The 111,751-nt window shown below is 60.4% G+C and carries 114 protein-coding genes (1 of these 114 cut by a window edge); 72 read left to right on the forward strand and 42 right to left on the reverse strand.

Annotation, left to right across the window (positions count from 1 at the left end):
* The first annotated feature begins 147 nt into the window (after window positions 1-147).
* The 29 genes from rpsJ (at window position 148) to NA645_RS17075 (ending at window position 15,459) form a co-directional block, all read left to right on the forward strand.
* Window positions 148-459: a 30S ribosomal protein S10 gene (rpsJ, locus tag NA645_RS16935; RefSeq protein ID WP_003186070.1), complete on the forward strand. Its 312-nt coding sequence runs from the start codon at window positions 148-150 to the stop codon at window positions 457-459.
* Between the two features lie 81 nt (window positions 460-540).
* The gene (gene rplC / locus NA645_RS16940; RefSeq protein ID WP_131651938.1) at window positions 541-1,176 is read left to right on the forward strand and encodes a 50S ribosomal protein L3; all 636 of its coding nucleotides are present in this window, start codon (window positions 541-543) and stop codon (window positions 1,174-1,176) included.
* A 12-nt stretch (window positions 1,177-1,188) separates the two neighbouring features.
* Entirely contained in the window at window positions 1,189-1,791 is a 603-nt protein-coding gene (gene rplD, locus NA645_RS16945) for a 50S ribosomal protein L4 (RefSeq protein WP_256049928.1), read from the forward strand.
* Window positions 1,788-2,087, forward strand: a complete 300-nt coding sequence (rplW, locus tag NA645_RS16950; RefSeq protein WP_014854227.1) for a 50S ribosomal protein L23 — start codon at window positions 1,788-1,790, stop codon at window positions 2,085-2,087. The genes rplD and rplW overlap by 4 nt, the downstream gene beginning before the upstream one ends.
* A 14-nt stretch (window positions 2,088-2,101) precedes the next feature.
* The gene (gene rplB, locus NA645_RS16955) at window positions 2,102-2,923 is read left to right on the forward strand and encodes a 50S ribosomal protein L2 (RefSeq protein ID WP_256049929.1); all 822 of its coding nucleotides are present in this window, start codon (window positions 2,102-2,104) and stop codon (window positions 2,921-2,923) included.
* Between the two features lie 16 nt (window positions 2,924-2,939).
* Window positions 2,940-3,215: a 30S ribosomal protein S19 gene (rpsS, locus tag NA645_RS16960; RefSeq protein ID WP_014854225.1), complete on the forward strand. Its 276-nt coding sequence runs from the start codon at window positions 2,940-2,942 to the stop codon at window positions 3,213-3,215.
* A gap of 13 nt (window positions 3,216-3,228) precedes the next feature.
* Window positions 3,229-3,561, forward strand: coding sequence for a 50S ribosomal protein L22 (gene rplV, locus NA645_RS16965; RefSeq protein ID WP_131651935.1), 333 nt, complete (start codon window positions 3,229-3,231; stop codon window positions 3,559-3,561).
* 13 nt (window positions 3,562-3,574) lie between these two features.
* Window positions 3,575-4,261, forward strand: coding sequence for a 30S ribosomal protein S3 (gene rpsC / locus NA645_RS16970; RefSeq protein WP_131651934.1), 687 nt, complete (start codon window positions 3,575-3,577; stop codon window positions 4,259-4,261).
* A 12-nt stretch (window positions 4,262-4,273) separates the two neighbouring features.
* Window positions 4,274-4,687 (forward strand): 50S ribosomal protein L16, encoded by a 414-nt coding sequence (gene rplP, locus NA645_RS16975; RefSeq protein ID WP_014854222.1) that lies wholly within the window; start codon window positions 4,274-4,276, stop codon window positions 4,685-4,687.
* Entirely contained in the window at window positions 4,687-4,878 is a 192-nt protein-coding gene (gene rpmC / locus NA645_RS16980) for a 50S ribosomal protein L29 (protein ID WP_003289209.1), read from the forward strand. Before rplP ends, rpmC begins: the two co-directional genes overlap by 1 nt.
* A 2-nt stretch (window positions 4,879-4,880) precedes the next feature.
* Window positions 4,881-5,147: a 30S ribosomal protein S17 gene (rpsQ, locus tag NA645_RS16985; RefSeq protein WP_014854221.1), complete on the forward strand. Its 267-nt coding sequence runs from the start codon at window positions 4,881-4,883 to the stop codon at window positions 5,145-5,147.
* Between the two features lie 23 nt (window positions 5,148-5,170).
* Window positions 5,171-5,539: a 50S ribosomal protein L14 gene (gene rplN, locus NA645_RS16990; protein ID WP_014854220.1), complete on the forward strand. Its 369-nt coding sequence runs from the start codon at window positions 5,171-5,173 to the stop codon at window positions 5,537-5,539.
* A gap of 11 nt (window positions 5,540-5,550) precedes the next feature.
* Window positions 5,551-5,865 carry a 50S ribosomal protein L24 gene (gene rplX / locus NA645_RS16995; protein ID WP_131651933.1) on the forward strand — a complete coding sequence of 105 codons (315 nt, stop codon included), beginning with the start codon at window positions 5,551-5,553 and terminating at the stop codon, window positions 5,863-5,865.
* 19 nt (window positions 5,866-5,884) lie between these two features.
* A complete protein-coding gene (gene rplE / locus NA645_RS17000; protein WP_131651932.1) occupies window positions 5,885-6,424 on the forward strand; it encodes a 50S ribosomal protein L5 in 540 nt (179 codons plus the stop codon).
* A 12-nt stretch (window positions 6,425-6,436) separates the two neighbouring features.
* A complete protein-coding gene (gene rpsN, locus NA645_RS17005) occupies window positions 6,437-6,742 on the forward strand; it encodes a 30S ribosomal protein S14 (protein WP_131651931.1) in 306 nt (101 codons plus the stop codon).
* 184 nt (window positions 6,743-6,926) lie between these two features.
* Entirely contained in the window at window positions 6,927-7,319 is a 393-nt protein-coding gene (gene rpsH, locus NA645_RS17010; protein WP_003281824.1) for a 30S ribosomal protein S8, read from the forward strand.
* A gap of 12 nt (window positions 7,320-7,331) precedes the next feature.
* Window positions 7,332-7,865: a 50S ribosomal protein L6 gene (rplF, locus tag NA645_RS17015; RefSeq protein WP_256049931.1), complete on the forward strand. Its 534-nt coding sequence runs from the start codon at window positions 7,332-7,334 to the stop codon at window positions 7,863-7,865.
* A gap of 10 nt (window positions 7,866-7,875) precedes the next feature.
* A complete protein-coding gene (gene rplR, locus NA645_RS17020) occupies window positions 7,876-8,226 on the forward strand; it encodes a 50S ribosomal protein L18 (protein WP_181295932.1) in 351 nt (116 codons plus the stop codon).
* Window positions 8,227-8,229: 3 nt separating this feature from the next.
* Window positions 8,230-8,730, forward strand: coding sequence for a 30S ribosomal protein S5 (gene rpsE, locus NA645_RS17025; protein ID WP_019339966.1), 501 nt, complete (start codon window positions 8,230-8,232; stop codon window positions 8,728-8,730).
* A gap of 2 nt (window positions 8,731-8,732) precedes the next feature.
* Window positions 8,733-8,912 carry a 50S ribosomal protein L30 gene (gene rpmD / locus NA645_RS17030; protein WP_003281818.1) on the forward strand — a complete coding sequence of 60 codons (180 nt, stop codon included), beginning with the start codon at window positions 8,733-8,735 and terminating at the stop codon, window positions 8,910-8,912.
* Window positions 8,913-8,915: 3 nt separating this feature from the next.
* Window positions 8,916-9,350, forward strand: coding sequence for a 50S ribosomal protein L15 (gene rplO, locus NA645_RS17035; protein ID WP_256049932.1), 435 nt, complete (start codon window positions 8,916-8,918; stop codon window positions 9,348-9,350).
* A complete protein-coding gene (gene secY, locus NA645_RS17040) occupies window positions 9,351-10,679 on the forward strand; it encodes a preprotein translocase subunit SecY (protein ID WP_256049933.1) in 1,329 nt (442 codons plus the stop codon).
* Window positions 10,680-10,708: 29 nt separating this feature from the next.
* On the forward strand, window positions 10,709-10,825 hold the full coding sequence (gene rpmJ / locus NA645_RS17045) for a 50S ribosomal protein L36 (protein WP_021209367.1): 117 nt from the start codon (window positions 10,709-10,711) through the stop codon (window positions 10,823-10,825).
* Window positions 10,826-10,956: 131 nt separating this feature from the next.
* Complete coding sequence (gene rpsM, locus NA645_RS17050; protein WP_014854208.1) at window positions 10,957-11,313, forward strand: 30S ribosomal protein S13; 357 nt, start codon at window positions 10,957-10,959, stop codon at window positions 11,311-11,313.
* Window positions 11,314-11,332: 19 nt separating this feature from the next.
* Complete coding sequence (gene rpsK / locus NA645_RS17055; protein WP_014854207.1) at window positions 11,333-11,722, forward strand: 30S ribosomal protein S11; 390 nt, start codon at window positions 11,333-11,335, stop codon at window positions 11,720-11,722.
* A gap of 17 nt (window positions 11,723-11,739) precedes the next feature.
* On the forward strand, window positions 11,740-12,360 hold the full coding sequence (rpsD, locus tag NA645_RS17060; RefSeq protein ID WP_256049934.1) for a 30S ribosomal protein S4: 621 nt from the start codon (window positions 11,740-11,742) through the stop codon (window positions 12,358-12,360).
* Window positions 12,361-12,382: 22 nt separating this feature from the next.
* Window positions 12,383-13,384 (forward strand): DNA-directed RNA polymerase subunit alpha, encoded by a 1,002-nt coding sequence (locus NA645_RS17065; RefSeq protein WP_019339960.1) that lies wholly within the window; start codon window positions 12,383-12,385, stop codon window positions 13,382-13,384.
* A 45-nt stretch (window positions 13,385-13,429) separates the two neighbouring features.
* Window positions 13,430-13,816 carry a 50S ribosomal protein L17 gene (gene rplQ / locus NA645_RS17070; protein WP_019339959.1) on the forward strand — a complete coding sequence of 129 codons (387 nt, stop codon included), beginning with the start codon at window positions 13,430-13,432 and terminating at the stop codon, window positions 13,814-13,816.
* A 182-nt stretch (window positions 13,817-13,998) separates the two neighbouring features.
* Window positions 13,999-15,459, forward strand: coding sequence for a catalase (locus NA645_RS17075; RefSeq protein ID WP_256049935.1), 1,461 nt, complete (start codon window positions 13,999-14,001; stop codon window positions 15,457-15,459).
* An 88-nt stretch (window positions 15,460-15,547) separates the two neighbouring features.
* Here NA645_RS17075 and uvrA read toward each other — a convergent pair whose 3' ends face one another.
* Window positions 15,548-18,394: an excinuclease ABC subunit UvrA gene (gene uvrA / locus NA645_RS17080; protein WP_256049936.1), complete on the reverse strand. Its 2,847-nt coding sequence runs from the start codon at window positions 18,392-18,394 to the stop codon at window positions 15,548-15,550.
* Window positions 18,395-18,526: 132 nt separating this feature from the next.
* Here uvrA and NA645_RS17085 point away from each other — a divergent pair, with 132 nt between their 5' ends.
* The 4 genes from NA645_RS17085 to NA645_RS17100 all read left to right on the forward strand — a co-directional run bounded on the left by NA645_RS17085 (window position 18,527) and on the right by NA645_RS17100 (window position 22,382).
* Window positions 18,527-19,894 carry an MFS transporter gene (locus NA645_RS17085; protein WP_256049937.1) on the forward strand — a complete coding sequence of 456 codons (1,368 nt, stop codon included), beginning with the start codon at window positions 18,527-18,529 and terminating at the stop codon, window positions 19,892-19,894.
* 182 nt (window positions 19,895-20,076) lie between these two features.
* On the forward strand, window positions 20,077-20,565 hold the full coding sequence (locus NA645_RS17090) for a single-stranded DNA-binding protein (protein WP_131651924.1): 489 nt from the start codon (window positions 20,077-20,079) through the stop codon (window positions 20,563-20,565).
* A gap of 10 nt (window positions 20,566-20,575) precedes the next feature.
* Complete coding sequence (locus NA645_RS17095; RefSeq protein ID WP_256049938.1) at window positions 20,576-21,460, forward strand: sugar nucleotide-binding protein; 885 nt, start codon at window positions 20,576-20,578, stop codon at window positions 21,458-21,460.
* The gene (locus NA645_RS17100; protein ID WP_256049939.1) at window positions 21,453-22,382 is read left to right on the forward strand and encodes an NAD-dependent epimerase/dehydratase family protein; all 930 of its coding nucleotides are present in this window, start codon (window positions 21,453-21,455) and stop codon (window positions 22,380-22,382) included. The genes NA645_RS17095 and NA645_RS17100 overlap by 8 nt, the downstream gene beginning before the upstream one ends.
* A gap of 74 nt (window positions 22,383-22,456) precedes the next feature.
* On the opposite strand, the gene NA645_RS17105 is transcribed toward NA645_RS17100, so the two are convergent.
* Complete coding sequence (locus NA645_RS17105) at window positions 22,457-23,143, reverse strand: OmpW/AlkL family protein (RefSeq protein WP_256049940.1); 687 nt, start codon at window positions 23,141-23,143, stop codon at window positions 22,457-22,459.
* Between the two features lie 195 nt (window positions 23,144-23,338).
* On the opposite strand from NA645_RS17105, the gene NA645_RS17110 reads away from it, so the two are divergent.
* The 6 genes from NA645_RS17110 to NA645_RS17135 are packed head-to-tail and all read left to right on the forward strand — an operon-like array spanning window position 23,339 to window position 28,220.
* Window positions 23,339-24,109: a DUF3450 domain-containing protein gene (locus NA645_RS17110; protein ID WP_256049941.1), complete on the forward strand. Its 771-nt coding sequence runs from the start codon at window positions 23,339-23,341 to the stop codon at window positions 24,107-24,109.
* Window positions 24,106-25,452 (forward strand): MotA/TolQ/ExbB proton channel family protein, encoded by a 1,347-nt coding sequence (locus NA645_RS17115; protein WP_256049942.1) that lies wholly within the window; start codon window positions 24,106-24,108, stop codon window positions 25,450-25,452. Before NA645_RS17110 ends, NA645_RS17115 begins: the two co-directional genes overlap by 4 nt.
* Complete coding sequence (locus NA645_RS17120; protein WP_256049943.1) at window positions 25,445-25,990, forward strand: MotA/TolQ/ExbB proton channel family protein; 546 nt, start codon at window positions 25,445-25,447, stop codon at window positions 25,988-25,990. Before NA645_RS17115 ends, NA645_RS17120 begins: the two co-directional genes overlap by 8 nt.
* Window positions 25,991-26,000: 10 nt before the next feature.
* A complete protein-coding gene (locus tag NA645_RS17125; RefSeq protein ID WP_131651917.1) occupies window positions 26,001-26,411 on the forward strand; it encodes an ExbD/TolR family protein in 411 nt (136 codons plus the stop codon).
* Complete coding sequence (locus tag NA645_RS17130) at window positions 26,411-27,127, forward strand: energy transducer TonB (RefSeq protein ID WP_256049944.1); 717 nt, start codon at window positions 26,411-26,413, stop codon at window positions 27,125-27,127. Before NA645_RS17125 ends, NA645_RS17130 begins: the two co-directional genes overlap by 1 nt.
* Before the next feature lies 1 nt (window position 27,128).
* Entirely contained in the window at window positions 27,129-28,220 is a 1,092-nt protein-coding gene (locus tag NA645_RS17135) for a tetratricopeptide repeat protein (protein ID WP_256049945.1), read from the forward strand.
* 62 nt (window positions 28,221-28,282) lie between these two features.
* Here NA645_RS17135 and NA645_RS17140 read toward each other — a convergent pair whose 3' ends face one another.
* The 4 genes from NA645_RS17140 to NA645_RS17155 all read right to left on the reverse strand — a co-directional run bounded on the left by NA645_RS17140 (window position 28,283) and on the right by NA645_RS17155 (window position 31,422).
* The gene (locus tag NA645_RS17140) at window positions 28,283-28,795 is read right to left on the reverse strand and encodes a DUF3299 domain-containing protein (RefSeq protein ID WP_256050016.1); all 513 of its coding nucleotides are present in this window, start codon (window positions 28,793-28,795) and stop codon (window positions 28,283-28,285) included.
* 8 nt (window positions 28,796-28,803) lie between these two features.
* Entirely contained in the window at window positions 28,804-30,069 is a 1,266-nt protein-coding gene (locus NA645_RS17145; protein ID WP_256049946.1) for an ABC transporter permease, read from the reverse strand.
* Window positions 30,070-30,071: 2 nt separating this feature from the next.
* Window positions 30,072-30,779 carry an ABC transporter ATP-binding protein gene (locus NA645_RS17150; protein WP_256049947.1) on the reverse strand — a complete coding sequence of 236 codons (708 nt, stop codon included), beginning with the start codon at window positions 30,777-30,779 and terminating at the stop codon, window positions 30,072-30,074.
* A gap of 73 nt (window positions 30,780-30,852) precedes the next feature.
* A complete protein-coding gene (locus tag NA645_RS17155; protein ID WP_256049949.1) occupies window positions 30,853-31,422 on the reverse strand; it encodes a DUF2796 domain-containing protein in 570 nt (189 codons plus the stop codon).
* Window positions 31,423-31,529: 107 nt separating this feature from the next.
* On the opposite strand from NA645_RS17155, the gene NA645_RS17160 reads away from it, so the two are divergent.
* A complete protein-coding gene (locus NA645_RS17160) occupies window positions 31,530-31,877 on the forward strand; it encodes a hypothetical protein (protein ID WP_256049950.1) in 348 nt (115 codons plus the stop codon).
* A 4-nt stretch (window positions 31,878-31,881) separates the two neighbouring features.
* On the opposite strand, the gene ypfJ is transcribed toward NA645_RS17160, so the two are convergent.
* Both ypfJ and NA645_RS17170 read right to left on the reverse strand, forming a co-directional pair.
* Window positions 31,882-32,742 carry a KPN_02809 family neutral zinc metallopeptidase gene (gene ypfJ, locus NA645_RS17165; protein WP_256049951.1) on the reverse strand — a complete coding sequence of 287 codons (861 nt, stop codon included), beginning with the start codon at window positions 32,740-32,742 and terminating at the stop codon, window positions 31,882-31,884.
* Window positions 32,743-32,833: 91 nt separating this feature from the next.
* Window positions 32,834-33,268, reverse strand: coding sequence for a DUF411 domain-containing protein (locus NA645_RS17170; RefSeq protein WP_256049952.1), 435 nt, complete (start codon window positions 33,266-33,268; stop codon window positions 32,834-32,836).
* A gap of 182 nt (window positions 33,269-33,450) precedes the next feature.
* Between NA645_RS17170 and NA645_RS17175 the strand changes: the two genes are divergently transcribed.
* Window positions 33,451-34,041 carry a DUF4345 domain-containing protein gene (locus tag NA645_RS17175; protein ID WP_256049953.1) on the forward strand — a complete coding sequence of 197 codons (591 nt, stop codon included), beginning with the start codon at window positions 33,451-33,453 and terminating at the stop codon, window positions 34,039-34,041.
* A 32-nt stretch (window positions 34,042-34,073) separates the two neighbouring features.
* Here the strand turns inward: NA645_RS17175 and trmA are convergent, their stop codons facing one another.
* Window positions 34,074-35,165: a tRNA (uridine(54)-C5)-methyltransferase TrmA gene (gene trmA / locus NA645_RS17180; RefSeq protein WP_256049954.1), complete on the reverse strand. Its 1,092-nt coding sequence runs from the start codon at window positions 35,163-35,165 to the stop codon at window positions 34,074-34,076.
* 224 nt (window positions 35,166-35,389) lie between these two features.
* Window positions 35,390-36,685 (reverse strand): NCS2 family permease, encoded by a 1,296-nt coding sequence (locus tag NA645_RS17185; RefSeq protein ID WP_256049955.1) that lies wholly within the window; start codon window positions 36,683-36,685, stop codon window positions 35,390-35,392.
* Window positions 36,686-37,037: 352 nt separating this feature from the next.
* On the opposite strand from NA645_RS17185, the gene NA645_RS17190 reads away from it, so the two are divergent.
* From NA645_RS17190 to NA645_RS17200, 3 genes are read left to right on the forward strand one after another with little or no spacing between them, the layout of a single operon-like run.
* A complete protein-coding gene (locus NA645_RS17190; RefSeq protein ID WP_256049956.1) occupies window positions 37,038-37,568 on the forward strand; it encodes a (2Fe-2S)-binding protein in 531 nt (176 codons plus the stop codon).
* On the forward strand, window positions 37,565-38,551 hold the full coding sequence (locus NA645_RS17195) for an FAD binding domain-containing protein (RefSeq protein WP_256049957.1): 987 nt from the start codon (window positions 37,565-37,567) through the stop codon (window positions 38,549-38,551). The genes NA645_RS17190 and NA645_RS17195 overlap by 4 nt, the downstream gene beginning before the upstream one ends.
* Entirely contained in the window at window positions 38,548-40,752 is a 2,205-nt protein-coding gene (locus NA645_RS17200) for a xanthine dehydrogenase family protein molybdopterin-binding subunit (RefSeq protein ID WP_256049958.1), read from the forward strand. The genes NA645_RS17195 and NA645_RS17200 overlap by 4 nt, the downstream gene beginning before the upstream one ends.
* A gap of 184 nt (window positions 40,753-40,936) precedes the next feature.
* Here NA645_RS17200 and NA645_RS17205 read toward each other — a convergent pair whose 3' ends face one another.
* Window positions 40,937-42,064: a methyltransferase gene (locus tag NA645_RS17205; RefSeq protein ID WP_256049959.1), complete on the reverse strand. Its 1,128-nt coding sequence runs from the start codon at window positions 42,062-42,064 to the stop codon at window positions 40,937-40,939.
* A gap of 86 nt (window positions 42,065-42,150) precedes the next feature.
* Here NA645_RS17205 and NA645_RS17210 point away from each other — a divergent pair, with 86 nt between their 5' ends.
* Window positions 42,151-42,927, forward strand: coding sequence for a ferredoxin--NADP reductase (locus NA645_RS17210; RefSeq protein ID WP_256049960.1), 777 nt, complete (start codon window positions 42,151-42,153; stop codon window positions 42,925-42,927).
* Between the two features lie 220 nt (window positions 42,928-43,147).
* Here NA645_RS17210 and gdhA read toward each other — a convergent pair whose 3' ends face one another.
* Complete coding sequence (gene gdhA / locus NA645_RS17215; protein ID WP_256049961.1) at window positions 43,148-44,485, reverse strand: NADP-specific glutamate dehydrogenase; 1,338 nt, start codon at window positions 44,483-44,485, stop codon at window positions 43,148-43,150.
* Between the two features lie 274 nt (window positions 44,486-44,759).
* Here gdhA and NA645_RS17220 point away from each other — a divergent pair, with 274 nt between their 5' ends.
* Window positions 44,760-45,275 carry a gluconokinase gene (locus tag NA645_RS17220; protein ID WP_256049962.1) on the forward strand — a complete coding sequence of 172 codons (516 nt, stop codon included), beginning with the start codon at window positions 44,760-44,762 and terminating at the stop codon, window positions 45,273-45,275.
* A gap of 95 nt (window positions 45,276-45,370) precedes the next feature.
* Here the strand turns inward: NA645_RS17220 and ettA are convergent, their stop codons facing one another.
* Window positions 45,371-47,038: an energy-dependent translational throttle protein EttA gene (gene ettA, locus NA645_RS17225; RefSeq protein WP_256049963.1), complete on the reverse strand. Its 1,668-nt coding sequence runs from the start codon at window positions 47,036-47,038 to the stop codon at window positions 45,371-45,373.
* 215 nt (window positions 47,039-47,253) lie between these two features.
* Between ettA and NA645_RS17230 the strand changes: the two genes are divergently transcribed.
* The 8 genes from NA645_RS17230 (at window position 47,254) to NA645_RS17265 (ending at window position 57,482) form a co-directional block, all read left to right on the forward strand.
* Window positions 47,254-50,253 (forward strand): bifunctional diguanylate cyclase/phosphodiesterase, encoded by a 3,000-nt coding sequence (locus tag NA645_RS17230; RefSeq protein ID WP_256049964.1) that lies wholly within the window; start codon window positions 47,254-47,256, stop codon window positions 50,251-50,253.
* Window positions 50,254-50,434: 181 nt separating this feature from the next.
* The gene (glyA, locus tag NA645_RS17235) at window positions 50,435-51,688 is read left to right on the forward strand and encodes a serine hydroxymethyltransferase (protein ID WP_256049965.1); all 1,254 of its coding nucleotides are present in this window, start codon (window positions 50,435-50,437) and stop codon (window positions 51,686-51,688) included.
* Window positions 51,689-51,795: 107 nt separating this feature from the next.
* On the forward strand, window positions 51,796-53,148 hold the full coding sequence (locus tag NA645_RS17240; RefSeq protein ID WP_256049966.1) for a cache domain-containing protein: 1,353 nt from the start codon (window positions 51,796-51,798) through the stop codon (window positions 53,146-53,148).
* 34 nt (window positions 53,149-53,182) lie between these two features.
* The gene (locus NA645_RS17245; protein WP_256049967.1) at window positions 53,183-53,821 is read left to right on the forward strand and encodes a response regulator; all 639 of its coding nucleotides are present in this window, start codon (window positions 53,183-53,185) and stop codon (window positions 53,819-53,821) included.
* A gap of 89 nt (window positions 53,822-53,910) precedes the next feature.
* Entirely contained in the window at window positions 53,911-54,372 is a 462-nt protein-coding gene (locus NA645_RS17250) for a methyltransferase family protein (protein ID WP_256049968.1), read from the forward strand.
* 63 nt (window positions 54,373-54,435) lie between these two features.
* The gene (locus tag NA645_RS17255) at window positions 54,436-54,819 is read left to right on the forward strand and encodes a PilZ domain-containing protein (RefSeq protein ID WP_256049969.1); all 384 of its coding nucleotides are present in this window, start codon (window positions 54,436-54,438) and stop codon (window positions 54,817-54,819) included.
* A gap of 573 nt (window positions 54,820-55,392) precedes the next feature.
* Complete coding sequence (locus tag NA645_RS17260) at window positions 55,393-56,697, forward strand: C4-dicarboxylate transporter DctA (RefSeq protein WP_256049970.1); 1,305 nt, start codon at window positions 55,393-55,395, stop codon at window positions 56,695-56,697.
* Window positions 56,698-56,783: 86 nt separating this feature from the next.
* A complete protein-coding gene (locus NA645_RS17265; RefSeq protein ID WP_256050017.1) occupies window positions 56,784-57,482 on the forward strand; it encodes a FadR/GntR family transcriptional regulator in 699 nt (232 codons plus the stop codon).
* Between the two features lie 108 nt (window positions 57,483-57,590).
* On the opposite strand, the gene radA is transcribed toward NA645_RS17265, so the two are convergent.
* Complete coding sequence (radA, locus tag NA645_RS17270; RefSeq protein WP_256049971.1) at window positions 57,591-58,952, reverse strand: DNA repair protein RadA; 1,362 nt, start codon at window positions 58,950-58,952, stop codon at window positions 57,591-57,593.
* A 115-nt stretch (window positions 58,953-59,067) separates the two neighbouring features.
* Here radA and NA645_RS17275 point away from each other — a divergent pair, with 115 nt between their 5' ends.
* The gene (locus NA645_RS17275; RefSeq protein WP_256049972.1) at window positions 59,068-59,502 is read left to right on the forward strand and encodes a CopD family protein; all 435 of its coding nucleotides are present in this window, start codon (window positions 59,068-59,070) and stop codon (window positions 59,500-59,502) included.
* 177 nt (window positions 59,503-59,679) lie between these two features.
* On the opposite strand, the gene NA645_RS17280 is transcribed toward NA645_RS17275, so the two are convergent.
* Window positions 59,680-59,937: a YdcH family protein gene (locus tag NA645_RS17280; RefSeq protein ID WP_256049973.1), complete on the reverse strand. Its 258-nt coding sequence runs from the start codon at window positions 59,935-59,937 to the stop codon at window positions 59,680-59,682.
* Window positions 59,938-60,155: 218 nt separating this feature from the next.
* On the opposite strand from NA645_RS17280, the gene mscL reads away from it, so the two are divergent.
* On the forward strand, window positions 60,156-60,566 hold the full coding sequence (mscL, locus tag NA645_RS17285) for a large-conductance mechanosensitive channel protein MscL (RefSeq protein WP_197445928.1): 411 nt from the start codon (window positions 60,156-60,158) through the stop codon (window positions 60,564-60,566).
* 158 nt (window positions 60,567-60,724) lie between these two features.
* Here mscL and NA645_RS17290 read toward each other — a convergent pair whose 3' ends face one another.
* Window positions 60,725-61,756 (reverse strand): cytochrome-c peroxidase, encoded by a 1,032-nt coding sequence (locus NA645_RS17290; RefSeq protein ID WP_256049974.1) that lies wholly within the window; start codon window positions 61,754-61,756, stop codon window positions 60,725-60,727.
* A 317-nt stretch (window positions 61,757-62,073) separates the two neighbouring features.
* Here NA645_RS17290 and NA645_RS17295 point away from each other — a divergent pair, with 317 nt between their 5' ends.
* From NA645_RS17295 to NA645_RS17310, 4 genes are all read left to right on the forward strand, one after another.
* Window positions 62,074-64,518 carry a Lon protease family protein gene (locus NA645_RS17295; protein WP_256049975.1) on the forward strand — a complete coding sequence of 815 codons (2,445 nt, stop codon included), beginning with the start codon at window positions 62,074-62,076 and terminating at the stop codon, window positions 64,516-64,518.
* Between the two features lie 175 nt (window positions 64,519-64,693).
* The gene (locus NA645_RS17300; RefSeq protein ID WP_131651884.1) at window positions 64,694-65,029 is read left to right on the forward strand and encodes a hypothetical protein; all 336 of its coding nucleotides are present in this window, start codon (window positions 64,694-64,696) and stop codon (window positions 65,027-65,029) included.
* A 164-nt stretch (window positions 65,030-65,193) separates the two neighbouring features.
* A complete protein-coding gene (locus NA645_RS17305) occupies window positions 65,194-65,682 on the forward strand; it encodes a TIGR00645 family protein (RefSeq protein WP_131651883.1) in 489 nt (162 codons plus the stop codon).
* Window positions 65,683-65,795: 113 nt separating this feature from the next.
* Window positions 65,796-66,413, forward strand: coding sequence for an FKBP-type peptidyl-prolyl cis-trans isomerase (locus NA645_RS17310; protein ID WP_256049976.1), 618 nt, complete (start codon window positions 65,796-65,798; stop codon window positions 66,411-66,413).
* A 14-nt stretch (window positions 66,414-66,427) separates the two neighbouring features.
* Here the strand turns inward: NA645_RS17310 and NA645_RS17315 are convergent, their stop codons facing one another.
* Together NA645_RS17315 and NA645_RS17320 are read right to left on the reverse strand one after the other, a co-directional pair.
* Entirely contained in the window at window positions 66,428-66,655 is a 228-nt protein-coding gene (locus tag NA645_RS17315; RefSeq protein WP_131651881.1) for a hypothetical protein, read from the reverse strand.
* Between the two features lie 157 nt (window positions 66,656-66,812).
* Window positions 66,813-67,781: a polyprenyl synthetase family protein gene (locus NA645_RS17320; RefSeq protein ID WP_256049977.1), complete on the reverse strand. Its 969-nt coding sequence runs from the start codon at window positions 67,779-67,781 to the stop codon at window positions 66,813-66,815.
* Between the two features lie 247 nt (window positions 67,782-68,028).
* Between NA645_RS17320 and rplU the strand changes: the two genes are divergently transcribed.
* The 5 genes from rplU (at window position 68,029) to NA645_RS17345 (ending at window position 71,709) form a co-directional block, all read left to right on the forward strand.
* Entirely contained in the window at window positions 68,029-68,340 is a 312-nt protein-coding gene (gene rplU / locus NA645_RS17325) for a 50S ribosomal protein L21 (protein WP_019339712.1), read from the forward strand.
* 35 nt (window positions 68,341-68,375) lie between these two features.
* Window positions 68,376-68,633 (forward strand): 50S ribosomal protein L27, encoded by a 258-nt coding sequence (gene rpmA / locus NA645_RS17330; RefSeq protein ID WP_025240448.1) that lies wholly within the window; start codon window positions 68,376-68,378, stop codon window positions 68,631-68,633.
* 163 nt (window positions 68,634-68,796) lie between these two features.
* On the forward strand, window positions 68,797-70,014 hold the full coding sequence (gene cgtA, locus NA645_RS17335; RefSeq protein WP_256049978.1) for an Obg family GTPase CgtA: 1,218 nt from the start codon (window positions 68,797-68,799) through the stop codon (window positions 70,012-70,014).
* A gap of 106 nt (window positions 70,015-70,120) precedes the next feature.
* On the forward strand, window positions 70,121-71,239 hold the full coding sequence (gene proB, locus NA645_RS17340; protein ID WP_256049979.1) for a glutamate 5-kinase: 1,119 nt from the start codon (window positions 70,121-70,123) through the stop codon (window positions 71,237-71,239).
* Between the two features lie 8 nt (window positions 71,240-71,247).
* On the forward strand, window positions 71,248-71,709 hold the full coding sequence (locus NA645_RS17345; protein ID WP_256049980.1) for a CreA family protein: 462 nt from the start codon (window positions 71,248-71,250) through the stop codon (window positions 71,707-71,709).
* A gap of 334 nt (window positions 71,710-72,043) precedes the next feature.
* On the opposite strand, the gene rpsT is transcribed toward NA645_RS17345, so the two are convergent.
* Entirely contained in the window at window positions 72,044-72,322 is a 279-nt protein-coding gene (gene rpsT, locus NA645_RS17350) for a 30S ribosomal protein S20 (protein WP_014854146.1), read from the reverse strand.
* Window positions 72,323-72,536: 214 nt separating this feature from the next.
* On the opposite strand from rpsT, the gene murJ reads away from it, so the two are divergent.
* From murJ to ispH, 6 genes are all read left to right on the forward strand, one after another.
* Window positions 72,537-74,084: a murein biosynthesis integral membrane protein MurJ gene (murJ, locus tag NA645_RS17355; RefSeq protein ID WP_256049981.1), complete on the forward strand. Its 1,548-nt coding sequence runs from the start codon at window positions 72,537-72,539 to the stop codon at window positions 74,082-74,084.
* A gap of 84 nt (window positions 74,085-74,168) precedes the next feature.
* Window positions 74,169-75,119: a bifunctional riboflavin kinase/FAD synthetase gene (gene ribF / locus NA645_RS17360; protein WP_256049982.1), complete on the forward strand. Its 951-nt coding sequence runs from the start codon at window positions 74,169-74,171 to the stop codon at window positions 75,117-75,119.
* Between the two features lies 1 nt (window position 75,120).
* On the forward strand, window positions 75,121-77,952 hold the full coding sequence (gene ileS, locus NA645_RS17365) for an isoleucine--tRNA ligase (protein ID WP_256049983.1): 2,832 nt from the start codon (window positions 75,121-75,123) through the stop codon (window positions 77,950-77,952).
* A 201-nt stretch (window positions 77,953-78,153) separates the two neighbouring features.
* Complete coding sequence (gene lspA / locus NA645_RS17370; RefSeq protein ID WP_256049984.1) at window positions 78,154-78,657, forward strand: signal peptidase II; 504 nt, start codon at window positions 78,154-78,156, stop codon at window positions 78,655-78,657.
* Complete coding sequence (locus NA645_RS17375) at window positions 78,650-79,087, forward strand: FKBP-type peptidyl-prolyl cis-trans isomerase (protein WP_256049985.1); 438 nt, start codon at window positions 78,650-78,652, stop codon at window positions 79,085-79,087. Before lspA ends, NA645_RS17375 begins: the two co-directional genes overlap by 8 nt.
* Window positions 79,088-79,240: 153 nt before the next feature.
* Entirely contained in the window at window positions 79,241-80,185 is a 945-nt protein-coding gene (ispH, locus tag NA645_RS17380; protein WP_256049986.1) for a 4-hydroxy-3-methylbut-2-enyl diphosphate reductase, read from the forward strand.
* A gap of 68 nt (window positions 80,186-80,253) precedes the next feature.
* Here the strand turns inward: ispH and NA645_RS17385 are convergent, their stop codons facing one another.
* The 7 genes from NA645_RS17385 to NA645_RS17415 all read right to left on the reverse strand — a co-directional run bounded on the left by NA645_RS17385 (window position 80,254) and on the right by NA645_RS17415 (window position 87,494).
* Window positions 80,254-80,706, reverse strand: coding sequence for a type IV pilin protein (locus NA645_RS17385; protein WP_272892125.1), 453 nt, complete (start codon window positions 80,704-80,706; stop codon window positions 80,254-80,256).
* Window positions 80,706-84,386 carry a pilus assembly protein gene (locus NA645_RS17390; protein WP_256049987.1) on the reverse strand — a complete coding sequence of 1,227 codons (3,681 nt, stop codon included), beginning with the start codon at window positions 84,384-84,386 and terminating at the stop codon, window positions 80,706-80,708. The genes NA645_RS17385 and NA645_RS17390 overlap by 1 nt, the downstream gene beginning before the upstream one ends.
* A 41-nt stretch (window positions 84,387-84,427) precedes the next feature.
* On the reverse strand, window positions 84,428-84,910 hold the full coding sequence (locus NA645_RS17395; protein WP_256049988.1) for a pilus assembly PilX family protein: 483 nt from the start codon (window positions 84,908-84,910) through the stop codon (window positions 84,428-84,430).
* Window positions 84,907-85,926: a PilW family protein gene (locus tag NA645_RS17400; protein WP_256049989.1), complete on the reverse strand. Its 1,020-nt coding sequence runs from the start codon at window positions 85,924-85,926 to the stop codon at window positions 84,907-84,909. Before NA645_RS17400 ends, NA645_RS17395 begins: the two co-directional genes overlap by 4 nt.
* Window positions 85,923-86,390 (reverse strand): type IV pilus modification protein PilV, encoded by a 468-nt coding sequence (pilV, locus tag NA645_RS17405; RefSeq protein WP_256049990.1) that lies wholly within the window; start codon window positions 86,388-86,390, stop codon window positions 85,923-85,925. The genes NA645_RS17400 and pilV overlap by 4 nt, the downstream gene beginning before the upstream one ends.
* 1 nt (window position 86,391) lies before the next feature.
* Entirely contained in the window at window positions 86,392-86,871 is a 480-nt protein-coding gene (locus NA645_RS17410; RefSeq protein WP_256049991.1) for a GspH/FimT family pseudopilin, read from the reverse strand.
* A gap of 101 nt (window positions 86,872-86,972) precedes the next feature.
* Window positions 86,973-87,494, reverse strand: coding sequence for a GspH/FimT family pseudopilin (locus NA645_RS17415; protein ID WP_256049992.1), 522 nt, complete (start codon window positions 87,492-87,494; stop codon window positions 86,973-86,975).
* A gap of 115 nt (window positions 87,495-87,609) precedes the next feature.
* On the opposite strand from NA645_RS17415, the gene thiO reads away from it, so the two are divergent.
* On the forward strand, window positions 87,610-88,710 hold the full coding sequence (thiO, locus tag NA645_RS17420) for a glycine oxidase ThiO (protein WP_256049993.1): 1,101 nt from the start codon (window positions 87,610-87,612) through the stop codon (window positions 88,708-88,710).
* Between the two features lie 178 nt (window positions 88,711-88,888).
* Here the strand turns inward: thiO and NA645_RS17425 are convergent, their stop codons facing one another.
* The 16 genes from NA645_RS17425 to tssF all read right to left on the reverse strand — a co-directional run.
* Window positions 88,889-89,929 carry a tetratricopeptide repeat protein gene (locus tag NA645_RS17425; RefSeq protein WP_256049994.1) on the reverse strand — a complete coding sequence of 347 codons (1,041 nt, stop codon included), beginning with the start codon at window positions 89,927-89,929 and terminating at the stop codon, window positions 88,889-88,891.
* A complete protein-coding gene (locus tag NA645_RS17430) occupies window positions 89,919-92,939 on the reverse strand; it encodes a hypothetical protein (protein ID WP_256049995.1) in 3,021 nt (1,006 codons plus the stop codon). The genes NA645_RS17425 and NA645_RS17430 overlap by 11 nt, the downstream gene beginning before the upstream one ends.
* Window positions 92,940-92,977: 38 nt before the next feature.
* The gene (locus NA645_RS17435) at window positions 92,978-93,457 is read right to left on the reverse strand and encodes a hypothetical protein (RefSeq protein ID WP_256049996.1); all 480 of its coding nucleotides are present in this window, start codon (window positions 93,455-93,457) and stop codon (window positions 92,978-92,980) included.
* An 8-nt stretch (window positions 93,458-93,465) separates the two neighbouring features.
* Window positions 93,466-95,544: a type VI secretion system tip protein TssI/VgrG gene (tssI, locus tag NA645_RS17440; protein ID WP_256049997.1), complete on the reverse strand. Its 2,079-nt coding sequence runs from the start codon at window positions 95,542-95,544 to the stop codon at window positions 93,466-93,468.
* Window positions 95,545-95,564: 20 nt separating this feature from the next.
* Window positions 95,565-96,551: a serine/threonine-protein kinase gene (locus NA645_RS17445; protein WP_256049998.1), complete on the reverse strand. Its 987-nt coding sequence runs from the start codon at window positions 96,549-96,551 to the stop codon at window positions 95,565-95,567.
* Window positions 96,548-97,285, reverse strand: a complete 738-nt coding sequence (locus NA645_RS17450) for a PP2C family protein-serine/threonine phosphatase (protein WP_256049999.1) — start codon at window positions 97,283-97,285, stop codon at window positions 96,548-96,550. Before NA645_RS17450 ends, NA645_RS17445 begins: the two co-directional genes overlap by 4 nt.
* Complete coding sequence (gene tssM / locus NA645_RS17455; protein WP_256050000.1) at window positions 97,285-100,815, reverse strand: type VI secretion system membrane subunit TssM; 3,531 nt, start codon at window positions 100,813-100,815, stop codon at window positions 97,285-97,287. Before tssM ends, NA645_RS17450 begins: the two co-directional genes overlap by 1 nt.
* Window positions 100,816-100,830: 15 nt before the next feature.
* Complete coding sequence (icmH, locus tag NA645_RS17460; protein WP_256050001.1) at window positions 100,831-101,703, reverse strand: type IVB secretion system protein IcmH/DotU; 873 nt, start codon at window positions 101,701-101,703, stop codon at window positions 100,831-100,833.
* A gap of 5 nt (window positions 101,704-101,708) precedes the next feature.
* Entirely contained in the window at window positions 101,709-103,040 is a 1,332-nt protein-coding gene (tssK, locus tag NA645_RS17465) for a type VI secretion system baseplate subunit TssK (protein ID WP_256050002.1), read from the reverse strand.
* A 3-nt stretch (window positions 103,041-103,043) separates the two neighbouring features.
* Window positions 103,044-103,523, reverse strand: a complete 480-nt coding sequence (gene tssJ, locus NA645_RS17470; RefSeq protein ID WP_256050003.1) for a type VI secretion system lipoprotein TssJ — start codon at window positions 103,521-103,523, stop codon at window positions 103,044-103,046.
* A 5-nt stretch (window positions 103,524-103,528) separates the two neighbouring features.
* On the reverse strand, window positions 103,529-104,722 hold the full coding sequence (tagH, locus tag NA645_RS17475) for a type VI secretion system-associated FHA domain protein TagH (protein WP_256050004.1): 1,194 nt from the start codon (window positions 104,720-104,722) through the stop codon (window positions 103,529-103,531).
* A 20-nt stretch (window positions 104,723-104,742) separates the two neighbouring features.
* Entirely contained in the window at window positions 104,743-104,877 is a 135-nt protein-coding gene (locus tag NA645_RS20160) for a type VI secretion protein (RefSeq protein ID WP_256050005.1), read from the reverse strand.
* A 232-nt stretch (window positions 104,878-105,109) separates the two neighbouring features.
* On the reverse strand, window positions 105,110-106,639 hold the full coding sequence (locus tag NA645_RS17485; RefSeq protein ID WP_256050006.1) for a sigma 54-interacting transcriptional regulator: 1,530 nt from the start codon (window positions 106,637-106,639) through the stop codon (window positions 105,110-105,112).
* Window positions 106,626-109,226 (reverse strand): type VI secretion system ATPase TssH, encoded by a 2,601-nt coding sequence (gene tssH, locus NA645_RS17490; RefSeq protein WP_256050007.1) that lies wholly within the window; start codon window positions 109,224-109,226, stop codon window positions 106,626-106,628. Before tssH ends, NA645_RS17485 begins: the two co-directional genes overlap by 14 nt.
* 10 nt (window positions 109,227-109,236) lie before the next feature.
* A complete protein-coding gene (gene tssG / locus NA645_RS17495) occupies window positions 109,237-110,244 on the reverse strand; it encodes a type VI secretion system baseplate subunit TssG (protein ID WP_256050008.1) in 1,008 nt (335 codons plus the stop codon).
* Window positions 110,208-111,751: the 3' portion of a type VI secretion system baseplate subunit TssF gene (gene tssF / locus NA645_RS17500; RefSeq protein WP_256050009.1), read on the reverse strand. It continues 247 nt past the right edge of the window; only the last 1,544 of its 1,791 coding nucleotides appear in the window; its start codon lies off the right edge, out of view; the stop codon is at window positions 110,208-110,210. Before tssF ends, tssG begins: the two co-directional genes overlap by 37 nt.

The raw sequence follows: 111,751 nt of genomic DNA on the forward strand, positions 1-111,751 counted from the left end.
ATTCGGTAGTAAAAAAGGGCCCCCTGGGGCCCTTTTTCTATTATTGATCATTTATTGACACCCCCTGGACGCATCCGTACAATTGCGCCTCCTTTTACCGGGCGTATTGCGTTTGGTAGGGATGGCTAATTGGAGTCTGAGGTCAAAATGCAAAACCAACAAATCCGTATTCGGTTGAAGGCTTTTGACCATCGCCTGATCGATCAATCAACCCAGGAAATCGTGGAAACCGCGAAACGTACTGGTGCTCAGGTGCGTGGTCCGATTCCACTGCCGACCCGCAAAGAGCGGTTCACTGTTCTGGTTTCTCCGCACGTCAACAAGGACGCGCGCGACCAGTACGAGATCCGTACTCATAAGCGTGTGCTGGACATTGTTCAGCCAACCGACAAAACCGTCGATGCGCTGATGAAGCTTGATCTTGCGGCTGGCGTGGAAGTGCAGATCAGCCTCGGCTAAAACCTTGAGTTTTAGTCGTGTAACGCTCTGAAATGGGCGGCCATAGCGGGTGAAAGCCCCGTACACTCAAGAGGTTACAACATGACTATTGGTGTAGTCGGTCGTAAGTGCGGCATGACCCGCATTTTCACCGAAGATGGTGTCTCTGTTCCGGTTACGGTCATTGAGATCGAGCCGAATCGTGTCACCCAGTTCAAGAATGAAGAGAGCGATGGCTATCGCGCCGTGCAGGTCACTGTCGGCGAGCGTCGCGCCTCGCGTGTCTCCAAGGCTCAGGCTGGTCACTTCGCTAAGGCGAATGTTGCTGCCGGTCGTGGAGTCTGGGAATTCCGCCTCGATGGCGAAGAGTTCCAGGCGGGCGATCAGATCAATGCCGAGATTTTTCAGGCTGGACAGATGGTGGATGTCACCGGTCAGTCCAAGGGTAAAGGCTTTGCCGGCACCATTAAGCGCTGGAACTTCCGTGGTCAGGACAATACACACGGTAACTCCGTATCCCACCGCGTTCCGGGTTCGATTGGCCAGTGCCAGACCCCGGGTCGTGTTTTCAAGGGCAAGAAGATGTCCGGGCACATGGGCGCCGAGCGCGTAACCGTGCAGTCCCTGGAAATCGTGCGTGTCGATGCCGAGCGTAACCTGCTGTTGGTTAAGGGCGCAGTGCCCGGCGCCACTGGTGGTGACGTGATCGTGCGTCCGGCTGCCAAGGCTCGCGGGTAAGGGGGAGTTCACATGCAATTGAATGTTAATGGCGCACAAGCCATAGAAGTCTCCGAGCGTACCTTTGGTGGTGAGTTCAACGAGACGCTGGTGCATCAGGCTGTCGTCGCCTACATGGCTGGCGGTCGTCAGGGCAGCAAGCAACAAAAGACTCGCTCCGATGTGGCTGGTGGTGGCAAGCGTCCGTGGCGCCAGAAGGGCACTGGACGCGCTCGTGCCGGTACCACTCGTGGTCCGATCTGGCGTGGCGGTGGCGTGACCTTCGCTGCTCGTCCGCAGAACCATGAGCAGAAGCTCAATAAGAAGATGTATCGCGCCGCGCTGCGTTCCATCCTCTCCGAGCTGGTTCGCTCCGAGCGTCTGGTCGTTGTTGAAGATTTCGCCGTCGACAGCCCAAAGACCAAGCTGCTTGCCAACAAGCTGACTGGCATGGGTCTGAATGACGTGCTGATCGTTTCCGATGCTGTCGATCAGAACCTTTATCTGGCGGCTCGCAACCTGCCGCACGTTGACGTGCGTGATGTTCAGGGTTCCGATCCCGTCAGCCTGATCGCCTATGACAAGGTGTTGATCACCGTGTCGGCCGTGAAGAAATTCGAGGAGCTGCTGGGATGAACCAGGAACGCGTATTCAAAGTCCTGCTTGGTCCGCATGTCTCCGAGAAGGCAACCATGCTGGCAGACAGCAAGAGCCAGTTCGTTTTCAAGGTTGCAACCGACGCAACCAAGCTGGAAATCAAGAAGGCCGTCGAAAGCCTGTTCAACGTGAAGGTCGCCAAAGTCAGCACCCTGAATGTTCAGGGCAAGACCAAACGCACCGCTCGTGGGCTGGGCAAGCGCAACGACTGGAAGAAGGCGTATATCGCGCTTCAGCCGGGCCAAGATATCGATTTCTCCGGCAGTGCTGAGTAAGGAAGGGGTGCATCATGGCAATCGTTAAATGCAAACCGACTTCCGCGGGCCGCCGTTTTGTGGTCAAGGTGGTCAGTCAGGAGCTGCACAAAGGCGCTCCTTATGCTCCGCTGCTCGAGAAGAAGTCGAAGTCTGGCGGCCGTAACAACAACGGTCGTATCACCACTCGTCACGTTGGCGGTGGTCACAAGCAGCATTACCGCTTGGTCGATTTTCGTCGCAACAAGGATGGCATTCCCGCCGTCGTTGAGCGCATCGAATACGATCCGAACCGTACTGCGCACATTGCGTTGCTGAAGTATGCCGACGGCGAGCGCCGCTACATCATCGCCCCCAAGGGCGTCAGTGCTGGCGATCAGTTGGTGTCTGGCATCAATGCGCCAATCAAGGCTGGTAACAGCCTGCCGCTGCGCAACATTCCGCTGGGTTCTACCATCCACGGTGTGGAGCTGAAGCCGGGCAAAGGTGCCCAGATCGCTCGTTCCGCTGGTGCGTCGGCTCAGTTGGTAGCGCGTGAGGGTGCATACGTGACGCTGCGTCTTCGCTCCGGCGAAACACGCAAGGTGCTGGCTGAGTGTCGCGCCACTCTGGGTGAGGTTTCGAACGCCGAGCATAGCCTGCGTTCGCTGGGTAAAGCCGGTGCCAAGCGCTGGCGTGGCGTTCGTCCGACCGTTCGCGGTGTGGCGATGAACCCGGTCGATCACCCGCATGGTGGTGGTGAAGGTCGTACCTCTGGTGGTCGTCATCCGGTGTCGCCGTGGGGCTTCCCGACTAAGGGCGCGAAGACTCGCTCGAACAAGCGCACCGACAACATGATCGTCCGTCGCCGCAAGTAACTAGAGGGATACGACAGTGCCACGTTCTCTGAAAAAAGGTCCTTTTATCGATCTTCACCTACTGAAGAAGGTCGAGGTGGCAGCGGAAAAGAATGATCGCAAGCCGGTGAAAACCTGGTCGCGTCGTTCGATGATCCTGCCGCAAATGGTCGGTCTGACCATCGCTGTGCATAACGGCCGCCAACACGTCCCCGTTCTCGTGAACGAAGACATGGTCGGTCATAAACTCGGCGAGTTCGCTGGTACCCGCACCTATCGCGGGCACGTAGCGGACAAGAAAGGCAAGCGCTAAGGGGTAAGGAAAGATGGAAGTAGCCGCTAAGTTGTCGGGCGCTCGCATCTCCGCCCAGAAAGCCCGCCTGGTCGCCGACCAGATCCGCGGGAAAGGGGTGGGCGAAGCGCTCAACCTGTTGGCTTTCAGCAGTAAGAAAGCCGCCGAGATCATGAAGAAAGTGCTGGAGTCGGCCGTGGCCAACGCCGAGCACAACGAAGGCGCTGACGTGGACGACCTGAAGGTTTCCACCGTTTTCGTCAACGAAGGGCGTTCGCTTAAGCGCATCATGCCGCGTGCCAAAGGCCGCGCTGATCGCATCGTCAAGCGGTCTTGCCATATCACTGTCAAGGTTGCGGACAAGTAACGGAGTCGATCAGATGGGTCAGAAAGTACATCCCACTGGCATTCGCCTGGGAATCGTCAAGGAGCACACCTCCGTCTGGTACGCAGACGGTCGTACGTACGCCGATTATCTGCTTGCAGATCTGAACGTGCGCGAGTACCTCCAAGACAAATTAAAAAGCGCGTCCGTAAGCCGTATCGATATCCATCGCCCGGCTCAGACAGCACGCATCACCATCCACACCGCTCGTCCCGGCATCGTGATCGGCAAAAAAGGTGAGGATGTAGAGAAGCTGCGTCAGGACCTGACCAAGCAAATGGGTGTGCCTGTGCACATCAACATCGAAGAAATCCGCAAGCCGGAGCTCGATGCAATGCTGGTAGCACAGAACGTTGCTCAGCAGCTGGAGCGTCGTGTGATGTTCCGTCGCGCCATGAAGCGCGCCGTACAGAATGCGATCCGCATTGGTGCCAAAGGCATCAAGATCCAGGTGAGCGGTCGTCTGGGTGGGGCTGAAATTGCCCGTACGGAATGGTATCGGGAAGGTCGTGTGCCGCTGCACACCCTGCGTGCCGATATCGACTACAACACCTACGAAGCACACACCACTTACGGTGTGATTGGCGTCAAGGTCTGGATCTTCAAGGGTGAGGTCATTGGTGGCCGCCACGAAGAGCTCAAGCCGCAAGCGCCTGCGCCTCGTAAAAAAGCTGCCAAGTAAGGAGTACGCCAAATGTTGCAACCAAAGCGTACAAAATTCCGCAAGCAGATGACTGGCCACAATCGTGGTCTGGCTCAGCGCGGTAGCAAGGTCAGCTTCGGCGAATTCGCTCTGAAGTCTGTTTCCCGTGGTCGTCTGACGGCCCGCCAGATCGAGTCCGCACGTCGTGCGCTGACTCGTCACGTCAAGCGTGGCGGCAAGATCTGGATCCGCGTATTCCCCGACAAGCCTGTCACCAAGAAGCCTCTGGAAGTCCGGATGGGTAAAGGTAAGGGTAACGTCGAGTACTGGGTAGCCCAGATTCAACCGGGCAAGGTGCTCTACGAGATCGAGGGTGTTTCCGAAGAGCTGGCGCGTGAGGCTTTCGCCCTGGCTGCTGCAAAGCTGCCGCTCGCCACCTCCTTTGTTAAGCGGACGGTGATGTGATGAAAGCGAATGAGCTTCGTGAAAAATCCGCTCAGCAGCTGAACGAGCAATTGCTCGAGCTGCTGCGCGACCAGTTCAATCTGCGTATGCAGAAGGCAACTGGCCAGTTGGGGCAGTCTCACCTGCTCTCACAAGTCAAGCGCGACATCGCTCGTGTCAAGACTGTGCTCAACCAGCAGGCAGGTAAGTGATCATGGCTGAAGTTGAAAAGACTGTCCGCACGCTGACTGGCCGCGTCGTCAGCGACAAAATGGACAAAACCATCACCGTATTGATCGAGCGTCGCGTCAAGCACCCGATCTACGGTAAATACGTGAAGCGTTCGACCAAACTGCACGCACACGACGAAACCAACCAGTGCCGTATCGGTGACAAAGTCACGATTCGCGAGACTCGTCCTCTGGCGAAGACCAAGTGCTGGATGCTGGTTGATGTCGTTGAACGTGCCGTCGAAGTCTAAGGGCTAGGGGTCGGAGAAATTATATGATTCAGACTCAATCAATGCTCGATGTGGCGGATAACAGCGGCGCGCGCCGTGTTATGTGCATCAAGGTGCTCGGCGGCTCTCACCGCCGTTACGCCGGCATCGGCGACATCATCAAGGTTACCGTCAAGGAAGCGATTCCGCGTGGCAAGGTCAAGAAAGGCCAGGTGATGACCGCTGTTGTGGTCCGCACTCGTCACGGTGTTCGCCGCCCAGACGGTTCCATCATTCGCTTCGATGGCAACGCTGCTGTTCTGCTGAACAACAAGCAGGAGCCTATCGGTACCCGTATTTTCGGGCCGGTGACGCGTGAGCTTCGTAACGAGAAGTTCATGAAAATCGTCTCGCTCGCGCCTGAAGTGCTCTAAGGAGTAGCCGCATGCAAAAGATTCGTCGCAACGACGAGATCATCGTCATCGCCGGCAAGGACAAGGGCAAGCGCGGTAAGGTGCTTCGGGTTCTCGCTGACGACCGCTTGGTTGTTGGTGGTATCAACCTCGTAAAGCGCCATACCAAGCCGAACCCGATGTCTGGCGTTCAGGGCGGTATCGTCGAGAAAGAGGCGCCTTTGCACGCCTCTAACGTCGCTATTTTCAATGGTGAAACCAACAAGGCTGATCGCGTTGGTTTCAAGATTGAAGACGGCAAGAAAATTCGTGTCTTCAAGTCGACCCAAAAGCCGGTTGAAGCTTGAGACTGCTAGGTAGATAACCATGGCACGACTAAAAGAAGTTTATCGGAAGCAAATCGCTCCCAAGCTGAAAGAAGAACTTCAGCTTGGCAACGTGATGGAAGTTCCGCGCATCACTAAGATCACCCTGAATATGGGTATCGGCGAAGCGATCGGTGATAAGAAAATCATCGATAACGCTGTTGCCGACTTGGAAAAGATCACCGGTCAGAAGGTCGTAGTGACCCATGCTCGGAAATCCATCGCGGGTTTTAAAGTTCGCGAAGGCTGGCCGATCGGCGTCAAGGTTACGCTGCGCAATGATCGCATGTACGAATTCCTGGATCGTCTACTCGCTATTTCTCTGCCTCGGGTTCGCGATTTCCGCGGCCTGAATGCCAAGTCCTTCGATGGTCGTGGCAATTACAGCATGGGTGTAAAAGAGCAGATCATTTTCCCGGAAATCGATTACGACAAGATCGATGCCCTGCGTGGTCTGGATATTACGCTGACCACTACTGCTCGGACGGACGAAGAGGGGCGCGCGCTGCTGCGTGCTTTCAACTTCCCGTTCCGTAACTGATAGGAGTAGGACATGGCTAAGCAAAGCATGAAGAACCGTGAGCTGAAGCGTCAGCAAACGGTTGCTAAGTACGCCCAGAAGCGTGCCGCGCTGAAAGCTGTCATCGCTAATCCAGAGTCGTCTCCTGAGGCGCGTTGGGAAGCCCAGGTCGCGCTGCAGAAGCAGCCGCGTGATGCCAGCGCTTCGCGTCTGCGCAATCGCTGCCGTCTGACTGGCCGTCCGCATGGTGTATATCGCAAGTTCGGTCTCGCACGTAGCATGCTGCGTCAGGCTGCTATGCGTGGCGACGTACCAGGACTGGTGAAAGCCAGCTGGTAACGATGTTCCGGTGACGCTGCCGGAATTGCTGTCATCGAATCAAGCCCCTCATGGGGCTTGATTCGTTTCTGGACTGTCTCTAGAATGTCCGGCTCGCCCGAGTCACGCCTTTCGAGGTGCGTTCATCTAGCAGGCGACACGAGCCCTTGCGGGCTTATTTTTTAGAATTAGGAGCCAAGAGCCCATGAGTATGCAGGACCCGTTAGCGGACATGCTAACTCGTATCCGTAATGCCCAGATGGCCGAAAAGTCCGTCGTAAGCATGCCGTCTTCCACTTTGAAGGTGGCTGTAGCCAACGTTCTTCAGGGTGAAGGCTATATCGCAGGATACAACGTCAGCAGCGACGCCAAACCGCAGCTGTCTATCGAGCTGAAGTACTTCGAAGGCCGTCCGGTTATCGAGGAGCTGAAGCGCGTAAGTCGTCCTGGCCTTCGCCAGTACAAATCCGTTGATCAGTTGCCGAAGGTTCGCGGCGGTCTGGGTGTTTCGATCGTATCCACCAATAAAGGTGTGATGACTGATCGGGCTGCTCGCGCTGCTGGCGTCGGCGGCGAAGTGCTCTGCACAGTGTTCTAAGGGGGGATAAGCATGTCTCGCGTTGCTAAGAACCCCGTCAAGCTGCCCGCTGGTGTTGAATTCAACATGTCTGGCCAGCAGCTTTCGGTGAAGGGTGCCAAGGGCGCTCTCGAACTGAATGTGCACTCGTCTGTGGAAGTAATCCACGAGGCCGGTGAGATCCGTTTTGCTGCGCGCAATGGCGATCAGCAGAACCGTGCCATGGCCGGTACCACCCGTGCGTTGGTTAACAATATGGTGATCGGTGTCAGCCAGGGATTCGAGCGTAAGCTTCAGCTGGTTGGTGTTGGTTACAAGGCGCAAGCCAAAGGTCAAGTGCTGTCCCTGGCTCTCGGCTTCTCGCATCCGGTGGAATATGAACTGCCGCAAGGCGTTACCGCTGAGACCCCCAGCCAGACCGATATCCTGATCAAGGGTGTCGATAAGCAACTGGTTGGTCAGGTGGCTGCTGAAATCCGTGACTTCCGTCGCCCTGAGCCTTACAAGGGCAAAGGCGTACGTTACTCGGACGAAGTGGTCCGTCGTAAAGAAGCTAAGAAGAAGTAGGGCATAGCAAATGAGCGTAAAGAAAGTTACTCGTCTGCGTCGCGCTCGCAAGGCACGCCTGAAGATGCGCGAGCTGGAAGCTGTACGCCTTTGTGTGTATCGGTCTTCCCAGCACATCTACGCCCAGGTCCTTTCGGCCGACGGCGGCAAGGTCCTGGCCAGTGCCTCGACTCTCGACAAAGAACTGCGCGGCGGTGCCACCGGCAACGTCGACGCTGCCAAGAAAGTTGGTCAGCTGGTCGCTGAGCGTGCGAAGGCCGCAGGTGTCACCCAGGTGGCGTTCGACCGTTCTGGCTTCAAGTACCACGGTCGTGTCAAGGCACTGGCTGATGCTGCTCGTGAAGGCGGGCTGGAGTTCTAAGTTATGGCATATAACGAGCAAAAGCGCGACGAAGGTTACATTGAGAAGCTGGTTCAGGTTAACCGCGTCGCCAAGACTGTAAAAGGTGGTCGTATCTTCACTTTCACCGCGTTGACTGTGGTGGGTGATGGCAAGGGCCGTGTAGGTTTCGGTCGCGGCAAGTCCCGTGAAGTGCCTGCCGCCATTCAGAAAGCGATGGAAGCGGCTCGCCGCAACATGATCCAGGTCGATCTGAACGGCACTACGCTGCAGTACGCCACCAAGGCTGCCCACGGCGCTTCCAAGGTCTACATGCAGCCTGCTTCGGAAGGTACCGGTGTCATCGCCGGTGGCGCAATGCGTGCGATCCTTGAAGTGGCTGGCGTGCAGAACGTTCTGGCTAAATGCTACGGCTCTACCAACCCGGTCAACGTGGTTCACGCTACGTTCAAGGGTCTGAAGGCCATGCAATCGCCTGAGTCGATCGCAGCGAAGCGCGGCAAGAGCGTTGAGGAGATTTCCTGATCATGGCTAATACCGTCAAGGTCACGCTGATCAAAAGCGTCAGCGGTCGTATTCCTAATCACAAGCTGTGCGTCAAAGGTCTCGGCCTGCGTCGCATTGGTCATACCGTAGAGGTTCAGGACACTCCTGAAAACCGCGGCATGATCAACAAGGCTTATTACATGCTCCGTGTGGAGGGCTAAGCCATGCAACTGAACGATCTGCGTTCTGCGCCAGGCGCCCGTCGCGAAAAGCTGCGTCCGGGCCGTGGTATCGGTAGCGGCCTCGGCAAGACCGGTGGCCGTGGTCATAAAGGTCAGACTTCCCGTTCTGGTGGCAAGATTGCCCCCGGCTTCGAGGGTGGCCAGCAGCCTCTGCATCGTCGTCTACCGAAGTTCGGCTTCGTTTCCCTGAAAGCCATGGATCGTGCCGAAGTACGCACCTCCGAACTGGCAAAGGTTCAGGGTGACGTAGTTTCCCTGCAGAGCCTCAAGGATGCCGACATCATCAATCAGAACGTTCAGCGTGTGAAAGTCATGCTGTCGGGTGAGGTTGGTCGTGCGGTAACTCTGAAGGGCATCGCCGCCACTAAAGGTGCGCGCGCGGCTATCGAAGCAGCTGGCGGCAAGTTCGAGGAATAAATGGCTAAGCAAGGTGCTCTCTCCGCTCTGAGTAATGGTGGGCTGTCCGAACTCTGGGCTCGTCTGCGTTTTCTGCTGATGGCGATCATCGTCTATCGGATCGGAGCGCATATCCCGGTGCCGGGTATCAATCCCGACAGGTTGGCCGAGCTGTTCCGTCAGAACGAAGGGACCATCCTTAGCCTGTTCAATATGTTTTCCGGTGGTGCGCTGGAGCGCATGAGTATCTTTGCGCTGGGGATCATGCCGTACATTTCGGCATCGATCATCATGCAGCTCATGACCGCGGTCAGCCCACAGCTGGAGCAGTTGAAGAAGGAAGGCGAGGCCGGTCGCCGCAAGATCAGCCAGTACACGCGTTATGGAACGCTGGTGCTGGCGATCGTTCAGGCGATAGGGATGTCTGTCGGCCTAGCCGGGCAGGGCGTCGCGTTCAGCAATGATTTCGGCTTCTACTTCGTGGCAATCACCACCTTCGTGGCTGGTGCGATGTTCATGATGTGGTTGGGCGAGCAGATCACCGAGCGGGGTGTCGGTAACGGCATTTCGATGTTGATCTTTGCAGGTATCGTTGCGGGTCTTCCGGGTGCGCTGGGGCAGTCCTTCGAGTCCGCACGGCAGGGTGATGTGAATATCATTGCACTGCTGGCGGTTGGGCTGGTAGCTGTTGCCATCATCGGTTTTGTGGTCTTCATCGAGCGTGGGCAGCGGCGTATTGCCGTGCACTATGCCAAGCGTCAGCAGGGTCGCAAGGTCTTCGCTGCGCAGACGAGCCACCTGCCATTGAAGGTCAACATGGCTGGCGTTATTCCAGCCATTTTTGCCAGCAGCATTCTGCTGTTCCCTGCTTCACTGGGGCAGTGGTTCGGTCAGTCGGAGAGCATGGGTTGGTTGGCTGATATTTCTCAGTCGATCGCTCCTGGTCAGCCGCTGAATATCTTGTTGTTCAGCGCCGGAATCATCTTCTTCTGCTTCTTCTATACGGCTTTGATGTTCAATCCGAAAGATGTTGCGGAAAATCTGAAGAAGTCCGGTGCTTTTATTCCGGGGATTCGGCCTGGCGAGCAGTCGGCGCGCTATATTGATGGCGTGTTGACTCGCTTGACCATGTTCGGCGCCCTGTACATGACGGCTGTATGCCTGCTACCCCAGTTCCTTGTGGTTGCTGCAAATGTGCCGTTCTACCTTGGCGGGACATCGTTGCTGATTGTGGTCGTGGTTGTAATGGACTTCATGTCTCAAGTGCAGTCGCACCTCATGTCTCACCAGTACGATTCCCTGATGAAAAAAGCCAACCTGAAGGGCTACGGCAGCGGAATGCTCCGCTGAAGGTAGTTCGTAAGGTTCCAGGAGTTGTCATGAAAGTTCGTGCATCGGTCAAAAAACTGTGCCGCAACTGTAAGATCGTCCGTCGCGAAGGCGTCATTCGGGTGATCTGCAGTGCAGAACCGCGTCACAAGCAGCGCCAAGGCTGATTGTGAGCTAAGGCTCGAGCCCGGTAGCTAGTGCGCTGCCGGGTTGATTATTTGTTATTACAGCGTTAGTATCTCGCGCCCTTTTCTTGGCTTCCGGGGCGTTGGGTAGCTGTCAATTGGAGTTTCACTGAATGGCCCGTATTGCAGGCGTAAACATTCCAGATAACAAGCACACTGTTATCTCGCTGACCTACATCTATGGTGTTGGTCGCACTCGCGCGCAGACTATCTGCGCAGCTACCGGCGTAAACCCGGCAGCGAAAATCAAGGATCTCTCCGACGAGCAGGTCGAACTGCTGCGCGGCGAAGTGGCAAAGTTCATCGTTGAGGGTGATCTGCGTCGCGAAGTCAACATGAAGATCAAGCGCTTGATGGACCTGGGTTGCTACCGCGGCCTGCGTCATCGTCGTGGTCTGCCGGTGCGCGGTCAGCGTACCAAGACCAACGCCCGCACCCGTAAGGGCCCGCGCAAGCCGATCCGCAAGTAATCGCGTAGGAATTTAAGTAATGGCAAAACCTGCTGCTCGTCCTCGTAAAAAAGTCAAAAAGACAGTGGTTGATGGCATCGCCCATATCCACGCGTCTTTCAATAACACCATCATCACGATCACCGATCGCCAGGGCAACGCATTGTCCTGGGCTACTTCCGGTGGCTCGGGCTTCCGTGGTTCGCGCAAAAGCACCCCGTTCGCTGCTCAGGTAGCTGCTGAGCGCGCGGGCCAGGCTGCTCTGGAGTACGGTCTGAAGAACCTTGACGTCAACGTCAAGGGTCCAGGTCCGGGTCGTGAATCCGCCGTTCGTGCTCTGAACGGATGTGGTTATAAAATCGCCAGCATCACCGACGTGACGCCGATCCCGCACAACGGGTGCCGTCCGCCGAAGAAGCGTCGCGTGTAATCAGGAGACAGTGAAGAATGGCTCGTTATATTGGTCCCAAGTGCAAACTGTCTCGTCGTGAAGGCACCGATCTCTTTCTGAAGAGTGGTGCGCGCGCGCTCGAATCGAAATGCAACATTGAAACCCCGCCAGGTGTTCACGGCCAGCGCCGTGGGCGTCTGTCTGATTACGGTACTCAGCTGCGTGAAAAGCAGAAGGTCCGTCGTATCTATGGCGTGCTCGAGCGTCAGTTCAGCGGTTACTACAAGGAAGCGGCCAGCCGCAAGGGCGCTACCGGCGAGAATTTGCTGCAACTGCTGGAGTGCCGTCTGGATAACGTGGTTTACCGCATGGGCTTCGGCTCCACTCGTGCTGAATCGCGTCAGCTGGTTTCCCACAAGGCAATCAGTGTAAATGGCAAGACCGTGAACGTTCCGTCCTACCAGGTCAAAGCTGGTGACGTGGTTGCCGTTCGCGAGAAGTGCCGTAACCAGCTGCGTATCGCCCAAGCCCTGGAACTGTGCGTACAGCGCGGTCGTGTTGAGTGGGTCGAAGTAGATGCCGACAAGAAATCCGGCGTTTTCAAGAGTGTTCCGGCTCGCAGTGATCTGTCCGCCGACATCAACGAAAACCTGATTGTCGAGCTCTACTCCAAGTAAGGGCTAGAAAATAGGTGTATCCATGCAGATTTCGGTAAATGAGTTCCTGACCCCCCGCCATATCGATGTGCAGGTGGTCAGTCCGACCCGTGCCAAGATCACGCTCGAACCTCTCGAGCGTGGTTTCGGCCATACCCTGGGCAACGCGCTGCGTCGTATTCTGTTGTCCTCCATGCCCGGCTGTGCTGTGGTCGAGGCTGAGATCGACGGTGTGCTCCACGAGTACAGCGCTATCGAGGGCGTGCAGGAAGATGTCATTGAAATCCTGCTCAATCTCAAAGGTATCGCCATCAAGCTGCACGGCCGTGATGAAGTGACCTTGAGCCTGGTGAAGAAGGGCGCGGGCGCTGTTACCGCTGCCGATATCCAGCTGGATCACGATGTCGAAATCGTCAATGGCGATCATCTGATCGCCAACCTGGCGGCTAATGGTTCGATCAACATGAAGCTCAAGGTCGCTCGCGGCCGTGGTTACGAGCCTGCTGATGCGCGTCAGAGCGACGAGGACGAAAGCCGTAGCATCGGTCGTTTGCAGCTCGACGCCACCTTCAGCCCGGTCCGTCGCGTGGCTTATGTGGTCGAAAACGCTCGTGTCGAGCAGCGTACCAACCTGGACAAGCTGGTCATCGACTTGGAAACCAATGGCACCTTGGATCCCGAAGAGGCGATCCGTCGTGCCGCGACTATTCTGCAGCAGCAGCTGGCCGCATTTGTCGACCTCAAGGGCGACAGCGAGCCGGTTGTAGTCGAGCAGGAAGACGAGATCGATCCGATCCTTCTGCGTCCGGTTGATGATCTGGAACTGACCGTTCGTTCGGCCAACTGCCTCAAAGCAGAAAACATCTACTACATCGGTGATCTGATTCAGCGCACCGAAGTCGAGCTGTTGAAAACGCCGAACTTGGGCAAGAAGTCTCTGACCGAAATCAAAGACGTTCTGGCCTCTCGTGGTCTGTCCCTGGGCATGCGTCTCGACAATTGGCCGCCGGCAAGTCTCAAGAAGGACGATAAGGCTACGGCCTGATCGCCCATAGTCACCGAACTGATCGTTTGGTAAGGAATTTCAATCATGCGTCATCGTAAAAGTGGCCGTCATCTCAGCCGCACAAGCGCACACCGCAAGGCCATGTTCCAGAACATGGCGGTGTCGCTGTTCGAGCACGAACTGATCAAAACAACCCTGCCTAAGGCCAAGGAACTGCGTCGCGTCGCCGAGCCGCTGATCACCCTGGCCAAGGAGGACAGCGTCGCCAACCGTCGCCTGGCTTTCGACCGTACTCGCTCGAAGGCTATCGTTGGCAAACTGTTCAATGACCTGGGTCCGCGTTATGCCACCCGCCAGGGTGGTTACCTGCGTATTCTCAAGTGCGGTTTCCGCGCTGGGGACAATGCGCCCATGGCCTACGTCGAGCTGGTGGACCGTCCGGTTACCGGTGAAGTCGAAGCAGCTGAATAAGCTGGCCTAAAAAAGAAAACCGAGCCTGAAGGCTCGGTTTTTTTTCGCCTGAAGATTTTGGCTATCGCTTGCGTTGATCTTGATCATTAGAGCCTATCGGTTTGGATTCATATGATGGCGCTCAACCAGCCGGTGATGTAACCGACACTGGATAGTTCTCGAATTGCCAAGGAGCAGTAGCCATGACTGATCAGCCCAAACTCACTACCGTCGCCGGTGCCCCGGTAGCCGAAAACCAGAATTCCATGACCGCCGGCCCGCGCGGCCCGATGTTGCTGCAGGACGTGTGGTTTCTGGAGAAGCTCGCACATTTCGATCGTGAGGTGATTCCTGAGCGGCGTATGCATGCCAAAGGCTCCGGCGCCTTTGGTGAGTTCGTTGTCACTCACGACATTACGCGCTACACCAAGGCGGCGATCTTTTCCGAAGTTGGCAGGAAGACCCCAATGTTCGCCCGGTTTTCTACCGTTGCCGGCGAGCGCGGTGCTGCCGATGCCGAACGTGACATCCGTGGCTATGCCCTGAAGTTCTATACCGAGCAAGGCAACTGGGACATGGTCGGCAACAACACGCCAGTGTTCTTTTTCCGCGATCCACTGAAATTCCCCGATCTGAACCACGCGGTCAAGCGCGACCCGCGCACCAACATGCGTAGCGCCAACAACAACTGGGACTTCTGGACCGGCCTGCCAGAGGCGTTGCACCAAATTACCTATGTGATGGGCGACCGTGGGATACCGGCCTCCTACCGACACATGCACGGTTTCGGCTCGCATACTTACAGCTTCATCAGCCCCGATAACCAGCGCTACTGGGTCAAGTTCCATTTCAAGACCCAGCAGGGCATCAAGAACCTCACCGACGCTGAAGCAGCGGCCATCGTTGCCGGTGATCGTGAAAGCTCTCAGCGTGACCTGTTCGAGGCGATCGAGCGTGGCGATTTCCCGCGCTGGACGATGTATGTGCAAGTGATGCCGGAAGTCGAGGCGGCAAGCTATCGCTTCCATCCGTTCGACCTGACCAAAGTCTGGTCGAAGAAGGATTACCCGCTGATCGAAGTGGGTTACTACGAGCTCAACCGTAATGCCGACAACTATTTCCAGGATGTCGAGCAGGCGGCATTCACGCCCGCGAACGTGGTGCCGGGCATCAGCTTCTCACCGGACCGCATGCTGCAAGGGCGCCTGTTCTCCTACGGCGATGCGCAGCGTTATCGCCTGGGTGTCAATCATCACCAGATTCCGGTAAACGCGCCGCGTTGCCCGGTGCATAGCTTCCATCGCGATGGTGCGATGCGGGTCGATGGCAACCATGGCGGCCGCTTGCATTACCAGCCGAACACTTACGGCGAATGGCGTGAGCAGCCGGACTTCAGCGAGCCGCCGTTGGCGCTCGAAGGCGCCGCCGCCCGTTACGACTACCGGGTGGACGATGCGGACTACTTCACTCAGCCGGGCGATCTGTTCCGGTTGATGAAGGCGGACGAGCAGCAGCGTCTATTCGAGAACACGGCGCGGGCGATGGGCGATGCGGCGCGGCATATCAAGCTGCGGCATATCAAGCACTGCTATTTGGCTGATCCAGCCTACGGTACCGGTATCGCCAAGGCGTTGGACCTTCCGGTCGAGGAGGCGCTGGCCTAAGCCTTCTGTGACGAAATAGCCCGCAGCATGCTGCGGGCTATTTCGTATTGGCCGGGTTACGGTAGGGCCCGGGGCAAACCGGTAGTGGTCATTCGTTCCGGGCTTGGTCACGCTCCAGCAACGGCTTGAGAAAGTGACCGGTATGCGACTGCGGCATCTCGGCAACGTCTTCAGGAGAGCCTGTCGCGATGATCTGGCCGCCCTTCGAGCCGCCCTCGGGGCCGAGGTCTACAAGCCAGTCCGCCGTCTTGATCACATCCAGATTGTGCTCGATGACCACCACCGTATTGCCGTGATCGCGAAGGCGGTGCAACACGTCCAGCAACTGCTGGATATCGGCGAAGTGCAACCCCGTGGTGGGCTCGTCGAGGATGTACAGCGTCTTGCCGGTATCCCGTTTGGACAGCTCGCGTGATAGCTTGACCCGCTGTGCCTCGCCTCCCGATAGCGTGGTCGCGCTTTGCCCGAGCTTGATGTAGGAAAGCCCCACATCTATTAGCGTCTGCAGCTTGCGCGCGACGGCTGGCACCGGATCGAAGAATTCCCGCGCCTCTTCGATGGTCATGCCCAGCACTTCAGTAATGCTCTTGCCTTTGTACTTCACTTCCAACGTTTCGCGGTTGTAGCGCTTGCCCTTGCACACATCACAGGGCACGTAGATATCTGGCAGGAAGTGCATCTCTACCTTGATGACGCCGTCGCCCTGACAGGCTTCGCAGCGTCCGCCCTTGACGTTGAAGGAGAAGCGTCCAGGACCGTAGCCACGCGACCGGGCTTCTGGCACGCCGGCAAACAGTTCGCGGATCGGCGTGAACAGTCCGGTATAGGTCGCCGGGTTCGAGCGCGGTGTGCGTCCAATCGGGCTCTGGTCGATGTCCACGACCTTGTCCAGATGCTGCAGGCCATCGAACGAATCGTGAGGCGCCACCTCTAGCGTCGTCGCGCCGTTCAGGGCCGTGGCGGTTATTGGGAAGAGCGTGTTGTTGATCAGCGTCGACTTGCCCGAGCCAGATACTCCAGTGATGCAGGTGAGCAGCCCAACAGGGATTTCCAGATCGACGTTGCGTAGATTGTTGCCGCGTGCGCCCTTGAGCCTGAGCAGCTTGCTCGTATCGCGAGGGGTGCGTTGCGCGGGATAGAGAATATTTACCCGGCCGGAAAGATAGCCGCCAGTCAGCGAGGCGGGGTCGTTCATCACCTCGTCCGGTGTGCCTTGCGCCACGATCTGCCCGCCATGCACGCCGGCACCGGGACCTATATCGACGACGTAATCGGCGAGGCGTATGGCGTCTTCGTCGTGTTCGACAACGATCACCGTATTGCCGATGTCGCGCAGGTGACGCAGGGTGCCGAGCAGGCGTTCGTTGTCGCGCTGATGCAGGCCAATAGAAGGCTCGTCGAGGATGTACATGACTCCGACCAGTCCCGCGCCGATCTGGCTGGCTAGGCGAATGCGCTGAGCTTCGCCGCCGGACAGCGTGTCGGCGCTGCGGTCCAATGTCAGGTAGTCGAGCCCGACGTTGACCAGGAACTGCAGCCGTTCGCGGATTTCCTTGAGAATCTTGTCGGCGATCTCGCCGCGGCGCCCGGTGAGCGAGAGGCTGCCGAAATAGTCGGTGGCATCGCCGATCGGCAGACCGGTCACCGCCGGCAGGGTTTTATCGCCGACCCATACATGGCGTGCTTCACGGCGCAGTCGCGTGCCGCGACATTCGGGGCAAGGCTGAGTGCTGAGATATTTGCCCAGCTCTTCGCGTACCGAATTGGATTCGGTTTCACGGTAGCGCCGCTCGAGGTTGGGGATGATTCCCTCGAACGGGTGCGAACGTTTGACGATATCGCCGCGATCGTTCAGATAGCGGAAATCCACGTTCTCCTTTCCGCTGCCGCGCAAGACCACTTTCTGCTGCTCTGCTGGCAGAGAGTCGAATGGCTCGTCGAGGCTGAAACCATAATGCGATGCGAGCGAACCGAGCATCTGGAAGTAATAGACGTTGCGCCGATCCCAGCCGCGAATGGCGCCCTCGGCGAGGGTCAGCTCGCCATTGACCAGGCGTTTGGCGTCGAAGAACTGTTTGACGCCCAGGCCATCGCAGGTCGGGCAGGCGCCGGCCGGGTTGTTGAACGAGAACAGCTTGGGTTCGAGCTCGCTGATCGAATGTCCGCAAATCGGGCAGGCGAAGCGGGCGGAGAAAATCATCTCCTCGCTGTCACCGTCGTCGTCCATCGAGGCGACCAGCGCGATGCCGTCGGCAAGCTTGAGCGCCGTCTCGAAGGATTCGGCGAGACGCTGCTGCAGGTCGTTGCGCACCTTGAAGCGATCCACCACGACATCGATGGAATGCTTTTTCTGTTTGTCCAGTTTCGGCAGCTCGTCGAGTTCGTAGAGCCGCCCGTTGACCCGCGCCCGCACGAAACCCTGCGCGCGCAGTTCGTCGAATACCGCCAGATGCTCACCCTTGCGCTCGCGAATGACGGGGGCGAGCAGCATCAGCTTACTGCCTTCCGATAGTGCCAACACCTGATCGACCATCTGGCTGACCGTCTGGGCTTCCAGTGGTGCATCGTGATCCGGACAGCGCGGCGTACCGACGCGTGCATAAAGCAAGCGCAGGTAATCGTAGATCTCGGTAATGGTGCCGACGGTCGACCGGGGATTGTGCGAAGTCGACTTCTGCTCGATGGAGATGGCCGGGGAGAGGCCTTCGATGGTGTCGACGTCGGGCTTTTCCATCATCGACAGGAACTGCCGAGCGTAGGCCGAGAGCGATTCGACGTAGCGGCGCTGGCCTTCGGCATAAAGCGTATCGAAGGCCAGCGAGGACTTGCCGGAACCCGACAGGCCCGTGATCACGATCAGCTTGTCACGTGGCAGTGTCAGGTCGATGTTTTTCAGGTTATGGGTACGAGCCCCACGAATCAGAATCTTGTCCAAAGCAGCCTCGCGTCGCGGGCGAAAACCCGAAATTATACGGCCAGGTGCGACACAGCGGCAAAGTAGCGAGCCTGTGCCGAACCGCGGGATGACTGTTAGAATCGCCGCCGGTTCATTCAGGCGAGACCCCACATGCAGGATCCCTACAGCGAGCGCATGAGCGCCAGCGAAACTCGCGCAGCATCTGGGCTGGCCCTGGTTTTCGCGTTTCGCATGCTCGGCATGTTCATGGTGCTGCCAGTCCTGGCGACCTATGGCATGGAGCTGCAGGGAGCCACACCGGCACTGATTGGTCTCGCTATAGGTGCCTATGGTTTGACCCAGGCGGTGCTACAAATTCCGTTCGGCATGCTTTCTGATCGAGTTGGCCGTCTGCCGGTGATCTACTTTGGCTTGCTGATCTTTGCCGCGGGTGCGGTACTCGCCGCGACGGCTGATTCCGTTTGGGGCGTCATCGCCGGCCGCGTGCTGCAGGGCGCCGGTGCCATTTCAGCAGCGGTGATGGCGCTGCTTTCGGATCTCACCCGCGAGCAGCATCGCACCAAGGCGATGGCGATGATCGGTATGAGCATTGGTGTTTCATTCGCGGTGGCGATGATTCTCGGGCCGCTGCTGACGCGTGCGTTCGGTCTGTCCGGCTTGTTCTGGACGACGGCGGGGATGGCGCTGCTGGGTGTGCTGGTCGTTGCCACGCTGCCGCGCGCCCATCGTCATCTGCGCCATCGTGAGTCGGGTGTAGCCAGGCAGGCGCTCGGCGAGACGCTGCGTCATCCGAGCCTCCTGCGCCTGGATTTCAGCATATTCGTATTGCATGCGATTCTCATGGCCAGTTTCGTCGCATTGCCGCTGGCCTTGGTGGACGAAGCGGCGCTGCCCAGGGATGAGCACTGGTGGGTCTATCTCACCGCCCTGGTGGTCGGATTCTTCGGCATGGTGCCCTTCATCATTTATGGCGAAAAAAAGCGACAGATGAAGCGCGTCGTCTTGGGCGCCGTGGGGGTTCTGCTATTCGCCGAGCTGTTCTTCTGGTGGCTCGGTAACGGACTCTGGGCATTGGTCGTCGGCATGATCGTGTTCTTCATCGCATTCAATCTGCTGGAAGCATCTTTGCCTTCGCTGATCAGCAAGGTGGCGCCGGCCGGTGGCAAGGGTACGGCGATGGGTGTTTACTCCACGAGCCAGTTTCTCGGTGCCGGTATTGGCGGCGTCCTGGGTGGATGGTTTTACCAGCAGGGCGGCCTTGCGCTGGTTTTCGCCGGCTGCGCCGTGCTTTGCGGGTTGTGGCTGATAGTGGTTTGGGGCATGCGCGAGCCGCCTTATGTCACCGGCTTGCGGCTGCCATTGTCGACCGATGCGCTACGTAACCCCGCGCTCGCCGAGCATATGTTGGCGGTGCCTGGAGTGTCGGATGCCGTGGTGATTGCCGATGAGTCGGCCGCCTACGTCAAGGTCGACATGCAGGTGCTGGATCGGGAAGCGCTCGACCGCCTGGTCGCCTGAACGACCTTTCGCTGATGCTGGCCGGGCGCGCTTCTCGCTGCCGACTATGCCTCCGCTTGAGGCCATCCCGGTTGGCCGGCAAGGGGTGGTGAGGTAAGATTCACGGCCATTGGCTTTCGCCCCGTCACGGAGCGCTCTCCAGTGAGCCAACCCAAATTCATGTTCAAACAAAGGAGTTACCCATGGCCAGAGGGGTGAATAAAGTCATCTTGATCGGCAATGTCGGCGGCGACCCGGAAACCCGCTACATGCCCAATGGCAATGCGGTGACCAATATTACGCTGGCCACCACCGACAGCTGGAAGGACAAGCAGACCGGCCAGCAGCAAGAGCGCACCGAGTGGCACCGTGTCGTGTTGTTCGGCAAGGTCGCTGAAATCGCTGGCGAGTACCTGCGCAAGGGCTCGCAGTGCTACATCGAAGGCCGCCTGCAAACCCGCGAATGGGAAAAGGACGGCGTCAAGCGCTACACCACCGAGATCGTGGTTGATATGGGCGGCACCATGCAGCTGCTCGGCGGCCGTGGTGGCAGTTCCGACGATGCGCCGCGTCAATCCCAGCCGCGTCCGCAACGCGAGCCGCAACAGCAGTCGCGCCCGCAGTCTCAGCCGCAGCCAGCTCAGCAGCCGGCACCGGACTACGACAGCTTCGACGACGATATTCCGTTCTAGAGTTCTCTCCATGCGAATGCGCCTGATGCTGTTGGGCGGCGGCAATGCCCTGGGTCAGGCGCTCATCCGCCTCGGCGCCGAGGAAGATATAAGCTTCCTCGCACCGCGCCCGCCCGACCAGGGTTGGGACGCGCCCAGCCTGACCAAATTGCTCGACGACAATCGTCCGGATGTCGTGATCAACCTCGCCTATTATTTCGACTGGTTTCAGATCGGCCATGTCGATGAAGCCGTGCTTGCCCATCAGGAGCGAGCGGTAGAGCGGTTGGCAGAGCTGTGTCAGCATCACGAGTTCGTACTGATGCAGCCGTCCAGTTACCGCGTGTTTGATGGGGCTCGTACCACCGCTTACAGCGAGAAGGACGAAGTGGCGCCGCTGGATGCGCGCAGCCGTGCGCTCTGGCGTATTGAGCAGAGCGTTCGCGCGCTCTGCCCGCGACACGTTCTGCTGCGGTTCGGTTGGTTGCTGGACGATAGTTCGGACGGTTTACTGGGGCGGTTTCTGCAGCGTCTCGAACAGGACGAGGAGCTGTGTCTTGCTGATGACCGCCGTGGCAATCCGACCCCTGTCGACGATGCGGCGCGTGTCATCCTCGCCGTGCTGAAGCAACTAGACTGTCGGGCGCCGCTGTGGGGCACCTATCATTATGGCGGGCACGAGGCGTCGACGCCGTTGGTGGTCGGCCAGGCGCTGCTTGCCGAGGCGGCCCACCATCGTCAGTTGAAAATCGATAGCCTGACCGCGGTCGCGCACGCAAGCTGTCCAGACGCTCAGGACGAGCCGCAGCATGGTGTGCTGGCCTGCAAGAAAATATTCAATACTTTCGGAATCAAGCCGCGCGCCTGGCGTACCGGATTACCGAGCCTGCTGGAGCGATACTATCGTCATGGTTGAGTCACCGATTCTGGTTACCGGGGGCGCCGGCTTCATCGGCTCGAACCTCGTCGATGCATTGGTTGCTCGCGGCTATGCGGTACGGGTGTTGGACAACCTGTCCACGGGCAAACGCAGCAACCTATCGGACGCTGCAGGCTTGGACTTTATCGAAGGCGACGTCGCCGACGCGCAGGTCATGCGGAGGGCTGTTCGTGGCGTCCGAGCCGTGGTGCATCTGGCTGCCGTGGCGTCGGTGCAAGCATCGGTCGATGACCCTGTGGGCACGCACCAGAGCAATCTGGTCGGCACCTTGAACCTGTGCGAGGCAATGCGCGAGGAAGGTATTCGCCGCGTCGTCTTCGCTTCGAGCGCTGCCGTCTACGGCAACAATGGCGAAGGGCAAGCCATCGATGAAGAGACGCCGAAGGCACCGCTGACGCCCTATGCGGCGGACAAGCTCGCCAGCGAGCACTACCTGGATTTCTACCGACGCCAGCATGGGCTGGAGCCGGTCGTCTTCCGGTTCTTCAACATCTTCGGTCCTCGCCAGGATCCTTCATCGCCGTACTCCGGGGTGATCAGCATTTTTACCGAGCGTGCGCAGAAAGGCCTGCCGATCGCGGTGTTCGGCGACGGCGAACAGACCCGCGATTTCCTTTACGTCGGCGATCTGGTCGAGGTGTTGGTGCAGGCGCTGGAGAGCACGGAACTGGAGGCGGGTGCGATCAATGTCGGACTCAATCGCGCCACTTCGCTGAACGAGTTGCTGGCAGCTATTGGCGATGTACTGGGCGGTCTGCCGCCGGTCAGTTACCAGGCGGCGCGAAATGGCGATATCCGCCACTCGCGAGCCGACAATGCACGCCTGCTGCAGCGCTTTCGGTTGCCGGAGCCAGCCACCGATATGCGGATGGGGCTGGCGAAATTGCTGGATCGCTAACAAAGGATCACGAAATGACAAAGGCGCCCTAGGGCGCCTTTGCTTTGTTCAACGATCCGGTGGTTCCGGTTTCGTCAGAACTTATAGCCGAGGCCGACCATGTAGACCATCGGGTCGACATCTACGTCGACCTTCACCTTGGCTCCGCCATAGCTCGTTGTGCCAGTCGTGTCGATATCAATATAGCGAACCTGAGCGTTGATCATCACGCTCTCGGTCAGCATGTAGTCCATGCCCATCTGGGCCGCCAGGCCCCATGAATCTTTCATGTCCAGCCCGTTGAAGCCTTTGCCTTCAGCCTCGCTGGTGAGTTTGTCGTCAAAGAACCATGTGTAGTTGATCCCTGCGCCGACATAAGGCTGGAACGCGGACTTATTGTCGAGCGGGTAGTAAATGACGCTGAGGGTTGGTGGCAAATGCTTGAGTTCGCCCAGCTTTCCGTTCAAACCTGCAAACGCGCCAGGCATTCCTGAAACACCAACGTCGTGGGTGAAGGGGCTTGCAGCGAGCAGCTCAATACCGATTCTATCGGTCACCATATAAGCGAAGTTCAAGCCCAGTTGGGTGTCGCTATCGAGGGTGGCCTTTGTTCCCGCGACGCTAGTCGAAAGCGCACCTACATAGATATCGCCACTGTCTTCACGCGGATCAACGGTGATCGCGCCGGCGCGCAGGATCACATCGCCTGCCTGATGGGCCTGGGCGAAGGGGGCGGCGAGTGCGACGGCCAGCACTGAAGCGGTAAACAGGGTCTTGCGCATAATGAGCTCCATCGAGACGTGATCTGTTGCGTTGGAGCCATGGTAGGGCGCGATGCGCTGCCAAATTTGATCCAGCTCAACGAAACGCTCCGCTTTGTCTGGGCTGCGACGTATTGCCCTGGGTTGCCTTCCTTTGTGCACCTAGATGATAATGTTTCTCTTTCGAGTTTGACCTTCGTCTGCAAGGATCCATTAATGCAAGCCCTTATCCCCCGCCTCTTGGCGGTCGCCGTGTTGCCATGCTGCGTTCAGCTTCACGCAGCTCCGCTGGATGCTGCACTGGACGAAAGTCAGCGTCTGGCAGCGGAGGCCAAGGCATCTCAAGCACGCATCGAGCAGCTCGACGATGCCACCCGGCAGATGCTCAACGACTATCGCAACGCTGTGCAGCAGGCGGAGGCGCTGGAAGCCTATAACAAGCAGCTGACCGAACTCACCGCGGGGCAACGTAAGGAACTCGAAGGATTTCAGCGTCAGCTGGACAGCATCGAGCGCACCCAGGAGGCCGTTGCGCCACAGATGGGGCGGATGATCGATGTGCTCGAGGAATTCATCGCGGCGGATCTGCCGTTCCTTCCCGACGAGCGCGCCGACCGCTTGGCCAGCTTGCAGGACATGCAGGCGCGCGCGGATATCAGTCTGGCCGAGAAATACCGTCGAATCCTCGAGGCTTATCAGATCGAAAGCGATTACGGCAGAACGCTGGAAGCCTGGCGCGGTGAGCTGCCGGTCGAGGGCGGCAGCCGTAGCGTCGAATTTCTGCGTCTGGGACGGACGATGCTCTATTACCAGACGCTCGATGCGCATGAGAGCGGCTGGTGGAATCCCCAGGCCGGTGCGTGGGAGACGCTTGATGCAAGCGCACGCCGGCCAATCACCAAGGCAATAGCTATTGCGCGCCAGCAGCAAGCGCCCAGCTGGCTCGAGCTGCCGGTGAAGACCCTGGCCAAGGAGGCGGCGCAATGAAACGTTTATTGACTCTTTTGCTGATCGGCTTGTTACCGGCGCTTGCTCAGGCAGCCGAACCGCTGACCCCGGATCAGCTGCTGCAACGCATTCGCAGCGAGCGCGCCGCGGAAGTCGAAGCCATGCAGGCGCGTGAGCAGGCGTTTGTCCAGAATCGCAGTGAGCAAGCGCAACTGCTGGCGCGTGCAAACGCCGCGCTTGAGAAGCAGAAGGCCGAAGCTGAGCGTCTGAAAGCCGAGTTCGATCGTCAGGAGGCCGAACTGGCCGAGCAGGAAACACTACTGGCACAGCGGGTTGGCCATCTCGGCGAGCTGTTCGGCGTGGTTCGCCAGAGCGCAGGTGATGTCGCTGGCCAGTGGCAGGACAGCCTGCTCAATGCCCAGTATCCGGATCGACTGGCGCGGCTGAAGGCGCTGGCCGAAAGTCGTGCGCTTCCGTCCGCAGAAGATCTGGATGGCTTCTGGATGACCTTGCTCGAGGACCTCGCCGCCAGTGGGCGAGTCGAGCGTGTTGAGCTACCGGTCGTGGGCGCCGACGGTCAGCGCAGCGTTGAATCGGTGCTGCGGATCGGTGCTTTCTCCGTCTTCACCGATGATGCCTTCCTGCGTTACGACAGTGATGCCGGCGAGCTCCTGGCTCCGGCACGGCAACCTGCCGGGTTGGGCTTGGTCGATGATTACCTGAGCAACAGCGACGCGCTGGCTACCCTCCCGATCGATCCAACCCGCGGCTCGTTGCTTGCACAGCTGCAGCGCCAGCCGCAGCTATGGGATCGGGTACAGCAGGGCGGTCTAGTCGGCTGGGTCATTTTGGTGCTCGGCGCCATCGGCCTGCTGTTGGCGATCTGGCGCATGTTCTACCTGACTGGTGTCGGGCGCGCTGTGGGTCGGCAGATGAATGAGCTGAACAAGCCGCGTGATGACAATCCGCTGGGCCGCATCATTGGCGTCCTCGGACCTAAGCCGCAACTGTCCGATCTGGAAACCCTCGAACTGAAACTCGACGAAGCGATTCTTCAGGAAACGCCGCCGCTGGAGCGTGGGCAGCCGCTGCTCAAATTGTTGGCCGCCGTCGCGCCGCTGCTCGGGTTGCTGGGTACCGTGACCGGCATGATCGTGACCTTCCAAGCCATCACCCAAAGCGGTGGCGGTGATTCGCGGCTGATGGCCGACGGCATCTCCCAGGCGCTGGTGACTACGGTGCTGGGGCTGGTCGTGGCGATTCCGCTGTTGTTTCTGCATAGCTTGCTGGCCAGCCGCAGCAAGGCGCTGATTCAATTGCTGGAACAACAAAGCGCCGGCCTGATCGCGCTGCATCTGTCGGGAACACCGCGTCGTGACTGATCTGCACGGTAGCTGGCTGCGTCTGGTCGACAGCGGACACGCGCTGCTCGACTTCATGGCTGCGGGTGGCGTGGTGATGTGGGCGCTGGCCGCCTTGTGCGTGCTCTACTGGACGCTGGTGTTCGAGCGCCTGTGGTTCATGCGCCGGGTCTTTCCGCGCTGGGCCGAGACACGTCGCCAGGCTTGGGCGCGGCTGGGCGATGAGCCCGGCAGCTGGCAGCGCGCGGTACGCAGTACTTGGCTGGCTCAGGCCCAGCAGCAGCTGTCTGGCCCTTTGCGGATGAGTAAGACACTGGTGGCGATGTGTCCGCTGCTCGGCCTGCTTGGCACCGTCAGCGGCATGATCGCGGTATTCGATGTGCTGGCGCTCAACGGCACCGGCAACCCTCGTGGCATGGCTGCGGGCGTCTGGCAGGCGACCCTGCCGACAATGGCTGGCATGGTGCTGGCCATCACTGGACTGTTCAGCCTGGCGCGCCTCGAGCGAATCGCGCGACTGGCTCTCGACCGGCTGGCCGACCAGCTGCGTCACGATTGAGGATTACTGGATGCGTATGCGTCGTCACCACCAGCAGGAAGAAGACACCGGCATCGACCTGACGCCGATGCTCGACGTGGTCTTCATCATGCTGATTTTCTTCATCGTCACCAGCTCCTTCATCAAGGAGTCCGGTGTCGAGGTTCAACGCCCGCAGGCCGATACCGCCAGCGCGCAGGACAAGGGCAACATCCTGATTGCGGTAACGGCTGAAGGTCAGGTCTGGATAGATAAGCAGGCGGTGGATGTACGCAGCGTGCGTGCGCATGTCGAGCGCATGCGTGTCGATCAGCCTGAGGGCGCCGTGGTGGTGCAGGCCGATCAGGATGCGCGCACCGGGCTCGTGGTTCAGGTCATGGATCAGGCGCGTCTGGCCGGGGTCCGGGACGTGGCGCTCGCTGCCAGTTCGGGAGTGCAATGATGGTCCGCGGGCTGGGCCGGGTCGGGTTGTCCTTCGTCGCCGCTTGTGTGGTGGCGCTGCTGTTGTTCGCCTTGATGTTGAGTATGGTTACCCCGCCGCGCAGTGAGGTGGCAGACGATCCTGTGGCGATCGCCAACTTCGTGCGCATGGACAGCCGCAACGAAAGCGCCTCGACTCGTTCGCGACAGCAGGCTCCAGAGCCGCCGCAACCGAAGACACCACAACCGCCAACCCCGCCCACGCCGAGCACGGCCAGCCCAAGTGCCAACCTGCCGAAACTCGACCTGCAATTGCCGAACATCGACAGCGGACTGTCCGTCGCCAGCGCGCCAGCGCCGAGCCTGAGCGGCCTGACCGCGGCGGCACCGGCCGCAACGCCGGCTCCTGCGCCCACTGCGGCCGCGGTCGCGGATACGGCGGCGCAGTCCGGCGGCCCAGAGCAGGAAGTCATGCCGCTGAACGATGTCCGCCCCGAATATCCGTACCGCGCGCGCCAGCGTGGCATCGAAGGGCATATCAAACTCGCCTTCACCATCACGGCTGCGGGCAAAGTCGAGAACATCCGTGTTCTGGAGGCCTCGCCACGCAATGTGTTCGATCGTGAAGCGCGCCGTGCCGCCGCGCGCTGGCGTTTCGCGCCGCGTACCGAAAACGGCGCGGCGGTATCGCGTGAAGCGGTAAAAACTCTGCACTTCCGCCTGCAAGGAGAACGCTGACATGCCTCGTTTGCTGCTGTTGATCTCATTGTTGTTCGCGGTCTCGACGCAGGCCGCCCAGACCATCGACCCGCTGGTGTTCAAGGCGCTTGAGCGCGCGCAGACCGCGCAGGAAAAAGGCGATTACAGCGCCGCGCGAAACGCGCTTACGCAAGCCGAGGCCAAAGTCGGCAGTGTCGAAGAGGCGCTGTTGTGGCGCAGCCGGGCTTATCTGGCCTGGGCCGAAGGCAACAACCGCCAGGCGCTGGAGTTGCTCGACAAGGCGATCACGAGCGGCAAACTGGACGAGGCGATGCTGCCCAACGAGCGGCTCAATCTGGCGAAACTCAATCTAATCGAGCGACGTTATGCCAAGGTGATCAGCCTGCTGGGTTCGCCGGCCCAGGCAAGCGAGGAAGTACTGCAAATGCTGGTGCAGGCCTATCAGGGTCTTGGCCAGCACAGTAAGGCGTTGCCGCTGGCCGAGCGCTATGTGCAGGCCAACCCCAACGCGGCGGATACCTGGCTGCAATTCCTGGTTGCTGGCAATGCCGAACTGAAGCGTTACGAGACAGCCGAGCGTTGGCAGCGCAAGTTGTTGTCGCGCCATCCGGACGAGGCCAATATCTGGCGTCAACTGGCCGGGCTGCAGCAGATGGCGGGTGATGAGGACAAGGCGCTTGCCACGCTGCGTGCCGCGCATGCCAAGGGTCTGCGTTTCAGTGAATCGGAGCTGGATAATTTGGTGCTGCTTGCCAGCGCTGCGGATCAGCCCTGGCAGGGTGCCAAGCTGCTTGAAGGCATGCTTGAGTCGCGTTTGTTGGCGAGCAATGCCAGCCGTCAGGAGCGCTTGGGCATGCTCTGGTGGCAGGCGCGCGAGCGCGCGGCCGCTGTGACGATCTATCGTCAGCTGGCCGCGCAGACGGCGAGCGCCAAGTTCTGGATGAATGTGGCTCAGCTGGAGCTTGAGCAGGCCCGCTGGCAGGCCGGGCTCGATGCGCTGAAGCAGGCCGAGCGTGCTGGGGCAGAGCGGCGCCAGGTACGTGCCTGGCGTGAATGGGCCGAAGGTGAGCTGAGTTTCGAGCGCGAGCGTCAGATCGCACGCGTCAACTGAGGCATAAGCGGGTTATCTAGTAGGGTGCGCCGCGTCCCCAGGAAGCGGATAGCGCTGCTTACTTATTCCAGTTCGTAGAAATAGATCTTCTCTGCCGACATCCGATACCCGGCTTCGGCCAATTCGCTGCTGGCGTGCTCGACGCTAAGCGGACCTTCGATCCAGAAGGGCTGATAGAGCTGATCGACCTTCACACCCAACTCGCTGGTGGCATGCACGATCTGGTTCGAAGGTGGCGGTGGGACGTGGATGCACGCACCGAAATAGGGCACCAGTAGGAACTCGGTAACGCGACCGTCTTCACTCATGTCCAAGGGCACGATATAGCCCGGCAGCTTGGCCTGAATGCCATCGAGCGCATCGACTACCGGTGCCGCAGGTGACTGTTGCGCAGCGGCTGGACCGGTTTCGGCAGCCAGCGCATCGGCCAGTTGCGACATGTCGTGCATCGCGACGGGAGGCGGGGGTGGGGGTGCGTCGGCGGGAATTAGGTCCGACCACTGCAACTCGCGCACCTCGGCGATTGCGAGATTGGCCGCAAGGGTGAGCAGGACAGCAAGCAGCAGATTTGGCACGGGCATCCTCATAATCGTATCGACAGGCCATCGGCCAGCGACTGCCGGTAAGCACGCCAGGCCGGCACGCTGCCCATCAGCAACCCGGCCAGCAGTATCGCGGCAAGCAGCGACCATTCATAGGTGCTGGGCCAGGCCAGCGGCATGTAAAGACCGTATTCGGCTTGCAGTGGCGTTTGCGCCACGGCGATGGCCACATAGAGCAACAGCAGCCCGAACAGCACACCAGCCAGCGCCAGGCTGAAGGCCTCGGCGGCCAGCAGGCCGCCGATATGCCAGGGCCGAGCGCCCACCGAACGAAGGATTGCCATCTCCCGGCGCCGCTCGTTGAGGCTGGTCAGGATCGCCGTCAGCATTCCGATGAGCCCGGTCAGCACGACGAACAGCGAAACCACGAACAGTGCCTTTTCCGCCGTGCCCATCAGGCTCCAGAGCTCTTGCAGGGCCACGCCGGGCAGGATGGCCAACAGCGGCTCGCCGCGATACTGGTTGATCTCGCGCTGCAGGGTAAAAGTCGCGATCTTGCTGTTCAGGCCGAGCAGAAACGCGGTGATCTGTTGGGGTTGCAGCGTGAGCTGGCGCGCCTGGTCGGCATCGATGCGGGCAGCGCCCCGCGCCGGCATGCCGTTCTGCCAGTCGACGTGCAGCGCTTCCATACCGGCCAGGTTGATGTGCAAGGTGCGATCAACCGGTGTCCCAGTGCGTTGCAGGATGCCCACCACACGGAACGGTTTGTCGTCGTGCTTGATCAGGCTGACCGTCGCGACTCCGTGTGCCAGCACCAGCTGTTCGTCCAGCGTGTAGTCCAATGCACGCGCGACCTCGGCGCCAAGGACCACTTCGAAGGGATCGTCGGCAAAGGCCCGGCCTTCGGCAAGTTGCAGGGGGTGCTTGCGGCCGTAGCGGTAATGTTCGAAATAGTCGGCGCTGGTGCCCATCACGCGATAGCCACGGTGGGAGTCACCCAGCGAGATGGGAACCGCCCAGTCCACCTGGGGATGCTCGGCGAAATGCTCGAAGCTGCCCCAGCGAATGTTGTTGGTCGCGTTGCCGATACGAAACACCGAATACAGCAATAGATTCACCGAGCCGGAGCGGGCGCCGACGATCAGATCGGTGCCGCTGATGGTGCTGGCAAAACTGGCGCGGGCTTCGGTGCGCACGCGCTCGACAGCCAGCAACAGGCACACCGACAGGGCGATGGCGAACACCGTGAGCAGGGCGGTAAAGCGGCGATTGATCAGGCTCGCCAGGGCCAGGCGCAACAGGTACACGATCAGGTCTCCGCGGCGCGGCTGGCGCGGTTGAGGTCGCTCAGCGACAGGCTGCGGTCGAACAGCGGCGCCAGGCTTTGGTCATGGCTGACGAACAACAGGCTCGAACCGGCTTCGCGGCATTCGGCGAACAACAATTGGAGAAAGGCCTCGCGGCTGTCTGCATCCAGTGCCGAGGTGGGTTCGTCGGCGATTACTAGCTCGGGTTGGCCGATCAACGCACGCGCAGCAGCAACACGTTGCTGCTGTCCGATGGATAGTGCTTCGGCGCGTCGTTCGAACAACGCTTCGGATAATCCAAGATGCACTAACAGGCTCGCAGTCGCCTGCGCAACGCTACCGTGACGCTGACGGGCACGCTCGGCACGCAGTGTCGAAAAGCGGCAAGGCAGACTCACATTTTCAGCGACCGAAAGAAATGGCAGCAGATTGAACTGCTGAAAGATATAGCCGGTGTGATCGACTCGATAGCGATCCCGTGCACCGGAAGACAGCGTGGCGAGATCCGAACCGAGCAGGCGAACCGTTCCGCGCTGGGCTTTCTGCACGCCGCCTATCAGGCCGAGCAGTGTAGTTTTGCCGCTGCCGGACGGTCCTTTGAGAAACAAACTCTGGTTTCGCCCCAGTTCGAATTTGGGAATGTCGAGCAGCTCCGCTTGGTCTGGCCAGGCGAAACCGAGTTCGTTGAGTTCGAGCAGTGGAGCGGTCATTGAGTGTCTGGGTCGTTACGGGCGATTCGGGAGTTTACTGGCTCATGATCGGGTTGCGGCAGGCCGCGCCGGGTCAGAAGTCCAGCTGTGGATGTTCAGTAGTCAGCTGCGCGCCGCGCTGGCCGTTCGGACCGATCAGTTGTGTCTGGATCTGCTCGGTAGCCGGAAAGGCTTCAAACAGCCTCTGCAGATTTATTCCCTGCAGCGCCTCGGGATTCGAGCAGTCATAGCGGTAGCGAGCGTGAATGTCGCTGTGCTGGCTGTCATGGTCGTGATGTTCATGCGCGTGCTCAGCCGTTTCGGCGTTTGAGTGGAACAGCGGGCTTTCCAGCTCGACCGTTTTCAACGCGCAGCTGGCGGACGCAGGTAAACCAAACAGTGCGGCTGGCTGTTCCAGCTGCTTGCGCGCGTCAGCAACCTTGCGATCGTCCGCTGCGCTGCCCGGCGCATGCTCGAAACCGACCAAGTTCATTGCCGGGCTGCGCAGTTCGATGTCCAGCTCAGCGCGTTCCAATGCGACATCCAGCTCCGCCGCGCCGTGTACATGGGCGTCCAGGTTGCCGTGTTGATGATCAGGTGCCGGATGTGCCTGGGCGAGGGTGGATAAAAGGATGAGGGGTAGTGCGAGTGAAAGGCGATGCATGGCAAGCTCCCGGCTTTGAAGTGGTTACGTTATAACAAATGCGTGCCAAGACTGGCCAGCCCGTCGAAAGTCATGTGACCATGCCGTGGCTTTTCGGGAGATGAAAGATGATTCGAATTCGTGGGCATATCGGTGAGTTGCCGGTGGATCTGAGTGTGGAACTGGATGAACAGGATTGGGCGCAGCTGGCGCGGCAGCTGCCGGCGAGCGCCAATGTGCAGAGTATGCAGGCAGCGACCGAAGACGGCATCGATCCGCACTGGCTCGGCGCTCAGCAATTGTTACGCGATGTGGGGCGGATGGAGGGGCCGCAGCTGTTGGCCGAGCTGGAAGCCCTGAGCGGCAGCGCGCAGGCGGCGAAGCGCCTGCTGGTGCGCCTTCGCCACAATGCTCAAGTCAAGGTGCAAAGCAGCGCCGACGCACCGATCTACAGTTGGGTGGGCGAGGGGGATTGATTGCTCAGAGACGACTTGCCTGAAAGGTGTCGCAGCGGCCCGGCTCGCCACTGTCGAAGCCGGTACGGAACCACTTCACCCGCTGCGCCGAGGTGCCATGGGTGAAGGCATCCGGCACGACGCGTCCCTGGCTCTGTTTCTGCAGGTTGTCGTCGCCGATGGCATTGGCCGCGTTCAGCGCTTCCTCCAGATCGCCTTCTTCGAGCCAATCATGGCGCTGCTGCGCATGGTACGCCCAGACACCCGCGAAGCAATCGGCCTGCAGCTCCTGGCGAACCAGCAAACCGTTGTCGCCTTCCATGCGGGCACCACGCTGGCGTGCGGCCTGCATCTGCTGTGAAACGCCTAGCAGCGTCTGCACGTGATGCCCCACTTCGTGAGCGATGACGTAAGCCTGGGCGAAATCCCCTGCCGCGGAGAAGCGTGAGGCCATCTCGTCGAAGAATTGCAGATCAAGGTAAACCTGACGGTCGCCCGGGCAGTAGAAGGGTCCGACCGCAGAACTGGCGAAGCCACATGCCGAATTGACACCGCCACGGAAGAGCACCAGCGTCGGGTCGCGGTACTGCTCGCCGGATTGCTGAAACAGGGCGCGCCAGGTGTCTTCGGTATCACCGAGGATCGCCTGGACGAAGGCCACTTGCGGATCGTCGCCGCGCGCCGGTGTGTCGCTCTGCTGAGTGGGAGCCTGACCTGCCTGGTTCGCCAGCTGGCCAAGAATCTGCAGCGGATCCTGGCCAGACAGCAATCCGATCACGACCACCACCGCCACTCCCGCCAGACTCAGACGGCCGCCACCGATGCCGCCGCGTCGGCCGCGGGCATCCACCACGTTGTCACTGCGCCGTGCTTTCTTCCAACGCATACATGAGTCCTTCTACCAGACAGTGCTGGTGGATAGACCCCTCGTGCGGGTCGCTAATTCAGCCGGCAGCTTGCGCTTCGTCTGTTTTCGCTCAGCGCACCGGGTAGTGGGTGAGCACCGATTCGTCGCCGCTTTTGCTCAAGCCGATCACCTTGTAGGCATCCTTGCGGTCGCCCATTTCCATACCTGGAGAACCCATGGGCATGCCGGGCACGGCCGCGCCGATCAGATCCGGCTGAGCGCGAAGCTTGAGAATATCGCTGGCGGGCACGTGGCCTTCGACGAATTTGCCGTCGATCACGCCGGTGTGGCAGGAGCCCAATCGGTGCGGAACCCCAAGCTTGGCTTTGACCGATGCCATGTCGGTTTCGACGTGATCGGTCACTTCGAAGCCGTTTTCCTCCAGATGCTTGATCCAGGACTTACAGCAGCCGCAGTTGGCGTCGCGGTGCACATCGATGGCAATGGGCTCGGCTGCCTGAGCGAGGCTGGCGAAGAGAGCGGTAGCGAACAGGAGACGGCGCATGGGGAGTTCCTCCGGGCGGGATTCGCGGCAGCATACCGCCAAGACGTAGCCGTGCCCAAGTATCGGCCTGTGTGCAAATGTCGCAGTTTCGAGCGCATTGGTTTAGTTGTGGGGCGAACCAAAGCGGGGCGTTTCGGTCCGATGACCACTGTGGTGCGCAGTCGCGATCAGGAGAGCTTTCGATGCGTTTTGCCCGTTTCGTTCTGATTGTTCAGGCCGTGGTCATGATTGGTTTGAGCCTGGCTTATTGGCTGCGGCCTTATGAAATGGCCAATCTGAACGGGATGCTGCTGATGGAGACCGCCTCGGTCAGCCATATGCGCGTCTATTACGGTGGGTTGCAGTTGGGACTGGCGCTGTTTCTGCTCTGGGCCATGCGCGCGCCGGAGCGTGTCCGGGCGGCGCTGACGATGCTGGTGATCACCATGCTGGCGCTGGTTGCAGGGCGGCTTGGATCGTTGTGGCTGGACGGCGGTGAGTTGATCGGTTTCGACCTGGCCTCGTTGATCTATCGGGTAGGTGCCGCGTTGCTCGCTGCAGTCGCGTTGCTGCTGATGCGCGAACGCTCGGTGGGTGTGCCTGTTGCCGAACCAGAATTGGACCCCCGGCCCAAACGGCCCCCGATCGATGACGGGCCGCCCAAGCCGTTTCGCCTGGGTGACGGACCAGCGGCGCCAGCCGACCCTGAGCCTGCGTCAGGCCTTGAGCCGTTTCGGCGGGGTGATCCAGACGGCCCATCGCTGGAAACGACGCCGGATTCGCCCGTCAGATAACCAGTCCGCAGCGTTGCTGCTGGGTTCAGGCGTCAGCCGCGGCGCACCAGCAGCACGCCCGATTCCATATGGTGGGTATAGGGGAACTGGTCGAACAGCGCGCAGCGTTCGATGCGATGAGTGTCGTGCAGCTGGGCGATGTTCTGCGCCAGCGTCTCTGGGTTGCAGGAGATGTAAAGGATGCGCTCGAAGCGACGAGTCAGCTCACAGGTATCCGGGTCCATGCCGGCGCGCGGCGGGTCGACGAAGACGCTGCCGAAATTGTAACTCTTCAAATCGATGTCGGCCAGCCGGCGGAACGGGCGTACCTCGTTCAGCGCCTGGGTCAGCTCTTCGGCGGAGAGGCGCACCAGGCTGACGTTGTCGATGCCGTTATCGTCGAGGTTGTGCAGGGCGGCATTGACCGAAGACTTGCTGATCTCGGTGGCCAGTACCTTGCGCACGCGGGTGGCCAGCGGCAGGGTGAAGTTGCCGTTGCCGCAGTAGAGCTCCAGCAGGTCCTCGTCGCGCTCGCCCAGGGCATCAAAGGCCCAGTTCAGCATCTTCTGGCAGACCTCGCCGTTGGGCTGGGTGAAGGCGCCTTCCGGTTGGCGATAGCGGAAGGTGCGACTGGCCACCACCAGTTTCTCCTCCACGTAATCGCGACCGATGACGATGCGCTTGCCCTTCGAGCGGCCAACGATGCTCGCGCCCAATTCCTCGCTCAACTGCCCGGCTGCGGCCTGCCAGGCCTCGTCCAGCGGCCGATGATAGGCGAGGGTGATCAACGCGTCGCCGCTGAGCGTGGTCAGGAACTCTACCTGGAACAGCTTGAAACTCAGCGTCTCGCTGGCCATCCAGGCGGCTTTCAGTTGCGGCATCAATTCGTTGATGCGGCGGCTGGCGATGGGAAAGTCGTCGATCAGGATCGGCGTGCGGTTGTCGCCCGGCTCGAACATCGCGTAGTGGCGCTGGCCGTCTTCACGCCACAGGCGAAACTCGGTGCGCAGCCGGTAATGCTCGCGCGGTGAGTCGAAGACCTCCGGCGCTGGCGCTTCGAAGGGCGAGAGTAGCTCGACCAGCCGGGCGGTCTTCTCGGCGAGTTGGGCGTCGTAGGTGGCAGAGTCGAAGCGAAGATGAGTCATGGTGGCGGCCGTTGCGTGGTGGCCGCGGCGTGTCCGCGCGGCGATCAATGACGAAGGCTGGGCTCGCGCCCACCGATGGGGGCGCCGATTGTACGGTCGTAGGGCGGTGTTGTCAGGCGCTGCACGGGCTCCGGTTACGAGTGGAAGGTGGGCTGAAGCCCACCCTACTGCCTCCGGAAGACGCTCGTAGCTCGTAGAACGACCTACGCATATGCGGCTGGTACTCAGCCGTTGAAAAAGCCGAGCTTGATCACGAACAGAATCGACAGGATCCACATTGCCGGGCTCAGTTCGCGCCAGCGGCCGGCCAGCAGTTTGACGGCGGTCCAGGCGATGAAGCCGAAGGCGATGCCGTTGGCAATGGAGAAGGTCAGCGGCATGGCCAGGGCAGCAACCACGACCGGCGCGGCGACGGTCATGTCGTCCCAGTCGATGCCGGCCAGGCTGCTCATCATTAGCACCGCGACGAACAACAGCGCGGGCGCCGTGGCATAGGCAGGCACGGCGCCCGCCAGCGGCGCGAAGAACAGGCTAAGCAGGAACAGCAGAGCCACCACGCAGGCGGTCAGGCCTGTGCGTCCACCGGTACTGATGCCGGCCGCCGACTCAATGTAGCTGGTGGTGGTGGAGGTACCCAGCGCGGCACCGGCCATGGTTGCGGTGCTGTCGGCCAGCAGCGCGCGGCCAAGGCGCGGCATCTTGCCGTCCTTGTCCAGCAGGTTGGCCTTCTGCGCCACGCCTATCAGGGTGCCGGAGGTGTCGAACAGATCGACGAAGAGGAAGGCGAAGATCACGCTGATCAGCCCGATGTCCAGCGCGCCGGCGATATCCAATTGCATGAAGGTCGGCGCCAGCGATGGCGGCATCGAGACCACCGCATCCAGCTCCGACAGTCCGAGCAGGATCGACAGTCCAGTGACCAGCAGAATGCCGATCATCACCGCGCCGGTGACCTTGCGATAGGCCAGCGCGGCGATGACGAAGAAGCCCAGGCAGGCCAGCAGCGGGCCGCCGGCGCTGAGGTCGCCCAGGCCCACTAGGGTGGCTGGGTTGTCGACGACGATGCCTGCATTCTTCAGCGCGATGATTGCCAAGAACAGGCCGATACCTGCCGCGATGCCAGCGCGCAGGGGCAGGGGAATGCTGTGGATGATCCACTCGCGGATCTTGAAGATCGACAGCAGAAAGAAGATCACACCGGAGAGGAACACCGCACCCAGCGCCGTCTGCCAGGTGTAGCCCATGGTCAGCACCACGGTGTAGGTGAAGAATGCATTCAGCCCCATGCCCGGCGCCAGTGCGATCGGGTAGTTGGCCAACAGCCCCATGATCGCCGAACCGATCGCACCCGCCAGGCAAGTCGCGACGAACACCGCGCCATGGTCCATGCCGGCTTCGGCAAGGATGCTCGGGTTGACGAAGAGGATGTAGGCCATTGTTAGAAAGGTGGTGATACCGGCCAAAAACTCGGTGCGCAGCGTAGTGTTGTGCGCTTTGAGTTGGAACAGCTTCTCCAGCATGGTGAATCCCCTTGTGTGCCGGTCGTGGCCTGGCGGTTGGGTGATGTCTGCCTCTCGGGGCAGTCTCGCTACAGCAAAGCCTATAAGCGGGTTACTCGCCAAGGCGGCGCATCTTACACCGGCCCCGCAGCGGGTTGAATTTCCCATTGCATGACCCGCGGGTTCCCAGCTGGCGCATCGATGCCGTTCACCCTTGCGGGCATTCGCTCACGGGTCACTCCGTCATTGCTGAACGTTCTTCCCGCCCGGGCAGTCGTACCTCCTAGGCGCACGGACAGCGCACCAGATGCCTGAAGTCTCGGCGAACCTGCACAGAACAGGTCGCGGATGACTCCCAAACCGTGAGGCTGCCATGAGCGAAACATCTACCGCAGGTGGGATTGCCGCCTGCTCGATCACCCTCGAATTGAATGGCGCCCGCCGCCAGGTCGATGTGTATCCCTGGACCACGCTGCTCGACCTACTGCGCGAGCAACTGTCGTTGACCGGCACCAAAAAGGGCTGCGACCACGGTCAGTGCGGCGCCTGTACGGTGCTGCTCAATGGCAAGCGGATCAATTCCTGCCTGACGCTGGCGATCATGCACGACGGTGCGGAACTGACCACCATCGAGGGGCTGGCCCGGGACGAAGAACTGCACCCGATGCAGGCTGCCTTCGTCAGCCATGACGCCTTTCAGTGCGGCTACTGCACGCCTGGGCAGATCTGCTCGGCTGTCGGCCTGGTTGCCGAGGGCCATGCACAGACACGTGACGAGCTACGCGAGCAGATGAGCGGCAACCTGTGCCGCTGCGGCGCCTACCCGAACATCCTCGCGGCCATCGAAGACGCGATGCCGCAGACTCGCGATCGCCTGACCGCCGTGCGGGAGGTGAAGCCATGAATCCCTTCAGCTATGCGCGCCCCACCGCAATCGACGAAGCCATCAGTCTGTTTCGCCCGGACAGCCGCTATATCGCCGGCGGCACCAATCTGCTCGATCTGATGAAGGAAAACGTCACCCGTCCGGCGCAGCTGATCGACATCACCCGGCTGCCGATGAGCGATATCGAGGAGACTGCCAACGGCGGTCTGCGTATCGGTGCGCTGGTGAGCAATTCGGAGCTGGCCTGGCATCCGCTGGTGCAACGACGCTATCCGCTGCTGTCCCAGGCGATTCTCGCTGGCGCCTCGCCGCAGCTGCGCAACATGGCCACCACCGGCGGCAACCTGTTGCAGCGCACCCGTTGCTACTACTTCTACGACAGCACCACGCCGTGCAACAAACGTGAGCCCGGCAGCGGCTGTTCGGCGCGTGGCGGCCTCAACCGCATCCACGCGATTCTTGGTCACAGCGAGGCCTGCATCGCAGTGCATCCCTCCGACATGTGCGTGGCGCTGGCAGCGCTGGATGCCGTGGTGCATGTCCAGGGCCCGCAGGGCGAACGGCGTATCGCCTTCGCCGATTTTCACCGCTTGCCCGATGAGACGCCGGAGCGCGACAACACCTTGGTCGACGGCGAACTGATCACTGCGGTCGAACTGCCGGCGCAGGGCTTTTCCGCGCATTGCAGCTACCTCAAGCTGCGCGACCGCGCCTCCTATGCGTTCGCCCTAGTCTCGGTCGCAGCCGCGCTGGAAATGGATGGCGGCACCGTTCGTGACGCCCGTCTTGCCATGGGGGGCGTGGCGCACAAGCCTTGGCGCAAGCAGGAAGCCGAAGCGCTGCTGGTCGGCAAGGCGCCGGACGCATCCACCTTCACCGCCGCGGCCGATGCCTTGCTCGAAGGCGCCAGCGGCTTCGAACACAACGCGTTCAAGATCGAACTGGGCCGGCGCGCCATCGTTCGCGCCCTGACCGACGCCGCCAAAGGAGCCGCCCGATGAAACCCGCCACTTCCCCATTCGGCCAGCCCATCGATCGCGTCGACGGACCGCTCAAAGTTACCGGCCAGGCACGCTATGCCAGCGAGTTCCATGTGCCGGGGCTGCTCTATGGCAGCTTGGTCAACAGCAGCATCGCGCGCGGCCGGATCGTCAATATCGATGCCAGCGCGGCCGAGGCGGTGCCTGGCGTGGTGCTGGTGCTGACCCACCAGAACCGCCCGCCAATCGCCAGTTATGACGAACCCTACGAGGACGACGATGCGGCTGAAGGCTCGCCGTTCCGTCCGCTGTTCAACGACCGCATTCTCTACAGCGGCCAGCCGATCGCGCTGGTGGTGGCGGAAAACCTCGAACTGGCCCGTTACGCCGGCAGCCTGGTACAGGTGGAATACGAACGCGAGCCGCACCGGACCGATCTGCTAAGTGAGCTGGACAGCGCGCACAAGGCACCGGCCGAATTGCCGTCGCCACGTGGCGACGTGGACGCAGCCCTGCGTGGCGCGCCGCTCAGGCTCGATCTGGAATACAGCACGCCGGTGGAACATCACAACCCGATGGAGCCGCACGCATCCACCGTTCACTACCTGCCCGAAGGCAAGCTGGAAATCTACGACAAGACCCAAGGCGTGCAGAACTGCATGCGCTATGTGGAAGGCGTGTTCGGCATGGAGGGCAAGATTCGTATTCTCTCGCCCTTTGTCGGCGGCGCTTTCGGTTCCGGTCTACGCCCGCAGTATCAGCTGCCACTGGCGGTAATGGCAGCGCTCAAGCTCAAGCGCTCGGTGCGCGTCACGCTCAAGCGTCAGCAGATGTTCACCTTTGGTTATCGCCCTCGAACCGTGCAGCGTATTGCCATTGGCGCAGCAGCCGACGGCCAGTTGCAAGCGCTGACGCATCAGGCGATCGGCCAGACGTCTTCGTTCGAAGACTTCACCGAACATGAAGTCGAATGGTCAGGGATGCTTTATCAATGTCCCAACGTGAAGCTGGATTACCAGCTGGTGCCGCTGGACGTCTACACGCCGCTGGATATGCGTGCGCCAGGCGCGGCCATCGGCGTATATGCTCTGGAATGCGCCATGGACGAGCTGGCCTATGCGGCCAAGGTCGACCCGCTGACGCTGCGCCTGATCAACTATGCCGAGCGCAACGGTAACGAAGACAAGCCCTATTCCAGCAAGGAATTGCGCCAGTGCTACGAGCAGGGCGCCGAGCGCTTCGGCTGGTCACGCCGCTCGATGGAGCCGCGCAGCATGCGTGACGGCAATCAGCTGATCGGTTGGGGGCTGGCCACTGGAGTCTGGGAGGCGATGCAGATGCCGGCCAGCGCCAAGGCCTGCATCGAACCGGATGGCCGGCTGGTGGTCAGCAGCGCCACAGCGGATATCGGCACCGGCACCTACACGGTGATGACGCAGATCGCGGCGGCCGCCATGGGGCTGCCAATGGAGCGCGTGGAGTTCCGCTTGGGCGATTCGAACCTTTCCCAGGCTCCGCTGGAAGGCGGATCGGCGACCGTTTCATCGGTGGGTAGCGCTGTGCAGCAAGCCTGTGAAGCGCTGCGCCAGAAGATACTGGATACGGCTCAGCAATCCCCGGTGTCGCCGTTCACCGGTGCAAAGCTCGACGACGTGGAATTCGTCGACGGTCAGATGCGGCTGAAGGCAGCGCCGGCGCATAGCGTCGAGATCGGGCAGGTCGTCGCCGTCACGGGCGTGCTCGAGGCCGAGGTGAGCGTCAAGCCCGGCGAGAAGCGCAACGAATATGCCACCGCCACGCATTCGGCCGTGTTCGTCGAAGTACGGGTGGACGAGACCTTGGGCACCGTCAAGGTGAGTCGCGTGGTCAGCGCTGTAGCAGCGGGGCGCGTCGTCAACCCTAAAACCGCCGGTAACCAGATCGCGGGCGGTGTGGTCTGGGGCGTCAGTCAGGCGCTGCATGAGGAAACCATGATCGACCACGCGCTAGGCCGCTACATGAACCACAACCTGGCTGAATATCACGTGCCGGTGAATGCCGATATCGGCGACATCGACGTGATCTTCGTCGAGGAGAAGGACGAGATCGTCAACGCGCTCGGCTCCAAGGGCGTCGGCGAGATCGGTAACGTCGGCGTCGCGGCGGCGGTGGCTAATGCCATCTATCACGCCACGGGCAAGCGAGTGCGGGACCTGCCGATCACGATGGATAAGTTGCTCTAGGGCGGCTGGAAGCTGTAAGCGTCTCTGGTGGGCTGAAGCCCACCCTACATTGGCGGGCGCGGAACGCTACAGCCCGTAGGGTGGGCTTTAGCCCACCACCATAGAGTGATTCTGGCGCCATCTTGGTGCTGAAGCGGAGCGCCGCCCGGTCCACCCCGCATGCTCAGGCGAACCGGTGCCTCGCTCACGCCTTGATCGCCCGTAGGATGACGAACTTGGGCGTGGCCGCGACTTGCTCGACCTTGCCAAACAGTCGCTTGAGCTTCAGGTGATAGCCCAGGTGGCGGTTGCCGACGATCCATAGCTCGCCGCCCTTGCTCAGCGCGGATTTGGCCTGGGTGAACATGCGCCAGGCGAGGAAGTCGCCGACCACCTGTTGCTGGTGGAACGGTGGGTTGCATAGCACCAGATCCAGTGAGTCCGCCGGCTGTTCGGCCAGACCGTCACCGGCGCGAATGTCCGCGGGGCGGTTGCCGTGGATCGCCTTCCAGTTTTCCTGGGCCGATTGCACGGCCATGTAGCTTTCATCCACCAGTGTCAGTTGCGCCTGCGGGTTATGCAGCGCATAGACGATGCCGAGCACGCCGTTGCCGCAGCCGAGGTCCGCCACGCGCAGATCGCCGAGCGCCTTGGGCAGGTGCGGCAGAAACGCGCGGGTGCCGATGTCCAGGTCTTCGCGGCAGAACAGGTTGGCGTGGTTGATCAATTCGATGGCTGGCTGAGCGAGGCGGTAGCGCGTGGGGTAGGGCGATACGGGTGCTGGTTTTTCAACGGGGGTCGCGGTTAGCAAACGGGCCTTCTTCATCGCCAGCGAGGCCTGCACCGGGCCGATGTATTTTTCCAGCAGATCGCCCGCCGCGCGCGGCAAGTGCTTGATCATCGCGGCGGCGATCACCTGAGCGTCGGGTGCCAACCGACCGTGCAGGCGAATCAGCTGTTCCTCCAGCAGCGCCAGGGTCTTGGGGATGCGGATCAGAACGATATCGAACGGGCCGCTGGCGGTCTGGCTGGCGGGCGCGAAGGTGACGCTGTCGCTCGGCAGGCCATTGCGTGCCAGGTTCTTCTGCAATGCCAGGTGCGCCAGATGGGAGTCGCCACTACTGATCACCTGCGCATGAAGCGCCAGCGAGGCGGACAGGGCGCCGAAGCTGTCGTTGAGTATCAGCACCCGGCTGCTGGCCGGCAGACCCTGCTCATGCGCTTGCTTGAGCAGATACTCGTCGGCGGCATCGAACGCCTGCAGTGGCTCGTTCGGTTGTTCGGGCTGGCGGATCAGGTCGAGGCGCGCGTAGGTGGATTCGAGAATAGGCATAAGAACTGGCGGTGTTTGTCGGCGTCGGAAAGGTGTATCAAGGGGTTTACCCTCGAATCCGCAGATGTCCGCGAAGGGAGCGAAGTATGACCGTCAGCGAAGAGAAGTTCACCCGCCAGCGCCTGCTCGAGGTGCAGACGCTGACGCCCAGCCTGTTTACCCTGCGCACCACGCGCGACCCGGGCTTCCGTTTCACCGCCGGCCAGTTCGCCCGGCTGGGCGTGCGCAAGCCCAGTGGCAGCATCGTCTGGCGCGCCTATTCGATGGTGTCGGCACCGCACGACGAGTTTCTCGACTTTTTCTCAATCGTGGTGCCGGACGGCGAGTTCACCAGCGAGTTGAGTCGGCTCAAACCCGGCGATGAGTTGTTGATCGACAAGCAGGCGTTCGGCTTTCTGACCCTGGACCGCTTCCCCGACGGGCGCGATCTCTGGCTGCTGGCCACCGGCACCGGGTTGGCGCCGTTTCTGTCGATTCTGCAGGACTTCGAGGTTTGGCAGCGTTTCGGGCGCATCGTGCTGGTCTACAGCGCGCGCACCGAATCGGAACTGGCCTATCAGCAGCTGATCCGCGAACTGCCGGAGCGCGAATACCTGGAAGGACTGGGCGGCAAGCTGACCTACCTGCCGGTCGTCACTCGCGAGCAGGTGCGCGGCGCGCTGAGCGGGCGTATCACCGCGCTGATCGAAAATGGCGAACTGGAACGCGCCGCCGATTTGAAGCTGGAGCCCGAGCACTCGCGCATCATGCTCTGCGGCAACCCGCAGATGATCGAAGACACCCGCGCTATCCTCAAGACACGCGACCTCAACCTGGCGCTGACCCGCAGGCCGGGGCAAGTGGCGGTGGAGAATTATTGGTAAGGGGCTAGCTGGAAGAAAAAGCGACGTAGGTAACGCGGGATGGTCGCCAATAAGTAGGGTGGGCTTCAGCCCACCGATGTTTTTCAAGTCCGGCCCTTGCTGCGGTGGGCTAAAGCCCACCCTACGGGCTTCGCCTCAACCTCTTAAACGAAAAGCCCCCGCCGGATAGTCCGGTGGGGGCTTTTGCTTTCAGCTTCAGGCGTCCCGCTTCAAGCTGCCGTTAAACGACACCTTGAGCCAGCATGGCGTCCGCAACTTTGACGAAGCCGGCGATGTTGGCGCCTTTGACGTAGTTGATGCGGCCGTTCTCTTCGCCGTAGGCGACGCAGGCGTGATGGATGGACTGCATGATGCTGTGCAGCTTGGTGTCCACCTCGCCAGCGGTCCAGTGCAGGCGCATGGCGTTCTGGCTCATTTCCAGGCCGCTACAGGCCACGCCGCCGGCGTTGGAGGCTTTGCCTGGCGCGTAGAGAATGCCGGCCTCGATGAACAGGTCCACCGCTTCCAGGGTGGACGGCATGTTGGCGCCTTCGGCCACGCAGATGCAGCCGTTCTTGAGCAGGGTGCGCGCGTCTTCGCCGTCCAGTTCGTTCTGGGTGGCGCAGGGCAGGGCGATGTCGCACGGCAGGCTCCAGGGACGTTGGTCAGCCAGGTAGGTCACGCCGAAGTGGGCGCCCATTTCTTCCAGGCGACCGCGACGGACGTTCTTCAGGTCCATCAGGTAGGCCCACTGCTCTTCGGTCATGCCGTCGGCGAAGTGCAGGGTGCCGCCCGAGTCGGACAGGGAAATGACTTTGCCGCCCATCTCCATGACCTTTTGCGCAGCGTATTGCGCCACGTTGCCGGAGCCGGAGATCGACACGCGCTTGCCTTCGAAACCGCTGCGCGTGCTCTTGAGCATCTCCTCGGCGAAATAGACGCAACCGTAGCCGGTGGCTTCCGGGCGAATCAGGCTGCCGCCGTAGGCCAGGCCCTTGCCGGTGAGAACTGAGGTGAACTGGTTGGACAGGCGCTTGTACTGGCCGAACATGAAGCCGATTTCACGGCCGCCGACACCGATGTCACCGGCCGGCACGTCCAGATCTGCGCCGATGTGGCGGTACAGCTCGCTCATGAACGACTGGCAGAAGCGCATGACTTCGTTGTCGCTCTTACCCTTGGGGTTGAAATCCGAGCCCCCCTTGCCGCCGCCCATGGGCAGCGAGGTCAGGGAATTCTTGAAGACCTGCTCGAACGCGAGAAATTTAAGAACGCCAACGTTGACCGAAGGGTGGAAGCGCAAGCCGCCTTTGTATGGGCCGATGGCGCTGTTCATCTGAATGCGGAAACCGCGGTTGACCCGTACCTGACCCTGATCGTCGACCCAGGGCACCCGGAACATGATTGCCCGCTCGGGCTCGACCATCCGCTCCAGAATGCCGGCCTGCATGTAGCGCGGGTTGGCTTCGAGGAAGGGCCAGAGGCTGCGTACGACCTCTTCTACGGCCTGGTGAAACTCTGGTTGATGGGGGTCGCGCTGCTTAACACGGGCAAGAAAGGCGTCAACGGATTCGATCATTTAAAGAGCCCTCGTCGGACCGCTAGCAGCAGTCATTAAAATTTTTTTGGGCGGCGACTCTAACAAACAACTTTTGCACCGTGAAGGTGCCACATGGTCCGAAGTGTCGCATCCTGGTGCATGAATGATCCGGTTCGGCTGTGAACTGCGCGTCGCGAAGCAAGGAACTTCGGTGCGCCCGTATGACCGAAAAAAGGAGGCGTGCGCGCCCTGGCACGGCGTCGGAGGTTTGCTGCAGGCCTCGAATTCTTAACTGCCGGAAGAAAACCAAGGGGTGCAAGTGATAGTCGTGATCATGGGTGTATCTGGAAGCGGCAAAACGACTATTGGCGAGCAGTTGGCCGCTCGTCTGGGGTGTGGTTTCTCGGATGCCGATGAGTATCACGGACCTGCCAACAAGGCAAAAATGGCCGCCGGAATTCCTCTCACCGATGAGGACCGCCAGCCGTGGCTGCAGGCGATGCATGAAGCCATCGCTGAGCGGGCGAGTCAGGGCAAGGATCATGTGTTTGCCTGTTCAGCGCTCAAACGTCGGTATCGCGACATACTGCGTGGTGAAGTCGCCGATGTGAGGCTGGTTTTTCTCGAGGGACCGCGGGACGTGCTGGAGGAGCGCATCGCCAATCGTCGCGGACATTTTTTCGCCTCTGCGCTGCTGGATGATCAGCTCGCCAATCTCGAGCCGCCAGAGAAGAGCGAGGCGCTGATCATGGATGTCCGCCAGACACCGGAAGAGGTCGTCGAGCAGATCGTCAAGGCACTCGCTGCGGCAGGATGCGATCAGGCCTAGCGCCATGGCTCGCTTGGTCGCATCGAGGCTCGGCGCTTCCGGCCACAGGAAAGCCGATAGAAGAACGGAGCCTTTCGGCTCCGTTTTCGGTCGTGTTACTGGGCCAACTTCTTGTATTTGACGCGATGCGGCTGAGCGGCGGCGTCGCCCAAGCGCTTCTTGCGGTCGGCCTCGTACTCGGTGTAGTTCCCCTCGAAGAAGACGATGTCGCCGTTGTCCTCGTAGGAGAGGATATGCGTGGCGACCCGGTCCAGGAACCAGCGGTCGTGGGAAATCACGATCGCCGCGCCGGGGAAGTCCAGCAGCGCTTCTTCCAGTGAACGCAACGTTTCCACGTCGAGGTCGTTGGACGGTTCGTCGAGCAGCAGCACGTTGGCGCCTTCCTTGAGCGTCAACGCCAGATGCAGGCGACCGCGCTCACCGCCGGACAGGTCCTTGACGAACTTCTGCTGGTCACCGCCCTTGAAGTTGAAGCGCCCCACGTAGGTGCGCGACGGGACTTCGTAGTTGCCGATGCGGATCATGTCGGAGCCATCGGACACCGCTTCCCACACCGTCTTGCTGCCGTCCAGATCCTCGCGGCTCTGGTCGACGCAGGCGACCTGTACGGTATCGCCGATCTCGATGCTGCCCGAGTCCGGCTGCTCCTTGCCCATGAGCATGCGGAACAGCGTCGATTTGCCCGCGCCGTTGCCGCCGATCACACCGACGATGGCGCCCTTGGGCATGCTGAACGAAAGGTCTTCGATCAGTACGCGATCGCCGTATCCCTTGGTCACGTTCTTGAAGTCGATGACCTTATCGCCCAGGCGCGGTCCGGCCGGGATGTAGATTTCGTTGGTTTCGCTGCGCTTCTGGAATTCCTGCGACTGCAGTTCCTCGAAGCGCTGCAGGCGTGCCTTGGACTTGGCCTGGCGGGCCTTAGCGCCTTTGCGCACCCACTCCAGCTCTTCCTTCATGGCCTTTTCATGGGCCGACTGCTGTTTGGATTCCTGAGCCAGACGGTTGGATTTCGCTTCCAGCCAGCCGGAATAGTTGCCCTCGTAGGGAATGCCCGCGCCGCGGTCGAGTTCGAGAATCCAGCCGGCGACGTTGTCGAGGAAGTAACGGTCGTGGGTGATCGCCACCACGGTGCCGGGGAAGTCGTGGAGGAAGTGTTCCAGCCAGGCCACCGAGTCGGCGTCCAGGTGGTTGGTCGGTTCGTCCAGCAGCAGCATGTCGGGCGCCGAGAGCAGCAGACGGCACAGGGCCACGCGGCGCTTTTCGCCACCGGACAGGTGCCCGACCTTGGCGTCCCAGCGCGGCAGACGCAGGGCGTCGGCGGCCACTTCCAGCTGGCGCTCCAAGTTATGGCCGTCGCTGGCCTGCAGGATAGCTTCGAGCTTGGCCTGTTCGGCGGCCAGCTTGTCGAAGTCGGCATCGGGTTCGGCGTAGGCAGCGTAGACCTCATCGAGGCGCGCCTGCGCGTCCTTGATGCTGCTGACTGCTTCTTCAACCACGTCGCGAACCGTTTTGCTCGGGTCGAGCTCGGGTTCCTGGGGCAGATAACCCACGTTCAGGTCGGGCATCGCCCGCGCCTCTCCGTCGAACTCCTTGTCGACGCCGGCCATGATTCTCAACAGCGTGGATTTACCCGCGCCGTTGAGGCCGAGCACGCCGATCTTGGCGCCAGGGAAAAAGGACAGGGAAATGTTCTTGAGAATCTCGCGTTTCGGCGGAACGACCTTGCTCAGCCGATGCATGGTATAGACGTATTGAGCCATGGAAACGAATGCCCGTGACAAAGAATAGAGGAAGGAAGACCCCGTCGCAGGGACGGGTCAGAACAGTTCGGCAAAGCTACCGGAATGCTCATGACAGGGCAAACCACCGGCCATGCCTCAGCGTGATGGCATTTTGCCGCTTAACGGGGCATCATTGCGTTCTTTTCGCGTTAGCTGTATGGCTTTTCTCGCCTTATCACATAGGTCCGATCCGCTTGGCCGATACTGATCCCCTTCAGCCGCGCTCGTCCCGTTCCGAGTGGTTCACCAGGCTCGGCCAACTGGCGGGCCGGGTGTTTAGCCGCTGTCTGTCGCCCCGGCGTTCTGTTTCCCGTTGGCAAGCGTTGCGTTATTCGGACTCCATACTGGACGCCATCGAAGAACGTATCCTCATCAGCGACCTCACCGGTCGGCTGCTGTATCTCAACAGCCAGGCCGGGTCGATGTTCGGCCTGAACAATCGAGACGTGGGACGTTATCGATTGCAGGAGCTGCTGCCGACGCTCTGCCGCAATGCATTCGAGGCCGGCGATCCGCGCTCCGATCTCGATTTGGAGCCCGTGCGACGGCTGCAGGATGGGGAAACACACCTATATTCCATGACCCGCCGAGCACTGTGCCTGGACGGCAATGCGCAGCCTTCCGGTTTCGTCTGGGTCATGCGCGACATCACGCGTGAACAGCAGGCGCAGACAGCGCTGGCGGAGCGGGAGCGCTTCTGGTCCGAGGTGCTGCGTGCGGTGCCCGACACGCTTTATGTGCAGGATCTGGTGGCGGGCAAGCTGTTGTTCAGCAATAACAACCTGGCCTCGCGCCTGGGTTACAGCGAAGAGGAGCGCGGCGAAGATGCCAATTTCTTCTGGCAGCGCATCAGTCACCCCGACGACCAGGAATACATCGCGCGGCTGCTCGCCCTGCGCGGCTCGATTACCGACGGTCAGAGCCAGGAATCTCTGCTGCGTTGGCGCCACCGTAACGGCAAGTGGCACTGGTTTAGCGTTTCCGAACAGGTGCTGGCGCGCGATGCGCAGGGGCGGGTGCAGCGGCTGATCGGCGTAGCCCGGGATGTCACCGCCAATATCGAGCACAGCCATTCCCTGCGTGTTAGTGAGCGTCGGTACCGCATGCTGGCCGACAGCCTGCGCGATCTGATCTTCACCACTGACAGCGCGGTACGCATCAATTACATCAGTCCGTCGGTGCAAACCATGCTGGGCTACAGCCCCGAATGGGTGGCCCGTCATGGTCTGGATCGGGTGGTGACCAAGCCGCGTCAGGCCGCTGGGTTCTACGATTTGATGCGCCGAGTGCGCAAGGCTTCGGCTAATCCGGCAGCGATCGCCGAACTCGGGGAGAGCCTGCAAGGCGAAACGTTGTACTTCGATTGTGTTGCCGCCGACGGTCGAACGCTCGCGCTCGAGTTGCGAGTCATGTTGCTCTGGAACGAAAACAATCGTTTCGACGGCGCATTGTGCATCGCCCGTGACATAAGCGAGCAGCGCCAGGCGGAGAAGGCGCTGCGCCGCGCCGCGACGGTATTCGACCATTCCACCGCCGCTATCGTGGTTACCGATCCGGCTGGCCAGATCGTCCAGGTCAACGCGGCGTTCCAGCGCATCACTGGCTATCGCACCGACGAAATACTGGGCAAGCTGCCGACGGCACTCAGCGCGGATCGACAGCAAGCCAACCAGATGACCTTCGTTCGCGACAAGATTCTTCAAGCCGGAACCTGGGAAGGCGAGTTCTGGCTCAAGCGCAAGACGGGCGAAACCTATCCGTGCTGGGTCGGCATTACCGCCGTGCGCGACGCTGAAAACGACTTGGTCAGCTACGTCTGCTTCTTTAGCGACATGAGCGAGCGCAAGGCCAGCGAGAAGCGCATCCATCGCCTGGCCTATTACGATGGCCTGACTCAATTACCCAACAGGACGTTATTCCAGGATCGCCTGCACAGCAGCCTGCAACTGGCCGCGCGGCGGGGTGGCTGGGTGGCGCTGATGTTTCTCGATCTGGATCGGTTCAAGCCGATCAACGACTCGCTGGGCCACGCTGCGGGCGATCGGATGCTCAAGGATGTCGCCGCGCGTCTGGCTTCATGCGTCGATGAAGACGATACGGTGGCGCGCATGGGCGGCGACGAGTTCACCTTTCTTCTGCGCCCCAGCGGCGACCGCGATGAAGCCCTGAGCCGTGCGATCCAGGTTGCCGAACGCATTCTGGCCAGCCTGACCGAGCCATTCGTGCTGTCGGGTCGGGAGTTCTTCGTCACCGCCAGCATCGGCATCGCCCTCAGCCCGCAGGATGGCAACGACCTCAGCCAGTTGATGAAGAACGCCGATACGGCGATGTACTACGCCAAGGAGCGCGGCAAGAACAATTTCCAGTTCTACCAGGCCGAAATGAATGCCCGCGCGCTGGAGCGTCTCGAACTGGAAAGCGATCTGCGCCACGCGCTCGAGCAGCGGCAGTTCGTGCTGCATTACCAGCCGCAATTCCTCGTCGATGGCCACACCCTGACCGGCGTCGAGGCGCTGTTGCGCTGGCAGCACCCACTGCGTGGCCTGGTATCGCCAGACGATTTCATCCCGGCGCTGGAAGAGCTTGGGCTGGTAGTCGAAGTCGGCGACTGGGTGCTCCGCGAAGCCTGCCGGCAGATCGTCGAGTGGCAGGCGCAGGGGCTTGTCGTGCCGAAAGTCTCGGTGAACCTTTCCGCCAGGCAGTTCGCCGACGGCCGGCTCGGTCAGCGCATCGCTGCGATTCTGGCGTCCAGCGACATCCTGCCGGGCCGACTGGAGCTGGAGCTGACCGAAAGCATTCTGATGCAGGATGTCAATGGAGCGATGCGCACCCTGGATTCGCTCAAGCGTCTCGGACTCTCCCTTGCGATCGACGATTTCGGTACCGGCTATTCATCGCTGAATTATTTGAAGGCGTTCCCCATCGACGTGCTGAAGATCGACCGCAGCTTCGTCGACGGCGTGCCGGCGGGCGAGCAGGATACGCAGATCGCCCACGCGATCATCGCCATGGCACACAGCCTAAGGTTGTCTGTAATAGCCGAAGGCGTGGAAACACAAGCTCAGCTGGACTTCCTGCGCGAGCATGACTGCGACGAGGTGCAGGGTTTTTTCCTCGGCCGACCGATGCCGGCCAACGGGCTGTCGACCTATTTGGGTGAGGAGCGGACGATCGACACAACTGTCGCAGGCTAAGCGTGGTGCGCGGAACGCCGATCGTATTTTTTCGCAACGACCAGCTTTCCAGCCTCCAGCGCTTTTTTCCGTCTCAGCATTCATGTTGCCCATGACCACAGTTCATACCCGCGATCTGGTGGATGGGGTAGAATCCGCGCCTCTCTTTTATCCAACGCCAGCTGATTCTCAGGGGACCGCCATGTTCAGCCGTGATTTGACCCTCGCCAAATACGACGCCGATCTTTTCGCTGCCATGGAGCAGGAAGCCCAGCGCCAGGAAGACCACATCGAGCTGATCGCCTCGGAGAACTACACCAGCCCGGCAGTGATGGAAGCCCAGGGTTCGGTGCTGACTAACAAATACGCCGAAGGCTATCCGGGCAAGCGCTACTACGGTGGTTGCGAGTACGTCGACGTGGTCGAGCAACTGGCCATCGACCGCGCCAAGGAGCTGTTCGGCGCCGACTATGCCAACGTCCAGCCCCACGCTGGCTCCCAGGCCAACGCTGCGGTCTACCTGGCGCTGCTCAGCGCTGGTGACACCATCCTCGGCATGAGCCTGGCCCACGGCGGCCACCTGACCCACGGCGCTAGCGTTTCGTCCTCCGGCAAGCTGTACAACGCCGTGCAGTACGGCATCAACGACCAGGGCCTGATCGATTACGACGAAGTCGAGCGCCTGGCCGTCGAGCACAAGCCGAAGATGATCGTTGCCGGCTTCTCCGCCTATTCCCAAGTACTGGATTTCGCCCGCTTCCGCGAAATCGCCGACAAGGTTGGCGCCTACCTGTTCGTCGATATGGCCCACGTGGCCGGTCTGGTCGCCGCGGGCGTCTACCCGAACCCGGTTCCCTTCGCCGACGTGGTCACCACCACTACCCACAAGACCCTGCGCGGCCCACGCGGCGGCCTGATTCTCGCCAAGGCCAACGCCGAGATCGAGAAGAAGCTCAACTCCGCCGTATTCCCCGGTGCCCAAGGCGGCCCGCTGGAGCACGTGATCGCGGCCAAGGCGGTGTGCTTCAAGGAAGCGCTGCAGCCCGAGTTCAAGGCTTACCAGCAGCAGGTCGTGAAGAACGCTCAGGTCATGGCCGAAGTGTTCATCCAGCGCGGCTTCGATGTGGTCTCCGGCGGCACCCAGAACCACCTCTTCCTGCTCAGCCTGATCAAGCAGGACATCACCGGTAAGGACGCCGATGCGGCCCTGGGCAATGCTCACATCACCGTGAACAAGAACAGCGTGCCGAACGATCCGCGCTCGCCTTTCGTCACCTCCGGCCTGCGTATCGGTACTCCGGCGGTCACCACTCGTGGCTTCAAGGAAGCCGAGTGCCGCGATCTCGCCGGCTGGATCTGCGACATCCTCGACAACATGGGTGACGAGTCGGTGATCGAGGCGGTGCGCGGCAAGGTTGAAGCGATCTGCGCCAAGTTCCCGGTCTACGGTAAGTAATATTCAGCGCAGCATGGAGAAGCCCGGTTATTTGCCGGGCTTTTTCGTTTTTACCAGATGACGATCTTGCAGCGTTCAGCAAGATTCGTGTTATCCGGAGACGCTCAATGCAGCTCAGGCACAAGATCGCCGCACTCAGCATCCTGCCACTGCTGCTGGCCGTGGCGGTGGTCTGCGCGCTGGTGCTGTTCCAGAACCAGCGCCTCGGTGAGCAACAGGCGCAACTGATCGAAAGCAGTATCCTGGCGAGCAAGCAGGCCGAGTTGAAGAACTATGTCGAAATGGCCCTCAGCACCATCGCGCCGCTCTACGACGCTGGCCTCGACGATGAAGAAACCCAACGGAAGGTGCTCGCCGCGTTAGGACGCTTCAGTTTCGGCAGCGACGGTTACTTCTTCGTCTACGACCGCAACGGGCGCAACCTGATGCATCCGCGGCAGAGCGAGCTGGTCGGCAAGGACCTGTGGAATATGACCGACCCCAACGGTCTGCCGGTGATCCAGGCCTTGATGCACAGCGCTCAGACCGGCAAAGGCTTCCAGCGCTACGTCTGGCAGAAGCCCTCGACCGGCCAGTTCGCGGCGAAACTGGCCTATGTGGTGATGCTCGAACGCTGGGGCTGGATGCTAGGAACCGGCATCTACCTCGAGGATGTGGATCAGGCGATTCTGCAAGTGCGTGAAGAGGTCGCCAGCGGCATCCACACCACCATGCTTGCGATTGCTGCCGTGGCGTTGGTGGCCGTATTGCTGGTATTTGCCAGCGGGCTGACGCTGAACGTCAGTGAGCGACGGTTGGCCGATCGCAAGCTGCAGCTGCTGACTCAGCGCATCGTCAGCCTGCAGGAAGAAGAGCGCTCGCGCGTCTCCCGAGAGTTGCACGACGGCATCAGTCAGCTGCTGGTGTCGATCAAGTTCCAGTTCGAGCTGGCCAGCCATGAACTGGCCAGCGGCAACCCGAAGGCGCAGACGACGCTTGATATGGGTATCGAGCGACTGGCTGGCGCGATAGGCGAGGTGCGGCGAATCTCTCACGACCTGCATCCCTCACTGCTCGACACGCTGGGATTATCGGCGGCGATTGGCCAGCTCGTGGCCGAGTTCGAGCAGCGCAGTGGGCTGAAGATGCGATACAGCAACGCGCTTGGCGACGGAGAACCGGACGATTCGGTGGCCGTCGCGCTGTTCCGGGTCTTGCAGGAGGCGCTGACCAATATCGACCGGCACGCCGCGGCGCAGTCTGTTCATATCAGCCTGGACGGGGACGAAGCCTCTGTGCGCTTGCGCGTTCGAGACGACGGCATCGGCTTCGACCCGCGTCGGCTCGATAGCATCAAGGGCAGCGGTATCGGCTTGCGCAACATCCGTGAACGGGTGGAGCACTTCGGTGGACGTTTCAGTCTGCTATCTGCCGCCGGCGGTACCGAGCTGGACGTGACCTTGCCGGCACGGGCCGGCTGACAAACATCGATCCAAATAATAAGAGGCTCGCTCAATGAACCCGAAAGCTCGCATTAAGGTGGTACTGATCGACGACCATGCCTTGGTTCGGGACGGCATCCGCGCGTTGCTGATGGCCGTGCCCGAACTGGATGTAGTAGGGGAGGCCGGCTGCGGTGCCGAGGCGATCGACCTGCTCGAACGTGTGACAGCAGACGTGGTGCTGATGGACATCGGGCTAAAGGACGTCAACGGTCTCGAACTGACGCAATCGCTCCGCGAGCGCTTTCCAAGGATTCGCGTGCTGATTCTGAGCATGTACGACAACCAGGAATACGTAACCACCTCGGTTAAAGTCGGCGCCCACGGTTACGTGCTGAAGGATGCGCCATCGCGCGAAATCATCGTCGCGATCGAAGCGATTGCTGCCGGTAACACCTACTACAGCGAAGGGATTGCCGAGAAACTGGCCAGCCGCGGCGGCGAAGAGCGCGAACTGACGCCACGCGAGCGCGAGGTGTTGCTCATGCTCGCCCAGGGGCATAACAACAAGACCATGGCGCGTACGCTGCAAATCAGCGTGCGGACGGTGGAAACCCATCGGCTGAGCATCCGCCGCAAGCTCGATATCGATCGGCCGGCGGATCTGATGAAGCATGCGATGGTGCATGGCTGGTTGCCGGGACAGCACTAACGGCGGCTGTCACGCTCAAACGCAGGCGGTGTGGTCTATTGGCCGTGGCGCTGCCACATCGAATGCAACCAACAGTCTCCGGAATCTGCATGACTGACAAATCACTCGGAATGAGAGCTCCGCCTCCCTTGGTCTACCTGATCTTCATCGGCGGTGCCTGGGGATTGGCGAGCGGGGTGCCGCTCGACCTGCCGGTACATGAGCTGGCGTCCTGCGCCGGCTGGGCTTCGATTGTACTGGGCGTCCTGCTGATGGTCTGGGCGGCATGGGAGATGTTTCGTCATCGCACCACCATCAATCCCTATGGCAAACCGAGCAGCCTGTTGCAGAGCGGGCCGTTCAGCTTTACGCGCAACCCGATCTACCTGGCCGATACGATGATCTATTGTGGCATTGCGCTGCTGCTCGCCAGTCTCTGGCCCTGGCTGCTGCTACCCTTGCTGTTTCTCTGCATGCAGCGCACCGTGATCGTTCACGAGGAACATTTGCTGACGTGTCTGTTTGGCGACGAATACCGCGCTTACCGGCGGCGAGTACGCCGTTGGCTCTGAGCCCGCTTTGGTTGGGGCGGGCTCGTCTTGTCAGTTCACAGAAGTTTACCGGGAGCCGAAATCATGACCGAAAACACCCACGACCGTCGGCGCTTCCAGCGTATCGACTTCGACGCCGTAACGGAGCTCGTCCAGGGCCAGAACCGCTGGCCGGTCGAGCTGCACGATCTGTCATTGAAAGGATTGCTGGTCCATCGCCCGTCGAGCTGGGATGCCGACCCCACGCAACCGTTCCACGCGCGGATTCGTCTATCCGACGATGCGGAAGTGCGCATGGAGGTCGAGATGGCGCATGCCGAAGGCGAACTGATCGGCCTGGTCTGTCGCCATATTGATGTCGAATCGATCAGCCATCTGCGGCGTCTGGTCGAACTCAATCTGGGCGATGAAGCGTTGCTCGACCGCGAGTTGGCTGCGCTCGGCGAGCGTGACGACGCGAGCCGATAAAGCAAAAAGCCAGAAAACGCTGGAAGGCTGAACGAAAGACGCCTGGGGTTCGACAGACATGTGGGGGCGTGACCTTAGTGTTCTCCAGCGTTCAGCACTTTTTGAACAGCGCGTCCAGCGCCTACCCGAACCGCGCACCTTGCAGCCCCGTCAGCGCATGCTTTGACGCGTCGCCCTTGGGCGCGATGGCGCGCTTGGAATTGTGCTGACGGTCTCCGTCCAGGCACTCAGGGGCGGGCGATTCTCGCCGGACTAGCCTGCTCGCCAAACAGTAATAAATCCGTAAGGAACGCCCGGACTCAGCCGACGAGCCGGGGTCGGTTGCTGCAACGTGCGCTGAAGCGCCTGGCGATCGCGATTTCTCATCGCAGCCGTCAAGCGAGCCATGGGGAGTGGGTGGGCTCGGTTATCTGGTAAGACCGGTCAGCTCAATTTTCAGATTATCCCTTGACTTTACGCTTTAGGTCGCTAGAGACTGGCCTCGCATTGGACATACCGGTAAGACCACAATAATCAAGTTCTGGCACCGTACGCAGATCGCGGAAGCTGGAACGCCGACTAGAGATCCTTCCCATGCTCAAATGGTGCTCGCGTTCGATATTCCTTCAAGTTGTTCTGGGGTTGATGCTTGGCATCGCCTGCGGACTCAGCTTTCCTGAATTTTCCACTCAGCTCAAACCTTTGGGCGATGGCTTTATCAAGCTGATCAAGATGCTGATCGGCCTGATCGTCTTCTGCGTTGTCGTCAGTGGTATTTCCGGTGCCGGTGACTTGAAAAAGGTGGGCCGCATAGGTCTCAAGTCGGTCATCTATTTCGAGGTGCTGACCACCATCGCGCTGGTGATCGGGCTGGTGCTGGCATTCAGTACCGGTGTCGGCAGTGGCGCCAATATTCATCTGGATGAACTGGCCGCTGCCGATATCGCCGGGTTCGCCGAGCGTGGCCAGCAGATGCAGGGAACGACCGACTTCCTGTTGGCGCTGATTCCTTCGTCCGTCGTCGGTGCCTTTGCCGAGAACAATATTCTTCAGGTGCTGCTCTTCTCGGTGCTGTTCGGTAGCGCATTGAATCTTGTGGGCGAGCCGGCTGCCGGCATTTCGAGGCTGATCAATGAGCTGAGCCACGTGATCTTTCGCATCATGGGCATGATCGTGCGCCTGGCGCCGATCGGCGTGTTCGGTGCCATTGCCTTCACCACTAGTAAATACGGCCTGGAGTCGCTGCAGCATCTGGGCGGCCTGGTTGTGCTGTTCTATGTCACCTGCATCGCCTTTGTCATGCTCGTCCTGGGCTTCGTGATGCGCTTGTCCGGGCTGAGAATCGTGCCGCTGTTCAAGTATCTGCGTGAAGAACTGACCATCGTCCTCGGAACGGCGTCGTCGGATGCGGTGTTGCCGCAGATCATGCGCAAGCTTGAGCATCTGGGTATCGGCAGCTCGACTGTCGGACTGGTCATCCCGACTGGTTATTCATTCAATCTGGACGGCTTTTCCATCTACCTGACACTGGCCATCGTGTTCATCGCTAACGCAACCGGAACGCCGCTGGCGACCTCCGATCTGTTGACGATACTGCTAGTTTCTCTAATTACCTCTAAAGGCGCCCACGGCATTCCCGGTTCGGCTCTGGTCATCCTCGCCGCAACCCTGACGGCCGTGCCGGCAATCCCGGTGGTGGGGCTGGTGCTGGTGCTGGCAGTGGATTGGTTCATGGGCATCGGCCGTGCATTGACCAACCTGATCGGCAACTGTGTCGCTACGGTGGCTATCGCTCGCTGGGAAAAGGATATCGACCTCGATCGGGCGAACAAGGTACTGGCTGGTGATGAGGGTTACGGCTTCCAGGCTCTCAAGGCTAGCTCACCGCTCCAGCATTGAGGGGACGGCAGCTCAGGGCTTGAGTCTGTCAGCGTTGGGCTGACAGACTCGGTTGGCCGATACTTGGAATTTTCATGGAGCGAACGGTGATTACCTCGCGGACAGTTGTCGATTCAATTGTAGAGAAGCTTCGTTCCGCGCTGGCCCAGGGGCAATGGCGGTCAGGTGAAATGCTGCCCGGGCAGCGTGAACTCGCCGAGCAGTGGGGCATCAGCCGTCCGAGCCTGCGCGAGGCGATCATCGTCCTGGAAACCCAGGGGCTGTTGCGCACCATGCCCGGCAAAGGGGTCGTCGTGCTCGATGCGCCAAGCGTACCGGCGGCCCAGGGGAACGTCGCCGTCGCCAGCCTGGAACACGTTCTGCAGCTTCGCTACTCCCTCGAACCCTTCATCGTCGGACTCGTGGCGCAGGCCATCAGCAGCAAGGAGGTTGGCCAGTTGCGGCTTATCCTGATGGACATGCGCGAGGCCCTCGACGCCAGCGACAGTGAGGCGGGCGCCAACGCGTACATCGCTTTTCACGAAGAGCTGTTTACCCTGACATCCAACCCGATTTTTCAGAATGTGGTGCAACAGACCAGCATTGCGCTCAAGCAGAGTGCGGACATGCTGCGCAATTCTCCCGAGCATCTGGCCGAGCGGCTGGAGGAAAACGAGGCAGTAGTGCGCGCCATACGCAACAAGAACAGCGCCGTGGCCAGCGCCGCGATGCGCCGGCACATTCTCATGGAGGGAGCAAGGATGGGCGTTCAGCTGAACATCCCCGACGAACAGCCGGTGCTGTAGTCCAAAGCCGACTTAGGCACGACCGGCCTCTTGGCGTGCATGCTCGGCGTCAGCTCATGGGGCGCAGCCGAGCAACAGCCGGTGCTGACCGGTACCTGAGTCGTTTCGCTACTCAAACAGCGCATCCAGCGCCTGCTCCAGACGCGTCACGGCGATGATCTGCAGTCCGGCTGGCGCTTCTTTCGGCGCGTTGCCCTTGGGCACGATGGCGCGCTTGAAGCCATGTTTGGCCGCTTCCTTCAGTCGTTCCTGGCCGCTGGGCACCGGCCGGATCTCACCGGACAGGCCCACCTCGCCGAATACCAGCAGATCGGTATCCAGCGGTCGATTGCGCAGGCTGGAAATCACCGCGGCCATCAGCGCCAGATCCGACGCTGTTTCCAGCACTTTCACGCCACCCACCACGTTAATGAACACGTCCTGATCATAGGTGGGAATGCCGCCGTGGCGATGCAGCACCGCCAGCAGCATGGCCAGGCGGTTCTGGTCCAGGCCGAGGGTGACGCGTCGCGGATTGGCCATATGACTGGTGTCGACCAACGCCTGCACCTCCACCAGCATCGGCCGGGTGCCTTCCCAAGTGGCCATGACCACGCTGCCGGGCACCGCTTCCTGGGCGCGGGTGAGGAAGATCGCTGAGGGGTTGGTGACTTCCTTGAGGCCCTTGTCGGTCATGCCGAACACGCCGAGTTCGTTGACCGCGCCGAAGCGATTCTTTACCGCGCGCAGCAGCCGCAGACGGCCGTCGGACTCGCCCTCGAAATACAGCACGGTGTCGACCATGTGCTCCAGCACGCGCGGCCCGGCCAAGGCGCCTTCCTTGGTTACGTGGCCGACGAGGAAGATCGCCGTGCCGCTCTGCTTGGCAAAACGCACGAGCAACGCCGCGCTTTCGCGCACCTGGGCGACGCCGCCTGGGGCCGATTGCAGCTGCTCGGTGAAGATGGTCTGGATCGAGTCGATGACCATCACCTTGGGCTTTTCCAGCCGTGCGGTGGCGATGATGGATTCGATGCAGGTCTCGGTCATCACCTTCAATTTGTCCTGCGGCAGGTCCAGCCGCCGTGCGCGCATGGCGACCTGCTGTTGTGATTCTTCGCCAGTGACGTACAGCGCCGGGAAACGCTGGGCGATGGCGCACAGCGTCTGCAGCAGAATGGTGGATTTGCCAATGCCGGGGTCGCCGCCGATCAGCACCACCGAACCATCCACCAGGCCGCCGCCGAGCACACGGTCCAGTTCACCGGATGCGGTGGAAAAGCGCGGCACTTCCTCGACGCTGACCTCGGCCAGGGTTTTGATATTGGCCTGTTCACCCGCCCAGCCGGCACGCCCGGACGGCGGTGCGGCGCCGTCGATGATCGTTTCGACAAGGGTGTTCCAGGCGCCGCAATCACCGCACTGGCCGGCCCACTTGGGAAAGGTCGAGCCGCACTCGGTGCAGCCGTACATGCGCTTGGCCTTGGCCACGGGGAACTCCGCGTCGGGAAAATGGAGTCGCATGATAACGGCTGGCTTGATCGGCATCAGCCACAAAGGGCGCAAGACGCGCCAGACTGCATGAAACCGTCCCGGAGTGAGACCTATGCGCCATCTGCTGTTTCTTCACCTGCTCGGTGCCAGCGTCTGGGTCGGCGGCCATCTAGTGCTGCTGTTCAGCGTCTTGCCCAGTGCGTTGCGTGGTCGCGATGTGCAACCGGTGCGCCATTTCGAGCAGCTTTACGAACGGGTCGGCATTCCTGCCCTGTTGCTGCAGATCATCACGGGAGTTTGGCTGGCCGGGCGCTGGTTGCCGCATTCGCAGTGGTTCGGCGACTCACCCATCGCTCAGCTAGTCCAGGCCAAGCTGATCTTACTGGCGCTCACCGCGGCGCTGGGCGTGCATGCGCGGCTGGCGCTGATTCCGAAGCTGGACGCGCAGCGCCTGCCGCAGTTGGGCGTGCATATTGTGCTGATTACTCTGACGGCGGTGGCGTTCGTCTGGGTCGGGTCGGGATTCCGGTTTGGTGGGTTGTTCTAGCAGGCCGTCAAAACCCACCGCCAACGGCCACCCAGCAGGCATGTGCGAGCACGCGGCTGGTCGTACGCTAGGGGCCGAACTTGTTCGGCCTTTGTGAATCGGTGGCCGAATGAATTCGGCCCTACGGTTAGCAGGCGGTTGAGCCCGTCGTGGCGGCGGGCTTGGTTCTTGGACGGCTTAGCCGCAGCAGCCGCCACAGCAACTGCCGGAGGCACGCTTGAGGTCGCGGGCGATATCGCCCTTCAAAGTCTCACGCTCCTGCTTGAGCGCCTCGAGCGACGCGTCGTCCAGGTTTGCGGCGCTGCTGATGCGCTTGTCCAGCGCTTCGTATTCCTCAGTCTTACGGGCGAAGACTGGGTTTTCCATGCGCAGTTTTTGCAGCTGCTCGCGCTTTTCTGGGAAGTCCTTGATCAATGCGTGATGTTCGACGTGCATGGAGCTGCTCCGGGAATGTACTGGGGAGCCGCTACCTTAGCGTTGCGGCCTATTTACCCGGTTGACGGCGATCAAGCGATCAATAACCTCGCGCTCCAGCCGTCGGAGTGTGGCCGCTCTGGTATGCGATCCGAAGGGTGCCTATGCTCTACAACGGTTGTTACGCCGTATTACGACGGCATTCCGATGCAAGCCAATTACCGTAAGGATTTTTCGATATGAGTCTGATCAGCGAATTCAAGGCGTTTGCCGTCAGGGGCAATGTGATCGACATGGCCGTGGGCATTATTGTCGGTGCAGCCTTTACCAAGATCGTTTCGTCCTTCGTGGCGGACGTGGTCACTCCGCCGCTGGGATTGTTGATCGGCGGTGTGGACTTCTCGGACTTGGCCATCGTGCTCAAGCAGGCTGTGGGTGATACGCCGGCAGTCACCCTGAGCTACGGACGCTTCGTCCAAACGGTATTCGACTTCGCCATTGTGGCGTTCGCCATCTTCCTGGCGGTCAAGGCCATCAACCACCTCAAACGCAAGGAAGCCGAAGCGCCATCGGCCCCGCCAGCGCCTTCCAAGGAAGAGGTGCTGTTGACCGAAATTCGCGATGCGTTGCGCGCGCAGAACCGGTCCTGAGTCGCCTCCCAAGCGCCCGAACAGCCGCCGCCCCCTGCTCGGGCCAGGTCGGTGGCGGGGAGGAACCGTTCAAGGCGGCGAGCTGAGCGGTTCGCTCACTGGGGTGGTAAAGGGATACTGAAAGGAGCTCCCGGCCCGGGCGCCGGGAAGCGAGTGGCTTATTCCGGCTTCGGCGTGGTCGCCGTGCTAGCCGGTAGTAGCGGATAGGCCACCTGCGGTAGCTCACCGGTCAGGCTGTGCAGGAAGGCGGTGATGGCCTTGACTTCGTCATCCTTGAGCTGACGGCCCAGCTGACTGTCGCCCATGATGGCTACGGCCTGCTCAAGGTCCCAGACCTCGCCGCTGTGGAAGTACGGCGGAGTCAGCGCGATGTTGCGCAGCGGCGCGGCGCGGAACACGTACTCGTCGGCGGCGGTGTTGGTAACGGCGAAGCGGCCCTTGTCATCTTCCGGCAGGATCTCGGCCCCCGGCTTCTTGATCACGCCGAAGGGGAAGTAGCTCTGGCCACCGACGTTGACGCCGTTGTGGCAGGCGATACAGCCGGCGTCCATGAACAGCGCCAGGCCTTCTTTCTGCTGCGCATCCAACGCGTTGTCGTCGCCCTTGAGGAAGCGGTCGAACGGCGAGTTGGGCGTGGTCAGGCTGATTTCGAAGGCCTCCAACGCGTAGGCCATGTTGTCGAAGCTGACCGGGTCCTTGTCGTTGGGAAACGCCTTCGTGAACTCGGCAACGTATTCGGGGATGCTCTGGAGCGTCGTTTCCACTCGCTCCGGCGTACTGTTCATCTCGACGCTAGCCTGGACAGGGCCCTTGGCCTGCTCCTGCAGATCCTTGGCGCGGCCATCCCAGAACTGCGCGGCGTTGAATACGGCGTTGAGCACGGTCGGTGAGTTGCGCGGACCCTTCTGCCAGCCATGGCCGATGGAGGTGGTGACGTTGTCGCTGCCGCCGATGCTGAGGTTGTGGCACGTGTTGCAGCTGATCACATGGCTGCTGGACAGGCGTGGATCGAACCACAGCTTGTGTCCAAGGATTGCCTGGTCTTCATTGATGGTCTGTCCACGGACTTCGGTGACCTTGTCCGGGATCGGTTGGAAGATGGCGTTGGCGCGGTCGCGCAGTTCATCGGCATTGGCGGTGCCGGCGATCAGCAGCAGGCCACCGAGCAACAGGGGAAGTGGGGCGCTCATCAGGGGGCTCCTTATAGGATGTTGGCAGGTTCTAGGAGGCCTTTTTCCGTCAAGCGAAGGGTTGATTCAGGTCAAGCGGAAGCGAAACTTTAGATGCGTGCTATCTATTAGCTTGCTACTAAATATTTCGATAAGACTTGGATGCCGGCGCGTCATGATCCAGTCGAGAGATACCTGTCCGATCTGTCAGCCACTAGCCCGCACGCTTGTTGTCCGCCGCCTCGGGGCGTATGTCCGCCAGCTTGCAGCAGGGCAATGGCAGCGCCAGAATGGCGGCATCAATCGTGGCCATAAGACCACTCCAGCAAGGATTCCCGATGCCCCAAACTGACGCTGCCGGCCTGCGCCTGGCGCCCGATGCGCTGACCCGCCCCTTCGAACCCAGCCAGTTCGACTTCAAGACCACTGATGAACTGGAACCTTTTCTAGGGGTTCTCGGCCAGGAGCGAGCCGTCGAGGCCCTGCAATTCGGCGTGGCGATGCCGCGTCCCGGTTACAACGTCTTCGTGATGGGCGAGCCGGGTACGGGGCGTTTCTCCTTCGTGCGGCGTTACCTCAAGGCTGAAGGCAAGCGTCTGGATACGCCGTCGGATTGGGTGTACGTGAATAATTTTGACGAGCCCCGTGAGCCGCGCGTAGTGGAACTGCCCCAGGGCGGCGCGGGGGAATTCATCGCCGACATCGGTCAACTGATCGACAATCTCATGGCGACCTTCCCGGCGGTGTTCGAACATCCGAGCTTCCAGCAGAAGAAGAGCGCCATCGACCGCGCCTTCAATCAGCGCTACGACAAAGCGCTCGATGTGATCGAGAAGCTCGCGCTGGAGAAGGAAATCGCGCTTTACCGCGACAGCAGCAATATAGCCTTCACGCCGATGAAAGACGGCAAGTCGATGGACGAAGCCGAGTTCGCGCAACTGCCGGAGGCGGATCGCGAGCGCTACCACGAAGATATTTCCGCGCTGGAAGTGCAGCTGAACGAGGGGCTCGCCAGCCTGCCGCAGTGGAAGCGCGAGTCGAGCAACCAGTTGCGTCAGCTCAACGATGAAACCATCAGCCAGGCATTGCAGCCGCTGCTGGCGCCGCTGTCGGAAAAATACGGTGAAAACGCGAGCATCGAAGCATATTTGCAGGCCGTGCAGGTCAACCTGCTGAAGACCGTGGTGGAGCAACTGGTCGACGAGAATCGCCCGGACGCCCAGACCCGCCAGCTGCTGGAAGAACAGTACAGCCCAAGCCTGGTGGTCGGGCACCCGCTGGACGGCGGTGCACCGGTGGTGTTCGAACCGCACCCCACCTACGACAACCTGTTCGGCCGCATCGAGTACAGCACCGATCAGGGCGCGCTTTACACCAGTTATCGGCAGCTGCGTCCGGGTGCGTTGCACCGCGCCAACGGCGGCTTCCTGATGCTCGAAGCGGAGAAAATGCTCAGCGAGCCCTTCGTCTGGGAAGCGCTCAAGCGTGCGTTGCAGTCGCGCAAGCTGAAAATGGAATCGCCGCTGGCCGAGCTGGGGCGTCTGGCCACCGTCACCCTGACGCCGGAAGTCATCCCGCTCAACGTCAAGGTGGTGATCATCGGCTCTCGGCAGCTGTACTACACCCTGCAAGACCTGGATCCGGATTTCCAGGAGATGTTCCGTGTGCTGGTTGATTTCGATGAGGAGATTCCGCTGGCCGAGGACAGTCTCGAACAGTTTGCCCAATTGATGAAGACGCGCACCTCGGAAGAGGGCATGGCGCCGCTGACCGCAGCGGCAGTGGCGCGTCTGGCGACCTACAGCGCGCGCCTGGCCGAGCATCAGGGGCGCTTGTCGGCGCGTATTGGCGACCTGTTCCAACTGGTCAGTGAAGCGGATTTCATTCGCCAGTTGGCCAAGGACGAGGTGACCGATGTCGGCCACATCGAGCGAGCGCTGAAAGCCAAGGCGACCCGGACCGGTCGTGTCTCGGCACGAATTCTCGAGGACATTCTCGCTGGGGTTATCCTCATCGACAGCGAAGGCGCGGCTATCGGCAAGTGCAACGGACTCACCGTTCTGGAAGTCGGCGACTCAGCGTTCGGCATGCCGGCGCGCATCTCCGCCACCGTCTATCCGGGTGGCTCGGGGATCGTCGATATCGAGCGCGAGGTCAACCTCGGCCAGCCGATTCACTCCAAGGGCGTGATGATCCTGACCGGCTTTCTCGGCAGCCGCTACGCGCAGGAATTCCCGCTTGAGATCTCCGCCAGCATCGCGCTGGAGCAGTCCTACGGTTACGTCGACGGCGACAGTGCCTCGCTCGGCGAATGCTGTGCGTTGATCTCAGCCATTTCACGTACGCCGTTGAAGCAGTGCTTCGCCATCACCGGCTCGATCAACCAGTTCGGTGAAGTGCAGGCGGTTGGTGGGGTGAACGAGAAGATCGAAGGCTTCTTCCGTCTCTGCGAAGCGCGCGGCCTGACCGGCGAGCAAGGCGCGATCATACCTTTCGCCAATGTGACCACATTGATGCTCGATGAGCGTGTGCTGGAAGCCGTACGTCAGGGGCGCTTCCACGTATATGCGGTCCGCCATGTGGATGAGGCGCTTTCGCTGCTGGTGGGCGAGCCGGTAGGTGCGGCGGACAAGGACGGAAACTTCCCCCGAGGCAGCGTTAACGGCCGGGTGGTGGAGCGCTTGCGCGATATCGCCGAGATCGAACTCGAGGACGACAGCAAAAGCGATGCGGCGTCTCCGGAGGAGGTGCTGGCACAAGCGAAGGGGGGCGAGCAGAACTGACCGGTTCTGCATTGAGCAAAAACCGGACGGAACGATACGGCCGGCGGCGGGTCTGCAGTGGACGAGAATTCCCACTCTCTGTCCACATGGTTATCCACAACTTCTGGGGATAAACAGGTTGGCCCGCCCATTCGTCCTGGATGACGGTGCGCAACCGAGCGCGAGGATCGCCGTCATGTCGCAAACACTCTGTCTGAATCGTCAATGCCTGGGTCTGGTTACCCGTATCGAATGCATCATTCGTCCACTAAACGGCGGACAAGGCTTGTGGACCTTGCTTTGTGCGGCCGGTATCGACGCCGGCCAACCCACCGCGATCAAGGCGCAGGGCCCATTCCACGGGCCTCGCGAGGCCGAGACGGTGCTACAGGCGATCGCCAGCAATCTTCACGGGCAGGGTTATTGTGAATCCGACTCGCCGTCGATCTGGCAGCTGCACATGCACGCCGAGTTGCGCAAGATCAACGCCAATCAGGCGCGCTATCTGAGCGGTTGGGAATCCAGAACCTGATTCCTGGCGACGCTCGTGCTGGGCTAGCAGAGCTGACTTTGCGAATCGAGCCGGCGCTCAAGATTCTTATCCACACGAAAATCTGCTGTCATAAAGGCATTCTTGAAGGCGCTGTGGCGCTGCGTATACTCGCTGCCGATATCAGCTCCTCATAGTGAGAACAGATGGAACGCTTCGTCGAGAACACCATGTATGCGGCCCGCTGGCTGCTTGCGCCTATTTACTTCGGCCTGGCATTCGCCCTGCTGGCCTTGGCGATCAAGTTCTTTCAGGAAATTTGGCACATCCTCCCGGCCGTGCTCTCGCTGAGCGAAGGCGATCTGATCCTCAAACTGCTTTCGCTGATCGACATGGCGCTGGTCGGTGGCCTGCTGGTCATGGTGATGCTCTCTGGTTACGAGAATTTCGTATCGCAACTGAACGTCGATGAGGGCAAGGAAAAGCTAGATTGGCTGGGGAAGATCGATTCCGGCTCGTTGAAAATGAAGGTCGCGGCATCGATCGTGGCGATCTCATCCATTCATCTATTGCGCATGTTCATGGACGCTCAGCAGCTCGAGAGCGAGCAATTGATGTGGTACGTGATCATTCATTTGACGTTCGTCTTCTCCGCCTTCGCCATGGGTTATCTGGACAAGATCACCAAGCACTGAGCGAAAATCTTCCAGCTGCAAGTCGCACGTTTAGGCCACGAGGTGAGTGAACGGGCAGGCCGGGCCGCAAGCTGTGCTAGGCTAGCCGCCCTTTTTTCCAGCGGAGCTCAGGCATGACCGACCTCAACCTAACCACCGACGAAACGCGCGTGAGCTATGGCATCGGCCGCCAGCTGGGCGATCAGCTGCGCGAGAATCCGCCGCCCGGCATCAGCTTGGATGCGGTCATCGCTGGGATCCGCGACGCCTTTGGCGGTGTGGCCAGCCAGGTCAGCCCGGAAGACCTGAACGCCAGCTTCGCCGTGATCCGCGAGCGCATGCAGGCCGAAGCCCAGAAGAAGGCCGAAGCCGCTGCCGGCGAGGGTAAGGCGTTCCTCGCCGAAAATGCCAAGCGCGAAGGCGTCATCACCCTGGCCTCGGGGCTGCAGTACGAAGTTCTGACAGCCGGCGAAGGCGCTAAGCCGAGCCGTGAGGATCAGGTCCGTACGCATTACCACGGCACCCTGATCGACGGCACTGTATTCGACAGCTCCTACCAGCGCGGCCAGCCTGCCGAGTTTCCTGTGGGCGGCGTGATCGCCGGCTGGACCGAAGCGCTGCAACTGATGGGCGTCGGCAGCAAGTGGCGTCTCTATGTGCCGAGTGAACTTGCCTACGGCGCCCAGGGTGTCGGCAGCATTCCGCCACACAGCGTGCTGGTTTTTGATGTCGAGTTGCTGGCCGTTCTGTAACGGCAACCAGTTCGCTACGGGCGCAACGCCCGGGCGTAGGAGAACAGGAACAGGTTGCGTACCTGTTCCTTGAGCACGCAGGGTTCACTGGTGCTCAGCTCCTGCAGATCCAGGTCGCCCTGGTCACGAAGCTCGTTCAGGGCGTCTCCCTCCAACGAAATGCACACCGCACCGGTATCGCGATCGAGTATGCGCAGGTAGGGTTGTGGGCGGTCCAGCCATGCATCAATCAGATAAGTCATGTTCGGCTCCAGTTGATTTCCTTAATGAGAATAATTGCTATTTGCAAAGATGCAAGCGCAATATGCTCTCCGGGATCAATGGCGGATTGGACTGTTGAAGAAGGGCGAGGCGGGCGGATAAGAACTGAAGGGTGCCAATTGCACCCTGTTTGCTGGATCAGTGCGTGCGAGCGACGGCGAAGCGGCTGAGTTCTACCAGTGCATCGCGATACGCGTTGGCCGGAAGCAGTTCAAGACAGTCGATTGCTCGATCGGCATAGTCGCGTGCCAGGCGTGCGGTGTATTCCAGCGCGCCGCAGGCCTGTACGGCGCTGCGGATGCTTTCGAGGTCTTCGATACCGCCTTTCTGGATGGCCTTGCGCACCAGTGCGGCCTGCTCATCGGTGCCTTCGCGCATGGTGTAGATCAGCGGCAGGGTCGGCTTGCCTTCAGCCAGGTCGTCACCGACGTTCTTGCCCAGGGTTTCGGCATCTCCCTGGTAATCGAGCAGGTCATCGACTAGCTGGAAGGCAATGCCAAGATAGTCGCCAAAGGTGCGCAGCGCTTCGCGTTGTTCCTCATTGGCCTCGGCCAGAGTGGCGGCGCTGTGGGTGGAGGCTTCGAACAGCATGGCCGTCTTGCCGCGAATGACCTCCATATAGATTTCTTCGGTGGTGCTGGCGTCGCGGACTTTGGACAGCTGCAGCACCTCGCCTTCGGCAATCACGCGCGTGGCCTGGGAAATGATGCGCATGACTGGCATCGAGCCCAAGTCGACCATCATTTCGAACGAACGTGCATAAAGGAAGTCGCCGACCAGTACGCTTGGGGCGTTGCCCCATAGTGCATTGGCGGTGGAGCGGCCGCGGCGCATGCCGGACATGTCGACCACGTCGTCATGCAGCAGGGTCGAGGTGTGCAGGAATTCGATGATGGCGGCCAGTAGGCGCAGCTGATCACCCTTGAGGCCGAGCGCGTTGCCGCTGAGCAGGACCAGCAGCGGACGCAGGCGCTTACCGCCGGCGGAAGTGATGTAGTCCCCGATCTTTTCAACCAGCGGTACGCGAGACGTCAGCTGGTTACGGATGATGCCGTCGACTGCGGCAAAATCGTCAGCCACTACTTGGTAAAAGGACTGGGGGTGCATCGGGGACGAGTACTCCTCGGAGGTTGCGCGGCATGCTATGGGGCGGGTCTGGTACTGTCAAGGCGAGGCCAGGCGGCTATTGCGCCGGGTCTGGCGGATGCGTACAATCGCGGACCCTGAACATTCCCCCTGGGCATTTCCCTGCCTTACGCAATTGCAAGAGCGTCCCTCCGGACCTTGAGCAGCCATGCCAGCCACCAACTATTTCACTTAAGCGCTGGGTGAGCAGGATCAACGGAGATACAAGATGTACGCAGTTATCGTTACTGGCGGCAAGCAATATAAGGTCGCCGAAGGCGAATACCTCAAAATTGAAAAACTCGAAGTTGCCACTGGCGAAGCAGTCACTTTTGACCGCGTTCTGCTGGTTGGTAACGGCGATGATGTCAAAATCGGCGCTCCGGTGGTCGATGGTGCCAAGGTCACTGCTGAAGTGATTGCTCAGGGCCGTCACGACAAGGTCACCATCATCAAATTCCGCCGTCGTAAGCACCACATGAAGCGTCAGGGCCACCGTCAGTGGTTCACTGAGGTCAAAATCACCGGTATTCAGGGCTAATCGGGCCTGAATCCCCTTATAGGAGTATTGAACTCATGGCACACAAAAAAGCTGGCGGTTCTACCCGCAACGGTCGCGACTCAGAAGCCAAACGACTTGGCGTGAAGATGTACGGCGGCCAGGTCATCAAGGCCGGTAACATCATCGTGCGTCAGCGCGGCACCCAGTTCCACGCCGGTTACGGCGTTGGCATGGGCAAGGATCACACCCTGTTCGCGAAAGTCGAAGGCGTGATCAAGTTCGAAGTGAAGGGCGCTTTTGGCCGTCGCTACGTGAGCGTCGTCGCAGCCTAACTGCGGCGTTGCTGGAAAAGCCCTGTCATGCGACGGGGCTTTTTTGTTTCTGTATCCTCTATAGGGCTCTTGCAAAACACTGCTTTGCTCTAGTTTTCGCTGGGTTCTGCAAGACCCTTATATTCCTGTTTTCTAGCCCGTCCTTGCGGCGGGAGGCGTTCCCATGAAATTCGTCGATGAAGTATCGATTTTTGTAAAGGCCGGTGACGGTGGTAATGGCATGATGAGCTTCCGTCGCGAGAAGTTCATCGAGAAAGGCGGCCCCAACGGCGGCGATGGTGGTGACGGCGGCTCTATTTATCTGATGGCCGACGAAAACCTCAACACGCTGGTCGACTACCGCTACACCCGTCGCTTCAATGCGCCGAATGGCCAGAAAGGTGGCAGCACCGAATGTACTGGTGCCAAGGGTGAGGATTTGATTCTGCCGGTGCCGGTCGGCACGACCGTGATTGATGCGGCAACGCAGGAAGTCATTGGCGACCTGACCAAGGCTGGTCAGCGCCTGCTGGTCGCGCAGGGTGGCTGGCATGGTCTGGGTAACACGCGCTTCAAATCCAGCACCAACCGGGCGCCTCGGCAGACCACGCCGGGCAAGCCGGGCGACGCGCGCGATTTGAAGCTTGAGTTGAAAGTACTTGCTGATGTCGGTCTGCTGGGTCTGCCCAATGCCGGCAAGAGCACGTTCATCCGCTCCGTGTCGGCTGCCAAGCCGAAGGTCGCGGACTACCCATTCACCACGCTGGTACCGAACCTTGGTGTAGTCAGCGTGGGGCGCTACAAAAGCTTCGTGATTGCCGACATTCCGGGCCTTATCGAAGGTGCATCGGAAGGTGCGGGGCTGGGGATTCGCTTCCTCAAGCACCTAGCGCGCACTCGTTTGCTGCTGCACTTGGTCGACATGGCGCCGCTCGATGAAAGTGATCCTGCCGATGCGGCCGAAGTCATTCTCAACGAGCTTGAGAAATTCAGCCCCGCGCTGGCTCAGCGTGATCGCTGGCTGGTGCTGAACAAAGCTGATCAGCTACTCGACGAGGAGCGCGAGGAGCGCATGCGTCAGGTGGTGGATCGTCTCGAGTGGACTGGGCCGGTTTTTGTGATTTCCGCGTTGGAGCGGGAAGGCACCGAGGAATTGAGCCAGGCGATCATGCGTTATCTGGATGAGCGAGCGCTGCGTATTAGCGAAGAGCCGGCCTATGCCGAGGCGCTTGCCGAGCTGGATCAGCAGATCGAAGACGAGGCGCGTGCCCGTCTGCAGGCGCTCGACGATCAGCGGGCGTTGCGCCGCGCTGGCGTCAAGCCGGCAGATGAGGTGGATGACGACGACTTCGATGATGACGACGATGACGAGGACGGCGCGGAAATCTTCTACGTGCGTTAAGACTTGTTGAATGGTTTGCGGATCTTTGTGCGGGTGCTCGGTGGGCTGGCTCGTCCGTTGCCCGCCGGCATGGTTTTGGCCGGATATTGGATAGAAGGCGGGATCGATGCGGGACAAGGTGAGCGGCGCGCGGCGCTGGGTAGTTAAGATCGGCAGCGCCTTGCTGACCGCTGATGGTCGCGGTCTCGATCAGGCGGCTATGGCTGTCTGGGTCGATCAGATGGTGGCGCTGCGGCAGGCCGGGGTCGAACTGGTGCTGGTTTCTTCTGGCGCGGTCGCTGCCGGCATGAGTCGCCTTGGTTGGGCGGCTCGACCCAAGGCTGTTCACGAGCTGCAGGCTGCGGCTGCGGTGGGGCAGATGGGGCTGATTCGCGCTTGGGAGGCCAGTTTCGGTCGTTGCGAGCAGCAAACTGCCCAGGTGTTGGTGACCCATGACGATCTGTCTGACCGCAAGCGCTATCTCAACGCGCGAAGCACGCTGCGTACGCTGATAGATCTAGGTGTGGTGCCGGTCATCAATGAGAACGATACGGTCGTCACCGACGAGATCCGTTTTGGCGACAACGATACCCTTGGCGCGTTGGTGGCTAATCTGGTCGAGGCCGACTTGCTAGTTATCCTCACCGATCGCGACGGTATGTTCGATGCCGACCCGCGTACTAATCCTGACGCCAACCTTATCAGTGAGGCGCGCGCCGACGATCCCTCACTGGACGCGGTGGCGGGCGCGACGGGCGGCGCGCTGGGTCGTGGGGGTATGCAGACCAAGCTGCGCGCGGCGCGCTTGGCGGCGCGTTCCGGGGCGCATACAGTGATTGTCGGAGGGCGCATCGAGAGCGTGTTGACGAGGCTGAAGGCCGGAGAACAGTTGGGTACCCTGCTGGCGCCGGAGTGCGGTCGTCATGCCGCACGCAAGCAATGGCTTGCGGGGCATTTGCAGACGCGAGGGTCGTTAACGCTGGATGCTGGCGCGGTGCAGGCGCTCAAGCAGGGGAATCGCAGCTTGCTGCCTGTCGGCGTCAAGGCGGCGCAAGGCGGGTTTCGGCGGGGTGAGATGGTGGTCTGCGTGGGGCCGGAAGGGCAGGAGGTTGCTCGCGGTCTGGTCAACTACAACGCTGCTGAGGCTCAGCGGATCCTGGGGCATTCTTCCGACGAGATCGAGAAGCTATTGGGTTATGTCGACGAGCCCGAGCTTATTCATCGCGACAACATGATTCTGGTATGAGGCGCTCGATGCGATTGGCAAAGGCTTTGATGGTGCTGCTGGCTTGTCCTGCAGTAGGCATGGCGCGCGAAGTGGGTGAAGTCGACACGGTATTCAAGTGGCTCGGACCGAATCACAAGATCGTGGTGGAGGCGTTCGATGACCCTAAGGTCGAGGGCGTTACCTGCTATCTGTCGAGAGCGAAGACCGGTGGCATCAAGGGTGGGCTCGGCCTTGCCGAAGATCGCGCCGAGGCGTCGATTGCCTGTCGCCAGGTTGGGCCGATTCGCATGAGTGATGAGCTTGAAGATGGCGAGGTTGTGTTCAGGGAGCGGACTTCGCTGGTGTTCAAGACCATGCAGGTGGTGCGCTTCTTTGATGAGGCGCGTAACACGTTGGTCTATCTGGTTTACAGCGACCGGGTGATCGAAGGCAGCCCGCAGAATGCCGTAACGGCCATTCCGATACTCCCTTGGGTGCGCAATCCATAGCTGCGTAGACTCAAGCTTCGCGCCGAGGGCGGCCCTTCACAACAATCTAAAGATCGCGCCGCGTCTTTTGTAGGCGGCGCGCCGCGCGACGAATGCAGGCGACAGCCTGCATCAAAGCCCAAAAGCTTCGCGCCGGGCCGACCCTCCCGCAGAAAACAAAAGCCATACCGCGTGGCCTTGCAAGTGCGGCCCATGGCAAATGAAGGCCAGAGGCGCTGCCTGCAGTGCAAGGCGCTATACGAGCCTTCGCTGTGTGGCTTGCTCAAAAAACAGGCACAAAAAAACAGGCACAAAAAAACCGGCGCTAGGCCGGTTTTTTTCAAGAACCTGCAGTTTAGGCTGCAGCAGCTTCGCCGAGGGCCTTGATGTGGCCGTTCAGGCGGCTCTTGTGACGAGCGGCTTTGTTCTTGTGGATGATGCCCTTGTCGGCCATGCGGTCGATTACAGGCACGGCTGCGGTGTAAGCAGTACGAGCTTTTTCCAGATCTTTTGCATCAATGGCCTTGACCACATTCTTGATGTAGGTGCGGACCATGGAGCGCAGGCTGGCGTTGTGGCTGCGACGCTTCTCAGCCTGAATTGCGCGTTTTTTGGCGGAAGGGCTGTTGGCCACCGTCGAACTCCTCGAAAACGTGGGATTACAAAGCAAATAAGGCCGCGAATCATGCCGATGCGGCGCGGGCTTGTCAAGCATGACTGAAGATTGATGACGCTGGCCGGACAGAAGGGCTACCGCTAAACTCGCGGCCTCTTTATCTGTCGTAATTGCCCATCGATTCCGGCGGCCATGCCGGCCGGAACCTCTGCCGCAACCTCTGGGAAAACAAATGTCCGATACATCCGGCAAAAGCGGATTACTGCGTTCTAGCGCGGTAGTCAGCGTGATGACGCTGCTGTCCAGGGTGCTGGGCATGGTACGCGATATGGTCGTGGCCAGCTACTTCGGGTCCGGTGCTGCGGCGGATGCATTTTTCATCGCCTTCAAGATTCCCAACTTTCTGCGGCGCCTGTTTGCCGAAGGCGCTTTCGCCCAAGCGTTCGTGCCGGTGCTATCGGAATATCGAACCAAGCGGACGCTATTAGAAGTCAAGCTGCTGGTTGATCGTACGGCCGGCATGCTTGGCTTGATCCTGACTGGCATCACCGCCATCGGGGTGTTGGCCTCGCCTTATGTAGTGATGCTCTTCGCGCCCGGATTTCATGATGAGCCGGCAAAAATGCAGTTGGCCGGCGAGTTGCTGCGCATCACCTTTCCCTACTTGCTGTTGATTTCTCTGACGGCCTTCACGTCCGGCGTGCTCAACAGCTATGGACGCTTCGCTGTGCCGGGTTTTACGCCGGTGCTGCTCAACGTCTGCATGATCGCTTCGGCAGTGTTTCTTACGCCTTATTTCGATCAACCCATCATGGCGCTGGCCTGGGGCGTATTCATTGCTGGATTTGCTCAACTGGCTTTCCAGCTTCCTTATGTCGCTAAGTTGGGACTGTTGCCGCGGCCTCGGGTGAAGTTCGGTGACGAGGGCGTGCGACGGATCATGCTACTGATGGTTCCGGCGCTGTTCGGCGTGTCGGTCAGTCAGATCAATTTACTGCTCGACACGGTGCTTGCCTCGTTCCTGCAAACCGGCAGCGTGTCATGGCTTTATTACGCGGACCGGCTTTCGGAACTGCCGCTCGGCGCATTCGGTATTGCCATCGGTACGGTCATTCTTCCGAGCCTGTCGCGTCAGCACGCCGGCGCGGATCCCAAGGCCTTTTCCGACACGCTCAACTGGGCCCTGCGAATGGTGTTGTTGGTGGGAATCCCGGCGGCGCTCGCGCTGGGTATTCTGGCCGAACCATTGATAGCCAGCCTGTTCTTCTATGGCGCGATGAGCGAGGAGGCTGTGGTGCAGTCGGCCCGTGCGCTCGAGGCTTATTCGCTTGGGGTGCTGGCATTCATGCTGATCAAGGTGCTCGCGCCCGGCTTCTTCGCTCGCCAGGATTTGAAGACGCCGGTGCGGGTCGCGATCATCTGCATGGTCGCCAATATGGTGATGAACCTGATCCTGATCTGGCCGCTCAAGCATGTCGGGTTGGCGCTGGCGACTTCGCTGTCATCAATGCTCAACGCCGGACTGCTGTTTTGGGGCTTGTACAAGATCGGCGTGTTTCGAGTTGCGCCGGGCTGGAGCGTATTTCTCCTGCGACTGGCGGGCGGTTGTGCCGCCATGGTGGCGACGATCTGGTGGCTCAACGCGCCGTCGGTCGAATGGTTCGCCTGGGCGTGGCAGCAGCGCGCGTTGCAGCTGGGGCTGCTGGTGGTGGCTGGGATCGGGGCGTTCGTTGCAGGGCTGCTAGTGCTCGGTTTGCGACCGCGTCATCTTCGTCACTGACTGGCCGGCCATGCTCACGGCAAACCTGTCCGCGACTGGCGCCTCATGCGTATAATCGACGACTTTTCAAGCAAGAAGTGCGGTATGCAGCTGGTTCGAGGTCTTCATAACCTGCGCCCCCGGCATCGGGGTTGCGTCGCCACTATCGGCAATTTCGACGGCGTTCACCGGGGGCATCAGGCCATTCTGGCCCGCCTGCGCGAGCGTGCCGCCGAGTTTGGCTTGCCCAGCTGTGTGGTGATTTTCGAACCCCAGCCGCGTGAATACTTCGCCCCGGACAAGGCGCCCGCACGGCTGACGCGGCTGCGCGAAAAGCTGCGGTTGCTGGATGAGCAGGGCGTCGATCTAGTGCTGTGCCTGGCCTTCAATCGTCGTTTGCGCGAGATGAGCGCCGCTGAGTTCGTCCACGCGACGCTGGTCGAAGGGCTTGGCGTTCAGCATCTCGAAGTCGGTGATGATTTTCGCTTCGGCTGTGATCGTGCCGGCGATTTCAATTTTCTCTTGAAAGCGGGCGCTGTCGAGGGCTTCAGCGTCGAGGCTGCTACCACCATCGAGGTGGACGGTGAGCGCGTCAGTAGCACGCGGCTGCGCCAAGTGCTTGCCGATGGCGATCTGGCGTCGGCGCAGAAGCTACTCGGTCGACCGTTCAGCATAGCCGGACGGGTCATGCATGGTCAGGCGCTGGGACGTCAGCTTGGCGCGCCGACTGCCAATATTCAGCTCAAGCGCAAGAGCACGCCGCTTAGCGGCGTGTTTGTGGTGAGCACAGAAGTCGACGGCATGCAGCAGCCGGCGGTGGCTAACATTGGCATGCGTCCATCGGTCGAAAGTGACGGTAAGCCCCATCTCGAAGTGCATTTGCTCAATTACCAGGGCGATCTCTATGGTCGCCTGCTGCGCGTGACCTTTCACCGCAAGCTGCGTGACGAGCAGCGCTTTGCCTCGCTGGAGGCGCTCAAGACGGCGATCGAAGCCGATATCGCCGCGGCTCGCGAATACTGGCGAGCTTCACCCTTTACCACGAGTCAGGACTGAAATGACCGATTACAAAGCGACCCTCAATCTGCCGTCCACGGCATTTCCGATGAAGGCCGGACTGCCACAGCGCGAGCCGGAGACCCTGCAGCGCTGGGACAGTATTGACCTTTACGGGAAGCTGCGGCAGATCGGAGAGGGCCGCCCGAAGTTCGTCCTGCATGACGGCCCGCCGTACGCCAACGGCAGCATTCACATCGGCCATGCAGTGAACAAGGTCATCAAGGATTTCATTGTCCGCTCCAAGACCCTGGCGGGATTCGACGCGCCTTATGTACCGGGCTGGGATTGCCATGGCCTGCCAATCGAACACAAGGTCGAAATCACCTACGGCAAGAACCAACCTGCGGACCTGACCCGCGAGCGCTGCCGTGCTTATGCTGCCGAGCAGATCGAGGGACAGAAGGCCGACTTCATTCGCCTCGGCGTACTCGGTGAATGGGACAACCCGTACCGCACCATGGATTTCGCCAATGAGGCAGGTGAAATCCGCGCGCTGGCGAAGATGGTCTCAGGTGGTTTCGTCTTCAAGGGCCTGAAGCCGGTGAACTGGTGTTTCGACTGCGGCTCGGCATTGGCCGAGGCAGAAGTTGAGTACCAAGATAAGAAGTCCGATGCTATCGATGTGGCTTTTCAGGTCGAGGACGCGGACAAGCTGGCAGCAGCTTTCGGCGTGGCGGCGTTGGCCAAACCGGCCAGTATCGTCATCTGGACCACCACGCCCTGGACCATTCCGGCCAACCAGGCACTCAACGTCCATCCCGACTTCGTCTATGCCCTGGTCGATACCGGTGAGCGTCTGCTGGTGCTGGCCGAGGAACTGGTTGAATCCAGCCTGCAGCGTTATGGCCTGAGCGGTGAGATTGTCGCCCGTTGCGAAGGCAAGGCACTGGAACTCATCCGCTTCCGCCATCCGTTCTACGAGCGCTTCGCACCGGTCTATCTGGCTGACTATGTGGAAACCGGCGCCGGTACCGGCATCGTTCATTCCGCGCCCGCGTATGGCGAAGACGACTTCCGCTCCTGCAAGCATTACGGCATGGAGAACGACGACATCCTCAGCCCGGTGCAGAGCCATGGCGTCTACGTCTCCGACCTGCCGTTCTTCGGCGGCCAGTTCATCTGGAAGGCCAACCCGGCCATCGTCGAGAAATTGCGCGAAGTCGGCGCGCTGCTCAAACATGAATCCATCCAGCACAGCTACATGCATTGCTGGCGCCACAAGACACCGCTGATTTACCGCGCCACCGCGCAATGGTTCGTCGGTATGGACAAGGTTGCTCACGACGGCAGTTCCTTGCGTCGCCGGGCGCTGGATGCCATCGAGCAGACCGAATTCGTCCCCGCCTGGGGCCAAGCGCGACTGCACGGCATGATCGCTGGGCGTCCGGATTGGTGCATTTCCCGTCAACGTACCTGGGGCGTGCCGATCCCGTTCTTCCTGCATAAGGAAAGCGGCGAATTGCATCCGCGTACCGTCGAGTTAATGGAAGCTGTAGCGCAACGCGTGGAGCAGGGCGGAATCGAAGCTTGGTCGAAGCTGGACGCTTCCGAACTGCTTGGCGAGGAGGCGGCGCATTACGAAAAGATCAGCGACACCCTGGACGTTTGGTTCGATTCCGGCACTACGCATTGGCACGTGATGCGTGGCTCGCATCCGATGGGGCACGAAAATGGCCCCCGTGCGGACCTGTATCTGGAAGGCTCCGATCAGCACCGTGGCTGGTTCCACTCGTCGCTGCTGACCGGTTCGGCAATCGACGGTCATGCGCCATATAAAGGGCTGCTGACCCATGGTTTCGTGGTCGACGAGAACGGCCGCAAGATGTCGAAGTCGCTGGGCAATGTGGTTGCGCCGCAGGAAGTCACCGACAGCCTGGGCGCCGATATCCTGCGTCTCTGGGTGGCGTCCACCGATTATTCCGGTGAGATGGCGGTTTCTAAGGTCATTCTGCAGCGCAGCGCGGACTCCTATCGCCGCATTCGCAACACTGCACGCTTCCTGCTCTCCAACCTCGACGGTTTCGACCCGGCGCAGCATCAGGTTCCGGCTGATCAGCTAATCGCGCTCGACCGCTGGGCCATCGATCGCGCTTTGTTGTTGCAGCGGGAAATCGAAGAAGCCTACGGCACCTACAAGTTCTGGAACGTCTACCAGAAAGTGCACAACTTCTGCGTACAGGAGCTAGGCGGTTTCTACCTCGACATCATCAAGGACCGTCAGTACACCACTGGTGTTGACAGCCTGCCGCGGCGCTCCTGCCAGACCGCGCTGTACCACATCGCCGAGGCACTGGTGCGCTGGATCGCGCCGATCCTATCGTTCACCGCCGATGAGATCTGGCAGTACCTGCCGGGCGAGCGTAACGAATCGGTCATGCTCAATACCTGGTACGAGGGGCTGGCCGAGCTGCCAGACAATGTCGAACTGGGTCGTGAGTTCTGGGACAAGGTCATGGCAGTCAAGGCTGCGGTGAACAAGGAACTGGAAACCCAGCGCGCGGCCAAGACCATCGGCGGCAACCTACAGGCCGAAGTAGTGCTCTACGCCGAAGACGCCCTGGTGGCGGATCTGGCCAAGCTGGGCAACGAGTTGCGCTTCGTGCTGATCACCTCGGCGGTGAAGATAGCGCCTCTAGCCAACGCACCTGCCGAAGCCGTCCAGAGCGAGCTGTCAGGTCTCAAGCTGCAGGTCAGCAAAACTGACTATGCCAAGTGCGGCCGCTGCTGGCACCACCTGCCCGACGTCGGTGGTCACGCGGCGCATCCAGAGATCTGCGGCCGCTGTGTTGAAAATATCGAAGGCGCTGGCGAGGTGCGTCACTATGCGTGACAGCGCACGTGATCGTAGGGTGGGTTCCCACCGTGGACTTTTGCGGTCTTTCGCGAGCGTCGGCTTCGTAGGGTGGGCTTCAGCCCACCGTTGGCAGAACGGACGCAATCTCGGTGGGCTGAAGCGGAGCGCCGCCCGGCCCACCCTACGATTTGACCCGACGGCGGGCGCAACCCGCCATGCTCTTTCGAGGGTAGAAGCATGACGTCGCGTTTCGGCAAGCTGTCATGGCTATGGCTTAGTGTGTTGGTCATCGCCCTCGATCAGGCGACCAAGCATTATTTCGAAGCCAACTTCAGTCTGTACCAGAAGGTCGATGTGATCCCCGACTACTTCGCCTGGACGCTGGCCTATAACACTGGTGCGGCATTCAGCTTTCTGGCCGATCATTCCGGCTGGCAGCGATGGTTGTTCGCGGCGATTGCCATTGGCGTCAGCGTCGTGCTGGTGGTCTGGATGAAGCGTTTGAAGCCCGGCGAAACCTGGCTAGCGGTTGCCCTGGCCCTGGTGTTGGGCGGCGCGCTCGGTAATCTCTATGACCGCGTCGTACTGGGCCATGTCGTCGACTTCATCCTGGTGCATTGGCAGAACCGCTGGTATTTCCCGGCATTCAATATTGCCGACAGCGCCATCACCATCGGCGCAGTGATGCTGGCGCTGGACATGTTCCGTAGTAGTAAAACGGGAGAAGCGGTAAATGACTGAACAACGCATCGCGCAGGATATGCAGGTCACCCTGCATTTCGCGCTGAGTCTGGAAAACGGCGAGCAGGTCGATACAACTTTTGACAAGCAGCCGGCGACCTTCAAGGTCGGTGATGGAAATTTGTTGCCGGGGTTCGAACAGCAGTTGTTCGGGCTCAAAGCCGGTGATAAACGCACCTTCCAGATCGCACCAGAGCAAGGCTTCGGTCAGCACAATCAACAGAATGTCCAGACCATGCCGCGCAGCCAGTTCGAAGGTATGGAGCTGTCCGAAGGCCTGCTAGTAATTTTCAACGATGCCGCCAAAACAGAGTTGCCAGGTATCGTCAAAGCCTTCGATGAGCGTCAGGTGACCGTGGATTTCAACCATCCACTGGCTGGCAAGGCGTTGACGTTCGAGGTGGAGATATTCGAGGTCAAGGCGGTCTGAGTGGATTTCCGAAGTAGGCTGCTGTAGAGGCAGTTTGCTGGCGAACCGACGTTAGCCCGTCAACACCACAGGTTTTGCTGATATCCGCTTCGCTTCATACCGCTGCCATGCGTTACACCTAATACTCACCTGCTTCGCGTGCCGAGAATTCATATGAAAATCAAACTCGCCAATCCGCGTGGTTTCTGTGCCGGTGTTGACCGTGCCATCGAGATCGTCAACCGTGCACTGGAAGTATTTGGGCCGCCGATTTATGTGCGCCATGAAGTGGTGCACAACAAGTTCGTGGTGGAAGATCTGCGCGAGCGCGGCGCGATTTTCGTCGATGAGCTCGATCAGGTGCCGGATGGCTTCATCGTCATCTTCAGTGCCCACGGTGTTTCCCAGGCGGTGAAAATGGAGGCGGACAGACGTGGTCTGAAGGTTTTCGACGCGACCTGTCCGCTGGTGACCAAGGTTCATCTGGAAGTGACCAAATACAGTCGCGAAGGGCGAGAATGCATCCTCATCGGTCACGAGGGCCATCCGGAAGTGGAAGGCACCATGGGACAGTACGACACCGCGAACGGCGGCTCGATCTACCTGGTTGAGGACGAGGAAGACGTCGCCCAGCTACAGGTGCGCAACCCCGAGTCGCTGGCGTTCGTGACCCAGACCACGCTGTCCATGGACGACACCAGCCGCGTGATCGACGCCCTGCGCACACGCTTTCCCAGCATCGGCGGCCCGCGCAAGGACGACATCTGCTACGCCACCCAGAACCGCCAGGACGCTGTAAAGCAACTGGCCGGTGAGTGCGATGTGGTCCTGGTCGTCGGCAGCCCCAACAGCTCCAACTCCAACCGCCTGCGCGAACTGGCCGAGCGCATGGACACCCCCGCCTACCTGATCGACGGTGCCGAAGACCTCAAGCGCGAATGGTTCGCCGAAAACGCCCGCATCGGCATCACCGCCGGCGCCTCGGCACCTGAAGTGCTGGTGCGTGGAGTGATCGACCAGTTACGTGAGTGGGGCGCAACAGGGATGGATGAGCTAGAAGGGCGGCCGGAGAACGTGACGTTTTCTATGCCGAAGGAGTTGCGGGTAAAGCAGGTATGAGCCGGTCTCGCAGGTTTTGGAAATGAAAAAGCCGACCCGCATGGATCGGCTTTTTCGTTGGTCCTGGCTTAGCGCCGCCAGCATTCGGCGAGCGTTGCCCCCGCTTTTTGGCCTTTAGCGCCCGTATTGGCCAGAGTCAGCGTGCCGCAGCTATCGTTTGCCATTGAGCCTGTAGGTGTAGCCTCAAGCACGTAGCTGTTTGCTGTAGGGCTGTTCTCGGCGAATGCCAAGTCATAAGACTTGTTGCCGCCGTCTTTGGGCGCTACATCGAAGGGGAGGTCGGGCGCATTGCCATCTGACTTAAGGTAACGACCGTTACTGGTGTAGTGGCGCTCCATAAACTGCGAAAGCTCCATCAGTGCAGTCTGGGCATCGGCGCGCTTGGCTTTGCGTACATGCTCCTGATAGGACGGGTAGGCAATCGCCGCCAGGATGCCGATGATAGCCACGACAATCATGACTTCAATAAGGGTGAAGCCGGCACTCGATTTCTGAGCAGGCGCCATCATTTGCTTTCCCATCAGTTACTCCTCACTTCACGCCAGGAGTGGCGGCCAAAACGCTGCGACCCTGCAACTGGAATGCATTGGGGGGTAGTGCCGCTGGAGCCGGCGAAGCACAGCCACTTGAGTAGTGGGGTTACACCTTTGACCACGCCATCATCGGTGTCGGAAATTCCTGACCATGGAATATTCTCATCATCACCAATGGTGGTTGTGTCGTCATCGTCCGGTGTTCCATCGGCATTGGTATCGAAATAGACATAGTTCAGACGCGATCCGCTGGAAAGATTCATTGCCATGATGAAGCTTGTGCCACCGAAGGCGCATGGGTCGGCAGAGGGTGTCATGGTGCTAAAAATCACTCGATCAGTACGCAGGGTGGCTTTGGCAACAACGCGCTCGCCTTTGGCGCCGGTATTCCCCGTCCCTTCCAGCCAGCCAAGGTCAAGGTACCAGCCAGACTCAGTGGACAAGGCATTGTCGGTGATTGCCCGTGCGTTGACTCCACTTGCTAATGTCTCCTCCTTGATAACTGCTTGTTTTAGCAGGGAGTCACGGCCATCGATAGCCACGCCTCTATCGATGATGCCGTAGAAGGTATCGACGGATGGAGATTGCGGTATTTCATTATCACCGTTGCGATAAAAGCTACCGGTCCCGAAGAAGACCATGTGTTCCCCCTTGTCATTGAAGGCTGACGATAGCGGAGCAGTGATGGCTTGGAGATTGTTGCTGCGATCCTTGGCTATGAACAGAGGGTTATCGCCCAGACTGTTGGGAATGTCCCAGTTGGACGGACTGCCGCCGTCCAGGTCAATGCGCCATACATTGCCCAGCGTATCGGCCACGTAGACGCGGTCTGCCACCATGTCGAAGTTGGTATCCGAGGCCAGCGGAGAGCCCAGGTTGCCGGTGCTCGGCAGTTCGATCTCGCGAATGATGCTGCCGTTTGCGGCATCCAGAATCCAGACTTTGCCGTCTTGCGGCGCATTGTCGTGGTAGCCGCTGCTGACGATGACGCCAAACTTCTCATTGGGCAGGGCGACCAGTGCTGGTTGGCCCATGGTGTAGCCCATCTCGGGGTGGCTAAACTCCCACATGACGTTGTCGTTGTTCATGCTGCCGGGGTTGGTTACGTCGAGGGCAAAAACGCTTTTGCCGCCTGCGCCAGTGGTGCCGACCACCATAGTCTTCCAGCCATTGATATACACATCCGATACACGCGGTGTGCCATCTACGTAATAGCGGTGCGAGTAGGCCGGGTCGGTCAAGTTGATCAGGTTGCCGAATACGCTGTTGGGCACATAGGCGAAGAGCTCTCTGCCACCATTGGTTTCAGCTGTCTCTCCGACGCGCGCATCGAAACCGTGCAGCATGCCGTCATTGGCACCGACGATAACCATGGGGGTGCGGCTTTGATAAGCGCTGCTGGCACGGAAGGTTGTATAGGCGTTGCCTACGGCACCGTTAGTTCCCCAGCTCAGGCGCGAATAGCCGAAATCCTGATTGTGAATATACTGCGGGTCAGAGTTGACGATATCGCCCAAGCGGCTACCGCGTTGGCGAAAATCCTTGGTGCGGTCTTCTGTTGTGATTTCGTTGGTACGGTCGCCACGAAGGTAAGCCAGACGCTTCTGTGCGTTTGCGGAGTCTGCTTCGGCAGCTAGCTGCAGCAGTGCTTGCTGATCGCTATTAAGGCTGTTCCAAGTGAAATCCGCGCCTTGCGTAGCAATTGTTTCGCCAGAACGGCCCGAAGTAGTGGCGGGTGTGATGGTAAATATATTGCGGGAATCGATAGAGCTCAGACTGTCGAGCTTTTGTGCGGCGCTCCAGGCAGTATCCTCTCCAACCACACCATTGTCAGTGACTCGCCGAGCGAGTAGATCGCCGCTCCAGAAGCGGCTATCCAGACGCGACTGAAAGAGTGCGGTATCAGTTTCTAACCGAGTAGAGTTAGTGGCCAGAGATGCCGTAGTGCTCTGTACTTCATTGGATATCTGTGCGAAGGCCTTCCTCAAACCCTCGACCATGTTGTTGGCGTCACTGGCGACGAAGAAGTTATCGGGTCGTGGGTCTTTTGTATCCAGCACGTCTGTGGTTGTGTGCCACCACTCTTCATTAAGTGCGTCGGTGCGGTTAAGGGCTATACCAAAGTCACTGGGCACTTTGAAACCACCATACTTAGCTGCAAGCCAGTATTGGTTGCTGCCTTTCCCCAGCAAAGTACGCCCTTCGCGCACATCAACCCAGTAAGTAGAGATGGTTTGTTTTCCGGCTAGATCACCTCGAATGTCTGTGGTGTTGGCGTAGTAGGCCAGGCCGGCAATATGGGCCGAGTTCCCACGGCCGGTAAACTCGCTGGTTGCACTTTTGTTTATACCTTCAAGGTCGAATACCTTTTGGGTGTAACTGCTGACGGCCAGTGTGTCACCAGTGTATGGGACGTTGCGGTCTTCGTGAGTGTTTACGTCGCCGATGCCCAAAATCACGTTTTTCTGACAGGCATATTGCATTGGATCTTCCCAGTCGGTGATGACTGGGAAGTGATCCTTTTCAGTATTGTTTGAGGTGTTGGAGTAAGAGTCTATATCGCCTTGAGCCTTGAAGTAGCGCAGGGCTGTGTAGTAAAGCTCACTGACCGGGTCGTTAGACTTGTGCTGATTTGTTAGTTCGCCAAACTTATTGATGTAGTTGATGACACCGCTGTTTCCGGTTGTGTCGTTGTGGGGGTTTTTAATAAGAACTCCCGTTGCTTCATCCCATTCCTTGGCTGAGTTGGGAGTCGCTCCTGCCGTGCCGGGCTCAGTCATGGTCGGACCTACGTACTTCTGCGGAGCGCGAAGTACGCCGCCGTTGCGATTATTGCCATCAATGTTTAGATAGCTGAACGCGCTATAGCGGATCGTATCGGCATAGCGCTGGATGAGCCCCTCAGGCTTCCAAGCATTTCCATATTGAACGCAGTTGCTCTCAAGTAAATCAGCGTTTTTGCAGACTTCTACTCGTACGGAATAAAAAGTAGTTTCGTTGTCATTGATAATGCGAAGAGTTTTGTTCTTTTGGTAGTTCTGAATTGCTGAGCTCTTGCGGCTATCTGAGCTTATTACAGAGCTGGCTAATGTTCCTTTGGTATAAGGGGCGATGCTTTTTATCAATGTGTTTCCGGTAACGGACCTGTTGTCAAAATAATTGCTTCGGTTAGCTCGGGTGGCCTTTTCAATGATCGTTTTGCTGATGGTGTCGACTACTCTGTAGCCGCCGGTTAGCGCCAGGCGGAAGGGGTCAATAGTCTGGGTGGTGGCCCAGTTTAAATAATTCCCGCTCCATTCCTTGCTACCCGTGCAGTCCTTAGCCTTTCTGGTTGGGGTGAAGTATCCGCCGCCATCGTTGCCATTGATTTTGCCGAAAACGATATGGTCAACTTCTTCTTTTATATATTCGTAGCATTTTTCACTGTCAAAATTTCCAACATAGTTTTTCGTATGTGCGTAATTGGTGTCGATGTTTGCAATACTAATTACGGTTGGGAATTCAACCGAGGGTACAAGCGCCAAGTTTCCAGGTACGTTGCCGCCACCCAGAAGCAGGGGAGTTTGTGCTATTGAGGCGTAACTCGGCGTTGCAGCGGTGACAATACAAAGCGATAGCATAAAGCCGGAGCTGGCTTTAAGTGTGGAAAGGGTTAAATGGCGAGACATTATGTTGGCACTCCCAAAAAAGGATGATCATGCAATAAGGCTTACTGCTCAACTAGAAAGGTGGAGCGGAGTTGGACTTTAGAGCTGGGCTTGTCATCGCTATTTGTGTTGATTCCGAAGCCATCGGACTCGACGCGTACCAGTGCACCTTCATCCTCGATGGGCGCGCCCGCCTCGGTGCTGGTTCTGATATTTGCCAGTAAAATGATTCTGTATTCAGGGTCTTTTTTTGTGTTTGGAAAGTTCGTATAGCTGACAGGGGTGGTGTCAGCGGAGCTATCTTTCAAGCTGCTGAGTGTGCCTGCTATAAAGTGTGCAGCAACTTGTTCTTCGCCTTTGCGGAGAGCGGCTTCTGATGCTTGTAGTGCGAGGTTGCTGTCGCGCATATTGCCAGCCATGTTTTCTTGCAGCGACGTGCCACGCATGCTGCTTAGGCCAATAATAGTAAGTAATAACAGCATGATCAGTGCGACGATAAGAACTGCGCCGCGCTCTGCTTGCGGTATGGAAAAGTTAGAGGTCATGGCAGGCGATTCCTGATGCCTATAGTGGAGGTGAACACTTGGGCGAGTCGACGTTCTGCTATAGCGACATCCTCGCCATCAAAATGGATGGTTTGCTGTTCCTGAGTGACATTTGTGTCCGAGCTAACCACTAATAGTTCGATGCGAACTGATGCGACACTTTCCCACTCGGTGGTGGTGATTTCGTCAGCGCTCTTGTATTCGGTGACTTGTCTGCTTGGGCCACTGGTGATGCCATACGTGATCTGCATGTCCTGTACGCCCTCAACAAGTTCTTCGTCTGCGTATTGCGCGTTGGAGGCGTTGGCTTTAAGGCGATTGCGTACCAGAGAAGGGAGACGGTCAGCATGTTCACGAATGTAGTAAAAGCTGTTCTGGAGAGTAAGAACCTCCATTTCGCTGGTGTATTTGTGGCTCCAATCTTGACTCTTGTTGCCTGGGGTTACGTTCGAACCGCTTTTTTGAAGATTTTTTGACTCGGCGTTGTTAGCGCTTTGGAATAGATCGCAGCCTAGAGCATCGGATACCAAGATGATGTTGCCGGCCGTTATACCGGTTGCTTTGTCAATGCCTAGCTGAGGGGTGTGAGTTTGATTTCCAGAGCCGCCATGGAAGTTTTCTTCGCCACCGGCGAACTTTATGAATATTGAATCGGTTTTCGCAAGGCGCCCCTTGCCGTCTAGGTGGGCATGTTGCTCATCACTAGAGCCTTTTCCTTCCCAGCCTTCAATAGGATTTTTGAGTGTAAATAGCTCGTCAGTAGTATTTAAATGGTTGCGGGGTTCACCCAAACACTGTCCTTTGTAGCCTGTGTTGCGGATATCGGAAATCAGAAATTCCATTGCAAAGCGACCGTTTTCCTGCACGCGGGATAAGGCGCTATTGGTGCTATAGGTCTGTTTGCTACTCAGAAATATTTGTATGACGCCCAGCATGAGCAGCAAGCTCAAAGCCATGGCGACCATCAACTCGACAAGCGAAAGCCCGCGTTGCCGTTGGAATGACATGAACATCATATTTCGGTCCGATAAGCGAAGGTTTCGTCGTGGGTGTTGTTATCGTCACTAGCTTTGATTTGGCCGCGAGTATCGTTCCAGCGAATGGATATAGTGACCAAAGTGCCATTCTTCTCCACTTTTCCGGTGCCGTCGGGCAGGCTCAGGGCCAGTTGGTTTAACCATTCGGCGACATCCTTTTGTGCAGATGTACCGCTAACGCTGTTTTCCGTTGAGGAGGTAGGAAAGTCGATCAGATAGGCATCTGTTAGCGCCTCGGTGCGGTTGGCCCGCATACGGTCGGCCAGGTCGCCGGCAAGCAATGTCGCCTGTGATCGGTAATAGGCGCTGTGATTGCTCTGGATGCTGGTAGCCTGGAGGCCGGCCAGACCTAAAAGGCCGATGGCAAGGACCACCATTGCAACCAGTACCTCGATAAGGGTTGCCCCGGTTTCTTTGCGGAAGGGATGGTTAGGTATTGGCATCTTATGGACATCCTGTCTTGGCGGCGGTCGCGTTTCCGGACCGCGAAATCTCAATCGTATATTTGGCTCCGCTAGTGCAGCTTGATGTGGTCGTGGTGAAATTGGTGACTGCATTTGCCATGCCGTTGCTGCGAAACACCGCTCCGGTAATCGGCCCGGTCAATGCCATTCCTGTAACGGAGTCCCAAACCTTTACCACGTCGTCGCTGGTTACATCTTTTACGATCCAGCCCACCGTCCAGTCGGCTCCATTGGCACAGTCTTCCCGATCGTCCGATCGGCAGACGATCACCTCGGTGCGGCGCTTTACGGCTTCGGACCTGGCGAGCTGTAAGGCACCAAGGATTTCATGGTGCAGCGCTGTGGTGCGATTGCTCTGGAGGACGGATGTAAAGGACGGAGCCGCAATGACGATGACTATTGCCAGTACGGCGATAGTGACCATCAGCTCAATCAGGGTGAAACCACGATTAATTTGCATGTGCGCTCTTCTGGCGTTTTGACGAGTGAATCATCCCAGCTTCGCTCGAGGGGCTCGAATGCCAAGGGACGCCCGGTCGCATTGTGAGGACATGCGGTTCGCTAGTTACAGGCGTTATGATTTTCCGGTGATTCGGTTCTCAGACGCCCTGTGATGTTCATCACAAGCTGTTGTATGGCTTCGTTGCCGCTGCAGAGGGTGTAGGTGCCGTTCAGACTATCCGTCATGCCGTTAGCCTTGAATGTCATGAATGTCCTGCTACGGAAGTTGTTCCAGTTCCAGCGGTAGCGGTCTGGTAGTGTCACGACACGATGAAGGTGCTCCCCAGCGTCGAATTGGCCGTTTTGATTCGGGTCGCTGAATATGAGAATGCTCTGCTCCCAATTGGCCGACGCGTTGCAGTCATTAATGCCTGCGCAAAGACTGACGAGTTCGCGGCGAGTAATTGCCAATCCGCGAGCATGATTGAGCGCGGCGAGTAAATCGTGGGTGGCGGCTGTTTGCTGATTACGCTCGATCAGGGAGGCGAAGCTGGGAACGGCGATGCCCAGCAGGACACTGAGGATCGCAATGGTGGTAAGTAGCTCGATGAGCGTAAATGCCCTTTGAGAACAGGGGTTCATGGTGCGCTTCCTTTTGCACGTATGATTCGGCCTTCCTGGCCGGGGCCCTGTTTTAACTTCGTGTGGCTCAAAGTCAAGGCATGGGCGTGATTTTGCTGATCCTTTGGAGATAAGTGTGGGCGACGTATCAATAGTTGTGGGCGGCGGAGTTATAGGCCTCCTTTCGACCTTCCTGCTGGCGAATGCAGGGCAGAACGTGATTTTGCTCGAATCGAGCGCGACAGGCACCGAAGCCTCCTGGGCCGGTGGCGGTATCGTTTCTCCGCTTTATCCATGGCGTTACAGCCCGGGGGTTACGGCTCTGGCCCATTGGTCGCAGGATTTTTATCCGCAGCTTGGCAAGAATTTATACGAGCAGACCGGAATTGATCCTGAAGTGTACGAGACCGGACTCTACTGGCTGGATCTTGAGGACGAAGACGAAGACAAGGCGCTGGGCTGGGCCGAGCGCCAGGGGCGTCCGCTGCATCGAGTACCGATGGAGCAGGTTCGTACCTCCGTCCCATCGTTGGGAACGGGCTTCTCACGCGCGGTGTTCATGCCGAATGTCGCCAATGTGCGCAACCCGCGTCTTTTGGACGCTCTGCGGGTGGCGCTCTCCAGGCTGCCGAAAGTCCAGGTGATCGAGCATTGCCCGGTTACCGGTTTCGTTCGTGACGGCGAGCGGGTGGTTGGCGTCGAGACGGCGCGGGGCGAGATGCATGGGGATCGGGTCGTCGTTGCGGCAGGGGCATGGAGTGGTGATTTGCTCGCCACGCTGGGGCTGGAATTACCGGTCAAGCCGATGAAAGGACAGATGATCCTGTTCAAGTGCGCCGACGATTTTCTGCCGAGTATTGTCTTGGCCAAGCGGCGCTATGCTATCCCTCGTCGTGATGGACATATCCTGGTTGGCAGTACTCTTGAGGACGTCGGTTTTGACAAGACGCCCACCGGCGATGCCCTCGAAAGTCTTAGAGCGACGGCAATCGACCTACTTCCCGCCTTGGCTGATGCCGAAGTAATCAAACACTGGGCAGGGTTGCGTCCCGCCTCGCCTGAAGGCATTCCCTACATCGGGCCGGTGCCGGGACACGACGGGCTTTGGCTCAATTGCGGACACTTCCGTAACGGTTTGGTACTGGCGCCCGCTTCGTGCCAGTTGCTAACGGATCTGATGCTTGAGCGCACTCCTGCTATCGATCCAGAGCCGTATGCGCCTGCCGGTCGGTTCTGATTTTGTAAATGGGGACGGAACACAATGCGGTTGTCCTTCTTGCCTGACTGGTGGATAAGCGGAGCGTTATCCACCCTATTTACTAGAAGATGGTCGGTTGGTGGAACAGCGGATGTTTAAGACGGCGGGGGAGCTAGACAGCATCAGCAAGAGAGAAGCGCTGACTTCATACCCCGCATCACTTTCTCGAAATGACTCGATGCGGAATTTTGGATTGCTTTTGGGTGGCGGCCATTCTCTGGTAATACTGGTTATAGGCTTTCTGGGCCTGAGCTCGCTTGCCCAGTGCCCAATACGCGTCCGCTAGGTTCAGGTAGGCAACGGCTCTGTCCGGGTGTTTCAGGGTAATGTGTTTCAGGAGTTCGGCGGCCTCCGGAAAATAGCCCGCCTGCTCGAACAGAAAGCCGAGATCGTTTGACCAGCCGACCTGTTGCGGGAAGTAGTATTTTTCGACGATGTAGTTCTCAGGATCGCATGCGCCATCCTCATCCCCTGCCATGAAGTAGCTGACGAGGGTCTTCAGTTTTTCGTCGTTACCCGCTTTGTAGTTCTTCAGAGCGGCGTCGAAATTGCTGGACGCCATCTCCGGCATTAGCTTTTCCGCCGCCAGCCCCGAGGTCTGGTGCGCAAAGCGCAAGTCCTTCAGGGCGCCGAAGGCGCGGGCACCGTCGAAATCGGCGATCGACGTGAAGGCGAGGGCGCTGCTGTCGATTGCATGGGTGCTCAGCAGGGACTGGTCACACTCGGTGTTGTTTTCATTCAACAGGATCTGCGTCAGGTCGAACGACTTCGCGGCGCCGTCATATCTGAACTTCAGGTTGAAATTATAAGCACCATTTCCCTCTTCTCGAGTGATGAGCACCAGGTAATCCCCCGCCTGGGCCGCGGGCGAAAGCAGGGTATGGCGCTCACCCTGCAGATCGGTCACCGCCAGCTTTCCCTGCCGTTCAGAGATCAGGTTGGCGATATAGCCATCGTAGCTCTGAGGGAAATAGGCGTTCTCGATGCGCGGCAGCACCTTGTCCGTATCGAGCACTGTAGCGCCCGTGCGGTTGGTGATCTGCAGGCGCTGAGCACCTCCGTCGTCACCGTCTGCGATGCGCAGCTCCTGAAGCGAGGACAAGCCTTCATGCCGTATCGTTTCCGCCGTCGCTACAGCACCGGCCAGCACCAGGGCCGAGGTCAGCAAAAAGCGCAAAGCGGTGAATTTACTGTGCATTTTTCAGAATCCCGTAGATGAATTCGAAGTTCTCTCTGCGCTTTGCGTAGCTCTTCGTGTGCAGGTTCACGACCTTAGTGATCTCATCCGTATGGGTTGTGCTGTTGCCCGACTTCCCGCCCAGGCTTTGCCACTCCCAGAAGCCCAAGGCGGTCAGAAGGCCGTATTTGGTTTCCAGCACCTGATTCGGGTTGGCGACGATATTAATGTTCTCGTTCGGAATTTTAGCTTTCAGCAGGCGCTCGACCGCCTTGTAGTTCTCTTTCCAGGTGAGCTGGATGAAGCCCTTGCCCTTGTAGGACAGCCCTTCCGCGCAGCCTCCAGGGGTCAGATGGAAGTTCTGTCCGGGCACGCTACAGCAGTAGATGCGCTTGGCGATTTCGTCTTCCTGCGGCAGCTGCGAGTAGGCGTAATTCTTGATGATCCTGTAGCCGCTCTTCGCGCTGGCGGGCAGGGCCTTATATTGCTGCATGGATATGCGTTTGTACCCCAGCTCATCCGCCTCCTGTGGGTATTGGCTGAAGTACCTACCAAACAGGTTGCGAAGCGCTGTCGTCGAGTACCACAGGTCTTCTTCCTTGCCCACGAGAGCGTCGCCCACTTCGGCTTTCACTTGGGCAAAGAACTGAGACATCCGCTCTGGCGTGTTGACTTCGAACTGCCCGGCATATTTGTTGAACAGCGTCCGGACTTCTTCTCGTACGGCCTCTTGCGAGGACGGGAAGATCTTCTTCATGTTTTCGGCGCTGATCAGCTCGGAAGCCGGGGCGGGCGAAAGGTTCTGCATCATCACCAGGTTGATCGGCTGGAAGTGCCAGGCCTTGCCCGATGCATCCAGCTTTAGGCTGCCGGCGACATCGCCCCACCAGTTCAGGGCCTTGATGCGGTTCTTCTCTTCGACCCAATCCTGATTGGGATCATCGGGACTGTGGCCCATCAGCTCGTCGAGCTCGTCCCAGCGCGACGCATCCCAGAACCACTCGCTTTCATGCCGCGTGACGAGCTGGGAGATGGATTGAGCGTGCCAGGGCTTTTCTAGCGCCGCCTGGATCTCTTCCGAAGTCATCTTACCGTCGCGGTTGGTATCGATGATGTCGTAGAGACGGCTACGCACAGGGCCGTTGTCGGACTGGTCGATCGCGCCCTGGTAGCTGGCCTTCTCATCGTCGGACAAGCGGCGAGCGGCGTTGAGGTAGTAGGCCAGCCCCGCGCTGGGGGTATCGGTATCCTCAAGAAAATCGAAGCCTTCCCATTCCCACGGGCTGTGACGGGTGGTGATGAGCTCCTGCTCTGCCAGCCAGCCGTTGATGGGTTGGCCATCCTTGTCGGCCAGCAGGCCATCGAGGCGCCACCAGTTGGTCTCGGGCGAGCAGCCGGTTGCCGTGTTGCTGGTGGGGATATTGATCTTGGCCTCGGCGGGTAACGCATCCAGCAGGCTCTGCGGCAGGATCAGGTCAACGCCTATCTCGGCTCCGTCGTCGGTCAGTTTCGGCGGATTTCCGGCCTTGATGTCATCACGATGGGGGATCAGTTTGCTGGCGCCGGCGTGGACCTTGAGCAGGGTCTTTTCCTCCTCCGGCAGGTGCTGCGCCCAGGTACGGCTTTCGCTGATGGACGTCGGCACGTCTTCACAGCTGAAGACCTCCAGGTGCAGTAGGTCCTGGGGCGAGCCGTCGCTCTGGTTCTGGTACTTCCCTACATGCCCGATCAGGTCGCCCGCCTTGATCGGCAGGGGCGGATCCAGCAGCACCACGGTGCCCATGGTCTTGGGTTGCGATTGAGCCGTCAGGAAGGACGAGGAAACATAGCCGGGAAGGCTCCCGTCGTCCCCGGGTGTCAACGCCGATTCATTGTTGCCACTGATTACCTGCTCGAGCTTGAGGAACGCCCCTTCACCCGAGGCGCGGATATGGGCGCCTTTGCTCAGCTTGCCCACAATCGAGGCATCGCTTTGAGCATCGGCGCGTACGTTGAGTTCGCTGCTGCGGGTGTTGACGGTATAGACGCCGGATCCCCAGAACGCCGGACGCTCCAGTTTTTCGTCCTGGCGGTAGTCTTTCCAGCACTTGAGGTGCATGTACAGGCTGTAAATCGTCAGCGCGGGCGGCTTGGGTTTCGACTCGTCAGCGGTGGCAGGTGCCTTGGCCTGGAGCCTATGCCTGACCAGGACGAAACCGGTAGAAAACGGTGCCCGTATCTGAAACGGTGGTCTGCCTGCATAGGTGCTGACGGGGTATTCCTCATCAATCCGGTAAGCGACCACTTCGCCGTGGGTCATGCAGTTGATACGGCTCTGGTCGAAGGCTTCGGAGGTGCCCTTGTCCAGGTGAATGCCGCCATGCCACAGGCCGTTTCCGCCGATGGGGTAGAACCCGGCCTTGGCCTTGCTCAGGGCGGTCAGGTGCTGAAGTGAGTGACCCGCAGACGGCGTGTACGGATAGCACCAGTCACCCTTGGCAGCGCTTTTACCGTTCTCGGCAACGTCTGGCTTTGCATCGTCCGGGTTCAGGGTGCCGTTCACCATGTCCGCGATGTATCGTCTGAAATCGCCTTCCTCAAGTTCGGCGTGAACGTGGATGGCGTAGCTCTGTGCACCCGCCCGGTCCGTGCCGGCCTGCAGGCCGATGTGCTGGCCGTAGGTGATGGCGTCCCCGTCGTTGACCTTGAAGGTGGGGTGGAGGTGCAGGATCTGCCCGATCAGTTGGCCGTTGGTGGGGGCGTCATAAATCTTCAGCGTTCCGTAGGCGCGGCTGGTCTTGGCATAGCCTGCCAGCGGACTGGGGACCGGGATGGAGCGGTTGCTGCCGTCCACCAGCAGCACAAAATCCTTCTTGATGAGCGTGCGACCGCCGACATGGCGCACCTCCTCGAGCTCGCCACTGATGGTTTCGTAGTCCCTGTTGGGTTCACGGCCGGCTGAGGGGTGGTGCTTGGCCAGGTCCTCGTAGCGGTTTACGTCTTCGATGCGGCTGCCAACACTTTCAACGATTTTGAAGCGACGCCCTGTCATGACTTGTCCTGTGAAAAGGTTGTAATCGTACTCAACGCTCAGAGGCCGCAGGCCGCTCCGAAGGTCTTGTAGGTGTCCGTCTTGCCGGCTGATTCGAAGGTGAGGTCGACGTGGCGGTCATCCGATTCGTTGTACTCCGAATGATTGAACTGGCTGACCGTGGTGAGCGTGGCGCTCATTCCCTCGTAGGCGTAGGCCGTACGGGTCGCGTCGATGTCGGTCTGTTGCAGTTCATGGACGGTGCCGGCGATCTTGACGAAGAGCACGTCATCGAGTTCAACGGCGATCGGCTGGGCGTCATCCAGGGCCTGGTACTGCTCATCGGCCGGCACCAGTGCGCAGCGGTAATTCTCGATGCCGCCGCCCTCCTGATATTGGGTGACGGCTTCCTGGTAGGTGATGGACTCCAGTTCGGCGGCCGCGCAGCCAGTCAGATACCCACAGGACAGGATGAATAAGAGTGCCTGGGCGACGAGGTGACGGCCCATGGTTGCTTGCTTCTTTGTCATGACGTTCATGGTTCGACTCAGCCTGAAAAATTCATGGTTCTTTTGACTTTCTTTTTGGGTTTGATCAGGCCAGATGGCGCCTGCTCCAGCTGATTTCCCGCCTTGTCCTTGTCCGCTGTGCCCGGCAGCACCGGCAGCTTGACACCGATTCCCGAACCCTTGCCCGGCGCTCCGCCTGCGTTGATCTTGGTCATGGGGCCGCTGACTGTGATGCCGCCTGGATCGAGCTTGATGAAGCTGCCGCCGGCAGTGAGGGTCAGTTCGATGCCGGCTTCGATGACCATCTTCTGGCCAGCCTTAAGGTGAATTTCGCGGCCGGCCTTGGTCAGTTGGGCGGTGCCGAGTTCGATGTGCTGGGTTTGGCCCACGCTCAAGTGATCGTCCGGGCTGACTTCCACCTTGCGGTCGTCGACGACGGTCAAGTGTTCTTCGGCTTTGAACTCGCTGTAGCTATTGGCCTCGACGGTGTCATGGCGTTCGTGCCCGACGCGGATCTTCTGATCGTGCTCGATGTTCTGGTCCCAGTTGCGCTGAGCATGCATGTAGATCTGCTCGGCGCCCTTGTGGTCCTCGATGCGCAGCTCGTTGTAACCGCCGCCGCCCGGTGAAGTCAGGGTCTTGAATACTGTGCGGGTCTTGTTCGCCGGCAGGTCATAGGGCGTCTGGTGTTCTGCGTGGTAGAGGCAACCACTGACGAGAGGCTGATCGGGGTCGCCTTCGAGAAAGGTAATCAACACTTCCATGCCGACGCGCGGGATGGCGATGCCGCCGTAACGATCACCCGCCCAGCTGCTGGAAACGCGCAGCCAGCAGCTGGTCTTGTCGTCGGCGGTACCGATGCGATCCCAGTGAAACTGGACCTTTACGCGACCGTGTTCGTCGCAGTGGATTTCCTCGCCGGTGGGGCCCGTGACGACGGCGGTCTGACTTCCGAGAACCCTAGGTTTGGGGTGATGCAATGCCGGGCGATAAGGGATGTTCCAGGGAGTGGCGGTGAAGTGGTTGCGGTAGCCCTGGGTGAATGTGTTGTCTGCTCGATCCAGCCCCTCACCCCAACCCTCTCCCCGGAGGGTGGAACTAGTGATCGACTCTTCCAGCACCTGTGGCTGCTTGCCTTCGTGGATCACCTCGGTGACCAGCCAGAGATCGTTCCATTCCTGGCGCGGGTGGTCGGAGATTTCCAGCAGATGACCGCTGACCAGCTTGTGCTGGTCGCTGTTGCCTTCGGCCAAGCGGTAATCGGCGCGATGGCGCTCCAAGGCGCGCAGGGACAGGTGTTTGCCGCGTGTGCGGTCGGTGAAACGGCCGGGGTAGTCGTAGTCCTCCAGGTTCGGCTGCGCCGTTGTCGGCTGTCCGGATGGGCCGTTATGAGCGGCTTCCATCAACAGGCGCGGTTGTTCGAAATCATAGTCGCGCCGGCTGACGCCGTTGGTGCGGGTTTGCAGACGTACGGAGAAGCCTTTGATCACCGGTTCGTCGGCGACCAGGCCGCTGTTCTGAAGATAGGCCGTGGGTTGGCCGAGTCTGGGAAAGCTGGTCTGGTCATCGCCGAACACCAGGACGTGGCCGTCTGAGGTATGTTCGAAGTGGTAGTGAATGCCTTCTTCCTCGCACAGGCGCTGGATGAAGTGCAGGTCGGTTTCGTCGTACTGCGTGCAATAGTCGCGCTCGGGATAGACCGTCGGACCGAGTTGAAAGCGATAGGCGTTGGCCTGGATGCTGTGACCTTCGAGCACCTGGGCGACGATCTGCGGCACAGTCAGATGCTGGAAGATGCGCTGATCGGTGCGGTGGGCCAGATAGGCGAGTTGCGGGACGATGGCCAGCCGGTAGCGGGTCAGGCGCTTGCCGGACTCGCCCTGGGCGACGCGGTGGATCAGCCCATGGATGCCGTTGCCCGATGGCGAGAGGGCGAGAAAAGCCGGCTGGTGAAGCAGGCTGTGCAAGTCGAGATCGGGGCGCTCGCTGACCAGCTCCAGGTCGAAGCGATAGGGTTGGCTGATGGCCTCGCGACCGGTGAACGCGAGCACTTTCAGATCGTGCTCGATGCCTTCGATGGTGATACTGAAATGGGTGTCATTAGCCGCGTTGAACATCGCGCTTCCTTGTCCTTGTGTCATCCATGGGTGCGCCCGAACCAGCGCTGCATCCGGCTGGGTGCGGGGCGGCGGAAGATATCCAGTAGCTGGGTCACGCTACTCGTTCGCTCGTCTACATCGAAAGCGAGTGTCCTAAGCAACGAGTGCCAAACATGAGTAGGCAGCTTCGGCGGGCAGCGCAGCTCTTTTTCCAGCGCCATCGCTTTGGCCTGCTTGGCGCTCAAGCGGCGGAACGGGTGTTTGCCGCTCGCTAATTCGAACAATAGGCAACCGAGCGCGTAGATATCGCTGGCTTCAGATGGCTCGTCGCCGTCCAGCAGTTCAGGAGCTGCATAGCGCGTCGTCCACGCCTTGAAACGGTTGCGCGAGAGGCGCGGTAGATTTTTGAGTACGCCCTCGAGTGGCTGGCCGAGCCCGTAATCGAACAGGCGTAATCCGTCCTCTGCGAGTATCACATTGCTCGGTTTGAGGTCTCCGTGAATGACGCCGCGGCTATGTGAATACGCGAGCGCTTCGAGCAGCGGCAGGGCGATCTCGCGCAACTCATTCCAGGCGAGCCCTTCGGGGTGCTCGCCGAGCAGCTGGTCGAGCGTCGGGCCCTTGAGCAATTCGAGGGTGATGAAGGCACGCTGGCTGGCGGTGTCCACGTCGAAGCCGAACAGGCGCACGACGTGGCGATGACTCAGCCGGGCAGTTAGTGCGAATTCGGTATAAAGCAGCGCATGGGCGTCGGGGTATTCGGCGAAATCGTCGCTCAGGGTCTTCAGCGCGACGTAGGGTTCCGGATCGCCGAATTGCTCGCGCAATAGATCCCGCGCCCGGTAGACCGCGCCCATGCCACCGACCCCGAGCAATCGTTCGATCCGGTAACGCCCGCCAAGCACCTGAGGCAGCTCCCCGGTTGTAACGGTTGCAGGCGTTGGTGCCTGCCCCGGCGCAGCAGTAGCGGCGAAAGCGAAATAAGTCAGATCCGAGGCCGGTTCGGCGCAAAAAGGTTGGTTCATCGACGCACCACCACGGCGCTGAGATTGTCCCGCGCCGGACCGTCCATGGCCTGGTCGAACAGGCGCTGTAGCGCAAGTCCAGGCGACGGCGAGTTCAGCGCCGCGCTCAGGGCATCCGGCGACAAACTCTGGTAGAGCCCGTCGCTGCACAGAAGCAGAGTGTCGCCGGGGTGGACGTCGAACTCGAGGATATCCAGCTCCAATTGCTCGCTGGCGCCAACGGCACGGGTGAGCGCGTGCGCTGCGGGGTGGCGTGCGGCCTCCTGCGGGCTGAGGTTCTGCTCGTCGATGAGTTGCCGCAGCAGCGAATGGTCGCGCGAAAGCTGATACAGACGGCTGCTGCGCAAGAGGTAGCAGCGGCTGTCCCCGGCCCAGACGCAAGCGGCGCGTTCGCCTTCCATCAGCAGGGCGACCACGGTACTGCCGATGACTGGGTCGGGACGTTCGGCGGTGACGGTCAGCTCCTGTCCGAGGCGGCGATTGAGTTCGTGCAGACAGCGGCGCAGGCTGAGCAAACGCTCGGCCAGACTGCCTTCGGGCAGCTCGGCCAGCTGCTCGACGATCAGGCGGCTGGCCAAGGCGCCGTTTTGGTGGCCACCCATTCCGTCCGCGACGACCCAGAGTCCTTGCTCGGGGAGGTCGAGAAAAGCGTCTTCGTTGCGTGCGCGGACCTTGCCCTTATCGGTCCGCGCCGCGCTTCGCCAGCTGTAGACCTGACTCGGCGTCCCGGTCATCACAGGGTCGCCGGCAGCTTGAAGTCACGCAGCAGGGCGATGTCGAACGGGTTCGGCGAGCGCTGGCTATGCAACAGGTAGTTGGCGTGGCGCCCGCCGAGGTTGGCCTTGAGCATCAATACATCACGCCCGCTGTGGTAGTCGACCTGCATCAGATCCAGCAGGCGGAACAGCGACCAGGGGCCTGTGTTTTTCTCGATACCGACGCGGCGTCCACCGAGCTCCTCGACCACCAGGCTGGTGCGGCCATCGTCTGCGGTAGCCGGCCAGCTGAAAGCGGTCTGCACGATCGGCCCATGGCGGTATTCCATCTGCTGATTGCCAAAGCGGAAGTCGGCGCGACCCAGGCTCGAGTCCAGCGAATAAGGCTCTAGCTTGAAGCGGATCTGTGGCTCGTTCGGGCTCTCCGCGAAAAAGCTGCGGCGGATGGTCTGTGCATGCCCCATCTGCGCCAAGAATTCGCGCGACAGCGGCAGGCCACGACCATCAACGCGGCGCAGCTGGTACTGGCCGGCGCTGCCGCTGACGAAAGGTTTGAGGTAGCGATCGAAAAAGCCGTCGGCAACGCCTTGTGCCTTGAAGAATTCACGAAAATCAGCGATCGCGACGTCGCTTTCACTGTGAGCGCTGAACGGATAGCGCTGACGCAGCGACGTTTTGTAGAACGCATACAGTTCGCCCTGGTAGCGCCGATTGAGGTAGTGATAGGCGTCGTTCAAGACTAACGTCCAGCTGTCCTCGGCGAGCAGACCGAGCCAGTTGCCGATGGGGTGCGGCAGACGGGCCGCGCTGGTGCGCAACTGGTTGATCACGTCGCGCTGTCCGCCCATACGCGCCTTGGCCAGCTCGAACGCGGCCTGATCCGGCGCGCTGGCGTGGGCCAGGCTCCCCAGTTGCAGCTGCAACGCGTCGAGCGCCTGCAGCGTCGGGATCAGCTCGGCGCTGGCGCCCGCCTGTTCGTCGAGCAGGCGATGCAGCGGTTCGAATCGACGCTCTAGCATCTTGCGCGCGGTGTCCGGCAGATTCTTGGCCAGTGCGGCCTGGGTTTGTTCTGCGGCGGCCGAGGCCAGTTTGGCAGCCTTGCTCAGTTCGCCATCGGCATCCTTGAGCGCATCTGCAGCATCACCTGCGGCGTCCGCTGCGCCGGCAAAGCGGGTGTTGTCGCGCACTTCGACCAGCAATTGCAGCAGCGGCGAGTTGGCGGCGCTCAGCCCGCTTAGTAGTACGGCACCCTGGCCGGCGCCAGCAATCGGCTCCAGCGACAGCTGTGCTACGGCTTCGCCCCAGTAGTTGGCGTAGTCGCGAAAGTAGAGCTGTTCCATTTCCACCATCAGGCGCCCAAGGTCCTTCAGGCTCAGACTGTCGCCCTCGCCGAGCACCCAGTTGTCGTGAAGGATCTCGCGCACCAGATCGCTGCCTTGAGCGACGTAGAACTTCTGGTAACCGTTCTGGGTGTAGAGGCCGGGGATGGCGTAATCGCCGCCGTTGAACAGCGCGCCTTGGGGGCCGAGGCGCTGGCTGAAGCGGTAGTCGGGCAGGCTGCGGGCCTGATCGCGCAACATGCGATAAACCACGTTGGCCAACGATTCGCTGCGTAGCACCTGCCGCGCCTCGGCGACAAGCTGATCGTTGAGCGCGTAAGGCGCGAAGCCTTCTTCGAGAAGGCGCTCGAAATGTGTGTTCAGACCGTTTTGCGCCACGGCATTGCCGGCATAGCGCAGCGACCAGTCGGCTGCCAGCCACTCCTTGAGAAAGCCTTCGTCGCGTCGCTGCGCCAGGTTGAGCATGAGGTAGGCGCGTAGGCTGCCGAGCAGACGCTCGCGATCGGTGAGGTTGGCACGTATCTGAGCTTCGAGCTGGCGGCCGACGCGCGGCAGCAGCAGGTTTTCCAGCTCGCGGCGATAGGCCTGACGCAACGTCGGATCGACGTCCTCGCCCTGGTAGAGCCCGCCGCGCTGCAGGTAGGACATTTCGGCCTTGTCCGGGAATACCTGGGTGGCGGCATAGCTGGCGTCCAATGCCTTGAGCGTGCGTAGCGCGTCGTCCTGAGCGGTGATTCCCTGGTGCTCGTCTCCCAGCCGATCGGCCAGGCTGCGCAGCTGTTCGAGCCGCTCATGATTGCCGGAGAAACCATTGGCCCAGAGCGCGCCGAACAGCGCCAGGCAGGCGAAGCTCGCGGTATACAGGGCGCGCTGGCCCCAGTCGATACGGCGCACTTCCTTCTGGTCCAGTCCGGCCAGGTCGGCCTCGGGGAAAATCACTCGGCTGAGCAGGTGATTGATGAAGCGCGCTCGGCCACTGCGCAAAGTCGGCAGTGCGTTGCTGGACAGCCCGAGATTACGGCCGATGCCGCTGGTCAGCGGATCGAGCCCGCCTTGCAGTTGCGGCGCGCTGGTCAGGTAGAAGCCGCGCAGCTGGCTGGCGCGCTGGTAGCGGTTGCCGGAAAACGCCAGCTCGATGAACAGGCAAAGGCGCTCGCCGATCTGACCGAGCTGATGAGGAAAGTCGAGAATGCGGCCGCGACGTTGGGTATCGCGCTCCTGGTGCATACGTAGAATCACCTGGCTGTTGAGCCGGCGCAGCAGCTCCTCGAACTCGCCTCGGATCACGTTGACGTCGGTGCCGTCCTGCTCTTTGCGGAAGCTGGCGCCAAGCACCTGATCGCTTTCTTCGCGCGACAGCTGGTCGAAGAATTCGTCGAAGCCGAGCACCTTGTCCGCCTTGCTCAGGACCAGATAGACCGGTACATCGGCGCCCAGGCGCTGGTGGATCTCGTGCAGGCGCTGGCGGCTTTGACGCGCCAGGGTTTCGAGCTCCAGTTCGCTCGACTGCAACAGTTGTTCGACTGGAATGTTGACCAGCACACCATTGAGCGGACGCGCACGGCGGCGGCGTAGCAGGCCGAGCAGCGTGTCCCAGGCCTTGCCGTCGACGGCGGCATCGGGCTGGGTCAGGTAACGGCCGGCGGTGTCGATCAACACCGCGTGGTCGACGAAATGCCAATCGGCGTAGCGAGTGCCCGAGACATCCTTGGTCAGGCGCTGGTTTTCGCTGCGGTTGAGCGGAAAGTCCAAGCCGGAGAAATCGAGCAGCGAGGTCTTGCCGCTGCCTTGCGGACCAAGCAATAGATACCACGGCAGATCGTTGCGCCATTTCTCGCTGCGCCCGCGGTACAGGCTTGAGCGCTTGAGAGTGCGCAGGGCGTCCCGATAGCGTTGGCGCAGGATGCTCTGCTCTTCGCCGACCAGACCTTCGCGGCGCAGGCGTTCCTGCAGTTCGTCATCACTGGCCTCGGCCTGCTGACGGCGGGTGCTGCGCCAGCTGGCGAAGACCATGAACAGGCCCCAGGCCAGGCATAGACCGGCAATGGTCAGCAGGCGGCTGGTCGAGGATTCCCAGAATTTGTAATCGTCCACCGCCAGCAGCGGTCCGACGAACCACACCAGCAGGGCCAGTACCAGCAGGACGCATAGGCTCCATACCCAGGTCTTGCGGAAAAACGCGGCAAGCTTGCCGAAAAAAACCTTCATGGCATTACGTCCTTGTTACGACTGAGGCTCGATCTGAACGGTTGGATCGACGGGTTGGTACGGCTGCAGTACGGTGTCGCGTTGCTCGCCAAGTACCCAGGCAAAGCCTGCGTACAGCATGCCCAGGCAGACCAGCGTGAAGAGAGCGACCAGCCACCAAGGCACGATGCGCACCAGGCGCCGACGCGTGTCGCGCAGGCCTTGCCAGTGCGGTGAAACCTCACGCGGCACGTCGCCACGCAGCTGGCGGATTTGCCGGTACAGGCTGTCGCGTACCGCTTCGAGTTCAAGCATGCCGCGCGGCAGTACGCGGTACTTGCCCTCGAAGCCCAGCGACAGGCAGAGGTACATCAATTCCAGCATCGGTAGATGCTTGACCGGGTTGCGCGAGAGGCGCTCGAGCAGCTGGAAGAACTTTTCGCCGCCGAAGGTCTCGTTGTGAAAGCTCGACAGCAGGCTCATCTGCGACCATTCGCTCTCGTTGCCCCACGGCGTGGTGACCACCGCTTCATCGATGGCGGTGCACAGGACATAACGCGCAGCCATCACCTGGCTGCTTTCGGCGCCGTCGTGCAGAGCGCGGTGTTCGAACAGTTTGAGTTCGCTCGATAGGCGCTGATTCAGCGCATGCATGTCCTCGCCTTCGAAGCTGTGCTTGAGCCGCACGACTTCGGAGAGCAGCGAGGAGGCCGCTGCTACTAGCGGGTTGAGGCTGATGTTGAAGGTTTCCGCCGGGCGCAGGCGAGCGGCGTAGATCATCCGCTCCTCGAGCTGCTCGAATTTGGGCGGCGCGCTGAAGTCGGTCAGCGGGCTTTGTGCCGGGGCGTCGCCGTGGCGATTGAGGATGACCGTCTTGTCGTCCTGTCCGTAGTCCATTTCTCTGATCATGTCGGTCAGTTCCTGATCGCCCAGAATTTCAGCTCAAGCCCGGTGAATTCGCCGGACACGTGGAAGGCGAAGCCGCCGGAGCGCTCCAGTTGCGCCAGCTCCTCGGAGCTGAGCTCCAAGGCGAAGTAGGTCTTGCCGGAGTGGAACGGAATCTGCCGCGGTGCCACCGGCAGCGGTTTGACCTTGATCCCCGGCAGATGCAGGTTGACCAACTGGCGGATGCGCTCCACCGGGCCGACCTTCAGGTGTGCCGGCAGGCGTGTGCGCAATTCTTCGGAGTCGCACTGGGCGCTGGCGGCCAGCACGAACGAGGCACTGCCGAGCAGTTTGTGGTCGTGTAGCGGCGAGACCTGGATGCCGTACTGGCGTTGCTGTAGCAGCAGTTCGATGGCGTGTTGCTCGAGCACCATCGACAACACCTGGCGGATCGCATCCATCAGCTTGCGGAACGACAGCCCCTGGTCGTTGTGCAGATAGCGGCCGTCGAGGCGCGGGCGCTTGGTCTCGCTGGAGAAGGTGGCCAGTTCGCCGAGCAATCCCAGTAGCTCACGATAGATCTGTTCGGGATGCACCCGGTCGATGCCTAGGTAATGACGCAGCACCGGCTCGTAGCGGTTGATCAGCTGCAGCATCATGAAGTCGCCAACCTCGGCACCGCCAACCTTGCCGGTAGCGCGGATGCGTTCGGCGAGGATGTCGCCGCGATGGCCGAGCATGCTGATCACTTCCTTCAGACAGGACAGCAGATAGCTCGATGCCTGGAAGTCGATGAAGGTCGGAATGTATTCGGGGTCGAGGCTGATGACGCCATCAGGGGTGGTGTCGAGGATGTCGCAGAGCTTGAGCTTCACATAGGCCTGATCACTCTGCTGCTCGCCGAGCAGCAGGCGAAAGTCCGGACGGGCGGTGCTGACCTGGCTGCTGCTGGCGTCACCGGCGTTAGAATCGGCGACCTCCTCGTCGACGGCGGTGTAGCGCGCCAGCACGTCTTTCTGTTCCGCTCGACGGCTCTCGATATGGTTGCCGGTGACCAGCGGCAGCGCCAGATAGACCGGGGTATTGCTAGTGTTGGGCGACACGTCCACGGCCAATGGCTCACGCTCGGCGCCGATCTCGAACAGGCTGCCATCAGGAAGGAGGCCGCTGGCCTGGCTGAGTACTAGCTTGCCCATGTTGAGAAACTGACGGTCAATCTCCAGCCCGAAGAACCCCCAGGCGTAGTGGCCGAGTTTCTGCGTACGTAACTTGAGCTGCGCGTCGTAATGACGGTCGTTTTGCTGGAAGTGCTGCGGGCGCAGCAGCATGCCCTCCTGCCAGACCACTCTGTTCAGGCTCATTAATCAGTTCCCCTTCGCGAGTGGGTCGACGGTCTGGATGCCCTGCTCGTCGAGGGTCAGCTCGATGCGGTTCTGCGCCTTGTGCTGCAGCGGGATGACGAAACGCCAACTGGCTTCCGGCAGGTCGCGGTAGGCGGCCAGTACACCGACATAGCGGCTGTGTTCTTGCACGAATAACTTGAGATCGCGCTGCTCGCCGGGGCGTAGTTCCAACTCTTCCTGAATCACCAGGTCCGGTGACAGGGCTTCCTTTGGGCGCTGGTAGAGCGAGAAGAAGTCAGCGTTCTCGAAGGCCACCGGATGCGTGAGTTCGATCAGGCGTATCACGATGGGCGATGGGCGGCCGTTGAGGTCGGGATTGAGCCGGTCGCTGCCCTGCAACGACAGGTCCAGCTTGGTCAGATGGGAATTGGGCGAGAGCGCCGAGCAGCCAGCGAGCGCGGCCAGCGCAGCAAGCACCGCAGCGGAAAAAAAGCGAGACATGGACATCATCCTTGAAGGTCGGTGTTGAGCGTCGCGATCAGGCGCACCTGCTCCTCGTAAGCCTGGGCAAAGTCGCGTGTAAATTGCCGTTCGCTCCAGTCGTCGTCGCGCTGCATGGCTTGATGCAGTCGCCGATAGGCGCGCCAGCGGCCGCCGGAGGTGGTAATTAGTGGTTTATTGTCACGCTCGAAACGCAGTGCCAATTGCTCCGGTGAGAGTTGCTCGAACATGCCCTTGATGGCGGCCCGGCTGGCGGCCAACATCGCCACCTGATGCGCCTGCAGATCCCGATAGGCACGCCCTACGGCTTGCTCTGCCGGCAGCTGGCCGGCTTTGCCGCCGCGCAGCAGAAGGCTCAGCGCTTCGCCACTGTCGATGCTGTGCTTGAGCGGGTTATTGCCGGCGCTCTGCATGGTGGTCAGCGACAGACGCAACTCGTTTTTCAACTCGCCACGGGTGCGCAGCGCCTGCTGTAGTCCGCCGACGCTCTGCTTGAGCAGGCTCGCCGCCTTTAGCGCCAGCGCTTGGCGTGCCTGCTCGTCGAGATCGTGCAGGCTGACGCCTAGCGCCTCGCCGAATCGCGTCCAGAAGTCCGGCGGCAGACGTTCGAGTTCGGGCGCGGCCTTGGGTTGGGCGGCTGGGGCTGGCATCACCAGTTCGGGAATCTGCAGATTTTCTTCGTCGATCTGTGCGTAGTCACGTTGTTGCGCCTGGGCTCGAGACGGGGCGAGCACGGCGGTAAGGTCGTCCACCTCGGCGTATACGCGCTCCTGCTGGTCCATTGCGGTCAGCGGGTCGAGGTCGAGAAAGGCATCGTCGGGAATGATGCTGCCGGCTGGCTGCGGGCGCCCGATGTCACCTGCGAAAGAGGCTGGATCCTGGATCAACCGAGCGCGGATCTCGAAGTCACCCAGGCAGTAAACGCTGCCGTGCTCGATTCGCTGCGCCCGGCCCTTTTCCAGGCTGGCGCCGGTGTCCTTGAGCTGAATGCCGTTGCTGCTGGTGTCGGTGAGGAAGAACGCGCCGTCCCGGTAGCTCACCTCGGCGTGGCGGCTGGATAACACGCGCTTGCGGTCCGGGATTACCCAGTCGCAATCCTCGGCACGGCCAATGATGCCGCCGGCCTGCTTGAAGGTTTTGCTGCTAATGAGGCCCGGTACGAATTGCTGCGCACTGACCATATCGAAAACCAGTTCCATGGCTTTTTTCTCCTGGCAGATCAGTTGCCGCGAGACGATGCCTGCGGATCACCCAGCGGGCGATACTCATCGTCGTTGAACTTGTAGTTGCCGGAGCAACCGGTAAGGGCGAGGGATGCAGCGAAAAAAACGAGGGCGCAATAGCGGACTAGCACGCGATTTCCTCCTTGAAAGCGTGTGGGCGGACGGCCCCGCTAACGCAAATGGCGAGGCGGGACGGAGGCCGTGCATTAAAGTTCACCCGCCTGCTCGCGTGGGTGAACAAGGTCACGAAAAAGGGCGGGGTTGGCTTGGAAACGAGAGCTATGACTAATAAGCGCTGCATCATCCACGCCGGACGTTTGTTCAGGTTGGTATCAGCGATCTGAAGGGCCTGGTTTCTTTAGCTCAGAGATCGCTGACGCTGACGCCCAGCCGGTCCATGCGATAGAGCAGCGTCCGGCGCGGCAGGCCCAGTTCGCGGGCTGCCTGACTCTGATTGCCGCCATTCTTGCGTAGGGAATCGATCAACAGGCTGCGCTCGACTCGCTCCAGCCGCTCGCGCAGGTTGAGGGTGCTGTCGAGCGCGTTTTCCACAGTGCGCAGGTTGAAATGCTCCGGCAGCAATTCCCCGCCATCACAGAGCAGTACTGCGCGTTCGACAAGCCCCTTGAGTTCGCGCACATTGCCCGGAAAACCATAGCCGGCGAGCTGCTCCAATGCGGAGTCCGACCAACGCACCGCATCGCGCTGCAGGAAGCTGCAGGCCTTTTCTGCAAAATGCCGGGCCAGGCGCAGGATGTCCTGGTCGCGCTCGCGCAGGGGCGGCAGTTCGACGGGGAACAGCGAGAGTCGGTAATAAAGGTCCTCACGGAAGCGGCCCTGCTCGACGCGCTTGAGCAGATCCTGATGCGTTGCGGCGACGATGCGCACGTCGACCTTGTGGATGCGCGTGCTGCCCAGCGGTCGGACTTCGCCCTCCTGCAGGACCCGCAACAGCTTGGCCTGCAGGGTCAGCGGCATGTCGCCGATTTCATCGAGGAACAGCGTGCCGCCGTCGGCTGCGTCGAACAGACCTTCGTGGTCGCGCTCGGCGCCGGTGAAGGCGCCCTTGCGATAGCCGAACAGCTCGCTTTCGAGCAGATGCTCGGGCAGCGCCGCGCAGTTTTGCACGACGAATGCCTGGCTGCGGCGTGCACCGCAATCATGGATGGCACGAGCAACCAACTCTTTGCCGGTACCGGTCTCGCCAGTGAGAAGCACACTGACCGGATTGTGCAGGACCTTTCCGATCAGCCTATAAACGGCGCGCATGCGCGGACTGTCGCCGATCAGTCCGTAATCGCTGGCGCACGGTCGTGCTGTTGGGATTTGCGCGAGGGAGGGCTGTGTCGCACCGTGCAAACGATGCAGCAGCTGCACTTGGCCAAGCGCGAAGCGGCCCAGGTTGGCGAGGCTTTGCGCCGCGTCACTGAGATCGCGGTCCACGGTATTCGCTGCCACCAGCAACCCGGCGGCATGGCCCTGTGCATCTTGCAAAGGTAGGCACAGCAGGCTGCGCCACGGCCGCGCTGACTCGGGTAGAAATCCGGTCTGGTGCAGGCTGGTGTCGAGCGTAGCGAGGCTCAGTGGACGATTCTGATTGAGGCAATATTGCAGCAGCTGTTCGCCGTCATAGTCGCTTGGCAGGCTCGCGGCCTCGTGCCGCTGCTGTTTGCCTTCGAACCATTCGGCCGACAGCATCAGGCGGGTATGGGTTGCATCGAGCAGATACAGTTGGGCGAGCGGGCAGTCGGTCAACTGCGCCGCGATCTCAACCAGCCCATCCAGCCAATCGTTGGAATCGGACGTGCAGGACAGCTGGGCGAAGCGGCCCAGGAGCGCATCGGCGTCCAGCGAGGATGGCGATTCGGCGAATACCGCCTTAAGCGAACTCACAGACGACCGTCCCATCAGCGTCGAGCGTGGCGTGCACTTGAGTAAGCGCTTCGCCGCCGGCCATCGCATCGAGCAGGCGATCAACGACCTGCGGCTGCAGGTATTGGTCGATCAGATGATCGATCAGGCGCGCGCCGCTGTCGCTGTGGGTGCAGCGCTCGGCCAGGTCGTTCACCAGTGCTTCGCAGTGGCTGAAGCGCAGTTGGCGCCGGGCCAGGCGCTCGCCGAAGCGCGACAGCTTGAGCGCCACCAGTTCTCTGAGTATCTCGCCCTGCACCGGGTAGTAGGGTACGACGCGCATGCGGGCGAGCAGCGCCGGTTTGAAGTGCTGGGTCAGGGCAGGGCGGATGGCCAGTTCCAGCTCTTCGGCCGCCGGCTGCTGGCCGCCCTGGCAGAGGTTGGCGATACGGTCGCTGGCCAGGTTGCTGGTCATCAGAATCAAGGTGTTGCGGAAGTTGATTTCACGGCCCTCGCCATCATTGGCTACGCCCTTGTCGAAGATCTGATAGAAGATGTTCATCACGTCCGGGTCGGCTTTCTCGACCTCGTCGAGCAGCACCACCGAGTAGGGTTTCTGCCGCACCGCCTCGGTCAGCATGCCGCCTTCGCCATAACCCACGTAGCCGGGTGGCGCACCGATCAACCGGGATACGCTGTGCTTTTCCTGGAATTCCGACATGTTGATGGTGGTCAGGAAACGCTCGCCGCCGTACAGCAGGTCGGCCAGCGCCAGGGCGGTTTCGGTTTTGCCGACCCCGCTCGGGCCGACCAGCAGGAACACGCCAACCGGCGCATCCGGCTTGTTTAGACCGGCGGCGGTGGCGCGCATCGAGCGGTCCAGCGCTTCGATGGCTTGCTCCTGGCCCCGTACGCGTCGGCGCAGGTCGTCGGCGAAGCTGAGTACCTTGCTGTTGTGCTCGCGCGCCAGTTGAGAAAGCGGCACGCCGGTCCAGTGGCTGATCACCTCGGCCACCAGGCGCGGGCAGACTTCGTAGCTCACCAGCCGTTCGGCGACCTGGGCGCCGGCGAGTTTGGTCTGGATAACACGCAGCTCGGCTTCGAGCTGTTCGAGGTCGGGTCGCGCTTCTTCGTCGGTCTCGATTTCGGGGTTCAGTCGAGCGGCAGCGCATTGCTTGCGCAACTCCAGCAGGCGCTCGGCGAGGTTGCGTTGAGCTGACCAGCGGGTCTCCAGCTCTTCGAGTTCGGCGCGGGCACTGGCCAGGCGGGTTTCCAGACAGTTCAGCCCATCGGTTTCGATCTGCAGACCGGCGTCCAGATCGCGGCGCAGTGCCAGCCCCTGACGCTCACCTTCGGCGATTTCGCCACGCAGACGTTCCAGCGCTTCCGGCGCGGCCGCCAGGCTGATACGTACCCGGGCGCAGGCGGTGTCGAGCACGTCCACCGCCTTGTCCGGCAGCTGGCGCCCGGCGAGGTAACGGGCCGATAGCTCGGCGGCGGCGACCACGGCGTCGTCGCGCAGGTAGATGCCGTGGCTCTTTTCGTAGACCGGCGCGAGGCCGCGAAGGATGGTCACGGCTTCGTCGACGGTGGGTTCGTGCAACTGGACGGGTTGGAAGCGGCGGGCGAGGGCGGGGTCTTTCTCGAAGTATTTCTTGTATTCGCTCCAGGTGGTGGCGGCGATGGTGCGCAATTCCCCTCGCGCCAGGGCCGGCTTGAGCAGGTTGGCTGCATCGCCACTGCCGGCCTGACCACCGGCGCCGATCAGGGTATGGGCTTCGTCGATGAACAAGATGATCGGCTTGGGCGAGGCCTTGACCTCGTCGATCACTCCCTGCAGGCGGCGTTCGAACTCGCCCTTGACACTCGCGCCGGCTTGTAATAGGCCGAGGTCCAGGCACAGCAGCTCGACGCTCTTGAGCGCGTCCGGCACCTCTCCGTGGGCGATGCGCAGCGCCAGGCCTTCGACGATGGCAGTCTTGCCGACACCGGCTTCGCCAACCACGATCGGGTTGCTCTTGCGGCGACGGGCGAGGATGTCGATCATCTGGCGGATCGCCGCGTCGCGACACAGTACCGGGTCTAGCTTGCCGTCGCGTGCCTGTTGGGTGAAGTTGTGGGTGAAGCGCGACAGGTTGGATTCGCCCGCTGGCGCTGCCTTGCCTGGAGCAGCCTGCGGCTGCTGCGCCAGCGCGAACTCGCGTAGACGCTCGGCATTCAGGCGCGCCAGCAATGGCTGGTAATGGCTGCCGGCGTAGCGCATCGGGTTGCGCAGCAGCGCTAGGATCAGCGCGGCCTGGTCGATCTGGCTCTGGCCCAGTTCGAGATTGCCAACCAACAGGGCGTCTTGCAGCCACTGCACCAGTTCCGCGGAAAACACCGGGTTGCGCGATTCACTGTGCTCACCGCGCGGCTGCAGTGACTGGGCCAGCGTGCCCGGTTCGATGCCGGCGTCTTGCAGAGCACGCGCGAGCAAGCCTTCGGGGCGTTCCAGCAGGCCCAGCAGCACATCTTCGACCAAGATCTTGCTGCCGCCCCGCGTTACACAGCGTTCGGCTGCGACTTCCAGGTCGCGCTTGGTCTCGGAATCGAGGGCCTGGACCAATTGTTGGAGATCTACATTAATCATTTCATCTTCCTTAATGAGTCTGGCCGCCCAGGGTGACCATGCCGTCGGCGCGTTCGCTGCCGAGCCAGCTGGTCCAGCCGAGGCGGCAGGGATTTTCGGCACCGATGCGCAGGTCGCGGATTTCGTCCCGGCGCAATTCCAGGCGGATGTCGTAGTCGAGCGGGTCACGCAGCGTGAAACGGACCAGCGCGCAGAGCGGCTGGTAACCGCTGCCCACGGGCAGAAATTCGTGGAAACGGTCCCAGCTCAGCTGACGGATATGGATACGGAACTTGCCGCCGCGATCACGTACTCGCTCGCCCAGCACCAGGCTTTCGCCGAGCTGGCTGTTGGCTAGGCCGAGGCGGTTCTGCTGCTCGGCAATGATCTCGACCTGGCGCTCTAGACACTGCTCGATGCGTAGGTCGGCGTGTTTGAAGTAATAGCGCAGCACGGATTCGATCAGGGCGGCCGAATGTGCGCGCAGGCTGAGCAGGCCGAGATAGGGCAGCAGGCGCTTCCAGTTCAGCTCCGAGGCGGCGCGGATCTGCTCGCCGCCCAGCCCGATCAGCGCGAACAATTGCTCGGACAGCGGATCGCGCGCGCCGCTGGAAAAGCGCGCGTGGTAGCGATATTTCTGCCAGATCGGCAGCATCAAGCGCTGCAGGCGATTGTTGAACAGGTCAAGGAATTCACGCGTCGGGTTGCCCTCGGGGCTGTCACCCAATGCCTGATCGGCATAAAAAGCGGGTAGCGGCGAGCCGGCCCCGAACAGGCTGATCAGATTGATCCGCAGGCGTGCTCGCAACTCGCCGCGCTCTTCGAAGAACTCCACGCGATCAACGTCGCTGCCGGGAAAGCCTAGGCTCGGGTTGGCCTGGAACTCCAGGTGTTCGTAGAGCGACTCTTCGTCCAGATCGGGGTGTGCAGTCTTCAGGCGGTCCATCACTAACAGCACACCCTGGAACAGGCTGTACTCGCGAATGCCCCGGCTGATCCGGTTTACAGCAGGGGCTGTTGCCCCATACGCGGCGTCCATTGGTACACCTCTCCCTGTGTGCTCCTGACGCGCAGCTCATGGTACGAGTTGAGGCTGGCGTACAGCGCGAAGAATTCATTGAGTATCGAGGCGAAGAGGAACAGATCGCCCTCGCCGAGATAACCTTCGAGGTCCATTTCGAGTTCGGTGCGCACACCGCGTACCGGCAGCCCGCGGTGCAGTCGATCGACGTGTTGATGCCCGATCTGCTTGAGCCCACCGAGCAGGCGCTCACTGACCTTTTTCGCGTGCTGGTCGTAATGGCGCGGCAGGTCGTAGGTCTCAAGAATGACCTTCAACGCCTCGACGTTGGCCAGCGACAGGTAGTTGAGCGACATGTTGCTGATCAGTTTCCAGAGAAAGTCCCGGTGCAACGGCGGCGCGTAGCTCGGTGTCACGGCGCTGATATTGCGGAACGTGAGGAATTCGGGCGTGTCTTCGCTGGGTATGCAGATGTCACCCAGGCTCAGCTGGTGCGGCAGGTTCTGGTTGGTGCAGGTCAGTTCGATGGACAGCGTCTCATGCTGGTCGAGGTTGCGCAGACCGAAACTGAGGTAGGTATCCAGGCCATCGCCGAGCATCGAGGGTTGCTGGCGGACGCTGTAGTGTGGACGCGCCAGTGGTACGTCGAAACTGGGGTCGTGTTCGAACGACTCGAACGGGACGTACTCTTCGTAGCCCATGCCGCCGGGTTTCCAGCCGGTGACGCGATCGACCGAGAAAACACCACACTGGCTGCTGTCGAGCTCCGAAGGCAGCAGCAGATATTGGTCCTGTTTGCCATCGAGACGGATAGGGACGGCGTCGTGTTCGAACAGATTGACCACCGGCGTGCAGTACAGGCGGACATTGTCCAGCGTCGGGCGAATGCGCTGAACGCCGGCCTTGTGGATGTCGAAGCGCAACTCGAAGCCCCGGGCCTGCTTGAGTAGTTCTTGCGGTAGGCGCTGTAGAGCGTCGAGGCCAGGCAGATCGACAAACAGGAATTTTTCCTGGAACGCGAAATATTCTTGCAGGTAGCGATAGCCGCGAAAGGTATTGAGCGGGTAGGGAATCAGCGCCTGGTCTTCGGCAAAACCCACTGGCTGCAGCTTCGCTGGATCGAGCCGCAAGCCCTGCAGTGGGACACCGAAATCGTCGGTGAACGGCTTGCCCTGAGCGTCCAGCGCGACCAGTTGCACGCCGTTGAGGTGACGCAGCAGGCTCAAGTAGAGCATCTGGCTAATGTACCGTTCGCCGGCCAGATGCAGGCGCAGTTGCTTGAGATTCAATTCGCCGAGCTGGCTGCCGGCCGTCATCTGCAAGCGCAGGCTGAGCAGCGCGCCGTCGCCTTTGACCGAGTAATCCAGCCCTTCGAGTGCCAGTGGCAATACTTCTGTGGCGTAGGCGGTTCGGAACCGGCAGGTCACGCCCTGGATCGGCTTGGACTCGACCGGCGTGTTGCGCGGCACCATCAGCGCTGGGCCGGGCTGTTTGAGCGGATCGAACTGGAGCATGCTGAACGCCG

It is taken from the genome of Stutzerimonas stutzeri, assembly GCF_024448955.1.
Classification (GTDB): domain Bacteria; phylum Pseudomonadota; class Gammaproteobacteria; order Pseudomonadales; family Pseudomonadaceae; genus Stutzerimonas; species Stutzerimonas stutzeri_AQ.

Bases quoted from the DNA above. Each gene is read 5' to 3' on its own strand.
- rpsJ (WP_003186070.1), top strand. From the start codon at position 148: ATGCAAAACCAACAAATCCGTATTCGGTTGAAGGCTTTTGACCATCGC.
- rplC (WP_131651938.1), top strand. From the start codon at position 541: ATGACTATTGGTGTAGTCGGTCGTAAGTGCGGCATGACCCGCATTTTC.
- rplD (WP_256049928.1), top strand. From the start codon at position 1,189: ATGCAATTGAATGTTAATGGCGCACAAGCCATAGAAGTCTCCGAGCGT.
- rplW (WP_014854227.1), top strand. From the start codon at position 1,788: ATGAACCAGGAACGCGTATTCAAAGTCCTGCTTGGTCCGCATGTCTCC.
- rplB (WP_256049929.1), top strand. From the start codon at position 2,102: ATGGCAATCGTTAAATGCAAACCGACTTCCGCGGGCCGCCGTTTTGTG.
- rplV (WP_131651935.1), top strand. From the start codon at position 3,229: ATGGAAGTAGCCGCTAAGTTGTCGGGCGCTCGCATCTCCGCCCAGAAA.
- rpsC (WP_131651934.1), top strand. From the start codon at position 3,575: ATGGGTCAGAAAGTACATCCCACTGGCATTCGCCTGGGAATCGTCAAG.
- rplP (WP_014854222.1), top strand. From the start codon at position 4,274: ATGTTGCAACCAAAGCGTACAAAATTCCGCAAGCAGATGACTGGCCAC.
- rpmC (WP_003289209.1), top strand. From the start codon at position 4,687: ATGAAAGCGAATGAGCTTCGTGAAAAATCCGCTCAGCAGCTGAACGAG.
- rpsQ (WP_014854221.1), top strand. From the start codon at position 4,881: ATGGCTGAAGTTGAAAAGACTGTCCGCACGCTGACTGGCCGCGTCGTC.
- rplN (WP_014854220.1), top strand. From the start codon at position 5,171: ATGATTCAGACTCAATCAATGCTCGATGTGGCGGATAACAGCGGCGCG.
- rplX (WP_131651933.1), top strand. From the start codon at position 5,551: ATGCAAAAGATTCGTCGCAACGACGAGATCATCGTCATCGCCGGCAAG.
- rplE (WP_131651932.1), top strand. From the start codon at position 5,885: ATGGCACGACTAAAAGAAGTTTATCGGAAGCAAATCGCTCCCAAGCTG.
- rpsN (WP_131651931.1), top strand. From the start codon at position 6,437: ATGGCTAAGCAAAGCATGAAGAACCGTGAGCTGAAGCGTCAGCAAACG.
- rpsH (WP_003281824.1), top strand. From the start codon at position 6,927: ATGAGTATGCAGGACCCGTTAGCGGACATGCTAACTCGTATCCGTAAT.
- rplF (WP_256049931.1), top strand. From the start codon at position 7,332: ATGTCTCGCGTTGCTAAGAACCCCGTCAAGCTGCCCGCTGGTGTTGAA.
- rplR (WP_181295932.1), top strand. From the start codon at position 7,876: ATGAGCGTAAAGAAAGTTACTCGTCTGCGTCGCGCTCGCAAGGCACGC.
- rpsE (WP_019339966.1), top strand. From the start codon at position 8,230: ATGGCATATAACGAGCAAAAGCGCGACGAAGGTTACATTGAGAAGCTG.
- rpmD (WP_003281818.1), top strand. From the start codon at position 8,733: ATGGCTAATACCGTCAAGGTCACGCTGATCAAAAGCGTCAGCGGTCGT.
- rplO (WP_256049932.1), top strand. From the start codon at position 8,916: ATGCAACTGAACGATCTGCGTTCTGCGCCAGGCGCCCGTCGCGAAAAG.
- secY (WP_256049933.1), top strand. From the start codon at position 9,351: ATGGCTAAGCAAGGTGCTCTCTCCGCTCTGAGTAATGGTGGGCTGTCC.
- rpmJ (WP_021209367.1), top strand. From the start codon at position 10,709: ATGAAAGTTCGTGCATCGGTCAAAAAACTGTGCCGCAACTGTAAGATC.
- rpsM (WP_014854208.1), top strand. From the start codon at position 10,957: ATGGCCCGTATTGCAGGCGTAAACATTCCAGATAACAAGCACACTGTT.
- rpsK (WP_014854207.1), top strand. From the start codon at position 11,333: ATGGCAAAACCTGCTGCTCGTCCTCGTAAAAAAGTCAAAAAGACAGTG.
- rpsD (WP_256049934.1), top strand. From the start codon at position 11,740: ATGGCTCGTTATATTGGTCCCAAGTGCAAACTGTCTCGTCGTGAAGGC.
- NA645_RS17065 (WP_019339960.1), top strand. From the start codon at position 12,383: ATGCAGATTTCGGTAAATGAGTTCCTGACCCCCCGCCATATCGATGTG.
- rplQ (WP_019339959.1), top strand. From the start codon at position 13,430: ATGCGTCATCGTAAAAGTGGCCGTCATCTCAGCCGCACAAGCGCACAC.
- NA645_RS17075 (WP_256049935.1), top strand. From the start codon at position 13,999: ATGACTGATCAGCCCAAACTCACTACCGTCGCCGGTGCCCCGGTAGCC.
- NA645_RS17085 (WP_256049937.1), top strand. From the start codon at position 18,527: ATGCAGGATCCCTACAGCGAGCGCATGAGCGCCAGCGAAACTCGCGCA.
- NA645_RS17090 (WP_131651924.1), top strand. From the start codon at position 20,077: ATGGCCAGAGGGGTGAATAAAGTCATCTTGATCGGCAATGTCGGCGGC.
- NA645_RS17095 (WP_256049938.1), top strand. From the start codon at position 20,576: ATGCGAATGCGCCTGATGCTGTTGGGCGGCGGCAATGCCCTGGGTCAG.
- NA645_RS17100 (WP_256049939.1), top strand. From the start codon at position 21,453: ATGGTTGAGTCACCGATTCTGGTTACCGGGGGCGCCGGCTTCATCGGC.
- NA645_RS17105 (WP_256049940.1), bottom strand. From the start codon at position 23,143: ATGCGCAAGACCCTGTTTACCGCTTCAGTGCTGGCCGTCGCACTCGCC.
- NA645_RS17110 (WP_256049941.1), top strand. From the start codon at position 23,339: ATGCAAGCCCTTATCCCCCGCCTCTTGGCGGTCGCCGTGTTGCCATGC.
- NA645_RS17115 (WP_256049942.1), top strand. From the start codon at position 24,106: ATGAAACGTTTATTGACTCTTTTGCTGATCGGCTTGTTACCGGCGCTT.
- NA645_RS17125 (WP_131651917.1), top strand. From the start codon at position 26,001: ATGCGTATGCGTCGTCACCACCAGCAGGAAGAAGACACCGGCATCGAC.
- NA645_RS17130 (WP_256049944.1), top strand. From the start codon at position 26,411: ATGGTCCGCGGGCTGGGCCGGGTCGGGTTGTCCTTCGTCGCCGCTTGT.
- NA645_RS17135 (WP_256049945.1), top strand. From the start codon at position 27,129: ATGCCTCGTTTGCTGCTGTTGATCTCATTGTTGTTCGCGGTCTCGACG.
- NA645_RS17150 (WP_256049947.1), bottom strand. From the start codon at position 30,779: ATGACCGCTCCACTGCTCGAACTCAACGAACTCGGTTTCGCCTGGCCA.
- NA645_RS17155 (WP_256049949.1), bottom strand. From the start codon at position 31,422: ATGCATCGCCTTTCACTCGCACTACCCCTCATCCTTTTATCCACCCTC.
- NA645_RS17160 (WP_256049950.1), top strand. From the start codon at position 31,530: ATGATTCGAATTCGTGGGCATATCGGTGAGTTGCCGGTGGATCTGAGT.
- ypfJ (WP_256049951.1), bottom strand. From the start codon at position 32,742: ATGCGTTGGAAGAAAGCACGGCGCAGTGACAACGTGGTGGATGCCCGC.
- NA645_RS17170 (WP_256049952.1), bottom strand. From the start codon at position 33,268: ATGCGCCGTCTCCTGTTCGCTACCGCTCTCTTCGCCAGCCTCGCTCAG.
- NA645_RS17175 (WP_256049953.1), top strand. From the start codon at position 33,451: ATGCGTTTTGCCCGTTTCGTTCTGATTGTTCAGGCCGTGGTCATGATT.
- trmA (WP_256049954.1), bottom strand. From the start codon at position 35,165: ATGACTCATCTTCGCTTCGACTCTGCCACCTACGACGCCCAACTCGCC.
- NA645_RS17185 (WP_256049955.1), bottom strand. From the start codon at position 36,685: ATGCTGGAGAAGCTGTTCCAACTCAAAGCGCACAACACTACGCTGCGC.
- NA645_RS17190 (WP_256049956.1), top strand. From the start codon at position 37,038: ATGAGCGAAACATCTACCGCAGGTGGGATTGCCGCCTGCTCGATCACC.
- NA645_RS17195 (WP_256049957.1), top strand. From the start codon at position 37,565: ATGAATCCCTTCAGCTATGCGCGCCCCACCGCAATCGACGAAGCCATC.
- NA645_RS17200 (WP_256049958.1), top strand. From the start codon at position 38,548: ATGAAACCCGCCACTTCCCCATTCGGCCAGCCCATCGATCGCGTCGAC.
- NA645_RS17205 (WP_256049959.1), bottom strand. From the start codon at position 42,064: ATGCCTATTCTCGAATCCACCTACGCGCGCCTCGACCTGATCCGCCAG.
- NA645_RS17210 (WP_256049960.1), top strand. From the start codon at position 42,151: ATGACCGTCAGCGAAGAGAAGTTCACCCGCCAGCGCCTGCTCGAGGTG.
- gdhA (WP_256049961.1), bottom strand. From the start codon at position 44,485: ATGATCGAATCCGTTGACGCCTTTCTTGCCCGTGTTAAGCAGCGCGAC.
- ettA (WP_256049963.1), bottom strand. From the start codon at position 47,038: ATGGCTCAATACGTCTATACCATGCATCGGCTGAGCAAGGTCGTTCCG.
- glyA (WP_256049965.1), top strand. From the start codon at position 50,435: ATGTTCAGCCGTGATTTGACCCTCGCCAAATACGACGCCGATCTTTTC.
- NA645_RS17240 (WP_256049966.1), top strand. From the start codon at position 51,796: ATGCAGCTCAGGCACAAGATCGCCGCACTCAGCATCCTGCCACTGCTG.
- NA645_RS17245 (WP_256049967.1), top strand. From the start codon at position 53,183: ATGAACCCGAAAGCTCGCATTAAGGTGGTACTGATCGACGACCATGCC.
- NA645_RS17250 (WP_256049968.1), top strand. From the start codon at position 53,911: ATGACTGACAAATCACTCGGAATGAGAGCTCCGCCTCCCTTGGTCTAC.
- NA645_RS17255 (WP_256049969.1), top strand. From the start codon at position 54,436: ATGACCGAAAACACCCACGACCGTCGGCGCTTCCAGCGTATCGACTTC.
- NA645_RS17260 (WP_256049970.1), top strand. From the start codon at position 55,393: ATGCTCAAATGGTGCTCGCGTTCGATATTCCTTCAAGTTGTTCTGGGG.
- NA645_RS17275 (WP_256049972.1), top strand. From the start codon at position 59,068: ATGCGCCATCTGCTGTTTCTTCACCTGCTCGGTGCCAGCGTCTGGGTC.
- NA645_RS17280 (WP_256049973.1), bottom strand. From the start codon at position 59,937: ATGCACGTCGAACATCACGCATTGATCAAGGACTTCCCAGAAAAGCGC.
- mscL (WP_197445928.1), top strand. From the start codon at position 60,156: ATGAGTCTGATCAGCGAATTCAAGGCGTTTGCCGTCAGGGGCAATGTG.
- NA645_RS17290 (WP_256049974.1), bottom strand. From the start codon at position 61,756: ATGAGCGCCCCACTTCCCCTGTTGCTCGGTGGCCTGCTGCTGATCGCC.
- NA645_RS17295 (WP_256049975.1), top strand. From the start codon at position 62,074: ATGCCCCAAACTGACGCTGCCGGCCTGCGCCTGGCGCCCGATGCGCTG.
- NA645_RS17300 (WP_131651884.1), top strand. From the start codon at position 64,694: ATGTCGCAAACACTCTGTCTGAATCGTCAATGCCTGGGTCTGGTTACC.
- NA645_RS17305 (WP_131651883.1), top strand. From the start codon at position 65,194: ATGGAACGCTTCGTCGAGAACACCATGTATGCGGCCCGCTGGCTGCTT.
- NA645_RS17310 (WP_256049976.1), top strand. From the start codon at position 65,796: ATGACCGACCTCAACCTAACCACCGACGAAACGCGCGTGAGCTATGGC.
- NA645_RS17315 (WP_131651881.1), bottom strand. From the start codon at position 66,655: ATGACTTATCTGATTGATGCATGGCTGGACCGCCCACAACCCTACCTG.
- NA645_RS17320 (WP_256049977.1), bottom strand. From the start codon at position 67,781: ATGCACCCCCAGTCCTTTTACCAAGTAGTGGCTGACGATTTTGCCGCA.
- rplU (WP_019339712.1), top strand. From the start codon at position 68,029: ATGTACGCAGTTATCGTTACTGGCGGCAAGCAATATAAGGTCGCCGAA.
- rpmA (WP_025240448.1), top strand. From the start codon at position 68,376: ATGGCACACAAAAAAGCTGGCGGTTCTACCCGCAACGGTCGCGACTCA.
- cgtA (WP_256049978.1), top strand. From the start codon at position 68,797: ATGAAATTCGTCGATGAAGTATCGATTTTTGTAAAGGCCGGTGACGGT.
- proB (WP_256049979.1), top strand. From the start codon at position 70,121: ATGCGGGACAAGGTGAGCGGCGCGCGGCGCTGGGTAGTTAAGATCGGC.
- NA645_RS17345 (WP_256049980.1), top strand. From the start codon at position 71,248: ATGCGATTGGCAAAGGCTTTGATGGTGCTGCTGGCTTGTCCTGCAGTA.
- murJ (WP_256049981.1), top strand. From the start codon at position 72,537: ATGTCCGATACATCCGGCAAAAGCGGATTACTGCGTTCTAGCGCGGTA.
- ribF (WP_256049982.1), top strand. From the start codon at position 74,169: ATGCAGCTGGTTCGAGGTCTTCATAACCTGCGCCCCCGGCATCGGGGT.
- ileS (WP_256049983.1), top strand. From the start codon at position 75,121: ATGACCGATTACAAAGCGACCCTCAATCTGCCGTCCACGGCATTTCCG.
- lspA (WP_256049984.1), top strand. From the start codon at position 78,154: ATGACGTCGCGTTTCGGCAAGCTGTCATGGCTATGGCTTAGTGTGTTG.
- NA645_RS17375 (WP_256049985.1), top strand. From the start codon at position 78,650: ATGACTGAACAACGCATCGCGCAGGATATGCAGGTCACCCTGCATTTC.
- ispH (WP_256049986.1), top strand. From the start codon at position 79,241: ATGAAAATCAAACTCGCCAATCCGCGTGGTTTCTGTGCCGGTGTTGAC.
- NA645_RS17385 (WP_272892125.1), bottom strand. From the start codon at position 80,706: ATGGGAAAGCAAATGATGGCGCCTGCTCAGAAATCGAGTGCCGGCTTC.
- NA645_RS17390 (WP_256049987.1), bottom strand. From the start codon at position 84,386: ATGTCTCGCCATTTAACCCTTTCCACACTTAAAGCCAGCTCCGGCTTT.
- NA645_RS17395 (WP_256049988.1), bottom strand. From the start codon at position 84,910: ATGACCTCTAACTTTTCCATACCGCAAGCAGAGCGCGGCGCAGTTCTT.
- NA645_RS17400 (WP_256049989.1), bottom strand. From the start codon at position 85,926: ATGATGTTCATGTCATTCCAACGGCAACGCGGGCTTTCGCTTGTCGAG.
- pilV (WP_256049990.1), bottom strand. From the start codon at position 86,390: ATGCCAATACCTAACCATCCCTTCCGCAAAGAAACCGGGGCAACCCTT.
- NA645_RS17410 (WP_256049991.1), bottom strand. From the start codon at position 86,871: ATGCAAATTAATCGTGGTTTCACCCTGATTGAGCTGATGGTCACTATC.
- NA645_RS17415 (WP_256049992.1), bottom strand. From the start codon at position 87,494: ATGAACCCCTGTTCTCAAAGGGCATTTACGCTCATCGAGCTACTTACC.
- NA645_RS17425 (WP_256049994.1), bottom strand. From the start codon at position 89,929: ATGCACAGTAAATTCACCGCTTTGCGCTTTTTGCTGACCTCGGCCCTG.
- NA645_RS17430 (WP_256049995.1), bottom strand. From the start codon at position 92,939: ATGACAGGGCGTCGCTTCAAAATCGTTGAAAGTGTTGGCAGCCGCATC.
- NA645_RS17435 (WP_256049996.1), bottom strand. From the start codon at position 93,457: ATGAACGTCATGACAAAGAAGCAAGCAACCATGGGCCGTCACCTCGTC.
- tssI (WP_256049997.1), bottom strand. From the start codon at position 95,544: ATGTTCAACGCGGCTAATGACACCCATTTCAGTATCACCATCGAAGGC.
- NA645_RS17445 (WP_256049998.1), bottom strand. From the start codon at position 96,551: ATGAACCAACCTTTTTGCGCCGAACCGGCCTCGGATCTGACTTATTTC.
- NA645_RS17450 (WP_256049999.1), bottom strand. From the start codon at position 97,285: ATGACCGGGACGCCGAGTCAGGTCTACAGCTGGCGAAGCGCGGCGCGG.
- tssM (WP_256050000.1), bottom strand. From the start codon at position 100,815: ATGAAGGTTTTTTTCGGCAAGCTTGCCGCGTTTTTCCGCAAGACCTGG.
- icmH (WP_256050001.1), bottom strand. From the start codon at position 101,703: ATGATCAGAGAAATGGACTACGGACAGGACGACAAGACGGTCATCCTC.
- tssK (WP_256050002.1), bottom strand. From the start codon at position 103,040: ATGAGCCTGAACAGAGTGGTCTGGCAGGAGGGCATGCTGCTGCGCCCG.
- tssJ (WP_256050003.1), bottom strand. From the start codon at position 103,523: ATGTCTCGCTTTTTTTCCGCTGCGGTGCTTGCTGCGCTGGCCGCGCTC.
- tagH (WP_256050004.1), bottom strand. From the start codon at position 104,722: ATGGAACTGGTTTTCGATATGGTCAGTGCGCAGCAATTCGTACCGGGC.
- tssH (WP_256050007.1), bottom strand. From the start codon at position 109,226: ATGATTAATGTAGATCTCCAACAATTGGTCCAGGCCCTCGATTCCGAG.
- tssG (WP_256050008.1), bottom strand. From the start codon at position 110,244: ATGGACGCCGCGTATGGGGCAACAGCCCCTGCTGTAAACCGGATCAGC.